This is a genomic window from Pseudomonas oryzihabitans, assembly GCF_032027545.1.
In the GTDB taxonomy this organism is placed as follows: domain Bacteria; phylum Pseudomonadota; class Gammaproteobacteria; order Pseudomonadales; family Pseudomonadaceae; genus Chryseomonas; species Chryseomonas oryzihabitans_F.
In genome coordinates, this window is the sequence record NZ_JAVSJB010000020.1 from 1 (window position 1) to 88,260 (window position 88,260).

The following is an 88,260-nucleotide window of genomic DNA, read 5'->3' on the forward strand; positions in this document are numbered from 1 at the left end:
CACGAAATCGCCCAGGCGTTCGTAATTGACGATCACCCACTGGGCATCCGACTGATACCGCTGCCGGGCGATTCGCGCGTCTGGATAGACCGCCTGGATCTCCCGCTCCCAGTTGATGACGAGGCTGGCCAGCACCACCACCAGGATCTGGTGGCCGGCGGACTGAATGCCGGCCGCAATCACCGCCTGGCGACTCTTGCCCAGCCCCATGTCATCGGCCAGCAGTGCGCTGGTGCGCTGCAGCAGGTGGCGGATCCCGGCAGGCTGGTGAGACATCAGCGAATACGGCTTGAGCTCGGCCTCGATGGCCTGCAGGGTCCAACTGGTCTTGGCGATGTCCGGCACCGCGGCCAGGTAGACGTCCGCCGCACTGTCCTCGTCGGCTGAGGACGCGCTTCGCTCTTGGGGTGGTCCTCCAATCGACATCGCGGTGACGTCACGGGCGGCGCTGACCGAGCCATCCGACAGCAGCTCCTGGAGCACGTCGAGCATCTCGAACTGCTCCTCGAGCAGCCCCAGCTCCAGGATGAGGTTACTACGCAGCAGCTCGGCCGAGGCCGGCACCCGCCAGGCGCGACTGGTGGAAAGGAAGAGCCCCTGCATGCGCTTGGCCACGGCCACGCAGCCCGGGTGATAGTCCCCGGACAGCACTACTCCGCCACCGGACAGCGGCGCGATCCGTAGACGCATTCCCCAGATGAAAAGGTCTCGCCGAGGATCGGCCTGGGCGTCGGCGATCTTGCGGCTGAAACCAGACCCGTCCAGGACGAATCGACCATCGGCCAGTTCGCCCAGCTGGTGAAAGAGCACGTCTAGGTCCTCCAGCAGCCGCCGCTGGGGCAGCCGCCAATACCCGGACAACGGATGCTCGCCGCGGCGAATGAAGGAGCCGCCCCGGCTCGTCAGCAGCCGATTGGCCCCTTCGAGGTAAGGCATCTTGAGGCCAAAGTCGTAGCCGTCGAAAACGGCGCGCTGCAGGAGCTGGAGCGTGCCTGAGGCGTTGCGTAGTGATGGCCTAGCCACAGCTCATACCCAAAGCGAACATCGCGCAGACCTGCGGGAAACTGAAAGAAGGTCTAGGGTCGCGATGGACAGGTATCCGGGTAAAGACGAAACCATACCCAGGCCCGCATAGGTTGAGGCAGATCTTTTCGCGGTCTCAAACGCCGCAGTGTTGTAATTCAGCCGATCATTAGCGCTATCAAACGCTGGTGTTCACTGAGGTACCACTGGTGCTTGAACCAGATTCGCTGAGGGCTTGGCTGTAGGCAGCATAGGCACTGGCCAGCGCGGCGCTGGCGGAGGCTACCCGCGCCTGCGCGGCCTGCTGTTCAGTCTGTTTTGCTTGTTGTTCCTGCTCGCTGTCATTACCGCTACCTTGACTGGATTTGCTCAACGCCTGCTGGGCTTCCTGTAACTCCTTGGAGGCCTGTTCTATTGCCTGCTTGAGTTTTTCTAAGGTGCTGTCGGACGACGAGCTGCTGGTTGAACTTCCGCCGGAGGCGCCCCCTACGGGTGTGGCACTGGCACTGGCACTGGCACTGGCACTGGCACTGCTTCCCGCACCTTGAGTTGCCGACGTACTGCTAGCTGCCGAGGTGTCCGTAGCCGCAGCGCTGGTCTTGCTTGTGGCGCTGGCAGTCGAGTTGGTCGCAGTAATTGCGTTGCTGAAAGTGACGCCACTTAACGATGAAATGCTGGACATGAAAGTTTTTCCGCTATGGAAGTACAGGAGGTAGCGGCTGCCATCACGAAAAGTTGAGTAACATTTGGTATCATTATGGATACTATCCGTTTCCATTTAAGGCGTATCTGGCGTGAGTAACGACCGTTATGCGCGCCTGCGTCAGGTCAGTATGCGATGCACTACGGCTTATGCCGGTTTGCTTTTGCAGTAGATCCATACGCTTTGGATTGGTGGAAAAAGAGATGGACGCCTCCAGCAGCTTCACGTCAAGGCGCGACCTTACAGAAAGGATGCTAAATCGCGGGCAAAAAAGACCCAGCAGCGCCGGGCCAAAGCTGGGTTTAGCCTGAGGAGGAGATAATCGTAAGGTACTGCCGCCGGACCAGTCGCAGCGAACACCATGCCGCCCTCGGTCAGGGGCGCGATCTGCGGGCACATGCCCCAAGCGAAGAGATCTCCGGGTATCGGCAATCTCGATAATAAAGCCAGACCAGTCCTACGCAGATAGGGAACCGACCAGCTCGCACAATGAGTTTGTGGCACAGCATGTCCAGGTCCCTCAGCATCCGTCGTTGAGTCAGCCGCCACCAGCCGACCAGCAGATGCTTTCTCGGCGAATGTAGGAGCGCACGAGACCTGTCGGCGGAGGTTCATACCCTCGGGTAGGGCATCTTCAGACTGATGTCGTGGCCGCGTTCTGCAGCAGTTCAGGCGTACCCGAGGTGATGGGCAATCTGTGCTGACTCATACTTGAGCAGCACAGAGTTCTCTTTACAACGGAGCTAAGCCATAACGGGTCCGGTACATCGCTATTCTCTTCTCTGAAGAAGATCGTGACTCTGCGTTTTCGGCCAGGGTACCGCCGCTCACTACCATAACCTTACTACGAAAGATTTTTAGGTGCTCATGCGAGCTTGAATCGCCTAACCAACACCTCGAGTTCACCCGCCATAGCGGATAGCTCGTCGCTAGCTGTCACTGTTCTACAATTGCCGTCACTGCTCTTGATTGAGAGGTCGCGAATACTCAGCAAGTTACGGTCAACCTCTCGCGCTACATAGGCTTGCTCTTCAGAAGCCGTTGCAATTTGAAGGTTACGCTCTTCAATGAGTCTTACGGCTTCGAGAATGTCGTTCAGCGCCTGCCCTGCAGCTTGAGCAATAGCGTACGTCTCGTGAGCCTGGGCCGTACTGGCTTTCATCGCGTGAACGGCATGGGCAGATCCCTGCTGAATGCCCGAGATCATGTTTTCGATCTCGCGAGTGGAGGACTGAGTACGATGTGCCAATGCACGGACCTCATCGGCAACCACTGCAAACCCGCGACCTTGCTCACCTGCGCGGGCTGCCTCGATAGCCGCATTCAGGGCGAGCAGGTTGGTTTGCTCGGCAATTGCACCAATGACCCCAAGAACCTTGGCGATGTCCTGAGCTTGTCCGGCTAGGCTCTCGACTTGAGAGGATGTGGTCTGGACTTGGTCAGTGAGACGCTGCATCGCGTGCAGCGTCTCACTGACCCTTTCATTTCCTGATACGGCGGCGGTACTCGACTCTTTAGCAGACTGAGATGTAGAGGTTGCATTGCGCGCTACCTCTTCGACTGCCGCGCTCATTTGCGTTACGGCCGTGGCGGCTTGATCAATTTCCGCGTTTTGGCTGGATAAGGTCTGACTAGCCTCATCGGTTACATTTTTCATCGCGTGCGCAGCTCCACTAAGCCGAGCGGATGAGTTCGAGATACCGTGGAGAGTGTCCTTTAGATTGTCTTGCATCTGACCTAAGGCGCGCATAAGACCAGCTGCTTCATCGACACCTGTGCGATTGATATTGCTGGTGAGAGCCCCCTGGGCGATGGCGTTGGCCACAACGAGTGAGGCGCCAATTGGGTGAGCAACGCTACGAGTCAAACGCCAAGCGAGTAAGAGCGTACTGACGACTGCCAGTAGCACGATGAGGACCATAATGCGAACGCTATGTTGATAGATTTCCAGCGCATTTTGACCCGCCTGCTTGGCCCCCGCGGCGTTCATCTCCCGTAGCTTAGTCAGCTGCTCCTGATACGCTTCGGCCAGTTTCTTTTGCTCACCATTCGCTAGCAAGACAGCTTGTGCACGATCAGATTTGATCACGGCGACAATCCGATCTAGCCCATCCAGGTAAGCCTTCATGTGCTGTGCAGCCTGCTCAAGTCCTGCACGTTCAGTGTCATCGGAAATTAAGTGGTCACGATAGAACGTGGTCCGTGCGTTAAGGATCTCGCGGTTGTGTTGAATTTGCCCGATGGCGGCACTGGCCGCCGCTGCGTCGTCTGTCGCTAGGAGACGAATGCTTTCGAGGCGTGTGTGCAGCAGTGCGATTTGGATGTCATCCGCCGTCTGAACGCTCGCTAGCCAGTCAGACTCCATCGTCTGTTCAGTTAAACGCAGAGCCTTCAACTGCATGAAGGCAAAAGCACCTAAAAGTATTACAAAAAAAGTGACTGCTCCAAAGCAGATGGTGATGCGGGGGGCTATACGTAGCAGACGTAGGTTCATTCCGGGCTCCATGAGGTCTGCGACGGTGACCTCCAAGCCAATTCATCTGCAATTTTTTGTAATTCTTTAGCGCAGTGTCATCTCGACGCCGCTGAATCACAGAACGTCCTACCTCGGTTAGCAGATTAAAGAGATCGTACGCTGGTCTGGCCGGACCCAAGCGGTCGCGTCGATATCCAGATGGCTGACCCGCCAAATCTAGCTTGTGTCCCGGAGTGCGACCGGTATGCAGCGGCGAGCCTACGTTAGGGGCGTTGTAACGCTTTCAGTGGCGTCACGCTAAGGCGCGACCTAGTAAAAGAGATGCCAAATCGCGAACAAAAAAAGGCCCAGCAGTGCCGGGCCCAAACCGTGATTAGCCTGATGAGGAGATAACTGAAAGGTCGACCGCAGGACTCTCAGATCTCGACCGATCTCGCGACCGGCTGACCTGATAGTATCAATTCTCATTTGCATGTCAACGCTATTCGCGAAAGGTTCTCACCGATCAGGTTTTATTCTCAGCGGTGACCATCGGTGCTACAAGATCACGCTGAGTGAATCCTGTCTTCCGGCAGCGCCACGCTGAGGGCGCGAATTTTTTCATGAGCGCTAATAGGGGATGTTGTCGTCGAAGTCGTCACCGGTGGGGACCGGAGCGCGAGCTGGAGCCGAGCCGTTCGAGACCGGTCGCGACTGACTCAGACCCGTGCCCTGGCCCAGGGTGATGGATTCGATCCGGTGCGGCAGGAACGCGATCCAGTTGGCCTGGACCTTCATCGCCGCTTGCTCGACACCGTTGCCGTCCTTCCAGCTATCGAGGACTGCCCGCCCTTCGATCAGCATCCGCATTCCTTTCTGGTACAGCCGGCTGTAGCTTTCCGCGTCGCGGTGCCAGAGCTCGACATTGGCCCAGAAGCCGCCGCTATCCTCGTAGGAGCCATCCTGCAGACGGATGCTGTTATCGAAATAGACGTTCATCTTCCGCGTTCCACTCTGCTGCCAACGCAGGAAAACTGGGCCAGCCGAGGTGTGCTGGTGGGTCATCCGGATCGGCATGAGCGTGAAGGGGAAACGGTGGGCCTGGGCGAGGATCCGCTCCTGGGCCAGGGTGTTCAGGTCGGCTTCAAGGGAACGGCACTGCTCGGCCAACTGGTCCAGCTCCCCCTTACCCTTAAAGGGTTTTAAAAGCCCTTTGTAGAAGGGAGCATGTTGCAGGTTCGCGAAGGCATCCTGTTGCAGGGGCTGGAAGGCTGCCTGTTGCAGGTTTGCTGTTTTCGAGCCCTGAGTGGACTGTTGCCATGCCATCGCGATCAGGCCTCACTCATCTCGGTGGCGCTGTGCGACCTGCTGGCTGCGCCCAAATGCTCATCCTCATCGGCGCTATCGCCATCGAAGCCGTCGTCGCCGCTATTGGAGGCGGCCGGCGTATCGCCTGGGCGTTGGATGGCGGGCGCGAACTTGCTGCGCCGGGTGCCCTCGAGTACGTCCTTGGGCATTTCCAGGAAGCCGTACATCTCCTTGGCGTTGGTCGCCCGGGCGTTGTTGGCGGCGATGTCGTCGCGCGACGCACCGCTGTAGCCCTTGTAGCGTTGGCCCACGCCATACAGGCGGCGCAGTACGGCGGCGCCTTCGTCCAGCCAACCTTCCTTGGAACCGTTGTCGATCAAGCCGATGTGCGCGGCCAGGAGGATCCGGCGCACCAGCTCGTCATAGCGGGTCAGCAGGTACACGCCTTTGAAGGCCAGAAGCGAGTTCAGGTACAGCGGCAGCTTGAGCGGCTGGATCGACAGGTTGGTGCCGACATCGAGCTGCTTGGGGAGCATCGCCATGACCTGGTCCGGTCGCTCATCTATAGCGGTCAGCTGCCGCTCGGACTCCTCGATCTTGTCCTCGATGATGATGAGGAAGAGATCGGAATAGGGATCGTCCTTGGCGGCACTGGCAGAGATGCGGTTGATGATGTTGGAGAAGCCGGACAAGCCGATCATGCCGGGTTTGTTGTCGGAGCGCTGTCGGCCGAACCAGAGCCGGGAAGCATGGTGGGTATGCAGGGTGAGATTGACGCTCGACCTGAGTGAGCCCAGGTTGAGCTGGAAGGTATCAGCCATGAGAGGGTTCCTTGGGTTGTGAGATGACGCTCGGGCAGGGTGCCGAGACTGGCGCTGGGGGGCAGCTGATAACCGTATTTGGATGCGCGGAGGTTGCAGGCCTACGTATCCCGTAGGCCTGATAACAGGTTCTCCACCCCGTCCGTACTCACGTTCGCGGCGCCGATCATCGCACCCTGTCCCTGTCCCTGTCCCTGTCCCTGTCCCTGTCCCTGGACCTCACCGACGGTCAGGTGCAGGTGCGGCAGGTGGAGCTCGCCCAGGTTACGCCGCAAGAAAAGATGGCCCTATAACGGCAGCTTTTTAGGTGAAAAGGTATGGGCTACAGACTTCGATAAAGGGTAGTCCGGGCGGAATCCAGCCTCTAGCTGTGATTTCTCAGTAGGTTGTTCATCCGGGGCGTTCCCGGAATTCTGGAAGCGCAACCAACACAACCTTCCAGGAGCCCCGTATGAACCTGCATAAACATGCCCGTCTTAGACCTGCTCCATCTGGATATCAAAAAGCTTGGCCGATTCTGGAGGCCTGGCCACCGAGTGACGGGGGATCGCCAGCAGGCCTGCGCTGGCGCTGCCTTGCGCAGCGCCGCGCGCTGGGGCTCGCTCAGGCCGTCGTAGGTGTCCTTGTTCATGAACCAGTAGTTGGCCGACCAGATGTAGTTGGACAGTGACAGGTACTTGGCCACCTCGAACCACTTCTGGTCGTAGAAGTCGCGCATTTCCGGCTCGACGCCATCCACCACGCCGGATTGCAGGGCGCTGTAGACCTCACCGAAGGGGATCGACTGGGCCAGGGCGCCGAGTTGCTTGAGGGTGGCGAGGATCACCGGATTCGGCGGCGTGCGGATCTTCAGGCCGGCGAGGTCGGCCGGGGCGACGATGGGGTGCTTGCTGTTGGCGAACTGGCGGAAACCCGAATCCAGGGCGCCCAGCAGCATGTAGCCGTGATCCTGGCCGAGGCCCATTAGGGCCTTGCCCTGGGGACCGTCGAGGAAGGCGTGGACGTTGGCCGCGTCGCGGAACAGGAAGGGCAGGGAGACCACGTTGAGGCGTGGATCGATGGCGTCCACCGCGCCGCCCAGGCCGATGTCGATGGAGCCGTTGCCGACACCCTCGGCGATGGGGCCTTCGTCACCGAGCTGGCCATCGGGGAAGACCTTGACGGTCAACTCGCCCTTGGACTCGGTCTTGAGCTCTTCGGCGAAGCGCTGCACCGCCTGGTTGATCAGGCTGTCGCTGCTGGAGGCGTGGGCCAAGCGCAGGGCGCGGGCGGCGGAGGCGCTCTGCAGGTCGAGCAGACCCAGGGTGGTGGAGAGGGCGATGGCGAGCCAGCTGAGGCGCGCCCGGATCCGGCGTTGCGGCATGGTGCTGCTCCTGAAGGAGGGTGCCGGAAGTGGCGCCCCTGTTCAGGGATACTGCCAAGCTTTGCCGCGGCGCTGGATAAAGATAGTTAATGTATTGATAAGCCGATGAGGCACCGCATTCGACGGGCTAAAATATACCACCCCTGCACAAACCCCTCACTCCAACCCCCCTGCACCCCCTCCACCCGAGCTCCCCCCACCGACCACCCGCGCCCCGCGCGCGATGGGAGGCAAAGGGAAGGAAAAAAGAGAAGGAAAGAAGGAAGGAAAGAGGCGAGGCGGGCTTGGGGTGGAAGGGGGAAGAGGTTGAATAGGGGCTCTCTTTGTACAGGGGTGGTATATTTCTGTAGTGGGAACGTCGCCCGTGAGGAGGGCACCGCCATGTACGAAGGGATCCAGCGTGCGCACCAGGTGCTCGTCGAGCAGCTGGTCAGCTTCAATTCGACCTGGCCAGGGTTGGTGGTCGATGGCCGCGTGTGGCAGGTGCCGCTGCTGAACGAGCAGAAGACGCCCGACGTACTCGAGGTCCAGGAAGTCGACGGTCAGGCGGCGATCGCGCTGGCCACCGCGGCCCTGGCCAGCCACCAACGCGACGTTGGCCAAGCCGCCGGCACCGTCATGCGCCTGCCGGGCTACTTCCGCCTGCAGGCGAGCGTGCTGCCGCAGGTGTTGGCCATCAATGTGAGCAAGCAGGTGGTCACCGACGAGATCGAAGCGCTTCGGGTCGCCCTGGGCTACACCCCCGAGATGCGGCCGCGGCTCTTGCGGCGTGCCCTGGGCGCCGGCGTCACCACCAAGCAGCTGCAGCGCACCATCCACGCCTTCGACGGTGCTCCGCGGCGGATCTCGTTCACCTGGGCTGGCCACACCACCAGCAACCAGCGGATACCGGTGGCCACCGTGCGCGAGCAGCTGCAGGCGGAGGCCGAGAGTAGGGCGCAGCAGCAGGGGATACCGCTCGAGCAGACGCCCGAGCACCAGGATCTGCGCACCATCGCGAACCTTGCTGACGACCAGGTGCTGATCAAGCACAAGGTCGTCGCCCCGCACCCGCGCTGCACGCTCTGGTTCGGCGAGCGCGGCGAGAAGTGGGACGCCATCATCAAGGCCAATCTGCCGGTGTTCGTGCTCGCCGGCGAGGCCGAGCCGAAGGTCTCGGCGCTGCGCGACTTCGATCGTGCGGCCCGCGGCCGCCAGCGCGGCGATGTGCAGGCGCGCGCTGAGGTATGGGCAGAGCGCAACCTCTACCTGCCCACCGGTGCCCAGCGGCCGCAGGACAGCGTCCGAGCTACGCTACTTACGCCCTCGACCTACCGGCTCGGCGGCATCACCTACGAGTCACAGGCCTAGTGCCTGGGTTCAGATGTGGATGCGTACGAAATATGCGTCAGCGTAACGGAGGCGGTTTTGGGCGGCCCTGCAGGCAGCTCCCTACCAAAATTGGTACGCTGCCATCGTCAAAAGATCATCGTCACCAAGTACAAAAGGAGGATGCCGCGGTGATGCAAGAGGTATTGCACGAGGATCCGCTGGTGGCGGTCCTGCCCGCCGGGCACTTACTGCTCGGCGCCAAGGTTCTGGCACGCCTGACGGAAGAGCCCTTCTTGCTCTATCCCTCCGCGCCACGACCCGGCTACGCCGACCATTTGCTGGCGCTCTTCGCTCGCTAAGAATTGAACATCCGCATGGCGCAGTAGGCCAACGAATTGCTGACGGCAATCGGCCTGGTGGCGGCCGGACTGGGGATCACCTTGGTGCTGGCCTCGGTGCGCCGACTGCACCGCGACGAAAGCGGCGACATACCCCCGAGCGATAAACAGGTAGTGTCGCCGATCGTCATCGGCTACCGGGCCGACGATCGTATGCCGCTTCTGGCGCCGGTGCAGGAGACGGCTGCGCAACGGGCCTGACTTTTTCGCCAGGCATGGCCCGGGACGGAATCTGCCGGCGGCGGACCTGATGCGACCCCAGCGTCAACTCCGCTATACCCCTCTAGCCGTCCGGCGGGCCGGAGACGGCTACCCCCTGGGGGCCTGATGGCACGCGCCGAGGTAACGGGGTTACACCCCTGACGGCGCTGGCGAATAGGGCTGTGCGCCCGCCGGCTGCTGTCCTGCACTGAACCTTGCGCGGTCTTCCCGACGCTGCTGACGGGTGTAGGTCTCCGGGGTGTAGAAGGTGGTGATCACGGTGATCAGGGCCATGCAGCCCAGGTAAAGGGCGATGGGTTCAGGCGTGCGATAATGCGCCAGCAGCGCGGTGGCGATAATGGGTGCTAGTCCACCTCCCAGCACGGACGCCACTTCCCGGCCGATACCCAGGCCGGAAAAACGTAGCCGCGCCGGCAGCAGCTCGCTGATGAAGGCCGGCTGTGCGCCCTCGAGCAGGCCAAGCACCACGCCGTTGGCCAGCACCAATCCGGTGACGATGAGCCACGGTGTCCCGGAGTCGAACATTAGGAATAGCGGATAGGCGAGGAACAACATGCCCAGGGCGCCGGCTAGGTATACCGGTTTGCGCCCGATGCGATCGCAGGCGTAGCCGGCAAGCAGCGCGCAGGGAATCATCAGCAGCATGGAGAAGGTCAGGGCGCTCAGCACGAAGGTGTTGGAGAGCCCCAAGAACTTGCCGTAGGCGATGGAGAAGGTGAAATACATCCAGGAGGCGCAGCCTTCTCCCAGCCGCAGGCCGAAGATCATCGACACCTGGCGGGGATGGCGGCGCAGCACTTCCATGATCGGTGACTGGGCGGCATTGCCCTGATCTGCGACCTGAGCGAATTCATGGCTTTCGTGCATGTGGCTACGCAAATACAGCCCAACGCCGATTAACACGACGCTGAACAGGAAGGGCAGTCGCCAACCCCAGGTCAGGAACGCCGGTCCGGAGATCGTCTCGGCGAGCAAGAAGGCACCGGTAGACAGCGCAAAGCCCACCACGGCGCCGCATGGGGCCCACGCGGAAAACCGGCCCCGCTTGCTGCGGTGGGTGTTCTCGGTGATCACCAGGATGCTGCCGCTCCACTCGCCACCAGCCGCCAGCCCCTGAACCAGCCGCAACAGAATCAGCAGGATGGGCGCGGCGATACCAATACGCTGGTAGGTGGGCAGCAGACCCATGAGGAAGGTCGCAGCGCCCATGGCGGCGAGGGTGAGGGTCAGCACCACCTTGCGGCCATAGCGATCGCCGAGGTGACCGCAGAGGATGCCGCCCACCGGGCGCGCGACGAAGCCCAGCGCCAGGCCACCATAGGCGGCGATAATACCGGTCAGCGGATCTTCATCGATGGGGAAGAACAGTTCGCCGAAGACCAAGGCCGCGGCCGTTCCGTAGAGAAAGAAATCGTACCATTCCAATATTTGTCCGATCACCGAGATGAATACCGCTTTGAGCGCGCGCGGACGCTGCGAAGGGTTGGTGTTATCTTCCACACGTATTGTCATGAGGGTTTCCTGTTATCAACGTTTCGCATCGATTCAATAATGCGCCAAAGTGTCGGCGACCGTGCCTGGGCAAAGTAAGAGGCCATTTCGCGGGCGGTCAAATGATCAGGAATTATTGGCTGTATGCACGAGATGAATAGGGGCGGCTTATTCGATGTTCGGCGCGGAAAGTTGTAGGAAAATGCGCTGCTTAGGTGTTATTAGAGAAGCGTCGTGAAATTCGCCGCACCGAGCGTGCAATGTCGGCATAATGAATAGTTGCTGGGTGATTGCATTGCGAGAGGGCCTATGACCAAGCACATCAACCTGGCCACGGTCGATCTGAACCTGTTGAAGACCTTCTTGGCGATCTGGGAGCACCGCAGCCTGACCATCGCGGCGGAACGCCTGCACCTGAGCCAGCCCGCCGTAAGCCATGCGTTGCGGCGTCTGCGAGACGTCTTCAACGATCCGCTATTCGTACGCACCCTGACCGCCATGGAGCCCACCGATGCCGCGATTCGGCTGTTCGGCCCCATTGAACATGCCCTGGTAACGATCCAGGGGGCGCTGATGATGACCTCGCGTTTCGACCCGGCGACCGCCACTCGAACCTTTCGGCTCTCGATGTCGGACATGTCCCAGCTGTATGTGCTGCCCCGCCTGATGGAGAGGCTGGCCAGCCAAGCACCGAACATCGCTCTGGAGGTGCAGCCGCTGCCTATCGACCAATTGGCCACGGCGCTGCGTCAGGGGGATGTAGATGTGGCCGTGGGCTATCTGATGGACCCCAGCGAGGATTGTCTTTACCAGAATCTACTGGACGACGAATTCATCTGCCTGCTACGCAAGGATCATCCGCTCCAGACCGCCGAGTTGAGTCTCGATCAGTTGCGGGTGCTGCGCTATGTCCAAGTATCCAGCAACGTGACGGGCCACGGCCAGACGGCGGACAACGCCTTTCGCACGGCCGGCCTGCACCGGGACATCGCCCTCAAGGTGCCCAATTTCACCATAGCACCGGAGATCGTCGCCACGACGGAGCTGGCACTGATCCTGCCACGCGCCATCGCCCAGCAGGTCAACCGTAATCAGGCCTACCGGCTTTTGCGCCTGCCCATCGAGCTGCCAACGATTTCGGTGGGCATCTACTGCCACAGCCGCTTTGCGGCTGATACCGGCATCGCCTGGCTGCGCGACCGGCTGGTGGAGCTCTTCAGCGCCGCGTGCGAGCCTGAGCCAGCCGGTACCGCTCGGGACTCAAGCTAGCCGCGCGACGCTTTGCATGGGGTAGTGGGGGCTCGTGCCGGTAAAGGTCGGCAGGCTAAGGAAATCCTCGCGCAGCCGATCACGCTGGGGCGAGGCGAGGGCGGTGGCGAGTGCCGCGGCGCAATCGAACACCACCTTGTTGCGTTGCAGAGCCCTGGCCCGCGCGATGGGCAGATCGCTGCAATAGTCCAGACGGGTATAGACCTCCACCGTCCGTACCCCGGGCAGCAGCGCCAGCAGCGGTGGATGCTGCCGGAGATAGCAGGCCAGCCAGTGATCGTCGTCTGCGCTGTGTCCGTCGTATTCCACCAGATAGGTGACGCCCGTCGAACGCTGGCTTGCTCCAGTGACAGGCATGAAAGAGCGGACCAGCATGGCCTGCTGCGTCCAGCGATAGCCGGTCAGCTCCGCTTTCGTCAGCAGTCGTGTCAACGGCCCCTGGCGGACCAGGGCCTGCTCCAGCGCAGAGAGGGACGGGAAGTACAGCTGGATCACACACCGGGGCGGTTCCGCGGCGACCAGATGAGGATCGCCCTGGTCGAAGGCGAAGGGTAGGTGCAGGATGAGCTCGCGCACCCCGTCCACCTCGGCCAGGCTCGCATCCAGCCAGTCCTCATCGACTTTGGAAGCCACGTCTTCCTGGTAGGCGGTAAGAAACAGGCAAAGGGTCATGGGTGCGCTCCCTCACGAGGCCGAAGCGTGCTGAACTTGAGCCGCGAAGCGTTCGAGGCGATGAAAGGTGCGGCCGAAGTAGGTCAGACCCTCGCGGTGTTCGCCCACGTGAATATGCTCGACCTCGACGAACAGCACCGAGTGTGAGCCGACATCCTTGACGTCCACTATGTGGCCTTCAAGGCTGGCCAGCGCCTCGCCGAGTACCGGTAGACCGGAGGCGCCTGCTTGCCAATCGCAATGGGTGAAGCGCTCGGCGGGAGGGACGTCGGTCATGCCGGCGAAGCGCCGCGCGGTCTCTTCGAGATGGCCCGGCAGGATGTTCACGCAGAGTGCGCGGTTACCCAGCAGGGCGTCGTGGATCGAGCTGTTGCGGTTGATGCAGACCAGCACGGTGGGCGGGCTGTCGGTGACCGAGCACACAGCGCTGGCGGTCAGCCCCAGGCGGCCGTGGGGGCCATCGGTACTGATGATATTGACCGCCGCCGACAACAGGGACAGCGCCTGACGAAAGTTTTCTTTATTGGTTGTGTTCATGAGCGTCGAGGTCCCGAAATGATAAGAGAACGCTTTTATCCTGGAAGCTGAGCCACGACCGGTCAAATTCATCTTCGTCATGTTGCATATAAGTACAGAGAATGACTCCTGTGGGTTGTTCCAAAATATATTGTTCGTGACTGAATTCATCTGGCGCATTCGCGGTATTCATCTTTAGAATTTGATCGCATTCAACTACTGCGCCCATGCTGAGGACATTAGTCATTCATCCAGTCGGAGCGTCAAATGAACAGTACGGTCAATCCAGTCCTGCGTAAAACGATGGAAGGTGATCCCGCTTGGGCCAGAAGCCCGACACTGGACGAGGTGATCGCGGAAATCGCCACTCGGCGCCAGGAGTTCAACGAGCGCTCCCACGTGCCGCGCGACATGATCGAGAAAATGAAGGCCGTGGGCATCTTTCGCGCCAGTACGCCCCGGCGTTTCGGCGGGGATGCCTTGCCGCCCAGCGACTTTCTGCGGATCGTCGAGCGGGTGTCCGAGGCCGATGGCTCGACCGGCTGGGTCGCGGCCTTCGGGTCGGCCAACATCTATCTTGCTTCGCTGCCGCCAGCCACCCAGGCGCTGATCTACGCCAAGGGACCGGACCAGGTCTATGCCGGCGGACTCTATCCGCTGCAACCGGCCCGAGCCATCGAAGGCGGTTGGCAGGTCAACGGTCACTGGCGTTTCGCCAGCGGCTGCAAGGGCGCCGATTGGATGGGCGTGGGTATTGGCGGCACCCCAGCCAGCGGCGGCGACAAGACGGCCGGTAAGCCATTGACCGCGGTTTTTCCCGCCGCCGAGGTGGAGATCGTCGAGAACTGGCAGGTGGTGGGTATGCAGGGGACGGGCAGCCATGACCTTAAGCTGCACGACAAGGTCGTCGAACATGCCTGGACCTTCGTGCGCGGTACCCCGGCCACTATAGACGAGCCGCTCTATCGCTATCCTTCCGTCTCCTACCAGGCGCAGGTCCATGCGGCGGTGAATCTCGGTCTGGCCCGGGCAGCGCTCGATCTGGTGATCGGCATGTCGGGGAGCACCAAGACGGTAACCGGGGCGCCACGTCTGGGAGATAGGGCCTACTACCGCATCGAGCTAGGCAAAGCCGAGGCGAAGCTGCGTAGCGCCCGGGCTTTCTTCTACGAAACACCCGACGCCGTGTGGAATTCGATCCTGGCCGGTAATCCGGTGAGTGAGGCCCAGGCCAACCTGCTGCGCCTGAGTGCCACCCACGCGGCCCACACCTGCGCCGAGGTGGTGGCCATGGCCTATCGGCTGGCGGGGACGACGGCGATCTTCGCCGACCATCGTTTGCAGTGGATCCTGCGCGATTCGATGGTGGTGACCCAACACGCCTTTCTGGGCGAATCCACCTACGACAGCGCTGGAGCGCTGTTCGCCGGCATCGCGCCGAGTGCGCCTTATCCATGAATGTCCAGGTACCGGGTAGCCGTCCGAGGCGTGGCTCCGTCGATCTGTTGTAGGATCTTGACCGACGCCGGGTCGCTCGCGAGGGCTTTCTCGCCGGCGTACCGACCGAGAACCCGGCATGGCCAAGCGCACCCATCACCAGATCGACCTGCAGGACAATCGCCTGCGTTACCTCTATGTGAGCCAGCAAAAGGGCTCGATGCGCGCGGCAGCCGAAGAGCTCGGCGTCGCCACCTCCTCGGTGAGCCGGCAGATCGCCAAGCTGGAAGAGGAGTTGGATATCGAGCTGGTCAGGCAGGGCACCCACCGCGTGCATCTCACGGCGGCGGGCGAGGCGGCCGTGGACTACTACGTCGAGCGCCTGGCCCAGTACGCGCAGCTCATGGGACGCCTGGATGAGTTGCGGGACATGGTGCAGGCCACCACCGTCATCGCCATCGGCGAGGGCCTGCTCGGCGCCCGTGCCATCAACTCCCTGCAGGAGCTGATACGCGACCACCAAGCCCACAAGACGGAGATCATCAGCGCGCCCTCGCTCGAGGTACAGCGCATGGTGATGGCGGATGAAGCTCACCTGGGCGTGGCGTTCTCACCCAACCAGGCGGCACGCCTGACCCGTCTGTTCAGCCTGGAGCAACCGCTGCGCCTCATTGTCCATCGCGACAGCCGACTTGCCGAACGCAGCACCGTGACCCTCGGCGAGTTGGCAGACGAGGCTCTGGTACTGCCGGGGCCGAGGTTCCGGGTGCGAGAACTCTTCGATGCAGCCTGCCGCGAACGCGGGCTCGATATCACGCCTTCGATGACTTCGAATTCCCTGGCGGTGATCCTCGACTTCGTCCGCTCTGGCCTGGGCGCGACCCTGCTGGCGGAACTGCCGGTCATCGAGGAACTGCGCAGCGGCACCTTCAAGGCGGTGGCCATCGACTGCGTGGAAATGGCCGCCACCGAGATTCAGATCATCACCCGCCGTGGGCGCACGCTCGACGCCCTGAGCCGTGCGCTGGCCACCGATCTGGCCAAGACGATGCGCCGCTCGCTGTAACGACAGCATGCTCTGGCGGCGTCACTCGTTGCACTCAACGCAACGACTTTCATCCTGCCTGTCATTGAGCCACCCCCGCGGTCCCCTTAGCGTGTGAGTCATAAAGCGCCTCCTGAAGGACGCACACAATAACGAGGATTCCGCCATGACCGTGCCCCACAAGCCGTCTTCGACCACGAGCCAGCGCACGATCATCGGCCGCTGGCCAAGCCGCCGCTTCAGCGGTAGTGACGCCTGCTCCTCGCCTGGTTAGACCCCTGCCGCTGTACCCGAAACCCCCTGGGCACCGTGCCGTGCGTGAGCGCTGGCGGCCACGGCCTGCCCGGGAGACCGAGCGCCACCCCTGATGAAGGTGACTTCCGTGACCAAGCTGATCCCTGCCATCAACCTGACGGCCGAGCCCGCCACCCTGGTGCAGGCTGACCGCGTCCATACCTCGCTGTACACCGACCCGGCGCTGTTCGATGCTGAGCTGGAAAAGATCTTCTACAGCACCTGGATCTGGGTGGCCCACGAAAGTGAGATCCCCGATGCCGGAAGTTTTAAGACCACCTATATCGGCAAGCAGCCGGTGATCGTGGTGCGTGATCGCAGGAAGGGGATCAACGTCCTGCTCAACCGCTGCCGCCATCGCGGCGCCACCGTCTGCGAGCACAGGAAGGGCAAGACCAATAGCTTCGTCTGCCCCTATCACGGATGGGGCTACGCCCTCGACGGCTCCTTGCGTGGCATTCCGCACCCGGAAAGCTACGGCGACTGCATCGACAAGGCCGAGCTGCCGTTGGTGAGTCTGCGTACCGAAAGCTACGCCGGCATGGTCTTCGCCACCTTCAAGGCAAACATCGAGCCGCTGACAGACTTCCTCGGCGCGGCGAAGAAGTGGATGGACCTGTTCATGAAACAGGGCGCCGGCTACGGCATCGCGGTGCCTGGCGAACATCGCTTCCGCTTCCCCGGCAACTGGAAGATCCAGTTGGAAAACACCACCGACGCCTATCATTTCCCGCTGGTGCACAAGAGCTTCCTGTCGTCCGTGGACGAACAGACCCTGGAGCTGTTCGACTTCGTCAAAGGCCCCGGCTACGTCGAGGATCTGGGCAACGGCCACAGCGTGATGGTGATGATTCCCGAGCTGGTCGATCTGGAGGCGGATCTCGACAAGCCCATTCCCGAACGCTTCACCGCCCTGGCCGACGAGTTGCTTGCCGAAGGCATCGACGGACAGCAGGTGCGCAGGATCGTCCGCGCCGTCGGCGGGACCGGCTTCAATCTCAATCTCTTCCCCAACGTCGCCTGCTCCATGGCCTTCTTCCGCGTGCTGCAACCGATTTCGGTCACCGAGACCGAGATCCATCACTCGGTGATCACCATGGCCGGAGGGCCGGCCGTGGCCAATCGCTACCGCCTGCGCCTGCACGAGCACTTCCAGGGCCCCATGGGCTTCGGCACGCCGGACGATTCCGAGGCCTGGGAGCGGGTGCAGAAGGGTGCCAGCGCCGGTGAAGACCTCTGGATCATGCTCAATCGCGGCCTACCCGGCGAGCGATCCAGCGCGGATGGGCTGATCTCCGACGTGAGTGCCGAGACCGGTATGCGGGCGGCGTATCAGCAATGGAAAAAGATGATGTCGGCCTGAGCCGGGAGCGCACTATGAATCTGCAGCTATTGAACGAAGTGACCGCCTTCATCTGGCAGGAAGGCGACATGCTCGACCACGGCGACTACCAGGCCTGGCTCGACCAGTGGACCGCCCAGGGGCTCTACATCATTCCCATCGACCCCAAGGAAACCGACCCGGAGAACAGCCTCAATTACGCCTATGACGACCACCACATGCGCCAATTGCGCGTGCAACGACTGATCAGCGGCGAGTCGATCTCCACCAGCCCGCAGCCACGCACCGTGCGGACGCTGTCGCGCATTCGCGTGCTGGCCGACGACGGCAGCACCGTGACCGTCCGCTGCGCCCAGAACGTGCGCGAATTCCGCAAGGAAAGCCTCAAGCACTACAGCGCCGATGTGACCTACGAGCTGGTACGGGCCGAGGGGCAGTTCAAGCTCCAACGCAAGGTGATCAGCCTGATCAATAGCGACGATGCCCTGGCCGGCATCGGCTACATCCTGTGAGGAGGCGGTCATGACGGATCTTTTGCTGGACGTGACCGTACGCAAGCGGGAGGTGCAGGGCGGCGAGGTGGTCATCCTGGAGCTGGCCGCCCGCGATGGCCAGGCGTTGCCCGCCTTCACCGCCGGCGCGCACGTGGATCTGCACTTGGCGCCAGACCTGGTACGCCAGTATTCGCTGTGCGGTGATCCCGGTAAGGCCAGCGTCTATCGTCTCGGTATCCTCAAGGACGCCAATTCCCGCGGCGGCTCGACGCAGGTCCACCAGCGCCTGCTGCCGGGCACGGACCTGCGCATCAGCGTTCCGCGTAACCTGTTCCCGCTGGCGACGGAGGCCAGCCACTCGCTGCTGCTGGGGGGCGGCATCGGCATCACCCCGATGATCGCCATGGCCTACAGCCTCCATGCCCAGGGGCAGTCCTTCGAATTGCACTACAGCGGCCGCTCCCGTGAGCGCTGCGCCTTCGTCGAGGAATTGCAGGCCGCGCCCTTCGCCGCACGGGTATTCACCCATTTCGACGACGAAGGCACCGAGCGGCGCCTGGACCTGAACGCGGTGCTGCGCGAGGCGCCCGCCGATAGCTTCCTCTACACCTGCGGCCCGATCGGTTTCATGGACTGGGTCATCGCCGGCGCCCGCGCGCAGGGCTACGCCGAATCGCGCATCCACCGCGAGTACTTCCAGGCCGAGACCAATACCGAGGGCGCCGGGTTCGAGGTGGTCGCCAACCGGAGTGGCAAGACGATACAGGTCCAGGAGGGGCAGAGCATCGTTGCCGCCCTGGGCGCCGCGGGCATCAAAGTCGAGGTGTCCTGCGAGCAGGGTATTTGCGGCACCTGCCTGTGCGATGTCCTCGAAGGCGAACCGGATCACCGCGACGTCTATCTCACCGACGAAGAAAAGCAGAGCAATGAACAGATAGTCCTGTGCTGTTCGCGGGCGCGCGGCAAACGGTTGATACTCGATATCTGACTCAACTGAAACAAAACAAAAACAATAGGTTATATGCGGGCGGTAATACGCCGCGGCTTGATTCTGCCCAGGATTTACTATTACCCCTTGCTGGTTAACCCTTTCAGGGCTGCACAATGGAACTCTATTCGCCGTTGCGTACTACATCGCTGTGTCTGTTCTTCGGCTCGGCACTTCCATTCAATGTCGTCGCCGCTATCGGCGACGATAGCCATCTTTCCATCAATCTAAGAAACCTCTATCTGGATCGAAACTTCACTAATAGCGATGCTCCGGTAGACCGGGTCGGTAATTGGTCTCAGGGCTTCGATCTGCAATTCGAATCGGGCTACACCGATACGCCGCTGGCCGTCGGCCTGGATGTGAATGGGCAATACGCGCTGCGCCTGGACTCGACCGGCAACGATGGTTCCTTGCCCTATAGCCTCTACCACCAGCGGGCGGCGGACGACTACGGCCGGGCCGGCGCGACCTTGAAACTGAAGTTCGCCAAGACCCTGGTAAAGATCGGCGACCAGAAGCCAAACCTGCCGGTGGCCTCCAATGACCCCAGCCGTTTGCTCGACACCATTTATCAAGGTGCGGTCATCGAATCCCGCGATATCGACCGCTTACAGCTCACGGCCGGACGCTTCTGGTCCATCGTGACGCGGGAATCCGCTAATCATGAGCGACTGTATCGCTACGGGACGAGCGACAGCCAGGATAGCGACGGGCTGGACTTCACGGGAGCCACCTATGCCATCACGCCTAACCTGAGCGTCAGCTATTTCCATGGTGTCCTGAATGACATCTACCGGCAGGACTACGGCGGCCTCAAGCATGCCCTGGCCTTCGGTGATGGTTACCTGTTGAGCACCCAGCTCGGCTACTTCAACAACCGGGAAGACGGCAGTGCCCGGGGCGGCCCGGTCGACAACCGGGCCTACAGCGGCCTGGTCACCCTGGAGAAGAGCGGTCATCTAATAGGTATTAGTTACCAGCGCATGCTCGGCGAGACCAACTTTCCGACGCTCAACGGTTATGCGCCGCAACTCTATCTGCCTAACTGGTCGGGTATTCCGTTCATTCGCCCGGAAGAGCGGAGTTGGTCGGTGCGCTACGGCTACAACTTCGCTGAAGTGGGGTTGCCGGGCCTGCGTTTATTTGCCCGTTTTATCAAAGGCTCCGACATTGATCGTGGAGCGGGCTTGGAAAACGATGCTGAGAACGAGCGCGATGTCATCATCAACTACACGGTGCAAAGCGGACTTTTCAAACAGCTGAGTTTCGAACTCAAGAACTTCCATGTCCAGCGCAAGTACGAAACCGACTACAACGAATACCGCCTGATCACTTCCTATACCTGGAAGTTCTGGTAACAGACCCGGAGACCTATCGCCCATGACCTCTCTCAACACTCAACGACAGCAACAGAACGATCCCCGCACCCTGAGGCGTATCGTCTTCGCGTCGGTACTGGGCAATGCCCTAGAGTGGTACGACTTTTTCCTCTACGGTACGGCTGCCGCGCTGATCTTCGGACCTCTGTTCTTCCCGGCGGGTACCGATCCGATATTGGGCACCATGGCCTCATTCGCCGGCTTCGCGGTGGGGTTTCTGGCGAGGCCCCTGGGTGGGCTGATCTTCGGCCACATCGGCGACAAGTCCGGGCGCAAGAAGGCGCTGGTGATGACCCTCGCCATCATGGGGATTGCCACCTTCACCATGGGACTGCTGCCCACCTACGAACAGGCGGGCTACCTGGCGCCGGTCTGCCTGGTGCTGCTGCGAATCCTGCAGGGGGTGGCCTCGGGGGGCGAGTGGGGCGGCGGGGTGCTGATGATCAGCGAGAACGCGCCAAAGGGCCGGGTTGGCTTCTATGCCGCCTGGAGCCAGCTTGGAGTGGTGGGTGGCTTCGTGCTGTCGGCGGTCGCCTTCTATCTGGTGCAGCTGTTGCCGCAGGACGATTTGCTGAGCTGGGGCTGGCGGCTGCCGTTCCTGGCCAGCATCGTGATTTTCGGCGTCGGCGTGTACATCCGCCGCAGCCTGCCGGAAAGCCAGGAGTTCGTGAAGACGGTCGAGCAGGAGGCCGCGGTGCACATGCCGGTAATGGAAGTCCTGCGCGAACATCCCAAGGCGGTGCTGCAAGCCATTGGCCTGCGCATCGCCGAGAACGGCAGTGCGTATCTATTCCTGGCCTTCACCGTCGCCTATGCCAAGTTCACCGGCCTGGATACCCAGCTTGTGCTCGCCAGCGTCATGCTGGCGATGATCGTCGAGGCCTTCACCTTGGTGTTCTGGGGATGGCTGTCCGACCGCATCGGCCGGCGCCCGGTCTACGCCATCGGCTCGGTCGGCCTCATGCTGTTCGCCTTTCCCTTCTTCTGGATGCTCGATACCCATGAGGCGCTGTGGGTCTACCTGGCTGCGCTGATCGGTATGGCCGTCTGCCACGGCGCCATGATCGGTACCCAACCCGCTCTCATGGGTGAGTTGTTCCCGCCCAAGGTGCGCTATTCGGGCCTGGCGATGGGACACGAGATCGCCTCCATCTTCTCGGGCGGCATGGCGCCGCTGGCCGCCACAGCGCTGTTCAGTCTCTATAGGGATGCTTGGCCGGTATCGGTGATGCTGATCGTCATGGGCGCGATCACCACGGTCGCGGTCATCTCCATTCGTCCGGCGCAGCCCGTGCCGCGCACCGCTTCCGCAGAGCCGTCGGCGTCCCCCCAGGTCAGCTCGTGAATTGAACCCCCGACGTCTACCGCGTGCGGTATCGGCACGCGGACCGTCCAGTAAGGAGATACCCCGATGAACCTCATCGTTGAAACCCTCGCCCTGGGCACGCCCGGCGGCCCCAGAGTCGTCGTCAAGGACACCTTGGACGTGGCCGGCTATCCCACCCGGGCCTCCTCGCGAGCCTTGGCGGATGCACCCCCCGCGCGGCGCCACGCGGACGTGGTGGAGCGCCTGCTGGCCAACGGCGCCCACCTCACCGCCAAGGTCAGCTTGCACGAGCTGGCCTTCGGTACCACGGGGCTCAACAGGTACCAGGGTACCCCCGTCAACCCGCGCTATCCGGCGTTGATCCCGGGTGGTTCTTCCAGCGGTTCCGCCGCTGCCGTGGCCGCCGGACTGGCCGATTTCAGCCTGGGCACCGACACCGGGGGCTCCGTGCGTATTCCGGCCTGCTGTTGCGGGATTTTCGGTCTGAAGCCAACCTATGGCCGGATCAGCCGGGTAGGGGTCATGCCGGAGCGGAGCAGCCTGGATTGCGTAGGTCCCTTGGCTGCCTCCCTGCCCATGCTCGGTAAGGCCATGACCTTGATGGATCCGACCTTCCAACCGCTTCCAGTGCCGGAGAGCGCCAGCCTAGCGGTGCTTCGCGTGACGGCTGAGCCTGAGGTGGAACAAGCCGTCGCCGGCGCGCTGTTCGCCAGCGGGCTAGCGTTGACGGATATGCGCTTATGCCATTTCGACGCGGCCTACGCCGCGGGTATGACCGTCATCAACCAGGAAACCTTTCTTGCCTGCGAAGCCTTGCTGGCCTCCGGCAAGGTCGGCGCGGACGTCGCCCAGCGCCTGATTGCCGCGGGCCAGACCACCGAAGCGGAACTGGCCCAAGCCGAAAGGATTCGTCGCGCCTTCACCGCGGAAGTGGATGAGGTGCTGAGCAGTGTTGACGTCATCGCGCTGCCCACCATGCCCGCGGTACCGCTACGCCTGGAAGAGGCTACCGATACCCGTGCGGTGCTGGGCATGACCTCGCTGGTGCGTCCCTTCAATCTGTCCGGCCATCCCGCCCTGACCATCCCACTGACGACCGCCAATGGTCTGCCCGCCGGCCTGCAACTGGTGGCCGCCAAAGGGGCGGATGAACGGCTGCTGGCCGTGGCGGAGCGACTGCTGCTGAATGTCTACGCGGCTTCAGGCGCGACCCCCGATCCCTTCGCTGGAGATGCGCCATGATCGACTTGCTTAGCCTGCACCAACGCCTGGAAGCCTTCGAACACCAGCAGGCGATTCGCTATTGCATCAACCGCTACATGACCCTGTGCGATCAACTGAACGCCGCGACGCCGCTGGAGGAATTGAGCGAGTTGTTCACCCGCGACGCACGCTGGGAAGGCAAGGGCGCCCGCTACGCCGGCAGCTTCGGCGGCTACCAGGGCCGAGAGGAGATCCGAGCCATGTTCGCTACATACATGAAGACGCCCGCGCATTTCGCGCTTAACGTGCACTTCCTCACTAGCGAGGTAATCACAGTGGAGCACGAGAGCGGCGTCGGCCACTGGGTTATGTTGCAAACCAGCACCTTCGCCGACGGCGCTTCTCACCTCAATGCCGCTCGGCTGAAGGTGGACTTTATTTTTGAAGAAGGAGCTTGGCGGATGGCGCATTTCCAAACCGAGAACCTATTCAGCCGGCCTGTCAGCTTGTGGAATAGCGAGGCAACCCTGCCGGTTCCTGCGCAACACTGAGACAACGCTACAGACCACCAAAGTCAGTGGCCTCGGCTCGATCACTGAGGAAGTGACTAGCAAGTAACGCAAATAGCCAGTGAGGGGAATACCAACATCGGCATGCGGCCGGCAGCGCGGCGATGTGAAGGCGCGGGCTGAGGTCTGGGCAGAGCGAACCCTCTACCTGCCTACCAATGGCCAGCGGTCAGATGTGGAGGAGGGTGATCGGGTACCGCTCAAGACGCCTTCGACGTATCGGCTGGGCGGCATCACCTACGAGTCACCGGCATAACGCCTGCACTCAGATGTGGATCTCGAGTGAGATATCCGTCAGCGTCACAGAGGCAATCCTGGTCGGCCCTGCGGGCATCGGTCGGCCCGGCTCCCTGCCTAGATTAGTCAGGGCTGCCATCATCAGAAAGATCACCGTCACCAAGATCGACAGATCGACCAGATGCTCCCATCGTCGCACCTGGTCAGGCCACCGCTTTCGCAACTGCGCCCTCGCAACGCTCACCACCACTACAAGCAACGCTGCCCATTTGATCTCTTGATTCGTCAGCACACTGGCATCCTTTTGCGGCTTCCACACACCAGCGACAGCGAATAGCTCTGCTGCAGGCAGGCTTTCATCGAAGATCCGAACGTTTCTGGAGGCGCCGCTTTACCCTCGGGCGCTCCGCTAGCGAAGCGTACCCTCCCTAAGTACCTGGCTGCCCATCGACCGCACCGTCCAGCCGACGATCGACCAAAGCAGCTGAAGCAGCGGTACGCCTGGCTATGTGTGTCTGATGGCTATGCCGCCGACCCCGTCATGCGCCAGCCGGGCTACTTCCGCCTGCAGGCGAGCGCGCTGCAAGACGTGTTGATCATCAAGGCACCCGAGCGGCGCATCATCACGAGCTCGAATTACGCAAGAGCGCCCTGGGCGACGTCGCCGCAAACCATCCACGCATTCGATGGAGCGTCACAGCGGATCTCGTTCACCTGGCCTGGCCACACCACCAGCAAACAGAGGGTGCCGGTGTCCACCGTGTATGAGCAGCTGCAGGCGGAGGCTGAGAGTAGGGCGCAGCACCAGGGAGTGCCGATCGAGCAGACGCCCGAGCACCAGGATCTTCGCACCATCGCGAACCTGGCAGACGACCAGGTGAGGATCAAGCACCAGGCCGTGGCGCCACATCCACGCTGCACGCTCTAGTTCGGTGAGCGCGGCGAACATGGGATGCCATCATCAAGGCAAACCTGCCGGTGTTCGTGATCGCCGGCAAAGCCGAGCCGAAGGTCTCGGCCCTGCGCAACGTCGATCGTGGCGCGCGCGGCCGGCAGCGCGGCGATGTGAAGGCGCGCGCTGAGGGTCTGGCCAGAGCGCAACCTCTACCCGCCCACCGGTGGCCAGCGGCCGCAGGACAGCGCCCGACCTGCGCTCCTTACGCCCTCGACCTATCGGCTCGGTGGCATCGCCTATGTGGCCCAGGGCAAGCCAGGCGCTCGCAAGGGGGGATAGCGTCGCGACCCGGTTGCATTTCCACCGCGTCAGATACGTTCTGCTGAGGCACACAGTTTCCCCATCCAGCGGACGATCACATGACCAGCTACAGCTTCAAGAAGCGACCCGGCACCGATCTTAGCGACCCCGAATTTGTGCTTCAGCACCGCGGGAAACCGACACGCGTCCAGATCCAGGACTCATCCAGCTGGGGCGGCGCCTATGCGGTGTCAGTCGATCATCTGGATGACGAGGCCGCGCCCCATCTCCTGTGGGTAGCCCTGTCCATCGCAAGCTTTGCTGAGGCAGCGCGTTTGGCTATCGGCCATTTCGAGGCGAACCTTCTAGTACGCGAACAAGCAACCGCGCCTGGCGCAGAGCCTGGCTCGCCTTAGCGGCGGCCCAGAACACGGAGGGAAGGGCGCATCAGCGGCGCGAACGGCGGCTTAGCGAGCCTTGCGTTTTTGGGACCTGCGATACCATAGGTCTATCGAATCAGGAGGTGCATCATGCATCCGATCATTGCCGGGGAAGTGCGTAGGGCGGAAGCATTGCTGGAAGGTTACCTCGCGTTTCCTCCCGAAAGCATTGAATTGGAGCATATAGACCTCGATCGCCTTCGGCGCCTGCCGCCAAGAATCAAGGCTCCCTTATCTCATTTGCAAATTCTTGTTCAAAAGCGAGATTTGTCTCAACGAGACTTGGCAATTGCGGTAAATCTTGTAGATGAACTAAGCAATCAAGTTTCGAAAGCAGATGTCCACCCGCGGCTAGAAATACTACGCGATATTGATGCAGCACTTTCGAAAAGCAAGCTTTCTCACTTCATGAGATTTGTGGTGGCAATGACTTTGGCAGCGATGGGAATGGTATATTGTCACGTTGGCAACGTAGAAGTTCGGGATGTGTTTTTTATTGGCGGACTGACAGTGCTGATGTTGATTATAGTTAACAGCTATCTAGCGGCAAGACCGTATGGCACTGTGCTGGTATGTGCATTTTCCTTGATTGCCATCGGCGGTAGTCTAGCCGCTTTCATATATGAAGCTCCTGCGAAGATGTCAGGGATATATCTATTAATTTCCGAGTTTATTTTTTTGATTGAACTCATAAAAGGGATAGGCAATCAGCCCACCGATTTCGACGTCAGAAAAACGCCGGTCTACGAGTATACTGCTCATGAGCAATTTCTGTTTACTAAAGACAATGATCATGCGCAGGTAATTCGAAATCTGTCGGGTGAGTCTTAAATAAAAGCCCGCCATATGGCGGGCTTTTATTCTATCAATTCCCTCGCGGCATTGAGTGTAGAGACAATTCACTTTCAGCGTTATCCAAGCGATTGAGGGTCATAACGTCGCCAAGCGTTCCATCGCCGTTATTCGCAACTCCAGCCTGAATCAATTTCTGGTACATCCCGGCAGCCACCTCTTTGTCTATGCGATTATTTTCCACGTAGTTATTCCAGTCTGCCGTGATTTTCTCGTCATTGACTTTGCCTATTTTCGCACCCGCATAGACAGCCGCCTGCTCAGGCTCCAATCCTAATCGTTTCTCGCCATGTTCCTTGTAAGCCTCATAAGATGGCTTCAACCCGGCCCAATCTTTAGCGGTATTGATGATCGCACTCGGATAGACACCTAGGGCCGACTCGTTTCTATTATCTACATCCCTAGCAGTATCGCGGAGTCGACCCTCGGCCCGATGTCTAGCCTCTTTGTTCGCTTGGCCTGCATAGGCCTGAGCGTCGTTCTCTACCGTCGCACCGTGCTTATGAAACGCGGCTCCAACCTGCGCCGTTGCAGCGGGGCCTGAAGCTCGCGCATACCCCGAATCAAATTCACTATTAAAGTTGCCACCTGAAACTTGATGCCCTGCACTACTGGTTTCTTGATCAAGCCTCTCCGTGTTTACACCCTTTATATTCGAATAGTCGCTAGGTTTAAGCTGCCCAGGGCTTGCGTACTCATCATGCGTTGCCGGCGCGCGGGTTAAGGCCCCTAGATCGTTATTCTTAGCTAACGTCAGTAACGCTGCACCAACATCGCGACGATCCGAATCGAGCATGCTCGCATTCTGCGCGACGTTCTCGCGAAACTGTTCCGGGTATTTGTTCATTGCTTCGTTAACCAGCGTATCTGCTTTTCCCTCGCGGATTGCCCTGCCAGCCCACGAGTCAACGGAGATCGTCTCATTCAACCCAGCCGACTTGCTGAATGCTGCAGTCTGCGTGTATGCCTTCTGATCAGAAATGGCCTTTTGCGCACTTCTGCTTAGACTTTCTTGGTCTGATTGCGAAAGGCTCAAACGCTGATTGTTTTGGAAACTTTCAGCCGCTTTGAAGCCTTCAGTCTTGTCGATAGCATTGCGTACCGTTTCACCTAGACCGGCAGCCTTACTTTGAGATTGCGAGGAATCAACCTTCTGAATGGTTGAGTCTATCGACGTTTTCGATGTTTGGCCTACCGCGCTGATGTTTGCACTCAAGGCGCCATTACTCGCGCCTGCTGATCCACTGGCGCCGAGTGTTCTTTGAGCGACTTCCGCGTCAATCTGGTTATTGGTCATTCCTTCAGCGCGTAGCGCCTGGACCTGCTTTTGGAAATCCGCGTTTTGAGAGAGTCCGAAGGTATTTTGAAGCGACCGACCAATCTCCGCTTGCTGAGCGATGCCTTTGGCGTTCTCAAACTGTTTGGCGTAGGTGCTCATCAACTGCTTGCTGAACGCCTCCGATGACTGCTCGGCCTGTACTCGTTGGCTTTGTTCGGTCTGCGTCAGTCCTTGCGAGATAGCGATGCTACCGCGTTGGTTCTCGGACCCCGTTTTCCGCAGACCCTTATCGAAATCGTCGGTCGCATAGGGTGTTGTTTGCAGGCCCGCAGACGGCGTAACGACGTCAGGTGTCACGATCTTCTCGTTGATCTGATCCGTACCGCCGAGGCGCTGTGCCATGCTCGTCAAGGCAAATGCGCTGCCGGAGACCAAGAACATGCTGATCACTGGCACCGAGGATGCCATCAAGCCGGCCACGCCGATCGCGCTGTCCAAGGCAGGCATCATCTGCTTCATCATCTCGAACGACAGCGCATTGCCGTCCGTGACGCTGCTGGTGGTCGCGAGCAGCCCTTCCATCACCGTGCCGGTGTACCAGTTGGTATAGAGATTGACGATGGCCAACATGGGTTGCCACAGCATCATCCAGCACAGCATGGTGATGTACTTGGTGATGAGGTTCATCCCGAAGGTCCCCATCACCAGGAGGAACGCCATCATCGGGGTGATGGCGTAGATGAGGCCTTCGAAGAACGTCAGGAACGGCCGGACGTAGCGCGTGAACATCGAGCCTTCGGCAGCCCACTGAGTGGCTTGCTGCGCCTGGGCCTGGCTGAGCATGATGGCGTAGGCGCCTTGCTGATCCTCGAGGGCCTTCTGTGCCGGCGCCCGCTCGAAGATCGGGAGCAGCACGGAGGCCATGGTGAAGGCACGAGCGTCTGCCACCTGGAGATTCAAGCCGCGCAGCGCGTCGTCCACCCGGGTGGTGACATCGTCACCGGTGACGGTCTTGCCGGGCTTCTGGAACGCGAGCTTTGCCACATCATCCATGATGCCGCTCTGCGTGGAAGCGCTAAGGGCTTTGAGCCGGGTGTGCGCTTCGGAGCAGGTGTAATAGGTACCAACGCCGGTATTGCCCTCGAAGATTTCGGTCCCGTAGACCTGGCTTTCGAACCTCATGGCATCGACGGGGTTGTTGCTTCGCATCAGTGCCCCGTAGGCGGCCACGTTGCGGCCCACCCCGACCAGGGTGCACTCCTTGATATAGGTCATCCACGACCGCACGAAGTCCCCACCGGCCCGGGTGTCGCCCATCACGGACGGCATCGCCAAGGCATTGCGGGTGGCGCCACGCACCTTCATCAAGGTGGTCAGGGGGTCGGCGAATCCATAGGTGGTCATGGCCGGCGTAGAGAAGGCCTGCTCCATCTCCCGGGTCAGCTTGTAGCCAATGTTGGAGACCACGGATCCTACGAACAGCGGTCCGATCGGCACGTTGTCGACGACCACGACTGTGCCGTCATAAACGTCTTCCACGACCGCCCGGCCGGTAGGGCCGTACAGCGCCATGTACAGAATCAGGGCGACGCCCACCTGCTGGAAAGGAATAGCCTGGTTCTTGAATACCGCCTGGAAGCCGAGGAAGAGGGTGCCGATCAACAGACCGACTTTGGCCAACGATTCGATGCTGCCCGATCCCGAGATCATGGCCACGGCGTTGAGGATGCTTTCGAGGTAGGTCGCCGACCCCACTGAGTAGATCGAGAATTCCATTACTGAGCTCCCTGCACAGGTTTTTCGACGTTGATGAATGCCGCCGGTGTGGGCAGCACCTTCATGCGCGCCTCGTAATCGAGCACCAGGTCGTTTTCATTGCCGTAGCGGCTCAGGAGCGCCTGGTGCTCCTGCACCAAGCGGTCCCGTGCGGACCCGATGAACTCCCCCGCGGGCTTGCCTAGCTTGTCGACCATCTTGCCCCGGGTGATCACTGTCTCAGCCGTGTCGATGTAGGACTTCACCAGCGAATACGCGCCTTCGAGCGCGAGCATCTTCGCGTGGGCAGAAACGAAGCCGCGGGCCATCGATTCGCTACCTTGCGACAGGCGCTGGACCATGCCGGCAAAGCCCGGCTTCTGCATCATGTTGAGGATGGCCTGCTCATCGTTGGTGAATGCCCCTGTGTTAGTCGCCCACTTGTTCACGATGCCGACGGAGCCGTTCGAGCCATTGAAGCCTTTGATGATTTTCTCCGCCAAGCCGTCGAAGGCGATCGGGTTGGTACTGGGCGCCAGACACGCCGCTGTGTCCCCGGCACAGGAGTAGATCGGCACCGTCTGGGTCTTCTGCCCCTCGACGATGTCCTGCAGCGAAATGCTGGTCGGCAATATCGGCTTGGTCTCGGGTACCTGCCCCTTGCCATCGGCCGCGTCCACCAGGCCGGTGATGACGACCGAGCCGGTGAAGGACATGATCATCTCGTCGGTCTGCTGCGAGCCGTACTTGAAGAACTGCTGGCTGTTGTACTGCTGCATGGCGCACCAGACGACGTTGCCGGTGTCCTCGCAGCTGACGAAGTTGCCGGCTTTGCTCTTCTCTTCCGTCGGCGACTTCGAGTTGGTGCTGCCGGAGAAGAGAGAGCCGAAGCTGTCAGCGAGGCCCTTCACGGTGTTCCCCGTGGCCGTCTGCATGTTGTCCTTGCCCTCAAAGGCGGAGAACGCATCCGTCACCAGGCCCTGGGCGAGCTGGCAGCTATTGGACATGAGGCCGTTGAGGTCCTGCATCGTCTCCTGCAGGTTGGCGATGGTGTTCTCAACCGTAGGCCCCATGGCCTTAAGCGCCAGCTTGAACGCATAGCCCGACGCTACGCCGACCGAGTTGGAGGCGATGGAGCGCAGCGACTGAACGAACTGCTGCGCGTTGATGAACGAGAAGGAGCCGGCAAACATGTCGATGCCACCGCAGCCGGCCTGGAAGGAGGGCGGCCGGAAGGAGACGACCGGCGCCGTCGCGATCTGATTCCGGATCCGCATCGAGCCGCCACTGACAACGCCTCGGGTTGCCGTCTGGTACATGCCCGGGTCGGTACTGTTGGACATCGAGTTGAACATCAAGTCCAGCTGGCTCTCGATGTTGGCATGGGCGCCCAGGGGCGCGAGGGCCACAACCAGCACGGCTGCGCACAACGACTGCTTACTACTGCGCCTCATGGGGCACCTCTCCATCTATGGTCTTGCGGGCGAGCTTGCGGCGCATGCTCTCAACGAATGCGGCGGGGTCCTGGTCGATCTGGTCCTGGCTGAGCCCGTCGTTGTCCTCAAGGGTCAGCAGGCCGTTGTCGAAGAAGGGCTGCGTGGAGGCGAAGGTCTTCTGGTCGATGAGCGAGGCTTCGCGCGCAGCGATCAGGACCCGGTTGAACAGCACGTCCAAGGTGATGGCGCCGTAGCCGACGATTTCGGTGCGGCCCGGCGGGATCGCCAGGGCGAGGGCAGGGGCCTGATAGACCTCGAGCTTCTTGGCCTGGCCATCGTCCGTGCGGTAATTCGGGAACAGCCCATTGTCGAGGGGCGCGCCATCCAGCGAGACCGGGATGATCCGGATGCCGGTGGCCGCGGTAAGGGACTGCAGCACGGCTGCCTGCTCAGCGCAGAGCACGCAGTTGCCCTTGAAGAAGAAGAACAGGCCGACCTTGTTGGCCAGGCCCTTGAGCACCTGGTCCCGGTTGTTCGACACCTCCCGATTGAGCGCATTGGCCGCATAGGTGGCCACCGGACGCCGGCTGTCCTCGTCCAAGAACGGGTCACGCATGATCACCTGGCTGGAGCGCTCGGAGAATTTGGACGATTTGTCCATCATCACGCGCTGCAGGTAGTAGTAGGCCTGCACATTGGCATCGGTCGGATTGTCGATCGCGCGATCGCGGTACTTGGGCAGGTTGTCGCGGATCCACGCGACGCTGAACAGCTCGGGGCCAGGAGCCGCTGCAGGCGCCGCCGGCGGCTCGGCTTTTTGCATCGGCGCAGGTGGCGGTGCAGGAGGGAGCGGGGCTTTTACCTCGAGCTCCGGCTCGTCCTCGGGCGGGTCCTTGTACCAGAACCAACCTTCGGCCTTACCGCGATAGAAGCTCTCGCTACCAGGTGCAGCGAAAGAATCTTTCGCTGCCTCAGCCACGCTCTCCGCTGCGACGGCCCCACTTATAGGTGCAATCGACCAAAGCGTGGCAGCCAGCGTTAACGACACGAATGAGCGCCTCATTCGAGGCGGTCCAGATACAGAGCAACTGCCTCGGTCGTATAGACCCACCGGGCTCCGCGCTTGCGCCGGTGCCGGGCAATGGCGGTCACCCAGGGCAGTTGCTGGTAGGAGGCATTGCCGATCTTCTTGCTGACATAGTTCAAGCGGTAGCCCAGCGCTTTTGCTGCCTGCTCTACCGTCATTGCTTTTCCGTATGCCTCGAGTAACGGCGGTAGGTTTTTGGAAAAGCCGCTATCCGGCTCGATCGATGCTCGCTGGCTTTCCAGGAACGCTGCGACCCCACAGGTGGCATAGACCCAAACAAGGCCCTGCCGGCGCCGGTGTGGCGCGATCGACATCACCCAGGGCAGATGCTGGTACTTGGCGCAGCCGATCTTCTTGCGTACGTAGCCGGCGCTATACTCGAGCTCAACTGCAATTTGCTCCGGCGTCATCACCTCGCCGTAGGTTTCCAGCAGCGCTGGCAGGCAGGAGGTAGGGGAGAAAGGAGGGCTGACGGCTACCGAAGTAGCTAACGTAGGGGTCATGTGCGCATCCAGACTAGAGAGTCGATGGGCACAACGTTATTCAGCAACGAGCAGGTTCTGTACCCGATTCACTCCCTTCCCGGGTATGAATAAGCACTAGACGAGCGTAAGCGGCGACTCACATCGACGAATAGTGGTCGGTGGCGATCAGGGGTGTACGGTAACGTTGAGTGATAGATCAGGCACAAAAAAGCCCTCAAACGAGGGCTCATTTAGCAGAAAACGGTTACATCAGAAAATGTACGAGCGTAGCTGCCGCGGCCGCTGTGATGGCACCGCCTACGAACGGAAACACTTTCCAAAACGGCCGACCCATACGCTCACTGTCCCGGTCAACCTGCTCAAGGGTTGCCGACACGTCAGCGCGGATCTTAGCAATGCCGTTCAGATAGTCAGCGCGAGCTTTGACCTGATCCGGCGTCAGGTGCGGGCGCTGCGATTGGGGCTGAGCGTTCATACGATACTCCTAGGGAGGGCAGTGCCTCCGGTGCCTTCTTGAAGGCCGCGTATGCAGCGATGATAGCACCGAACGCTGCGAGTGTAAGGGTGAACCATTTCCGCCTTGGCTCGAAGGGCAAATCCCTCACCTCGAGCTTGAGCTTCTTGATCTCAAGCTGAGTTTTCTCAATGGTCAATTGCGCCTGGATCTCGGCCAGCTCTTCAGCAGTGAAGAGCCCGCCGGTTAGCGGCGGATCAGGGGGCGTGGTCGACTCTGGCAACGGTCCCTGCGTGTTGGACATGGCACTACCTTGGTTGATCGATAGGAGAGGACAGGCGGTATGGTTGACGAGCGCGCCAGCCAAAGCAGCGAAAGTTATTTAACATAACAAAGATTATGCGTAGTGAAAATGTTACGGCCATTTAGTAATGTCGCGATCCAGCCAAATAGAAATGTCCCGATCACACCAAGCGGCTAGCCTACCGGCTTTGCAGCCGATGCGGAGCGATTGGGATGTCAGCCTACGAGCGGATCACGATGAGCCTACGCGAAGTCGATCGCCTCAAGGTCATCCAGGCGGTGACCGAAGGTTTCTTCACGCCTACGCGCGCCGCCCAGCGCTTGCAACTGAGCACGCGACAGGTTCACCGCCTGATGCAGCGTTACCGGGACGCCGGCGTTTCGGGCCTGACCTCACGTAAGCGCGGCCAGCCGAGCAATCATCAGCTGCGGCCTAGCCTTGAGCGGCGCGCCGCGAACCTAATCCGCGCGCACTATCAGGATTTCGGACCTACGCTCGCAACCGAGAAGCTGGCCGAGTGCCACGGCCTGCGTCTGGCTAAGGAAACGATCAGGCGGATCATGATTGATGCGGGATTATGGACGCCTCGTCGGCAGCGACCACCCAAGGTATACCAGCCACGTAATCGCCGAGCCTGCCTGGGCGAGCTGATCCAGATCGATGGCAGCGATCATCGCTGGTTCGAGGACAGAGCTCCGGCATGCACCCTGCTGGTCTACATCGATGACGCCACCAGTCGGCTGATGCATCTGGCATTCACCCGTAGTGAGTCGACCTTCAGCTACTTTCAGGCTACCAAGGCCTACCTGGAGCAACACGGTAAGCCATTGGCGCTCTATAGCGACAAGGCTAGTGTGTTCCGAGTCAACAGCAAGGACGCCCAGGGCGGCGCTGGCCACACGCACTTCGCCAGGGCCATGTTCGAGCTGAATATCGATACCTTCTGCGCTAACTCCAGCCAGGCTAAGGGGCGTGTCGAGCGTGCTCATCTCACCTTGCAGGATCGCCTGGTCAAGGAACTGCGACTACGAAACATCAGCACCGTCGAAGCCGCCAATGCTTATCTGCCGCTCTTCATCGCCGATTACAATCGTCGCTTCGGCAAACCGGCCCGTTCGGACTTCGATGCTCACCGCCCGGTACGTGACGATGAAGATCTATCGTTGATCCTCACCTGGCGCGAGCCCCGGCGAGTCTCGAAAAGACTAACCCTGCAATACGACAAACGCCTTTACCTGATCCATGACACCCCGCAGACGCGTGGCCTGGCTGGCCACTACGTGGACATCTATCACTATCCATGCGGGCGCATAGAGATCAGATCGGAAGGCGTTCCCCTGCCCTTTGGCGTTTTCGATCAACTGCCCGAGGTTAACCAGGGCGCTATCGTCGATAACAAGCGGCTGGGGCACGTCCTACAGGTCGCGCAGCGGATGCAAGAGCAGCGGGATAGCCGTCGCTCCCAGGCGGTACCGGGCAATCCGAAGCCAACCAAAGCGCAACGCCAGGAGCCGCCGAAGAAGAAGGCAAAAGAGTTCATGCCAGAGGACATCCTAGCTGCCCTGCAGCAAAGCCCACTGTCAAAGAAGAGGACACGCCATACGCCAGTCGATTAGCACTGAAGGGCTCAGTGCCTTAGTGGCACCTGGGGCGATAGGCGATGCGCGAACTGTTCCAAGTCCCGAAGGACACGGTTGGCAGCTTCAGGTGCGCTTCAGCAAAGAAAGCCGACATTTTACTCTAAGATCCAGGCGCGAACCAGTGAGAGTGTTCCGGTCTTTGGACGCGCTCTACCGGTATGCGCTGAGTATTGGGACACATGGATTTATCGTTGCTAATCGCGGCCGCTTGTAGTTGAACATGCCTTCTTAATCTGGAAATAGTGCAATCTTTCCACCAATCACATAGCTATAGCTCTTTCAGCCACAAATGATCAGGATGCAGCTGAGTCAAATAATGCCTTAACCAAGCACGCTCGCTGCCAGGTAGCTTTGGAACCACCTTATTGAAGTCATCTACATCCTTGCCACGAAGATGTTTCGCTTTGAATAGCAAAATCGCCGCAGGCCGGAGATATGGGATGCCATCTCTATCGCGGAAAACCATTTCTGTGCGCGAGGCTCGGATTGAGTGGTCTCTTTTGTAGATCCAGGTTTCACTGGTTCCTGGCTCTATCATCATGTCAACCCGCCACGATAGATCCCTTGTGTCCAAGCACCACAGCTGCTGAACGCCCGGCGTCGGGGGCTGGTCAGGAGGGAGAAAGGTCAACTCGCCGTCATGTACGACATACAGCTCATGATCGTAGAGCACCTGCTGAAATGCCCAGAAATCTTGGCGCAATATCGTAAATTCTAGGTCCTCGTGATTACGGGTCTGCTCACCGAGCCATAGGTCGAGTGCCCAGCCTCCGACAATGCACCATGGATGATTTACATTGCTAAGCCGACTTGCCAATTCTGATGGTTTCCAGGAGTTCCAACGGTCTGAGTCAAGCGGCTTATAATCTCTCATTGTTAACACTCCCAATGCCCTCAACTAATATTGATCTGTATATCGCAATATTCGTTCCAACATCTAGATGTGGGCTGTTATGGCTTGAGTAGGGGTTTAGAGCTCAACAGCTAAATTAGCATAACCTAAGACAAGGTCCTTTACGCCACTCTCGAATCTGGTGTGGCCGCAGACCCTTCCGAATTTATCGGAAACATATTTTTTCAGCGATTTGATACGGACATTTTTACTTGGTCAGCAGAGCGACATCTCTACTTAGCCTTGACAACTAAAATGAACAGAACCTATCGTGCTAGCTGCTCCGGAATCTATAGGCTACCATGCCATACCAAAGCCCTACCAAAGAAAAACATGAGGAGCCGTACCACGAGCGGATCTGTTTTAACGTGCGGATATCGTGGGGTCATACCAATGCCTCATGGCTTCGCCCAAAATTGACTACGGCTGCTCCAAAAGCCTGCTTTTGATCGTATCCGGCGAAAGCTTCGCTCTGTCCTATGACGCGATAGTACTACTGCACCTCGGTCTGAGCATGCAGTCAAATAACGCGCTTTGGATTGTAATTTTCGCCACTCTGATGAATTTTACGGCCATGGGATTTTGGATAGTCGAACGCCATATCAAGGCCGCGCTGTATTCCAGCGTAACTTTGGGAAACATCAAAGATAAATGTAGATGAAAAACTAACCAGTCTGGTTTAGGGGGAATTAAATGGGCGAGAAAGTCAGTCCTAAGCTTTTCATCTCGTACAGTTGGTCATCGCTAGATCACGAACAATGGGTTGCTGACCTAGCTATCCAATTAGCCCACCACGGCGTGCATGTCCTATTTGACAAATGGGATCTTAGGGAGGGAGACAGCACACATGCGTTCATGGAGCGTATGGTGACAGATCCAGATGTTAAAAAGGTTATTATGATCTGCGATAGTTCCTACGCAGAAAAGGCTGACAAGCGAGCCGCAGGCGTAGGTACGGAGACACAGATTATTTCTCGAAGCATTTATGATAATGAGGATCCAGGAAAGTTTGCAGCAGTCCTTGCCAGCTCGTAATGAGCACGGAAACCCTTATCTACCCACTTATTATAAGGGAAGAATTTACATCGATCTGAGCGATCACGGTAGATACGCTGAAAACTTCGAAAAACTTCTACGCTGGATATACGACAAACCATTACATAAGCGTCCCGAAATTGGTCCACCCCCAGCGTTCTTACAGCAAACGGAATCCATCGATGTCGGAACAAACATCGCGTTCCGCAGAGCGATAGAAGCTGTTAGAGGAGGACGTGAGCATGCTTACGGCGCAATCGACGAATACCTTGGAGCGTTAGCTTTGGGTATACAGAAATTTCGCATAAGCTTTGAGAACCAAGAAAGTTTCGAAGAAAGATTCCTTGAGAGTATAGAAGCGGCCTATATCTATGAAGTTGAATTTCTAAACTTGATAGAAGCGATGGCACAGTACTTTGAGAGACTGGAAAAGCCCAATTCTGTACACCGTTTTTTTGAGAGAATAGCTGCATATTGCTATCCTGACGAAAATACCAATAGCTACCGAGATGTAGAGTTTGACAACTATAAATTTATTGTTCACGAATTGTTTGTTTCAACCATCGCAATTCTTATCAAGCACGAAAGGTTTTTATGTGCATCATACCTATTAGAGACCCCTTATTATGTGCCGAAAGCCGGTACTATCGGAGAAAAGTCAGCTCAGCACTATAGAGTCTTGTTTCGAGACTCCGGAATCCTTGAACATCGTAATCGAAGGCTAAAACTAGGCCGCACATCGTTGCAAGCAGACCTGATCAAAGACAGATCCACAAGAGGCCCCATTGAATTCAGAAATATAATGCAGGCTGATTTCGTGCTTTATCTTTATGGCGCAGCCAAAAACTTCTGGTGGTATCCACTTACCCTATCACATCTCAACTTTCATGCGCCTGAGTTCGAAATTTTTGCCCGAGCATCATCTTCAAAATATTTTGAAGATATCCTGCCTATCATTGGAGTTTCAAACAAACCCGAATTGGACAGCATCGTTGAACGTTTCAAGAGTAATGAAATACAACGCCCGAAATGGTCGTGGAGTTCAATTGACCCGGTGCGCCTAATGGGGCATGAGCAGTTGTGCACCAGATGAGAAAAATTGTGGATACTATTCCTAAATCCATCTCCACGATGCAAAGTATGCTCAGGCTGAGAACGAATGCCGTCCCATCGATTTTGCCATACGAATGCTCATACCTCAGAATCGTAGATAGCAAGGCATCGATCATAAGCCTATCATCGCCGCGACGAACAATTCCTTCATTTTTTACGGTGGGCTCATGTCTTCCCCGGCACAGTATAATTGATGAGCCACATCAAATCGGAGATATAAAGGAAGAAAATGCAGTGGTTTAATAGTATATATAAAATAACGCTTGTGCCATATCGCTTTTATTTCGCTGCGCTTCTAACATTCTTTTCGGGAGCGATATTGTCAAGACTAATAGGTGAGATTGTACTAGAGGTCGCAAGCACCCTAGCATACGCGCTGATAATTTTAGGGTTCATAGTCTGGTGCCTTCCAGGCGCTAGATGGATGAAAGCTATGTGGGATCGCCCATTCGGGAAAACACCCATCGTGCTGCTGCATGTTTTCGTTTTAATCTTAGCCACTAGCCTAGCTCGTATCTTAACTTCGCATGCGCTCGGGTTACCGCCGCAGTCTTTTGATGTGACAGTTAGCTTGTTAGCAATTTTCTTCTACATTCCGGCGTTGATAGCTGTGGCCTCTGTATTATCAGTATTACTTGGAATCATACTGGCTGTTGCTGTCATGATTAGGACAGCGGTGTCAGGCTCGATTCAAATGCTAGCTCCCCTACTTAAAATAGTTGGGCTAAATATCTCACTTAAACGTAATTCTGTAGTGGATTTTTTTCATTCCGCAGGAGCGATAGCGACCGGACTAGTTTTGATCACAGCCTACTCTTTTTTGACGGAAACGTATCAACCCTGGCTTTTTTCAGCGATAAGATTTATTGCTGTTAAAGCTGACTTTTACCCTGCCGCAAACTATCCAGGGACGATCCCAGGTGAAAGAATACATCCACTGGAAAACGGATACGTAGCGTATGCCACACTAGCGAGTGGCAAAAAACTTGTTATTGGCGTGAGATCGCAAGCCGAAGAAGTCTATGATAGATTGCTTCCTCCACCAGTCGCTACAACAAATGACATAGCGCTTCCTTTTTTTAAGATAGAGAGTAAAGAAGTATTGCTGAAGGAGCAGGAATAATCCATCACAAAGTGAGTACGACCTCTGGCAAGCGAACGCTGAATTCTTTAAGGGCAACCTCGCTTCAGGCTAGCGCGGCAGACCCGAAAGTCCTCTTGCGAAGGCTTGTCAGCAATCTAAAGGACGAAAAGGCAGCGAGACCGGGAAGGCTTATGAAATCAGCCTGTGTAGTAGAACGACCGCGCTGGCTGTACCGAACACAATTCCAAATGCGACGAAGATGGGAAGCCAGAAATACTCGGCCGATCGCCAGGCTGGTTTGGAGAGCATTTCTAGGTTCCTCCGGTTTATTTCGGCCGTATCCCTCATGGATTGGACGATCATCTGCTGCATCTCTACCTGAAGACGCCGGGACTCAAGCTCCAGGTTCTCTCTCTCGCTCATGATCAAATCTCGCTGACTCGCCTGCGCACTCACGGTAATGCTACCCCTTCCCAAACAAACCGGCACTGCATCACTCGCAGCGCCGGTGGACACGAGACGCTGGGAGTGCTCAAGCCGCCTGGAGGCGGTCCGGAGGATACTGGCGCAGGAAGCCAGTCGAGGCTTCGGCCGGCGCCATCAGCCAGTCCTTGATCGAGCCATTCGGCAGTATGGCCAGCATGCGCTTCTCGTCTTCCGGCCGGTGGTAGTTCTTCATGAAAGGGTGATCGTCAGCGTTGACGGTTAGCATGGTGAAGCTGAAGCGCCCCTTGCCGTCTGGATCGCTCCATTCCTCCCATAGCCCGGCAATCGCCATCAGGCCGCCGTCGGTTCGCTCGATCCGCGTGGGCACCGCCTTTCCGCTGCGCCAGTCTGGCTCATAGATCGCCGCAGCAGGAATGATGCAGTGCTGGGCCCTCTTCCAGGCCGTGCGAAAGGAGTTCTTCGTGGCGGCCGTTTCCGAGCGGCAGTTGTAGGTGCTGCGCCCGAGCTTCCTGTCCTTTGCCCATCCAGGCAGCAAGCCGAACTGGGCTACCGAGATGTGGTACTCCGGTGCGCCGTCCTCCTGCGCCTCGGCTGAGTTCAGCCGAACGAAGGGGCCCATGTAAAGGGGCCAGAGTTCGCCCTGGTATTGCTCGTCGATGGGCGCGCCGAACGCGCTCTTCAGCCGCGCCGGCGTCGGCGCCTCATAATGACTGCACATGCCCTATCGCCTCCGGGAAAGTCCACCTGGTGCCGCTGGCCTTTCTGCCGCGCCACACCATTTGACCTGCCGACCGCGCCGCGTTCCGGCTTGGCAGCCCAGGTCTTGCAGGTACCCTCGCCGAGGGCCGGCTGGCTTTGGGTAAACGTCCTGCCGGCGGCAGGGCAGACACAGGAGAGCGTCACCGTGTTGGGTACAATAGGGGGGTGAGAACTGCAGTCATACTGCGGCACCTCACTCAGATGCTGGCGCCAGCCAGGCCGGCATTAGAGGCTGCCGAAGCTTCGCCACACGACGGAAGCATTCTCCCAGGGCTATCGCTACCTGATGAACCTCAGCAGGTCAGGTCCGTCGATGCACAGCCCAGTACGCATGCTGGTGAACTCACTGCTTTTGCCAAGCAGATCCATCTGAGCATTGCCCTTGCTGGAGTCGTGCCCGTAGAAAAAGATTCTTTCGGGCCTACCGCGAGCGTCCCAGTCGATCTTGATGATCTGCAGGCAGTAGATACGCTGCTCCCCCCGCCGCTGGATCAGGCTGCCTTGCTCAAAGCCAGCCTGCCCGAGGGCCTGGTGGCTGATGCCCTGCATGACTGCATAGGAGTTGGCCAACGCGTTGACCTGCTCCTCCTCCGTAGCGTCGCGAATCCTTTCCCACAGCGCCGGCTCGACCGCGCGCACCATTGCGAGCAGCTCCGGCCGTAGCTTGGAAAGGTATCGCTTGAGCCCTGATTCCATGGATCTTTCAGTACCCCTGCCTCTGGTATACGGTGATCGCTAACAGACCCGACCGGTCTAACGCGGGCCGCGTCACGAGCTGCCAGCCCGCCATGCTGCCAAGGTATCGCACGCCATCCTGGCTGCCTGCGTGCCGATGCTGCTTATGCCGAAGTACGTCGGGCGGAAGCGTCACTTCGCGATTCAGGTCACGGACCACCCGCGCCAGCCGCGGGAAGACGTTCTCCGGCTTGCACTCACCCTTCGTCTCGTCCAGGTACTCGACCAGGGTGTGATGGGTCAGATAGATCTTGCCGAAGACCGGGTTCTCTACCGACGGTTGCGGAGGGGGCGTTCCGTCCCACTTAACGCAGAAGGCCTGGTGATCCCCCCGGGTCCAGGGCTTGTTCTTCTCGACGCTGATTCCGCTCAGGCCGAAGAACTGGGTGCGCAGCGCGTTCGACGTCTCGTAGAGCTCGCCCTTGGAGCTGTCCGAGAGCAACAGGCGCTTCACCGCGCCGCGCGATACCACGAGCTTCAGGTTGCCGCAGGTACGCTGGTGCCCGGCCAGCTCGAATTGCACCAGGGCGCACCACAGGCCGTAGAGCTCGATGAAGTCGAGCACGTTGTCGCCCAGGTCTCGGCTCAGGTGGATCTCGATCCGGCGGAAGAAGCGGTCGTCGCCATTGAACAGGACGTTATAGACGCCTGGCACGTCCGTGGCCGCGGTGCTCACTTTGCAAACTTTATAGGTCATCGTTTGGATCTCGGCAGGTAACTGGAACCTAGTCTCCATGCCTTTCGAAAATTGCAAACGCCGATTCTAGCGCGGTTGTGGGTCGAACCTTCCAGCGCGTCATACGATCACTCAGAAGTCGTCGTAGCTGACCTTCCAGAACAGGTCGACACTACCGTCATCGCGGTGGGCAATGATGACGTCCTCCATCTCGCTGATCGCCTCGAGCAGCTGGTCCCAGTCCTGATCTCTCGCGTCGCGTCGTTCAACGTGGACGTGCTTTTCTCGGACGCCAGGCGCGCTCATGACTTGCCTATGAACCCTTGCGGCAAGCTGGTCATAGGGCGTCAATGCCGGCGGTGGGGTGCGGGCCATCTCCACAGGTCCCATGGGGATGTTCTTTTATACAGTATTAAACCGGCCGGCCTGCTGGCAACCGGTGCGTACCTGGCGAGGCGAAAGGCACCCGGGCTGATCGCCAGACGAAAAAACAGGTCAGCGTGCGCTGACCCTTTCAAGGGGGTTCGGTCTGACCGAACAGGGTGTTGATGATGAGCTGTGCCTCGGCGGCGTGGGTGAAGCTAAGGGTCTCCGCCAGGACCAGGAAGTACCGCAGGTGCCGCAATTCCATCGCATCCCTCCCAGGGTGCCGCACAGGAGCCCCGAGAGTGGCGGCTCCGGCGCGAACGCGCAAGGTCGGCTCAGCAGGCGGCCTTGGAATCCTCGCCCAGGCGATGGTAGGCGCGGTTGAAGTAGGCCAGGGCTTCGCTGGCCTCGCCCTGGCGGATGCCGAGTATTTCGCCGTAGAAGATACTGTGCGAGCCCACTTCGTGGACCTGGGCGATGCGGCAGTCGAAGTTGACCAGCGCATCCTGCAGCGCCGGGGCGCCGCTGCCCAGGGTGCGCCAGCGCGCCTGGGCGAAGCGCGCGTCGGAGTCCAGGTCGCGCTGGGAGAAGGCGCCGGAGAGGCCCTGCTGGGTGCCAGCGAGGACGTTGACGCAAAGCACACCGTTGCGCTTGAAGTGCAGGTTGGAGGTGGACGCGCGGTTCATGCACACCAGTAGCGTGGGCGGCGAGTCGGTGACGCTGCACACGGCCGAAGCGGTGAAGCCGAAGCGGCCGGCGGGGCCGTCGGTGGTGATGACCGACACGGCGCCGCCGAGCATGCTCATGGCGTTGCGAAAAGCGGAGAGATCGACCATGGCTGTGTCTCCCTAGATGTCCAGCACGAGTGTCTTGGAGCGGGCGCGCGAGCAGCAGACCAGGATCTGATCGTTGGCGGCCTTTTCCTCGTCGGTGAAGTAGACGTCGCGGTGATCCGGCTCGCCTTCGAGCACGCCGCACATGCAGGTGCCGCAGACGCCCTGCTCGCAGGACACCTCGATCTTGATGCCGACGGTGCCCAGCGCCTCGAGGATGCTCTGACCCTCGGCGACGGTGACGCGCTTGCCGCTGGCGGCGGCGACCACCTCGAAGCTGGCGCCGGACTCGTCCACCTCGACCTGGAAGTATTCGCGGTGGATGCGCTCGGCCGGATAGCCGGCGGCGGCGGCGCTCTCGATCACCCAGCCCATGAAGCCAGCCGGGCCGCAGGTGTAGAGGTGGGTGCCGGGGTCGGCCTGGCCGAGCACGGTGGCGAGGTCCAGCACGCTGACGGGTTCGTCGTCGAAGTGCAGATGCACGCGCTCAGCGAAGGGCGCCGCGGCCAGCTCCTCGAGGAAGGCGCTGCGTATCCGCGCACGTCCGCAATAGTGCAGTTCGAAGTCGGCGCCCTGGGCGTGCAGGGCGTAGGCCATGGCGATCATCGGGGTGATGCCGATGCCGCCGCCGAGCAGCAGCGAACGCTGGGCGTCGACGGCCAGGGGAAAGAGGTTGCGCGGTGCACTGATGGCCACGCGGCTGCCTTCTTGCAGACGCTCGAAGGCGGCCATGGAGCCGCCGCGCGAGGCCGGGTCCTTGAGAATGCCCAGGCGATAGCGCCCGCGCTCGGCCGGGTCGCCGCACAGCGAATACTGGCGGATCAAGCCGGGGGCCAGGTGAATGTCGACGTGGGCGCCGGCGTCGAAGGCCGGTAGGTCGGTGGCCGCCGCCGGGACCAGGTCGAGGACGACGACGCCGTCGCCCTGAACCTGCCGCCGCCGTACCTCGACCTCGATGAGTGCTGCTGTCATGTCCGCTACCTCGTGGGAGCTGGCCCCGTGGCGCGTGAGCCGGCGGGGCGAAAGGAGTGGGCCGCCGGGGCGGGCCGTCAACGCATGAACAGGCCGCCGTTCACGTCCCAGGTCGCCCCGGTGGTGAAGTAGGCTTCGGGCCGCGCCAGTTGCACGATGAGATCGCCGAGAAAGCCAGCCTCGCCGAGGCGGCCGACCGGGATGTTGGCGAGCAGGCCGGGCAGTCGCTCGGCCGGCACCGCCGCCTGTACCGCCGGCGAGTCAATCGGGCCCGGGGCGATGGCGTTGACGGTGACGCCTCGGCCGGCCAGTTCCTTGGCGAAGATCTTGGTGAGGGTGACGATGGCGCCCTTGGACGCGGCGTAGTGAGCGCCGGTGGCGGTGCCGCCGTTCTGCCCGGCCAGCGAGGCCAGGTTGACGATGCGGCCATAGCCCTGCGCGGCGAGGTGGGCGCCGAGCACCTGGCAGCCGAGGAAGATGCTGCGGGTGTTGAGGCTCATGACCTGGTCGAATTCGTCCGGGCTGATCTGCATCAGCGGCGTGGTGCGGGTCATGGCGGCGTTGTTGACCACCACGTGCAGGGCGCCGAAGCGCGCCAGCACTGTGGCCAGGGCCGTCTCGAAGTCAGCCTTGCGGGTGACGTCCAGCACCAGCGGCAGGACGCGCTCGCCACTCGGGTCCAGGGCCTGGGCGGCGGACCGGGCACGCGCCTCGGAAACGTCGGTGAGCGCGACGCGATGGTCGGCGGCCAGTAGCCGTTCGACGATGGCCAGGCCCAGCCCCTGGGCGGCGCCGGTGACGAGCGCGATCTGCGACATGGCGATCTCCTTAAAGGATGTAGCCGATGCCGGCCAGGGCATCGTCGGAGTTGATCAAGCGGATCAGCTTGCGCTGGATGCGAAAGCTGTCGCCCGCCCGCTGTAGCGTGTAGACCAGGTCGGCGCTGTACAGCTTGAGCACGTCCTTGCGGAATTCGCGGACGTTCTGGGCGCAGCGCACGGTGACGAGGTCGCCTTCCTCGGCAAGGATGCGGAAGCGCGACAGGGTACGCACGGTGCGCGGTTCGGGGCTGGTGGAGATGGACTCGCCACCGATCAGCCGCTGCACGCGCAGGGTGCGCATGTGGGCGTCGTCGTAGGCGTAGTTGAGGGTGTTCTCGAAGTCCTCTTCGTTGGGGTCGATGGGGATGATGTAGGTGCCCTTCTCGTCCCACAGCGCCAGCCAGGCGTCGTAGTCGTCGTGGTCGAGCATGTCGCCTTCCTGCCAGATGAAGGCGGTGACCTGGTGCAGCAACTGCAGATTCATACGCCGCCCTCCGGCTGCATCGCCATCATTTTCTTCCACTGGTGGTAGGCCGCGCGCATGCCGGTCTCGGCGCTCACGTCGGAGACCAGGCCGTCATCGCTCGGACGCTCGCCGGGCAAACCACGGTTGAGCATGATCCACAAGTTTTCGCCGGCGTTGGCGCCTTTTTGCACCCGTTCCCAGGCTTCCGAGTCATCCGGCGTGCCAAAGCCCAGTGGCCCCTGGAAGTGTTCGTGCAGGCGCAGGCGATAGCGGTTGGCCACGGCCGGGCCGCCATCCATGGTGATGACCGCGTGGTGGATCTCGGTCTCGTTCACGGAGATCGGTTGCAGCACCCGGAAGAAGGCCATGGAGCAGGCGACGTTGGGGAACAGGTTGAGGTTGAAGCCGGAACCGCCCACGGCGCGAACGATGCGGCGTACTTGTGGCTCCTCGATGTCCTCGGCGCGCAACTCGGCGGCCAGGGCCTCGAAACGCTCGGGGATGGGGGCGTCGAGGTTGGCTTCCAGGTCGATCAGTTCGGGAATCATGACCATGACGCTGTGGCCGTTGCCGAGGTCTTCGACGTAGCCGGCACCATCGACGAAGTCGAGCATGTCCATGGTTTGCTGATCGACCGAGTGCAGGAAGGATTTGTGCACCAGCGGGAAGTGGTAGGCGTCGGTGGTGTTTTCGAGCTGGATCTTCCAGTTACCGGGGAAGCGGAAGCGGTGTTCGCCCGGCACCTTGATGCCGTAGCCAGCGCCCTGCTTCATGAACAAGTCCATCCACTTCTTGGCCGGGCCGAGGAAGTCGACTAGGGGCTCGATGTCGTCGGCGAAGGTAGCGAAGATCATGCCGGCATAGCTTTCGGTGCGCAGGCTGACCAGGGGCAGCTCGCCCTTCTCCAGGCAGTCGCCATAGCTGTCGGGATGCGGAATACCGCGCAGCGAGCCGTCCAGGGCGTAGCCCCAGCCGTGGTAGGGGCAGACGAAGCTGGCCGTCTTGCCCTTCTTGTGTTCGCAAACGGTGGCGCCACGGTGGCGGCAGCGGTTGAGCAGCACATGGACCTGCTTCTTGCGGTCACGCACGGTGATGACCGGTTGCTTGCCGATGTAGCCGGTCTTGTAGCTACCGCCGTCGGGGATCTCGCTCTCGTGGGCGACCCACACCCAGGTGCGGTAGAAGATGCGCTCCATCTCCAGGTCGAACAGCTCGGCGTCGGTGTAGAGCGAGGTATGGACGCGGTCGGGCTGCACCAGGGCGGCGGGATCGCTGTCCAGCGTCACGGTCTCGATCAGGTTGTTCACGGTGGCTCCTCGTCGGCTCAGACGGCCGACTGCAAGGGATGGTGTATGTCAGTCGGCCGCGGCGGTGGGCACCGGCAGCGCAGCGTCGCTGCGCCAGGTATCCACCGGGCGGCTGAAGAGGTTCTCGGTCTGGAACAGGGCCATGCGCCAGGCCCCGTCTTCCTCGGCGAAGCGCACCGCGAGGCGCGCGGCGTTGAGATGGGACGCGCCGTCGGCGAAGGTGGAGGTCTGCAGCATCACCCAGCTGCCGCGCGCGCCCGTGGCGTCCACCTCGATCAATTCGCTGGTGAGGAAATGGACATTGAGCGCGAAGTGCGCGGGGGTGCCGGTGTAACGGGCGAACATGGCACGAATCGCCGTCCGGCCCTCATAGCCGCCGAAGCTCTTGGCGTAGCGCGCCCCCGTGCCCTCCCAGCGCGCCGTCGTGGTGAACAGGCCGGCCAGCGCGTCCAGGTCGGTGGTGGCGTCCAGGGTGTCGCACAGCTGCATGTAGCGATTCATGCAGGCACGGCAGGCGCGTTCCACGTCGAGGGTGGCCAGGCGCGCTTCGAGCTCGGCGAGACGGGCGGCGGTCATGGCGTCAGCTCCGCTGGATCACGAGTTCGCGGCCCACGCGGGCTTCGACCTTGGCGTAGCGCCAGAGCTTGTAGGGGCCGCTGCCCACGGCCGTGGTGCGGAACAGGTTGCAGGCGGCATGCACGCCGGCCAGGTCCGGCACGTCGGCCAGCAGGTAAGTGGTCCAGGGATAGCAGTTGGAGGGGCCGACCATGCTCTGGTCGTCGTCCATGTTGCCCAACACCGTGACGCCGGGCAGGTCGTGGATGCCGTTCCACATGGCGCTGAACGCGGCCCACACCTCCAGTTGCTCCTCGCGCGGGGCGTCGAAGAAGTTCTGGTTGATGCCCATGCAGAACAGCACGCGCAGGGGTTTGGATTCGCTCATCGAAAGCTCCTTGAAGAGGGATCAGAGGTAGCCCGGCAGGGGCTGCTTGCCGAAGAACAGGGCTCCGGCGTTCTGGTAGGTGACGTCGCCCATGAAGGCGTGCTGGGTGATGACCTGAGCATCGTTGACGCAGCGCGCCAGGGGGCTGCTCTGGTACACCCCGGTCATGCCGGACAGCAGTTGCACGCTACGGGTGACCTCGGCCGCCACGCGCACGGCATGGGTGGACGACAGCCGCAGCAGGTTGATGGTCTCGGGCGCCAGGACGTCGCCGGCCAGTACGTGGCTCCAGGCGGTGTCGATAGCTTCGTAGAAGAAGGCACGGGCGGCGCGCAGGGCGGCCTCGGCCTTGGCGATCTCCACCTGGGCCAGCGGACGATCGGCCAGCGCCGGGGCGCCGGTCACCGAGAGGCGGCCGCTGGCCATGCCGCAGAGCTCGTCCAGCGCAGCGCGGGCGACGCCAAGGCCGACCACGGAAAGCACCTGGGTGGCGAAGGACAGCGAGGGGTAGCGGAACAGCGGTTCGTCGAGCTGGGCGGGGCCGCCACGGACGAAGGTCCAGGCTTGGGCGACCTCCACGTCTTCGACCACCACGTCGTGGCTGCCGGTACCGAGCAGGCCGACGGTCTCCCAGGTGCGTTCGATGCGGACCTTCGAGCGCGGCATCACCGCCAGGCGCGGCAGGTCGAGGCGGTCGCCGTTCTTCGGCGCGATACCGACGCCGATGAGGTCGGCGCCCAGGCAGCCGCTGGAGTACTTCCAGCGGCCCCGCACGCGGAAGCCGCTGGCGGTCGGCTCGGCCGGTTGCGGCGGGAAGATTCCGCCGGCGAACACGACGTCCGGGCCGCGGGCATAGAGCTGGTCGAGAGTGGCACGCGGCAAGGCGGCCAGGTAGACCGGGCTCATACCAAAGCTGGCGACCCACCCGGCGGAGCCGTCGGCGGTGGCCAGGCGCTCGATCATGGCGCAGAACTCGGCCGGCGAAAGCTCATCACCGCCGAAACGGCGCGGCACGCAGGCGCGGTAGACGCCCGCAGCCTTGAAACGCTCGATGATGTCGGCGGACAACTGCCGTTGACGGTCGAATTCACCAGCGCGCGCGCGCACACGAATGTCGTCGAGCAGTGTGTCGAAGGCCTCGGTCGCCGGGACGGGCGAAATCGCCCGGGCAGCGCTCAGCAACGGTTCCATAGCGGTTCTCCCTGGGCGGCGAGACGCCGCGCGAGTTCGCTGGCAATGGCCAGCAGGCTTTCGTCGGCGCCCTTGGCGGCCACCAGTTGCACCCCTACTGGCAGCCCATCGAAGCCTTCGAAGGGCATGCTTAACGCGGGGTGGCCGGACAGGTTGAAGGGGCGAACCAAGGCGGTCATGCCCAGTACGGCGCGGGTATCGGCGGCGTCGGCCACCGCTAACGGGTAGTCGGGCATCGTCGGCAGCACCAGCACGTCGCAGTGTTGGAGGGCCGCATCCACCTCGGCGGTGAAGCGCGCGCGCACCGTCTCGGCGGCAGCCAAATCGGCGGCATCGGTCTGGGCGGCGGCGCGCAGGCGACCGGCCACGTCAGCGCCTACCAGGCCGCTGTCGACCAGGGCACCACAGGCGGTCCAGGTCTCGTGGTTGATGACGGCCATGCCGGCGGTGTAGGCAGCGTCGAAGCTAGGCAATTGCACCCGAGCTTGGGGCAGTTCGCTCGCCGCCAGCAACGCATCGAGCGTCTGAGTGACGGCCGCGCTCGCCGCCACCTGGATCACTCCCAGACGGGGCGCCTGGGTCAGCGTCGGCAGCGGTCGCAAGGTCGGGTCCAGTAGCTGCATGGCCTGTATCAGCCGGGGCAGGTCAGCGGCCAGGGGGCCGACGCAATCCAGGCTGCTCTGCGCCGGCATCACCCCGGCGCGGCTGAGCCGGCCGAAGGTGGGCTTGAAGCCGAACACCCCGCAACAGCAGGCCGGTACCCGCACCGAGCCGCCGGTGTCGGTGCCCAGCGCGAAATCGCACAGGCCGGCCGCCACGGCGGTTGCCGAACTGCTCGAGGAGCCGCCGGGGATGCGCCCGGGGTAGTGGGGATTCTCCGGGGTGCCGGTGTAGTGGTTGATGCCGGTAGTGCCGAAGGCCAGTTCATGCAGCCCCACCTTGGCGGTGAGCCGGCAGCCGGCGGCCAACAAGGCCTCGATCACCACCGCATGGCGAGTGGCCAACGGGGCATCCTGCAGGGCGCGGCTGGACGCACGGGTGGGGTAGCCGGCGACGTCGATGGTGTCCTTCACCATCACCGTCGGGCCGCTGCCGCCCAAGGCCATTTCCTCGATCACGATCGTCATGACTGTCGCCTGTGTGGATGAAAGTTCCGGCCGGCTACGCGGTACCGGCTTTTCTTAACATCGATATAGAAACGTGAAATGTCAAGTAATTGATCGCATCCTTTCTTCACCTGCTTTCGCCTCCGACATGCAGGTAACTTCACCACCCGCCTCAGGTAGAGCCCCCTACCGCGCCCACCCGAAAAACCCTTTAAAACCTGACAAATCAATTCATTACGTTTGTCCATCCGTTTTTTCGTGGCCTCTCTTCAGGCGATCAAAACGCAACGGGTTCGCGTGGTGGCCATACCCAATGACGCCAGGCACAGCAATGACTTAGCTTGAAAAAAGGCCTCGTCGGACGGTAATTTTCACCCTCTTCCGCAGGCACCTGCGTACCAAAAAGCGTGCAGCGACGAGCGGCAGTGACGCTGGCAGGCAGGTACAAAAGGTTGTCCCCCAGGAACAAGTATCCCCACGCGCCGTGCGGTGAAATGGTCGGACCCGGCGTCATTCACGCCCCGCTTCGGAGGTTCGCGCCATGTCCCACTCGCACTACGACTACATCGTCATCGGCGCAGGCTCGGCCGGCTGCGTGGTAGCCGCCCGCCTTCTAGAGCAGAAGGCCGGCCGCGTGCTGCTGCTCGAAGCCGGTCCGCGCGACAACAGCCCCTTCCACACCATGCCGGCCACGGTGGTGCAGGTGTTCCAGAAGAAATCCTGGCCGCACATGACGGTGCCGCAGCGCTACTGCAACGACCGCGAAATGATCATCGCCCAGGGCAAGGTGCTCGGCGGCGGCAGTTCGGTGAACGGCATGATCTACATCCGTGGCCAACACCAGGACTACGACGATTGGGTGAGCGACTGGGGCTGCCCCGGATGGAGCTTCGCCGAGGTGCTGCCGTACTTCCGCCGCGCGGAGGTCAACGAGAGCCTGAGCGGGCCCTACCACGGCCAGGATGGTCCGCTGCCGGTAAGCGAGAACCGCTATCGCCATCCGCTGACCCAAGCCTTCGTGCGCGCCGGCCAGGAACTGGGGCTGCCCTATATCAATGACTTCAACGGCGCCAGCCAGACCGGGGTGGGCTTCTACCAGACCACCACCCGCAACGGTGCCCGCGCCAGCACGGCGCGTACCTACCTGGCCGGGGTGCGCGACGATCCCAATCTCACGGTGGTGACCGATGCCCTGGCGCACCGGCTGATCCTCGAGCAGGGCAGTGCCACCGGGGTGGTCTACAGCGTCAAGGACCAACCGCCAGTGATCGCCCTGGCAGCCCGCGAGGTGGTGCTCAGCGCTGGCGCCTTCGGCAGCGCCAAGTTGCTGCTGCTCTCGGGCATCGGCCCGCGCGCTGAACTGGCCGAAATGGGTATCACACCCGTGCACGACCTGCCGGTGGGCCGCAATTTCCACGACCACCTGCACCTGTCACTCAATGCCAGCACCCACGCGCCGAGCAGCATCCTCGGCGAAGACAAGGGCCTGCGCGGCCTCAAGCACATGGCCCACTGGCTGGCCTTCCGCCAAGGCCTGCTGACCAGCAACATTCTCGAAGGCGGCGGCTTTCTCGCCACCGACGGCAGCGACCGCCCCGACGTCCAGTTCATGTTCCTGCCGGTGATGGACAACTTCGACAACACCCCCGGCGAGGTGCCGCCCGCCGCCGAGCACGGCCTCACCGTCAAGGTCGGCCACCTGCGACCCAAGGCGCGCGGCACGGTGCGCCTGCGTAGCCGCGAGGCGGCGGACAGCCTGCTGATCGACCCCAACTACCTGGGCGACCCGGACGACCTCGCCGGGCAGATCCGCGCCGTGCAGGCCGGGCTGAAGCTGATGCAGCAACCGGCGCTGGCTCGGCTGATCAAGCGCGTCACCGCCCCGGAAGCCGTGGACTGGCAGGATATGGCCGGCATCGAGGCCTTCGTCCGCCAGCGCAGCAAGACCGTCTACCACCCCGGTGGCACCTGCCGCATGGGCACCGACCCGGCCACCTCCGTGACCGATCCGCAGTTGCGTGTGCACGGCATCGCCAAGCTAAGGGTGGTAGACCTCTCGGTATGCCCGCAGATCGCCAGCGGCAACACCAACGCTCAGGCCATCATGCTCGGCGAGCGGGGCGCGGACCTGTTGCTCGGCCACGCGCCCCTGGCCTTGGCCGATGACAGCGCCCTACGCCTCACGCTGTCCCTGACCCATGCCGTGCCCGTCACTCCCTGACCGAATCCCGCGCGGCCTCCGCCAAGAGAGGCGCGCCCCTTGCGTGATCCTGCCCCGAGCGAGCACCCCCACCATGCGCGTGGCCTCCTTGCAGTCCCTGATGATCGCCAGCGCCCTGCTGGCCACCGGCAACGCCGTCCAAGCCACTGAAGGCGGTGGCGGCGCCTATGCCAATGGCAGCGAAGGCTTCATGACCGGCGCGGTGCCGCCGCCCGGTAACTACCTGGTCAGCTACAACACCTTCTATACCGCAGACCGCTTTGCCCATTCGGCGCCGGTGTTCGATGACTTCAAGCTGGCGGTGAGCGCCACGGTGCTGCGTGCCATCCACGTTAGCGACCGGCAGATCCTCGGCGGCAACTGGGCGATGCACGCTTTCCTCGTCTACGCCGACGTGAACGTCAAGAATCTCGGCGGCGCTCACCAACAGCGCGAAGGCATGGGCGACTTCATCTTCGACCCCTTGGCCATCGGCTGGCACGCCGGCAACTGGCACTGGGTGACCGGGGTGGACATCTACCTGCCCACCGGCCGCTACGACAGCGACGCCCTGGCCAATCCGGGACGCCACTACACCACCTTAGAACCGCTGTTCGGCGTGACCTACCTCGATCCCGCCGGCTACGAGTTCTCGATCAAGACCATGTTCGACTACAACTTCGAGAACCGAGCCACCGACTACCGCTCGGGCAACGAGCTGCACGCCGACTTCGTCGCCGCCCGCCATCTGGGCGCCTGGTCGGTGGGCCTGGGCGGCTATGTCTACCGCCAGGTCAGCGATGACCGCGGCGACGGCGCGGTACTCGGCGGCTTCCGAGGGCGCGCCAATGCCCTGGGGCCGCAACTGGCCTACACCTGGCGCCAGGGCATCACCCTGGCCGGCCGCTACCAGCACGAATTCGACGCCCGCAATCGCCCCGAGGGCGACAAGTTATGGATCAACTTCGCCCTCCCCCTTTGAGTTCCCTGCCCGGAGTACCCCCCATGTCCCGCATCGACCTGCTTCTCTCCGTCCGCGCCTATCTCGAACGCCCACACGGGCACTTCATCGACGGCCAGTACCAGACCGGCAACGGCCCGGCCTTCGGAATCACCGACCCCGCCACCGGTGAGGTAATCGCCCAGGTAGCGGGCGCCGATGCGGCGCAACTGGAAGCCGCCGTGGCCGGTGCCCAGGCGGCCTTTCGCGGCCCCTGGGCTGAGACCACGCCCTACCAGCGTGGTGTGGTGCTCAATCGCCTGGCCGATCTGATCGAAGCCCACGGCGAAGAGCTGGCGCAACTAGAAACACTCTGCTCGGGCAAGTCCATCCACCTCTCGCGGCTGTTCGAAGTGGGCCAGAGCGCAGTGTTCCTGCGCTACTACGCGGGCTGGGCGACCAAGATCACGGGCGAGACCCTCACCCCGTCCTTCCCCTCCCAGGCCGGCGAGCGCTACACCGCCTTCACCCGCCGCGAGCCGGTGGGCGTGGTGGCCGGCATCGTGCCGTGGAATTTCTCGGTGATGATCGCCATCTGGAAGATCGCCGCCGCCCTAGTCACTGGCTGCACCCTGGTGCTCAAACCGAGCGAATACACCCCGCTCACCCTGCTGCGCCTGGCGGAACTGGCGCTCGAAGCCGGGGTACCGGCGGGCGCGCTCAATGTGCTCAATGGTACCGGCGAAATCGGAGCCCGGTTGATCGACCATCCGGGGGTGGCAAAGGTCTCTTTCACCGGCTCGGTGCCCACCGGCCTAAAGGTCGGTCAGCAGGCCATGGCCGCCAACCTCACCCGCGTCACCCTGGAGTTGGGAGGCAAGAACGCCGCCGCCCTGCTGCCCGACGTGGACGTGGCCGCCGCCGTGGGTGGCCTGATCCAGACCGGCTACGTGCACCAGGGTCAGGTGTGCGCCGCGCCCGAGCGGGTCTATGTGCCGCGCGCCCGGCTGGACGAAGTGGCGGCCCAGTTCGCCGCCGCCCTGGGTGGCCTGACCATCGGCTCGCCGCTGAACGAAGCCGTACAATTCGGCCCCCTGGCCAACCGCGCCCACTTCGACAAGATGCTCGGCTTCTTCGAACTGGCCCACCAAGAGGGCCAGGTAGTCTGCGGCGGTCGCGCCCTGGACCGGCCCGGCTACTTCGTCGAACCGACCCTGGTGATCGCCCGCGCGGCCAGCGACCGTTTGCTGCACGAAGAAACCTTTGGCCCGCTGATCTGCCTGCTGCCCTACGATGACGTGGACGAACTGCCCGGCCTGATGAACGATTCGCCCTTCGGCCTCACCGCCAGCCTCTGGACCAACGACCTGTCGCGCGCCTTGCGACTGATCCCGCAGATCGAGGCCGGCACCGTCTACATCAACATGCACACCTTCCTCGACCCAGCGGTGCCATTCGGCGGCATCAAGGCTTCGGGCCAGGGACGCGAGTTCGGCAGTGCCTTCATCGACGACTACACCGAATTGAAGTCAGTGATGCTCCGCTACTGAAGGCCCGCCCACTCGGCACCGCACACCGGCGCCGAGTAAGCGACGCGACACCGGATGGCGCGAAAAATGCTTGAAATTTCACGTTATTGCGAATTGCCGTCCGGGTGGTACTTATTGCCCCATACCGGGTGGCCCACACGTGAGGTGTGCCCCATGAACGAACACCACAGCCAGGCTTTCGAGCACTGGAATCATGCCGTCCAGGCCATCTGCGGACGTTTCGTCACCCATTGCGCGGACGGTGCCGAACCCTTCGTCGGCCACATCGCACATCGCAACTTGGACGGACTGAACGTGGCTGACATACACGTCAACGCCCGCGCTATCGTGCGCGAGCGGGGCAAGGCCGGCCGGGCCGACGACCGTTTCTACTTCTTGGTGCTGCAACGCCACGGCCGCATGAGCGTGCAGAACGCGCAGCAGCACTTCGTGCTCGAACCGGGTGAGTTGGCGTTGCTGGATTCGGCCCAGGGTTATGAGATGCGCCCCCAGGGCCTCATCAATCAACTCTCGGTGCACCTGGGGCGCGAGTCCGTGGAGCGGGCGTTGCCCGCCTCGGCGCCACGCTTCGGCAAATTGGCCAGCGGCTCGCTCAGCGCCCGCCTGCTTAAGACCCTGTTACTGCAGTTGAGCGAAGACGATGCCGCCAGCAGCGAACACCAAGGCCACGCCTTGCAGGACGCTTTGCTCAGTCTGGTGGTGCCACTGCTACGGGGCGCTCCCCCGAAAGCGGCTCATCCGTCACTGCGCAGCCTGGCGGAACGGCTCATCCAAGACTCGTTGCTCGAACCGCTCAGCCCGAACGACCTGGCGACCCGGCTCAACGTCTCGGTGCGTCAACTCTACCGGCAATTCGCTGGCGACGGCGACAGCCTCTGCCGCTTCATCCAGCGCCAGCGTCTGGAGCGCAGCGCTCAGGAACTGGTGGGTGGCACCCTGCCCATCACCACCCTTGCGTACAAGTGGGGCTTCACCGATGCAGCGCACTTCTCTCGCCTGTTCAAGCGACATTATGGCCTGTCGCCGCGGCGTTACCGCGACCTCCAGGGTATAGGGTGAGGCCTCTGCACTTACACTAAGTTATCGAAGACTTTGGACAATACCAAATTCAACTTTCTGAGCTGTGGCTCAGTGAGCCCGCGAAAACTTTTCTGAAATAAATCCTGAGTAACTTCGTGCATGCCGAAAAACGCCTGATGGCCACGTTCGGTCAAGGTCACCAGGGTCACGCGGCCATCTTGCGGATTGGGATAGGTGTCGACCAGACCCGCCTCTTTCATGCGGTAGATGATCTTGGTCACCGTTGACATCTTGGCAATGGCGAATTCCGCCAATTCCGAGATGCTGGCCACCTCGTTTTCCTGGAGAATGTTGAGCATCCGCCAGCGCGGCACGTCCAGCTCGATGGCCTTCAGCCGCCGCTCCATCTCCAGGGTGTAGCGGGCATGGACCCGCGCGAGCCAATAGAACGGGAAGTCTTCCTTGTGAAAATCCTCGCTGACCGGATCGAACCGGTGCGTTCGTGAAGTCTGCTTAGGCATCGCGCCCCTCCCGGTTAGCAAAGCCGTGGATCATAGCCCCTTTTGCCTGCCCCGCCAGCCGCCGCCGTCGCCCGAGGCCCGCGCAACGCGACCGACCGGCCTGGACGACACCCTTCTCTACACGCGATCCGCCGTTTCAGCGCGAACTTCCCCTGGCCTGTTCGGGCAACTTTCCCACCCAACTTTCCCGGCGACTCTGCGCAACTTGAGCGACACTTTTTATCGATGTTCCTTTATCGAACGCTTCGTTTGAAAGGCGACCAAAATGGGATAGCCGGGGTGGCCATGCTTGCCTAGCATCAAATTTCCTGTAACGCCTGAACAATAACAACCGAGTCGCCCTGCGAGGGCGGCCTCCCTCCATGTCTGCCCTCACTCACGGCCCTCATCATGAACGTATCCCCTTCCACTCCGGGTACCGCGCAACTGCGGCACGGCACCCTGGGTGTTGCCATGATCGTGTTCTTCGTCATCTCGGCCGCCAGTCCCTTGAGCGTCCTGGCGGGCGGTTTCCCCATTGGCATCATGCTCGGCAATGGTGCGGGCACTCCGGCGCTGCTACTCGCCGCCCTGGGGGTGTTGCTCTGCTTCGCCGTAGGCTATACCCGCCTGGCTCGCCATGTCGCCCACGCGGGCGGCTTCTATGCCTTCATCTCACGCGGCCTCGGCGGTGTCTGGGGCGGTGCCGCCGGCATGCTGGCGATGGTCGCTTACAACATCCTCCAAGTCGGCATCTACGGCATGTTCGGCGCCGTGGTGGCGGGTAACTTCGACGCGCTGCTCGGCCTGCAGGTGCCTTGGTGGGCCTGCTCTCTGGCGGCGCTGGTCGTGGTGGCCTGCCTGGGTTACCGCAACATCGACCTCTCCGCGCGACTGCTGTCGGTGATGGTCGTGGCGGAGTATCTGGTCATCCTGCTGCTGGACGCGGCCATCCTGGTCTCCGGTGGCGCCCACGGGGTGGACTTCAGCGCTTTCACGCCGACCCAGGTGAGCAGTGGCAACCCCGCCATCGGCCTGCTGTTCTGTTTCGCCGCCTTCATCGGCTTCGAGGCCTCCACGCTTTACGCCGAAGAAGCCAAGAATCCGCAGCGTACCATCCCCTTGGCGACTTTCATCGCCGTCCTGCTGGTAGGCGGTTTCTACACCTTCTCGGTGTGGGCGATGATTGTCGGCAGTGGCGCCGACGGTATCGTCGAACGGCTGCAGGCCATGCCCGATCCCATCACCTTCCTGTATGGGCTGTCGGACCAGTACGTGGGCACCTGGCTGACCCAGAGCATCCGCCTGCTGTTCGTTGTCAGCCTGCTGGCCGGTCTGCTGGCCTTCCACAACGCCGCCGCGCGCTACTTCTTCGCCACTGGTCGTGATGGCCTGCTCTCGCCGCGCCTGGGCCGCACCCACCCGCGCCACCAGAGTCCGCACCTTGGTTCGCTGCTGCAAAGTACCATCGCCGCCGTGCTGCTGCTGGGCTTCGCCCTGGCCGGGGCCGACCCGGTGCTACAGGTGTTCGCCTGGTTGAGCAACCTGGCGACCCTGAGCCTGATCCTGTTGATGGTTCTGACCTGCCTAGCGGTGATCAGCTACTTCCGCAGCCACCCCGAGCACCTGGACAGCCGCCTGTGCTGCCTGGTCCTGCCCGCGCTGTCGGGGCTGGCGCTGTTCGTCATCTTCTTGATGGCGCTCGTCCACTTCGACGTCCTCACCGGCGCCAGCACCTTAATCTCCGTGGCCCTGTGGTCCGTGGTGCCGCTGGCGGCCCTGATCGGCGCTCTGCTCGCGCTCCGCCTGCGCAGCACCGCGCCGCAACGTTTCGACCTGCTGGGAAGCAGCCCCGCTTGATCCCCGGGGCCAACCTAGCACAGACCGGGCGGCCCCCTTGCCTTGCACGCTGCCCTCCCCCTTTCACCTGGTCGAAGGAATCGCCCATGTCCCCTCTACGTATCCCCCAAAGTCTGCTGGCCGCCCTATTGCTCACCGGCCTGCTACCAACCGCGCACGCCCTGCCGCTGTACGATGACGGCGACACCCACGTCAGCGTCGACGGCCTGGCCGTGTATGGCCTGTTCGACAGCCGCAAGCGCTATGACGGCGGCGACGGGGGCACCCATTGGCGCGAAGGCTTCATCAAATACGGCCTCAAGGCCGACACCGGCCTGGGCGAAGCCGGCAGCCTCTACGGCGCCTTCGCCCTGGTGTCGTCGGGCACCTGGGGCGACGGCGACGCCAGTGGCTTGAGCGACGGCTCCGAACGCACCACCAAGATCGAGGACGCCTACGCCGGCTGGCGCTCTGGCGGCCTGTTCCCGGCCCTGGGCAAGGACGGTGTTGACGTCTCCTTCGGGCGCCAGCTCTACAAATTGGGCCGAGGCTTCCTCATCAACGACGACGGCCTTAACCCCGGCAAGGGGCTCGCCGACGGCGACTACAACCGCGGCGGCGCCTACTACCTGGCCGCCCGGCACGCCTTCGACCGCACCGCAGTGGTCAAGGTAGGCGGCGACCAGGGCTGGAACGGCAGCGCCGCCTGGCTCAAATCCGACAACCGCATCCAGGCCAACAGCGAAATGACAGTGGGCAGCCTCGGCTACACCGGGGCCGCCGGCACCGTCGCGGGTGCCTGGATCCACGGCTTGGACGTGGACGACCGCTGGGCCAGCGACTTCCAGCAGCGGCGCGATGGCATGAACACCTACAGCCTGCGCGCCGAAGGCAGCGCGGGTATCGAGCACGCTAACTTCTCCGCCGAGTACGCGGTGCAGGACGCCCAGGGCGACCACGAGAATGCCTGGTACCTCGAAGGCAGCTACCAATTCGCCCGTGCGCTCCTCACCCCCTCCGTTACCCTTCGCTACACACGCTACTCGCAAAACTGGGACCCGCTGTTCACCGGCTTCAGCACCGGCTACGGCACCTGGTTCCAGGGCGAGGTGGCGGCCAACTACGCCGGGCCCTTTAACAGCAACGCCGGCATCACCCACGTTGGGCTCAAGGTCAATCCGCTGGAGAACGTTACCGTCGGAGCGCTTTATTTCGACCTGCGCACGCTGCACGGCCGCGACAGCCTCAACCTTGACGCCCGCGAGCTGGATCTCTACGTGGAATGGGCCGTGTCGCCGAACCTGATCGTCACTCCGCTGGTGGGCCTCTACCGTCCCGATCACTCGGCGACCGACGGCGGCAATCAGTCCAACGGCGACGGCACCAACGTCTATTCGCAGTTGGTGGTGGCGGTTCCCTTTTAGCACGGCGCGCGAACAGGTCCGAACTTTGCTTCAAGCGCTGCGCACAGCTCAACGGAGGCTCGGCGCATGCTGCTTCACCAGGCCCACTACGACGACGTCGGCGTGCATGCCAGCGCCCTGGTGGGCTGGCGGCAGGTCTACGATCAGCTCAGCAAGGGGCATGCGCGCACTACCCTGCGCCACCTCACGGCCGAGCGTTTCCAGTTGTTTCAGGAGATACTCAACACCCGCGTGACCCAGCGCGGGGTCGCCCCGGCCGGGCGGCTGTGCGTAGCCCTGCCGCTGTGCGCCGCCGAACCGGGGGTGTTCCAGGGCCGCAGCGTCGGCGAGGAAAACATCACCCTGCTCTATGGCGGCCAGGAGTTCTCCGTCCAGGCCGCCAGCGGTCTGGACCTGCTCGCCATCACCGTGGACGAACGCCGGCTGGAAGCCGTGGCAGAGCGTGAATTCTCCTCCCTCGAACTACGCCGCCTAGCCCGGCTCTCGCGGCTCGCGCTCGGCCCACCCCAGGCGCAGCGGATGCGCCAGCACTTCGCCGGGCTGCTCCAGTACGGCCTGTCGACCTCACCGCTGTCCTCGGAGCGGCACCTCGAAGACCAGGTGCTCGAAGGCCTTCTGGACCTGCTGCGCGGCGCTATCGGCCGCGAGACGGTGCGCCAGGGCAACCATGCAGTGAGCGCCTACTTGGTGCGCCAAAGCCAGGAGCTGACCCTGGCATCGCCCGACGAACCCCTCTCGGTGCTGGATATCTGCGCCCGCCTGAACGTTAGCCGCAGTACCCTGCAGCGCAGCTTCCAGAGCGTCACCGGGCTACGACCGGTGGAATACCTGCGGGCGATCCGCCTCAACGCTGCGCGCCGCACCCTGCGTACCAGCCGAGCCGATCACCTGACCATCGCCCACGTCGCCAGCGATCATGGTTTCGTCCATCTGGGCCACTTCGCCGGCTATTACCGCACCCTGTTCGGCGAACACCCCTCCAACACTCCGCGCGCTAGTTGACCCGCTTTGGGGCAGCCCGCACCGTCGTGGCGCATTCACAGCTCCAGCCGATGGATCCGCTGACCGTAGCCCTCCTGGCGTAGGCGCCGTTGATAGTCGTGCGGGGTGGTGCTGGTGAGCGTCTTGAAGTCCCGTAGAAAGTGCGACTGATCGCTGAAACCCAGCTCGGCGGCCAGGTCTGAACAGCACACCTCGGGATTGTCGAGCAGGGTGTTCATCGCCGCCTGCCCCCGCACGATGCGGCAGAACGCCTTGGGGGCCAGCCCCGTGTCGCGCTTGAACTGCCGCTGCAGCGTGCGCCGATTGACCCCAGTCTTGGCCTCCCAGTGGCCGATGCGCACATCCCCCTTGCCGGCCAGCGCCTGGGCGATCAACCACTGGGTGAGGCGTGAGCCACGCACTGCCAGGTGCGCGTCGACGAATCCGCCTAGGGCCTGGATGCGCGCGGCGAAACCCGGTGCCAGGACGATCCGCTCCAGCAGCCGCTCGGCTTGGGGCGTGACATCACGCAGGTCATGCTCCTGGTCGGTGAGGTCCTCCGCCGTTACCGCGAGGAAACCCGGTATCACTCCGGGACGAAAACGGGCGCCAAAGTAACGGTGGTTAGGCAGCAACTCCACCCGCCGCGCGTTCAGCGCCGTCCCGCAGACCCGGGCTCGCGGCTGGCCGGCATTGCAATCGAAGATCACATCGACGCAGCCGTCGGGCACCACCACCGTAGCCGACGCCGACTGCGCCACGTCGAAGCAATAGTAATGCGACACGCCGCCCGCGGCCGCAGCGCTGATGGCGTACTGGGACGAGTCGAGGACGAACCACGGCTGTTCGTACAGCGGCTGGGCGGCGGCGGGAGAAAGGTTCATCGGGCGTACAGGTCGTTTTCAGATAAGTCTCTTGGCGGCAAACGACATGCCAGACTAGCCGACCCGAACCTGTCCGAAAACTACAATACGCCGCCTGCCCCGGCTTCTAAGGTAATTCCACGAAGCCCCGGCGCGCCCTGGCGTCCCGGCCTTCGCCCATTCGTCGACCACGACACGAGACGCCCTAGATCCCTGTCCGCCCCCATCCAGTCGCGCCCCTGGCGACCGCCTCCGTGCGGCCCTCCCAGGGGTAGATCCGGTGGTCGCGATGACACCACCAGGACGCGCTCGGCGATGGCCGCCTCGATCCCCGACCTTGACGCCGCACCCGCAGGAATCCGCCCATGACCGCCAGCACCAAGATCGATTTCCTCTACCTCTCCGAAGCCGACATGATCCGCGCCGGCGTGACCGACATGAAGGCCTGCGTCGACACCATGGAAGAGATGTTCGGCCTGCTCTACCGCGGCGACTACCGCATGGCCGGTCCCAACAGCGACTCCCACGGCGCGATGATCACCTTCCCGGAAGAATCACCCTTCCCCACCATGCCCAAGCCCACCGCCGATCGTCGGCTGATGGCCATGCCGGCCTACCTGGGCGGCAGCTTCGGCAAATGCGGCGTGAAGTGGTATGGCTCCAACATCGCTAACCGCGAGAAGGGCCTGCCGCGCTCCATCCTGATGTTCACCCTGAGCGACCCGGACACCGGCGCACCGCTGGCACACATGTCGGCCAACCTGCTATCGGCCTACCGCACCGGCGCCATCCCCGGCGTCGGCGCCCGCTACCTGGCGCGGCCGGACTCGCGGGTGGTCGGCCTGCTCGGCCCCGGCGTAATGGGCAAGACCACCTTAGCCGCCTTCATCGCCGCATGCCCGAAGATCGACACCCTCAAGATCAAGGCGCGCGGCCAGCGCAGCCTCGATGACTTCCTCACCTGGGTCAGCCAGACCTATCCGCAGATAACCACCGTGCAGGTAGTGGACAGCCTGGAAGCCGTGGTGCGCGACTCGGACATGGTGACCTATTGCAGCTCCGGCGCCACCGGCGACCCCGAGACCTACCCTATCGTCCGGCGCGAGTGGGTCAAGCCCGGCGCCTTCCTGGCCATGCCCGCCTCCTGCCGCCTCGACGCCGGCATGGAACGCGACGACGTGCGCAAGGTGGTGGACTGCCTGGGCCTCTACCAAGCCTGGTTCGAAGAGCTGCCCAAGCCCGCCCATCGTCACGTGCCGGTGATCGGCGTGCGCTTCATGGACATGATCCACGAAGGCAGCCTGCGCCTGGACCAGGTCGAGGACATCGGCCGTATGGTGGTGGGTGAAGCCCCCGGCCGGCGCAACGAAGACGAAATTGTCGTCATGTCGGTGGGAGGCATGCCGGTGGAAGACGTCGCCTGGGGCACAGTGATCTACCGCAACGCCGTCGCCCAGGGCATCGGCGTCTCCCTCAACCTCTGGGACACCCCCGCCCTGAGCTAATCCCTCCCCATTCCAGGAGCTTCATCCCTATGACCGTCATTACCAAACTCAAGACCGGCTCGAAATACGAAGAACTCGGCAGCTACTCGCGCCTGGTCGCGGTCGGCGACTGGATCTACGTCTCCAACACCGCGGGCCGCAATCCCCAGACCCAGCAAATCGCCGACGACCCGGTCGAGCAGGCCGCCCAGGTGTTCGCCAACATCGAGACGGCCCTGGCGGCCGTCGACGCCAGCCTGGCTGACGTGGTCTTCTCGCGGGTGTTCATCCAGCAGCCCGAAGACGTGGCCATCGTAATGATCTATGTCGGTGAGCGCTTCTCGGGCATCGACCCGGCCACCACTGTGACCTGTCCGCCGCTCGGCTCGAGCGTCTACCGCGTCGAGTTGGAAGTCACCGCCTACCGCGGCGCCTCCCGCGCCGAAGTGGTGCGCCTGAACCTGGCGCCTTGAGCGTCCACCGACCCGCCCCTGCCGTTTCGAGACCCTAGCCCATGGCGCCGATCATCTCTCCCGTTCAGACCTCCAGCCAATTGCCCGCGGCTGCCCCCGTGGTCATCATCGGCGGTGGCATCGTCGGCCTCACCGCCGCCCTCACCCTCGCCGAGCGCAACGTGCCGGTGTTGCTGCTGGAAAAAGGCCGTATCGCTGGGGAACAGTCTTCGCGCAACCTCGGTTGGGTGCGCAAGACCAACCGCCATGCGGTGGACGTGCCCCTGGCCCAGGCCGCCGACCGGCTATGGGCAGAGCTACCGGCGCGGGTCGGCGCCGAAGTGGGCTACCGCCAGCCCGGCATCCTCTTCCTCGCGCGCCGCGAACAAGACATGGCCGCGCACCAGGGCTGGCTCGGCAGCGTGAGCGATCTGGGGCTGGACAGCCGCCTGCTCAGTAGCCGAGAGATCGACGCGCGGGTGCCCCGCGGGCGGGGCCAGTGGGTGGGCGGGATCTTCACCGCTTCCGACGGCCGCGCCGAACCTACTCTGGCCAGCAGCGCCATCGCCCGTGCGGCCATGGCCAAGGGTGCGACCCTCATCGAAGGCTGCGCCGTACGCTCGCTGATCACTCAGGGCGGACGCATCAGCGGCGTTCTCACCGAGCGTGGCGAGATCCGCTGCGAACAGGTGCTGCTGGCCGGCGGCCTCTGGTCGCGACGCTTTCTCGGTAATCAAGGCATCGCCTTGCCAACCTTGCCGCTCACCTGCTCAGTCCTGCGCACCCACCCCATGGCCGGTCCGACCGAGAGCGCTGTGGGCGCACCGGACTTCTCCTTCCGCAAGCATTGCGACGGTGGCTTCATCATCACCCAGCGCGGCGCGCTGGACGCCAGTCTGACCCTCGACCACCTGTTGCTCAGCCGCCAGTACCTGCCGGCCATCCGCGCCCAGCGCAGTTACCTGCGCGTCTCCCTGGGCAAGCCCTTCCTGCACGACCTGCGCCTGGCACGGCGCTGGAAAGAGGGTGCCGCTTCACCCTTCGAACGGGTCCGGGTACAAGACCCACCCGTCAACCAGGCCCTCAACGATGAAGCCCTGCGCAACCTCCGGGCCGCCTGGCCGGAATTCGAACAAGCCCGTATCGCCCAGAGCTGGGCCGGCACCATCGACGTGACGCCCGACTCCCTTCCGGTGATGGGCCCCGTCGCCCAACTACCCGGTCTGGTTCTGGCCACCGGCTTTTCTGGCCACGGCTTCGGCACCGCCCCCGCCGCCGGCCAACTGGCCGCCGACCTTCTACTGGGCAGCACCCCGCTGGTCAACCCGGCGCCTTACGCCTTCGACCGCTTCGCCGCGGTAGGTCAAACAATTGCTGCGGTGTAAGACTCACTTACGCCGTGCTTAGATAAGCATTCTCGTTCGGCACCCTGGAACTTAGCAGCGCGTCTAAGCAGACAGTTCCGCGGCTGATGTAGGGACAGATTCTCGCTACCCAAGGCTGCTACACCAGCATGAAGTGCATCGACGGCCAGAATTGATCACCGTAGGTGTGGTGGGAGAGGTGCAGGTCAACCACTACTACTAAGCGTGATTGGTAGGCTAGCGGAAGGCGGCGGAGTCGTTGTGTTGCAGGCGCCGCAACAGTCGGCTGTGGAACTCGGCTGGCCCGGGCGATCGGGGGCGATCTTCAAGGCATACCTCCCAGCGATTAAGGATGGGATTCGAACACATCACCAGAAGCCCCAGCAAGGCCCCGTAGCGGTGCGCCCCCTTGGAGGTCGAAGGCTTAGCCGGTATCGCTGTGATCACGTTGTTTGGTTGGCTCCAGTATATTGTCCACAAGCGGACCGTTGCGCTCACCTGCTTCTGCTCCTTCGCCACGTCGCGCTTCACTTCCTGAGCGTGCAGGCGCAGCTGCTTGTTTTCGAGCGCGGCGTTCTTCTGCGCGTTGTGATCGACCACCTCAGCCAGGGAGTTGTCGTTGTCGGTATAGATCACCACTCCATACCGCGATAGGCTTATTACTGCGTGATACACGTCCTTGCTGATGTTGGGCGACTTGCTGTCCAAATTGATCAGCACCCGGTCAGTGATCAGGCACTGAGCTCTGTCGACGGTATAGACGTAGGCCGAGCTTACGCAGTTCGCCGCCTGGCCGGTCAGTTTGTCAGTCGAAAAAAGGGTTAGCGTACACTGACCCTTTCAGGGTGTTCGGTCTGACCGAACAAGGTATTGATGATGAGCTGAGCCTCGGCGGCGTAGGGTCCGAGGAAGGTCAGCGTAGCGCCCTCCTCTGCGGCCCTTACGTGAAGCAGGATCCGGTACCGGCTGTAATTCTCCCGGTACCGCTCCTTGACCAGCGTGCGGTACTCCCCCGGGCCGCCGGCAAACGTCGCCGGCGGCGCAAAGGGGTCGATACCGTGGCTGCCTGGCGCCGTGGGCACGATCCGCGGATAGAAGAGGTAATTGCTCACGCAACTTCCCTCCTCGCCCACTGCGGAAAGCCCATCCGCCCCAGCTGCAACAGCACATCATTCCAGTCGACGCCCTTGGCCCCTTCCGGAATGGGGAGCGGCGGCGCGAAGACCTGCAGCTGGATGTTCCGCTCCCAAAGGCGAGCCCGAGGACCTTGCCGCGCTACGTGTCGGTTAGTGGGCAGCGCTCCCTGGCTGCTCGCGTACTCGCGGCCGGCGACGGGAGATGGTGCAGACGATCCTGGGCCACCAGCACCTCAACCACTCAAAGCCTTATTTGACGGTAGATCTGGCGACGATTCGCCGGGCATTCGAGTTGGCTGTTCGAAGTCGCTCACTTTGCAGCTTGTAGCGAATTTATGTAGATTTATCTAAATCCGATAAACCTCCAAAGGTTTGTATAGCTATGGACCCTATCAGTAATCCTTATTCTCCGGGGGCCGGCACGCCGCCACCCGAGTTGGCTGGCCGAGGTGAACTTCGTGAGCGCGTGAGGATTGGCATTGCAAGATTGCGCCGAGGAAACCCGGCCAAAAGCGTTTTGATGGTCGGGTTGCGCGGCGTGGGCAAGACCGTGTTGCTCGACCAAATGCGTACAGATGCCGAGGCCGCAGGGGTTCATACGATCCGTATCGAGGCACCTGAAGGTCGCTCCCTGCCAGCGCTGCTGGCCCCCCAATTGCGCCTCGCATTACTTCGGTTAAGCCGGGTTGAGGCAGCGAAAGACATGGCTCAGCGTGGCCTGCGCGCCTTGGCAGGCTTCGCCAAGGCCTTGAAGGTGACCTACAACGACATTGAGGTAGGGCTGGACTTCGACCCTGAGCCAGGCCTTGCCGACAACGGTGATCTCGAAAGCGATTTGGCTGCCTTGCTTGAGCAAGCAGGCTCAGCCGCTCGGCAAGGCGATACCGCGCTGGTCATCTTTATCGACGAACTTCAGTACGTGGGTGAAGGTGAGCTTGCCGCATTAATCTCTGCTCTCCATCGGTGCGCTCAGAGCCGGCTGCCAGTGACTGTGGTAGGTGCTGGCCTGCCTCAACTGCGCGGGCGAGCTGGTAACGCAAAGTCCTATGCAGAGCGGCTTTTCGACTACCCGGAAATTGGCCCGCTGAGCCAGGCTGAAGCGGCAATAGCTATCGTAAAGCCGGCTGAAGACGAGGGTGTCAAGTTCGAAGCCGAGGCTGTAGGGCTTGTTGTGGATCAGACCAGGGGCTATCCCTATTTCCTTCAGGAATGGGGTAAGCATGCGTGGGATGTGGCAGAGCAGAGCCCCATCACGAAGCTGGACGTAGAGCGCGCCACTGGCGAGGCCGTAGCCGCTCTTGATGAGAGCTTCTTCCGGGTTCGTTTTGATCGGCTCACACCAGCTGAGAAAAAGTACCTCCGCGCCATGGCTGAGCTTGGTGCAGGGCCGCATAGGTCAGGGGATATTGCAGAAAAGCTCGGGCGACGTGTGACAGCCCTTGGGCCGACCCGCAATAGCCTGATTGCCAAAGGCATGATCTGGAGCCCTAACCATGGTGATACTGCGTTCACCGTGCCGCTCTTTGACGAGTTCATGAAGCGGATTATGCCGGGGGATGAGTGGGATGCCACGTGACACGAACCGCCTGGGCGGGCGTCCAGCAAGAGGCTGGCTGGAGGGCTAGCCGCTGGGCCCTTTGGGTGAATCCGGCGAGCGATGGAATAGGAGCGCGAAAGGCCCAAAGAGGCAGACGCCCGACAGCAAGATCCAGAAGGTGATGAGCGTCGCCTCGCCTCGCTCGTACTGCGGAGCCTCACTGCCAAGCACACCCTGACCATACGACAAAAGCATGGCTCCCAAGGCCAGGCTTATCGCCCAAAATGCCGGGGCGTAGTCCTGTCGGATATCCAGGTTGATGAGGAACTTCCACAGCCACACACCGGCGCTACAGACGCTGGCTATCACGCAGAGCCACATCAGGGCGTACATGACGTCGGCACCGAAGGCAGGAACAATTTCCACGTTCCACTACCCCGCGAGCTTAGCCGTCAGCTCGTAGGAGACGAGCCAATCGCTCCCTGCCTCGCCGGCGTCGCCCACAACGCCGGTATCCAGCTGCTCCCGTAGGCGCGCTGCAAGCTCTTCGACCGAATCGCACCCCATGTCCTCGAGCTCGTCCGCTGTTACTTCAATGCGTACCTTCACCGGTGGTCTCCCTATAGGCCAGATGATCACCATCCTCGCATAGCTCAGCACTGCTGCGGGCCAGGTTCACGCCGGCCAGGGGTGTGAACCTGCAGGTAGCTCGTCTCAGGCGCTAGCCGGCACGCTCGCAGGGCGCAGCCATGTCGGATTGGAACGCGACGAGCGAGGCGCGCGCCTGGCGGCACGCCTCAAGGTACCCAGGAAAGGAACACGGAACATCGGCCAGCGCATCGGCCAGCGCATCGGCAAGCGCCTGGCAGAAGTTTGCGAGCGCGAATGGCTCCTCTATCCCTTCTCCTGCGCCCACCAGGTAGTTTGGCGAGACTTCGACGACCAGCCCGGGATTTGAATCTGCCTCGCGCTGCAGTGTGAAGCGGCCGCCCGAAAGCTCGCGGATCAGCCGCCCCAGCGGTATCCGCGCAAAGCTGCGAGCGTCATCGAAAATTCCGGCGAGCTCGCGGATCCGGGCGAAGTGCGCGCGCCAGCGCCCCTCCTCCTCATCCTGCGCACGCGTAGCCCTCTCCAGGTACCACCGTTCGTACTCAACCACCGGTAGCCCTCGGTACAGCACATCCTCGAGCTTCTTCTGCTCGGGACTATCGATCCAGCGGTCACGGGTCTGCGACACATAGGCAACCAGCAGGTGCGCGCATCCGTGCTGCCGTAGGCGCTAAACCTGGTGTTCGAGTGGCGCGGCCGAATCCCACATCCACGCCGGCGCAAAGCACTCGATCTGCGCCGCGAGCGCGGCGGTCGTAGCGTGCACGTCAGCCAGGACCTGGAACCAGAGCTCTGCCGTGATGGCGCCGACCTGGTGATCGAGCGGAAGCCGGGAAAGGCGGTGAGGCAGGGCCAGGGCCTGATCCACGAACCCGGGCAGCCGCCGAACGCCGAAGATGTGGCGTTCCGCGGGGCGGTGGTGCCGCGCTTTTGCTTCGGCCTCTAGCGCGCGCTGCAGGATGTCCGGCAGCCACGGCAGCGCTGCGGCCATCCGCCAGCGCTCGGCAAATTGGCGAGCGCTGAACGTCCCGTTCTTGCCGCTGGGCACTACGAGCCAACCACACTCGACCGCTTCGGCTATGAGCTGGACGGGTGTTTGCAGGCAAGGTGGCACCGCGGCCAGCACGTCGCGGTGAGCTGCCGACTGGCGAGCGGCGAGATACCTACGTGCCCAGGGATAGGCCTCCTTGCGCAGGATCGCCTTGCGGTAGTGTTCCAGGGGGAAGGAAGCCCTTTCCTGGGCGAGAGGTTCTATTGAATTCATCTTGGCTGCCTGCAGTAGATGCAGCCAGCGTACGGAGAATCGATAGAACGCAAGGCCTATCAAGAAGCGGCCCCTTGCGTTTTGAAAAGCTGTGTCAGGGTGGATGGTAGATATCAACCAGGAGCCTCACCATGAACACCGAAACCCTCCCCTCCACTACCACCGCTACAGCACCGGGCACTGTCGTACCAGGCCGCCTGGTCTTCCATCGCGACGAGCCATCCCGCTTCGGTCCCATCGAAGTAATGAGCCGGGATGCCCTGGTGAAGGGTCTGTCGATGAAGCAGCACCAGATCCTGCCGTTTGAGCCGGAGGCGCTCCTCACTGCCGCGCAGCTGGCCGAAGTCATCATTGATCTCGCCGGCCAAGCGGCGACACCGGCGAGCGCGGACCAGCTGGCGGCCTACGCTCGTACCCTGGCCGAAGCCTATGGCGCGCATAGCCAAGCGGGCGACCTTGCCGTCGGCGACCTCGCCTTCTACCACGAGGATCCGGATGCATACGGACCTCTCGCCATCCAGGCAATCGCCTCGAAGGTCACCGCCTACAGCAAGTACAAGGAGCTGGAACTGGACTTCGACCAGGCGGATCTGAGCACTGCCGACCTGCTGGCTGAGGAGCTCATCAGCGCTCTCGCCATCGAAGACGCCGAGCTGCGGCAGCTGAAGGTGTCAGCTCGCGCCAAAGCCCTGGCCGCAGCCTTCGCCAGCTAGCCATTCCGTCCGACCACAGCCCCGTCTCAGCAGGCCCTTCTCGTAGGGGCCGTCCACCTAAATACCAATCTCGCCGGCGTGCCCGGCGAGTTGTTTCGCATCCACCCAGCATCACGCGGTGTTGGGCTTCGCTATCGCAGATCAGCGTCCAGCAGGTAACCATCCAGCTGCCGGAGCGGGCTCAGGGCGTGCTTACAAGCCCTGGTCGGCACCCTCGCCTGCAGGATTCCAGACAGCGCACGCGGACGCTCAAACGAGCCTTAGCCCCCAGATCACCCCAAGCTGCGCACATCGATAGTGTCCGCGCGCCCCATCGGCGCCGGCCATCCAGTGGCCTGGCTTATACCGTGCTCATCCATAGCATGGTCGCCAGGCCCCAGCTCGAGGCAAGCCGAACGGACTCACCATCGCGCGGGGATGGCAGTATTCCGGCCGTGGTTGTCCGCTGTACCCACCAGCTGATGGAACAGATTCCAAAGCAGGTACTCATCGAGAGGACGTGTAATAGCGCCGACATGAGCGAAAGCCCGCCTTACCCTCACCAGGCAGTATCCGCGCCGAGGAGCGCCAGGTTGCTTTCCAACGCCTGCGTATCCGTCAATGAAACGCCTGTATTCCGGGAGCTGGATCGGTCCTCAAAGCAACGCTAGCTGCTTATTAACCTCAGCTTCAACCTAGAACGCCTGGATAGCCTCGTCATCGGCGTCGCACCCGCGGCCAGTGCCCAGCAGGCCGGCGTAATGCTCCTTCAAGGCCTCCTCGCCCTGGCCGTCCGCGGCGAGCTGGTCGATCGCTTGCCAAGGCGCCAACCGCTCCGGCGGCAGAAACCGATAGGGATCGGCTACCAGCCCGCAGGCAAAACGGCCGGTGCCGAGCGAAATCAACGTTAGGCACCTCTCCTCGTCACCCAGCTCCTTGCCGAGGTCGCACACCTCGGCAACACAGCACAGGCCGCATCCGTTGCACGGCTTGCCCTGCGGTGGCTTATCCAGCGAGACCAGGTGGAGCGCCAGCCGGCGCCTGCAGGCTCTGGCTTATCTATCTCCCCTCCCCTCTTCACCGACGCGTCCCGACAGAACCCTGCCCAGGTCACCCGGGCGCCATTGGGCAACCGGCTCATCGCAGTCGGTGCAGTATAGAATCTTTCCATCGCGGACCTTCAGGTTCGAGTACATGTCGGTGTTGTCCGCAGTACCTCCGTCCAGGTCGACGAAGTAATCGCCTGAACCCTGGTAGTGCCGTTTGATGAAGAAATGTACCCGGTTTCAGCAATACGGGCAGGACACCGGTTCATCGATTGTCTGCAGGTTGTTACTGCGCATTATCTGCCACCTCGGCGCGCGGTCCCCGATTTCCGGCCTGATCGGCCTTTTCCGCTGCGGCTCTTTCGGCCCTTGCTGCCCTTCCGGCCTGGCTTACCCCACCCCGCGCCCCAGGGGTCGACCCGGATGTCAGGGTACAGATCCTTGACCGCGTTCCAGCTTGCCTCCCGCGCTGGGAGCGTCGCTTCCACATAGGGCTCCCAGCCGACCCAACTGATCGCATCCATCAGCTCTATGCACAGATCACCCGCTTCAATCGGTGACGGGACGCCGTGCTAGTCGATAATACGGGTGTCACCAAATGACCAGACCTGCTCCTGTAGCTCGACCGCCATGAACACCTCCCACTCGGTCGTATCGTCATCCGGGCCCGGGTAGGCCACCCAGGCCTCGCCGATCTGCAACGGCCCGTACTGCGTCTGGAAGGTCACCGTCACGTGGCCCCGGGCGTAGTACAGCCGCGGATTGCCGGTGCTGCGCACTTTTTTGATGACGGACGCGACGCTCATCGGTGGCCGGTCTTTCTCCGGAGCGTGAGCAAGGTGCTCGAGTAACTCCACGAAATCGTCGTAGCGAATATCCATCGTCTCAGGTCCATGAGGGGTTCACCGATACCCTGGCACCTTTCCTGAGAATGCAAGGGTGGTCCGACATGGACGCAAACCGTGCAAACATTGCATTCCTGGGGATTGGGAGATCCTGCAGAGGTCCTTCCAACCGTGGATCTCCCCATGTCTGTCGTTGCCCGAACTGCTGAAATTGATGCCCTCCTCTCCCGTGATGCCGCGGTCGCCATCGGCGTCAGCGGCGGCAAGGACTCGGACGCCTGTGCACTGGCAACGGCCACCTACCTCGACCAGGTTGGCCACCGAGGGCCCCGGCTGCTGATCCATGCCGATCTTGGCTCGGTGGAATGGGAGCAGAGCCTGCCCAAGTGCCAGGAACTCGCGAGCGCGATCGGCTGGGAGCTCGCCGTCGTTCGCCGTGAGGCGGGCGGGATGATGAAGCGCTGGGAGGGCCGTTGGGAAAACAACGTTCGTCGCTACGCCGACCTTTCGTGCGTCAAGCTGATCCTGCCCTGGAGCACGCCCTCGATGCGCTTCTGCACCCCGGAGCTCAAGAGTGCGGTGATCGCCAGCTACCTCAAGAAGCGATTCCCCAGACGAGACATCATCAACGTCACTGGCATCCGTCGCCAGGAAAGCTCCAGCCGCAGCAAGATGCCAGTATCCAAGGTAGACACCCGACTCAGCCGGCGAGGCCTGCAGGGCCTGGTGTGGAATTCGATCATCGAATGGACGCTGCCAGAGGTCCTGGGAGAAATTGCGGGCCACGGCCGGGAGCTGCATGAGGCCTACACCTGGTACGGTATGAGCCGCGTGAGCTGCTCGTTTTGCATCATGGCTTCCAAACCGGACCTCATCGCTTCCGCGACCTGCGTTGGCAATCAGGACACCTATCGTCGGATGGTCGCCCTGGAAGCAACGTCCTCGTTCGCGTTTCAATCTGGCGCTTGGCTCGGCGACATTGCGCCTCACCTGCTCGACCCCAAAGCGCTGGAGCAGCTCCGAAACGCGAAAAAGGTATGCCGCATGCGCGAAGCCGCAGAAGCAACCATCCCTCGGCATCTGCACTTCGTCTCGGGTTGGCCCACCTGTATCCCCACCGCGCAGGAAGCTAATCTTCTCGCGAACGTACGGCTGACCTTCGCGCGATTGTTGAAGCTTGACGTAGCGTGCACTACCGGAGCTGAGGTCAGGGGTCGTTTCGCGGAACTGTACGCGGGCAAGGCCGATCAGGTCGAGGTCGCTCCCATTCGCATAGTTCACCCAACTGCAGCTCAGATCGCGTTCGAGTTCTGATCGCGACGCTGGCTATTCACCCGCGCGGCCCAATCCCCAGGCGTGCAGGGATCGCTGCGCGGGCATCGGGCTGGCTTCGCCGGATGAGAAAGTCTTGGCGTAGTCCACGTGCCCTGCCTGATCAGCTTCGCTGCGATGTAGATCGCATTGGCTGTGGGGTGCTTGGCCAGCGCGCCACTCTGCAGGCTTTGAAAAACCTCCTTCGCGCGCTGCGGCAGCCGGTTACTAGCCGCTATAAAATGTGGCTATCCAATCTGTCGTATGCATACGACAAATCTGAGGTACACCAACTAACAGCCTGAAGCAGGTCCGATGCCTTGGCCGTTTTGTCGTATGCATACGACAAGCTCAAGGGGGCCATCTGCGCGATCAGACCGCCGTTGCTGATACAGCTCGCGCCAGCGCCTCTGCTAAAGACCGAATCAGTAGCTGCTATAGCTCGCAAGGCTCGGCTGAACCCATCACCATGCAGATTAGCAGGGCTGGTTTGCGTCTAGCTGCATAAGAAGACATAGCGGTATCTACCCTTTACACGACAACGTGCTGCAGGCACAGGTTGCGGTGGCAATCGAACAAGACAGCTAATTTTTGCTTAAACGCGCGCGTAAGCACTCAAGCACTTACCCACCTGCGTAAAGAATCCAGAGCTGTTGAGTGGTTTATCGGGCGCCAATGCATCTCTGGCTGGACAGCATCTGACGCTGTAGCGCCTTAACAAACCCGAACCAGGTGACGCTCGCCGACGTACAAGTCCGGATAAAGCACCTTGGGCCCATTCCCGTAGGCGCCTGCGTTGCCTTACGTATCGGCTGGTCACAGCGCTGGCCGGACCAGGCTCGTATTCAGAGTCTCGTTGCCAAGGGCGTAGCCTACTGCGCGGGTTGCAGTCGTGAAGTCCTGCCTACCTCTACGGAGCGCACAGAATCGCCGCTTCCGGTCATAAGACTAAGGATATCGATCCAGGCAGCGCCATCAGCCGCGATGACTATTCCTTGGAGTCCAACATTCTCAGACGCGATCACTACCGAGTCGAAATGCTGGCCAACCTGGACCAGGCCCCCGAGGCCAGCGCCCTGATTTCAGCGACCTTTCCCAAAATCGCCCGAGGTACGGGCTTTCCGGTGTGGGGGGCGTTCGCCATTCTGCCCAACTAGCTAGCCAACGGCTTGCTAGGCACCCGCACAATCCTCGATCAGGGCGCCGGCGTCTTGCAGCCCGATTGCAGGCGGCTCACCGGCACGGTGGTCGCGGTCGGGTGAGAACAAGCTTTAAGTGCTACCGGACTCATCTACATCAATGGGAAAGGTGAAGTTCGGATCGTCCTCACTCAAATCTTCGAAAGCGGACGCCAGCAGTAAACTGGGATCCTCCGGCAGATCAATTTCATTCAAAGGCACAAGCTCCTCGTCACCTAGGTTTAGTGGTAACTGTTGAGCGAGATCCTTGAACATAAATTTGATCGCAACGACACGTCTTGCCTCCCGCTTCAGCTCGTAGGTGACATCCAATCTACTCTTGGTACGCAGCTCTTCCACAGCAGGATCAATCACGCGTTGGCGGAGATTGTTGAAGCGCTGGTAGGCATCAGAAAGCCCTAGAGCGGTCCTTAGTGTCTCGATCTCGATGTATGCCCATCCGGTTTTTTTGAACTGCATGAGCATCTCAAAAAGCCGAAATGAGTGAGTAGAGTCGAGACGTGCGACCCGGCGGAGGTCGTAGCTGGTGAGCTTGGTGTGAAGTCGGGATAGGTAAGGCATAACGTGGATCGTGAAGAACAGCTCCACCCTCCCCTCGCCAGCGATGTAACGCGCAGCATCGACCCAGCGCTTACGTTCCACTGCGGATCCATCGAAGGTCTTCACCTCGCGCTCAAACAGAACGTCGGCCGTCTCCTTCATCTGCTCGTAGGCATGACGAAGCTGCACACCGTATATCTCTGAATAGAGCAGCGCGGACACAGAAATTTTCTTCGGCATCCCTTTCCGAGGATCGATTTGGCTTATCGCAGCCAAGATCAGCCTCTGCTCGTTGAGGGTAAGCCGATACGACGCTGTGATAAGCGTATTTGACTTCGTTACCCGAATCGGCCGAGGGTCAGCTTGATCAGGAACGGAGGTGGATACCTTTGACATGGAGGGACCTGGTAGGAAGCCTTCAAACCCTGCTAGCGCCTTCCCCTGTAGTCGATACTGGGTCAAGCGAAGAAAGAGTCAAAAGCCCACACGGCGCGCTTTTCGCGCGACAATCAACTGCCTTGACGACAAGGCAGAATCAAATAGTAGTCGTCTCGGAGAGACGTATTGGCAGGTAGTAAAACATCGTCCGAGCGGACGCGCGAGTACCGTAATTTGTAGTCGGATCGTTCGAAGGCAGCGTGACGTGCTACCGAGAGACCTTCTGAGAGGCGTGTGTACCGTAATTTGTAGTCGCGACACGCACCTGAGGGATCCCTTTGGTGCGCCATGGTAGGTCCGACCGATTCACTACCGTAATCTGTAGTCGCATTGCATGGTCGACACGTGTTTAGGGCTCGCAGTAATGGGTCTGAGCGGCTGGCTACCGTAATGTGTAGTCGTATCACGTGGGCGGTGACCGCGCTCGAACCGCGGAGTAGGCGCCTACCTGCGGCTATGCCGCAATCTGTAGTCGTCAGGAAGAGGTCGGCCTTAAAACGGCCGTAATCTGTAGTCGATCAGACGAGCAAAACCCTTTTTTACCTCGTAATCCGCTGTTTGGTGCCGCAATTTGTAGTCGTAAAGCGGAAAGTCACCGGGATCTTGCGGCACGAGATACCGTAATCTGTAGTCGTTTCAGCAGGATATAGGACAGCTAAGCCGTAATCTGTAGTCGTTGACCACCAAGAAGTATTGCTGCGATGACTACCACAATTTGTAGTCGCTAGACATGATGAACGCGTTGTCTCGCCACTGGTACGAAGCGTCCGATGAGAATGGCAGGTGCAACCTGCAAGCCCCATCAGATAAACGAAATCTTAGTTTTTCGTTTAAAATCAGTATCTTAGGAAGGGTTTCTTGCAGTTTTCACATTCAACGCCTCGAGAAGGAGCAAACTCAACCCCCCGTTTTATCGCCTTCGTGGTAGCGCTGTGCATCTGTACAGCCGCAATCTGTAGCAGGCGATACCACTCACCAGTGGATAACAGCCGGCATCCGTAGTCGTGACTCCCGGAATCTGTAGTCGACTAGCCCGGAATCCGTAGTCGCCTCAGCCGTAATGTCTAGTCGCATTACCGGATTCTGTAGTCGATACCCCCCTTGGAACCCTTTGCTGGCGCGGCTTCCAGCGTCTTAAAAACAAGAGAAAAACAAGAAAAAAAGATCTAAAAAGCTCTTAAAGGGCTGGCTGTTGTGGATAAGCTCGCCTTGGCAGAACCCAGGATCTGTAATCGACTACAAATCACGGCTAAGGAACCGTAGCCTGTGTAGTGGCGGTCGTGCACGTCTGCGCGCACCTACCTATCTCACCGGATGGCAGCCAACCAAACGAGATATCCGTTGATGGCAGGTCCTGAGGGTCCAACCGGCTTCGTAAGCCATTAAGACCTCGCTAAACGCCTAAATCGAATACCTAACGCTGTGACCTTGGTGGGAATACACCAAAGACGGCGCCGAACCATGGCAACGCACGAGATTCCAGAGTCGACGACGCCCTACACACTGAAGAGCAACCTGCCCAGCTGGCACGTGATCACCTTTTGCTCAGAAAGGGACCAAACACCAAATTGATTGATGTCACAGGGCTACAGACCTAAGCACCGAATTTTTATCCTATAGAACTGAGGTACCTCACTGATCCATGTCTCGGCAGTTCTGCACCTATCCAAGAAAAGCTGGCACGACCAGGTTGGCTAGCTGCGGTGCAAGACATTAGAGGTTTAGCAAGTATCAAGCAGGTCCGTTCGATAAGCACCTGAGGGATGCCTCACGCAGCTAGCTGGCCACGACGCACAGTAGCCGCGCCCTCGCCTGTCACGAATACTAGCTCCTCATCAGGGTTTAAGAGGTCTTGATGATCTAGTGCCGCAGGAGCGCGCGGAACGCTAGCCACGAATCCCAATGCAGCTATCCGAACCAGTCCTGGTAGCTTTTAAGGATGAAATCCTAGAAGTGCAGTGCTGGCAAGCGCTAGACACACTGATCGGTAGTCACATCGTACGCAGCTATCAGCCTACCGCGGCCAACAAGCTTGAGACGCTCAACGCTGTGACTGAAGGTATCGGCAGTGAGGATATGCATCAGGTTGAGCTGAGCTACCTCACGATGTGTGGCAGAAGCTATGTGATATCGCGTGCCAGCCATCGTATTTAGGCGACATACAGTCTATCGCCCGTATTTCTCGCACCAAAGATCGAAAGCTTCGATGAAGATGTCCTGGCCTGTCAGCCCTAGGTCGATACGCGCCAACTGAAGTTTCCTGTATCGGTCAGCGTCGCACTTCACACTGAGTGTCCTGTTTTGTCCAGCTTTCGCTGCTGGCGCGGGCTCCTCGGTCGTATGCTGCGTAGCAGCCAAGTGGTTTTGATAAACGCTGGGTACTGACGGTGCTGCAGATGTGACAGGCTCCGTTGTTTTGGACGTATTGAGCATTGAGCCAAGATCTCGAGGAGTACGAGCCATAAGGTCTAACCTTCTTTGCAAATACTTAAACATGTATGTGAGTGCTTAAGTGCTTGAGCAAGCACTTAAGCACGTGCTTGCTGAGATTCTAACTCTTCCGATACGTAGTCGCATAGTTTTCTGATGTCACGCGCTGCCGAGCAGCTAGGTCGAAGCTCCTGCGGTACCCTACCGTCAATCCCGGCTTCGACCATGATGGTGCGGCGCGGCATCGGTGGGCAAAGCTTGCCATGCTGAGACAGTGCCACCATCACGTCTTTTGTGATGTTCGTGTTGAGCGTCACTTCGTTCAGCAGGAACACGAAGGGCTTGTTTTCATCCTTCACCAAGGTCAGCGTTTGCCTTACTGCACGCAAATCGTGTGGGCCTGCTTTGACCGGAATGATCACGAGATCAGCGAATTTTACGGTCGCAGTGATAACGTCGTTAGACTCAGGGGGTGTGTCAATGAGGACGTAGTCGTACCCCTCCCCTTCCAGGACGCTCAGGGCCGCCCCTAAGCTCTCGTATGGGACGTTTGACATCTGCGGCTCCTCAATCTCACGCTCTTGCCACCATTCGGTAAGGCTGCCTTGCGGATCCGTATCTATCAGCATCACCCGATTTCCACGGCGGGCCAACTCTACTCCTAGGACCTCAGTCGTGGTGGTCTTACCAACACCGCCCTTCCTCGACGCAATCGCCACTGTCTTCACTAGAAATCTCCTTAAGTACGCGCTCGCCCACTTAGGCGGGTGTTTGCTCATTTGCTTACGCGAGGGTTCATGCAAGCAAGCCATGCGAGTATACGCTTGCATGTTCACGCGAGCAAGTAGGTGCTTACATGAGTAAGAGCTTAGGTGCTTGCGTGCTTATGCACTTAAATACTTACCTGCTCGATCCGAAACTCCCTTGTAGTCGCTAGCGAAGCTTGAAGCTAATCAGGTCTAAGGCCCGCAAGTCGATGCTCTGTAGATAAGTAACCAAGCATTTTGCTTATCCAAGCATGCGTGCCAGGCGTGGGGGTTTTTTACAGAAGTCGGAGATAGCCGACCGGTGAGGGCAGATTGATGTGTAGCATCAGGTGTATCGCTAGCGCGCCTGTTGGTACCGGTGGCTGCATCGGGATCGATATGAATGCGCTTTGATCGTCATCGTAGAGGGGGGCGATGGGCAACACGCTTGCCGGAAACGCGACCAACGAATATGCTTGCATGCTTGTATGCTTGTATGCTTGTATGCTTGTATGCTTGTATGCTTGTATGCTTGTATGCTTGTATGCTTGTATGCTTTATGCGAGCGCTCGCGGATACAGTGCGCCCTTAGCGGTGACATGATCACGCATCACACGACACGAGATAGACGCCCACTTAAATACTTAAGTGCGTACTTAAGTATGTGCGCACGTAGACTGCGCAAATTTGAGATCGCGCGTGAAGTTCGATTTTGCGGGGAAGCCACGGCTCCTGCTAAGAAATGATTTGCACAGGTGATAGCGCGTAGCTGCGCTCTTACAGTCTTGCAGACGTGCCGATGCTTGCGCGGGTAAGCACACACATACGTAAGTGCTTAAGCACGCAACGTAGCTAGGGCTGTTTTGGCAGCTCCCGGGCATTAATCTTAGACGTGAGCCATAAAAGGTTGCCGGTAGGTGTGAGTCATCTCGCTGCTGAGGCTGCTACGAGAAAACGCCCAATTGGCGTAGCGCTGCCTGCTTCGTTTCACCGAGTTTGCCGGCCTTCAGCATGGTTTTCTGCCGGGACACCCATGAGCCCAACCACAGCCCGTCTGCAGTCACGTGTTTTACCGGTACCGAGGTACTGCCGTTGACCGTCAGGTAGTTCTGCAGCGCTGCATAGTGCTGTTGCCACGCAGCTTCCGCTGGATCGAAGGAAAACCCCGCAGCCAGCAACCGGCCGGGATCGGGATCCTCCGGTTTGTCCTTTAGCCGTGTGCGTTGATTCGAGCACCACCTGCCGAGTTTGTAACCGTCGGCAGTCACGTAGGCTGTCGGCACATCGCAGTGGCCATGCTGGGTCTTGAAGCGCTCAAGGTGCTGCAGGCCCTAGTCGAAAGCCGCACCGAACATCTCCCACACAAAGCCAGCTGGGTCCAGCAGCTCAATTCGCTGCTCGTCCATTTGGCCGTCGCAGTAGCGCGCGCGCTGATTCCCGACCCAGGTACAGAGCGCGGTCCCATTGGGCAGCACGAAGTCGAGCGGCACATTCACATGGCCATGCTGTGCACCGTATTGCTTCAGCGCAGCGTAGGCGGCGTCCCAGCGGGCATCCAATACTCCGGCGTCGAAGTCGAAGCCCAGGGCGGCCAGCCGATCTCGTCTGGACAGGTCAATCTGACGGCTGCGCTGGTTCCGGCACCAGTCCGCCAGATCGGTACCGTCGACGAGCACCTGGCGCTGGGCAGTGCGCAGGTGGCCACGCTGTTCCTTGAACGCCACGAGCGCCTGATACCGCTTTTCCCAGGCGTCATCGAAGGGGCTTAGGGTGAAGCCCAAGGCATCGAGTAGCTGTTTTTTTCCGCGGCGCCAGCCGGCCGAGGCGATAGGCCTTGCGCTGCTCGCTGCACCAGTGGCCCAGGGCAAGCCCGTCTGAGGTGACGACGTCGACGGCGTGGGAGGGCGATCCCGTATCAGCCAGATAGCTGCGCAAGGCTTCGTACCCCCGCTCCCAGGCATGCTCTCCCGGATCGAACTCGAAGCCGATGGCCTCCAGCTGCTCGGCACGATTGGGCGCAAGCCGGCCTAGCCGGTGGAGCGCGCGCTGGCGTGAGCACCAGGCGCCCAGGGTGTGCCGGCTCGGTGTGCGATAGCTGCGCGGGACGCGGGCATGGCCACGGTCGGTCATGAACCCGCGCAGGAGCCCGTAAAAGTGCGGCCAGCTGCCGGCGATGCGCCCAACGAGCTCCGTTGATAGCACAGCCTTCAGACTGGCGGCCCAGGCGCCGGCGTCGGGACGGCCAGCAGGCGCGATGACGTGCAGGTTGTTGAACCAGCCGGGCGACGCAGGCTGTCCGGTTTCGCCCTGGTCCACCGCGGCGCGCTGCACCTCGTTGAACATCGCGTCGTCCTGCTCGGCGAGCGCCGCCAGGGTCCGCCAGACCGTAGACATGTCGCTGCGCGCCACGGCCTGGATGAAGGACTCGCCGGAGCTCCGCTTCAGGCGCAGGGGTATCAGGACATAGCCGTAGCGCTTGCCCGGCGCCTTGCGCACGGCGCGGCCGAGCGCCTGGACGATGTCGACGTGGCTTTCCCGCCGGTGCAGGAAGGCGACCAGATCGGTATCCTGCACATCTACCCCTTCAGCCAGGCAACGTGCACAAGACAGCGCCGCACGAGGTGCCCGGCCATACTGGTGAAGCAGCCGGGTACGCTGCCATGATGGGAAAGAGCCGTCGATCTGACGGGCCCAGAACTCACCCTCGCCGACGGCCTCCTGGAGCGCGGTCGCGAAACGCTTCGACTGTGAGATCCGCGAGTAGAAGGCGAAGGCTTTGCGGGCGCCAACGTCAGTCATTGCGCGTAGCAATTCCTGGGCATGCACCGCATACCGCCGTCCATCATCGCCCAAGGCCTCACCGAGCTGCTCGTCATCCACCTCTTCCACGGAGATGATGACGCGGAAATCGCAAATGATGCCCGCCGCGACGGCGGCAGAGTAGCTGAGCTCGTAGGCGACCGGACCGAAGACGGTCTCATCGGTCATGGAGTAACTGGGCCCGGTCCCGGCCGGACCTTCCTCCTCAGCAATGGCCACGGCGTCGCGAGGCCCTGGGCGAGGGTAGGGGCACTGGCGTAGGTGCACAACACGATCAGGTCTCGACCCAGGGTACCGACCTTCAGCGCGATCTCCTCCGGCGAGGTAGTGACCGCCACCGGTAGATCCTCGAGCACCTCATGCTCGTCGTCGAGCGTGGCCACGCTCTCGTCGCTGCAGACGCACAGCACGCGCTCCAGATCCAACTCGGCGTTGCTCACCCAGGCCTGCATCGTCTGGCTGACCAGGGCGAGCGAGGGTAGGAAAATGACGATGCTGCGAGCATCGAGCGCTGCGGCGACACCCTGGGCAAACCGAGTCTTGCCGGTCCCACACGCCATATGCACCTGCAGCCGGGCGCGCTGCTTGAAGCCGTCCAGGATGCGGGCGCGAGCTTGGAACTGGTGAGGGGTGAGGGGCGAGGAGGCTGGAGGAAAACTGCATCGGTAGTGAGCGGCGGTGGCGTAGTAGGGGAGGGCGGTGATTATCGCACCGAAACGCCTTGTGCTTCAGGTGCTAGCTGTGATCTCTCAGTAGGTTGTTCATCCCGGAGCGCCCTGGATGAACAACCTACTAAGAGATCACAGCTAGGTCGGGGTTCGTATCCCCATGGCAAACCAGGTCGTCCCCGCGATCGCTGCCGCTGATTGCTGACCAGACAAGGGCTACGGTGCCGAGCGCCTGCGCAAGTACTAGACCGTTACCGGATGCGGTCTGTGATCCCGCTACGAACCTGAGACGCAAGCTCAAGCCGGGACTGCCAAGGCTGTTCGAACGCTCGAAATACCGGTAGCGCAACAACATCGAGCGAATGTTCGGCTGGCTTAAGGTGAGTCGCAGGATCGGCACCCGCTACGACAAGCTGGCAAAAAGTTATGCTGCGGTGCTCACGCTCTCTTGCATGCTGCGCCGTCTACGCCAATATTTTTTGTACAGGCCCTAGGCGGTGATTGTCTGATTTGTGAATTCCGACGAACGGTCTTATAGCGGCGATTTCAGTACTTTAAATCTCAGTTCAAGAGTCTCACCATAACAACGCAATGTGATAGGCGTCACGAAATGATCGACCATGAATGGAACGCTAAATTTTGAGATTGTTTACAGGAAGGGTGAGATCAATTGTTTGATTGTAAGGGCCGATAGGCTCTCGAGAAGTGATGCGTATGCAGAAATCTGTTTCGCAGAGCAATTACTTTTAGGCCATAAACCGTCTGACCCCGGCTTGACGTTTGAAGCACTCGCAAGGTCAGAGGGCATTGAGCTCATCCATGTTCGAGCTATGCTTGATTGATGACCCTAGGCCATTTCATAGGACACACGGGCATTGGACATGCCGCTACTTGGGCTTATCAGGCCCATGCAATCTCGGATTGAAGGATGCCAGCCCACGTGATCCGAGGCGCTGTATGAGCTTGATGCGCTCAAGATCAGCGTCATCGCGCGCGCCTGCCATATCACGTTTAAAGTCATTCACCTGCTCAGCCAATTTGGCTCGATCCTGAAGATCCTTCGGTCACTGCGAGTCGCTGACCGCGCCTGGAGCCGTTTGTACGCTCGGTGGCGCTGAGCACCTGGGCAATGTCTTTGCCCTGGCTGGGCTTTTCGCACAAAAACATACGCACTGGATTCCTCTGTCAATGGCCGATTGGCCTACAGGGCGAACGGTGACAGGTGCGGCACATAAGGTCATGGCTAACTGAAACTGGTCCAGATATGATTAGATCCAAGAATAGTTGTTTCGCTAACGCTCATTGTGAGCGAAGGGCTTGATTTGGGATCATTGAGATGGATCAATTTTGTAGTGGACACTAGCTACCAATTTTTTTCCGGCTTTGCGAGTTGGTCTTTTGCAATAACCCTCTCGTTTTCCATAACAACAAGCCCGTCTTTTCGACCCCTATTCGCGCTTGGCCGAGGTGAAGTTATCTGGCCCGCCTATGGAGAATGTCCACGTGGGAAGAGCTTTCTCGTCACTGAAAAATGCCCATCGGGGGCGCTGTCTTGATCTTGGCATCCGGCCCTTCGGCCGCCGAACTCGACATTTATCGCTGGGAACAGCTGCCGATCATCACACTGAACGGCGCGGTCAGCAAGCTGATCGAGGCCTCCATTCGGCCGATGTACTACGTCTGCAGCGATCGCAGCTTCCACGAGCAGCAGCCCACGCTCTACGAAGCTGCGGTCGAACATTCGCAGCGTTTGGCCCTATGGCCTGAGGACATCCAGCGGCTCTCCAGACGGTGCGCCGGCAAGGCCTACGCGCTGCGCAAGGCGCATCGGGCAAGCTTTCGCGACTACTTCGGCCGCGATCATGGCCTGGCCGTACGGCTGGTATCGCCTTTCAGCAAGCGCGCCCGGGACATCGGTTTCAGTAAGGACATGGACTACGGCATTTTCGATGTGCGGACAGTCGCGTACATCTGCCTGCAACTGGCCTATCACCTTGGGTTCGACGAGATCTATCTGGCTGGAGTGGATCTCAACGTCCAGGCACCGCGCTTTTATGAATCTGCAGCTGGTCAGTCAGCGCCCTGCGGCCTGGATCAGCACCTGCAGACGAGGATCCTGCTGGCGATGAGGCTGGCCGCTGGTGTGCTGGCAGCGGAAGGTCGTGGTGTCATCAACCTATCTCAGCAGAGCTTGATCCCTGAGGACGTCTTTCCTAGGGCATGTCCGCACCAGGTACAACTCGAGCTGGACAGTCCCCAACGAGCACTAGCATCTTAGGAAGGCCTAGCTGGCCCAGCGGAATTTAAGCGAGTAATAGAAAAGGCATTTGGCCACCAGCCACTACAGCTTGGAATAGCCCAGCGCGCCGCTGGCCTGTACCCACTCCCATCGAAGGCGCCATAGCGCTTCTACCTTGCGCAAGAACTCCATCCAGAAGGGTGCGCCCCGTTGCTCTAGCAACGGCACTGAGAGATTGTCGGTGCTCAGCACACACGCGCTATCGCTTCCTTGCGCAGCGCCTGATAGTCCATCGCGGTCCTGATCCAGCGCGCATCGAAATGGCCCTCCGCGAAGTGGCGTAGGCCGACGTCGTAGACCACCGCCACCTCATATCGCCGGCTCATCCGCAGGGCGAAGTCGATGTCGTAGAAATGGAACGGGGGCAGCGCCTCGTTGAAGGGCAACTCCAGCACTACTTCGCGGCGGGCGCAGACCCATACACCATCGAGTGCGCAGACCGGCTGGCACATACGCTCATCACCTCCAGGGCGATGGTGAAATAGATTATCCGTGCCATCACGATGCCGCTGGTACAGGCGTATGTAGTTCGTTTCGGCCTTGCCGGCCGCCATCCATCCCTAGGGGCCGCGGCTCTTGAAGCGGGCCCCGGCAACGCGCTCGTACCCAGCTGGACGTCTTCCTGAGAGTGGTCGATCACCCGCAGTCTCCAGTCTGTCTCCAGGAATTTCAACTCCTCGTGGTTGAAGCAGACGATGACGTCCCGAGCCCGCTCAGCGCTTTCGTTGTAGACGACACACAGCCCACGGCTGGCTTGGCGGTTGTCGATTGCGATCAGTTGGTAGGACACAACGATCGTGGCTTCGATGTTGCGGGTAACCGCTTCTAGGAGCTCAAGTTTCGCCGAGCGGATGACGATGGAGATCGCGGACGCTACTTCCTGGATGGGCGGTAGGGCATAAGCTGGGTCTTATCGAAGTCCAGCAGTTGGACGCCTGCGGCGTGCTGATCCTTCAGCCAATTGCCGTCGCTGCCCATGAAACTGACCAAGGCGCCTACACAGGGGTGCTCGGGATGTTCTTCCAAGTAGGCCGCGCGAATTCGTGAGGATTGCGGCAACACCACGTCCTCTAGATCCGGTGTGGCAACGTATTTACCTTGGGCATGGGCTAGGCCGGTATTCAACGCAGCGCTGACGCCTGCATTGATCTGGGCGAGCAACGTGAAGCCACAGCGTGCCTGCAGCGCGGGCAGCTGCTGGACGCTATCGTCGGTCGATCCATCGTCGACCACCATGACTTCGAAGCGCGGGTAGTCCTGAGCATAGATGCTGGCCAGGCCTTCCTCAAGGTAGGGGCCGGCATTGAGGCAGGGCGCGATCACGGAAATCAGCGGCAGATGCCTCAGGGCATCATCATCCGGTGACGTGCGCGGGAGGGGGAGAGCTTGCATATAGCGAAAGGTCCACTCTTGACGCCATGAAATTGTACTGTGCTCGGCCCAACGATCGCGACTGGAAACTGATCTTCAAGCAGTTACAAACTCTAGCCTTTCCGTTGTGGTTGGACCCCGCGGGACTGGTCAGTCAGCCGGCGAATCATTCCGTTGATCCACCTGCCGGTAATCCGCTGGGAATTTCCATGATATCGAGAGTCTGGAGATACTTTGATGAAGCGGATTCACCATGGACACCGAGGACCATCCGACCGACATGGTTGCCGCGGCCGCCAGTGGCCTGATGATAGCTCTGACATTGACCGTTGGCGTAGTTCTGGCCGGCGGCGTTGCCCTGCTTGCCGAACTGATCGTCTAGCGGTAAGCCACGGCTGCGCCCGCAGGAACCGCTGCTGGGAGAGTAATTCCAGTGGCGCCAGACGAGGGGCTGACAAGTTGCCCATTCGTGGCATAGCCCACCGCCGTGGATTCAGTGAGCTCGGCTAGCGTCTTGACCACGCCATTGGGAGGGGCTACGTAGTGGGCGTAGCTGGATCCCGCCTGCAAATAGTCGCTCACCCCTGCCGCGTGCACCCACCAGGTTGGCAAGGCCAGTGCAGAATCCGCAGGCGCGCCGGAGAAGCCCGGGTTGTTGTAGGCGTACTCGGCCAGCGCGCTGCGGTAGATCAGGAGGTTATGAGCAAGTGCGGAGACATCTACGGCCTGACGACGGTTGTCGCTGCTCTGCTGCTGCTTGCTCAGCCACTATGATGACCCACAACATAGGCATGGCCTAGTTGTGATCTCTCAGTAGGTTGTTCATCCGGGGCGTTCCCGGAATTCTGAAAGCGCGACCAACACAGCCTTCCAGGAGCCCCGGATGAACCTGCATAAACATGCCCGTCTTACCCCTCGAGGTCGAGCCCTTCTCGTACAACGCATGCTCACGGGGCTGCGCGCTGAGGATGCAGCACAAGCGGCGGGAGTCAGTGTCCGTACGGCCTACAAGTGGCTCAGGCGCTTTCGTGAGGAGGGCGAGTCCGGTCTGCTGGATCGTTCATCACGTCCGCATTCCTGCCCGCATGGGACCTCGAGCGACCGGGTCGCACACTTGATCCCGCTACGCCGATCTCGCCATACCTATCGACAGATCGCCCAACTACTTGGCGTGGCCGTCAGTACCGTTGCGCGTCGTCTCAAACAGGCAGGCTTTCATCGTTTGGCCGAGCTGGAGCCCGCCCCTGGGGTGGTGCGCTACGAATATCCCCAGGCCGGCGACCTGCTCCATCTGGATATCAAGAAGCTTGGCCGATTCTGGAGGCCTGGCCACCGAGTGACGGGGGATCGTCAGCAGGGCTGCGATGGCGCCGGCTGGGAGTTCGTCCAGATGGCCATTGATGAGGCGTCCCGGCTGGCCTTCACCAGCCTGCACCCGGACGAGCGCGGCAGTAGCGCCTGTCGAGCCTTGTTGCAGGCGGTGCGCTACTACCGCGGGCTGGGTATCCGCTTTGAGCGAGTCATGACAGACAACGGTGCCTGCTACCGCTCTCATTCGTTTCGGCGCTTGTGTGCTCGGCTCGGGCTGAAACACCTCCGCACCAAACCCTAGACGCCGCGTACGAACGGCAAGGCCGAGCGCTTCATCCAGACGAGCCTGCGTGAGTGGGCCTATGCACGCAGCTACGACAGCTCCGAGCAGCGAGCCCGGCACCTACCCGCGTGGCTGCATCACTACAATTGGCACAGGCCGCATTCCAGCCTCAACTCCAAACCGCCCATCAGTCGGGCTCCGTTGCCAGTGAACAACGTACTGGGTTTACACAGCTAGCACACTTTCCGGCTCAGGCGCTTTTGCTCTTGCACCAGGGTCTCGAGCTGCTCCGGATCGATTATCTCCTCAAGCAAGGCGTCCACCTGATGTAACAGCTCACGGGCCTGATGAGTCCCCGGCTTGTCGAGTGCCATGGTTTCCATTGTCTGCTGCTCGACGCGTGCCGTGCTGGTCAGAAGGCGCAGCGCAAGAACGGTTGGAATGTCGTACATGCGGCTACCTCAGAACTGACAGCAAAAGATGGTCGCATAATCATTCTGGCTGATGGCGATATTAGGGGTGGATGCCCAGCGCTGACTGCTACCACTGGTGTTCCAGCCCACCTTGGTACCGACAGCGCAGGCGTAGGTTCATTACGTCATTCGGGTCGTAACCCGGAATGGTGTGGCGTGGCAGGCGGGCGTCTTGCTAGCTTGGCGCTTCCATTACCCACCTGGCAGGAAAGCAAGGCACCTGCGCCCTGCCGGCGGACCGAGTCATTGGTGGCGCAGCGCGCGTTTTCCGTCGCCGGGCCGATCAGCTAAACGTACTCACCGACGTAGGTCCTGCCGTCGGAGAAAATGCTGTTCCCGCGCATCTGGCCGCACGTGTATAAGTCCTTACCGGCGTAGGCGCTAACAGTACGGCGATACGGCACTGGCTGGTGATGTACTGGGCGATCTCGGTGATGCCGACGCTGCCGACGGCCGATAGCTGAGCTCGCAGTCCAGGGCCGAGGGCATGCCACGTTTGGCCACCACCGGTTGCGTGGAGACCCAGGGCTTGTCGCTGAACTCCACGGTCTCGCGCTTGGGCTGTTGCTGCTGATTGCGCAGCATGGCTGCATATTGGCTGGCCATGGCGGCGTCGTTCTCGGCGCGCTGGGCCGATTCGTCCACCCGCTGCACCGAGCAGCTGGCGAGCAGGAGCGCCGCAGCCAGGGCGCTCAGGCGAAGGGGGCGGGTCATGACTTCTTCCTCTCGGAAACATGAACGATGCGCTGGCTGGAGTTGCCATCGACGATGAAGGAGCGGCGAGCACCGTCGTAGAGCGGGAAGACCTGGGCGACGGCTTCGGCAAAGGTGCCGCGGAAGTGCAGGGCCGCCTCGATGGGGTAGTCCAGGTCATCGGGTTCCCAGACCACCTGCCAGCCTGCGCGCTTGGCCCAGGCCTCGACGGACTGCCGCAAGGTGCTGCCAATGGGTGCATCCCAGGTCTGGGTCATGGCAGATGCTGGCTCGGTCAGTCGGACCGAAGGCAGGGGGTAGGCGCTCGCGGCAGCGGCTGCCGCTGTAGTTGACGGCCTGGCGCTGGTGACGGTGTCTGAAGAAGCTGA

General features: G+C 61.2%; 84 protein-coding genes and 6 pseudogenes. 37 read left to right on the forward strand and 53 right to left on the reverse strand.

The annotated features are described in order from the left end of the window. From RND78_RS23115 to RND78_RS23140, 7 genes and pseudogenes are all read right to left on the reverse strand, one after another. The coding region (locus RND78_RS23115; protein WP_409457105.1) for an SNF2-related protein at window positions 1–1,023 on the reverse strand (1,023 nt) is incomplete at its 3' end. Between the two features lie 178 nt (window positions 1,024–1,201). Then, window positions 1,202–1,801 carry a hypothetical protein gene (locus RND78_RS23120; protein ID WP_312732352.1) on the reverse strand — a complete coding sequence of 200 codons (600 nt, stop codon included), beginning with the start codon at window positions 1,799–1,801 and terminating at the stop codon, window positions 1,202–1,204. A gap of 790 nt (window positions 1,802–2,591) precedes the next feature. Next, on the reverse strand, window positions 2,592–3,476 hold the full coding sequence (locus tag RND78_RS28430; protein ID WP_409457110.1) for a methyl-accepting chemotaxis protein: 885 nt from the start codon (window positions 3,474–3,476) through the stop codon (window positions 2,592–2,594). After that, window positions 3,450–4,232: pseudogene (locus tag RND78_RS28435) on the reverse strand (MCP four helix bundle domain-containing protein); the annotation flags it as partial. The gene RND78_RS28430 and the pseudogene RND78_RS28435, both read right to left, overlap by 27 nt. 579 nt (window positions 4,233–4,811) lie before the next feature. After that, entirely contained in the window at window positions 4,812–5,507 is a 696-nt protein-coding gene (locus tag RND78_RS23130; RefSeq protein WP_312732354.1) for a DUF3158 family protein, read from the reverse strand. A 5-nt stretch (window positions 5,508–5,512) separates the two neighbouring features. After that, a complete protein-coding gene (locus RND78_RS23135; protein ID WP_312732355.1) occupies window positions 5,513–6,310 on the reverse strand; it encodes a PFL_4669 family integrating conjugative element protein in 798 nt (265 codons plus the stop codon). 550 nt (window positions 6,311–6,860) lie between these two features. Then, a pseudogene (locus RND78_RS23140) lies at window positions 6,861–7,673 on the reverse strand (TRAP transporter substrate-binding protein); the annotation flags it as partial. A gap of 381 nt (window positions 7,674–8,054) precedes the next feature. Between RND78_RS23140 and RND78_RS23145 the strand changes: the two are divergent. The 3 genes from RND78_RS23145 to RND78_RS28445 all read left to right on the forward strand — a co-directional run bounded on the left by RND78_RS23145 (window position 8,055) and on the right by RND78_RS28445 (window position 9,583). Then, a complete protein-coding gene (locus RND78_RS23145; RefSeq protein ID WP_312732356.1) occupies window positions 8,055–9,023 on the forward strand; it encodes a DNA replication terminus site-binding protein in 969 nt (322 codons plus the stop codon). 152 nt (window positions 9,024–9,175) lie between these two features. After that, entirely contained in the window at window positions 9,176–9,343 is a 168-nt protein-coding gene (locus RND78_RS28440; protein ID WP_409457106.1) for a hypothetical protein, read from the forward strand. 36 nt (window positions 9,344–9,379) lie between these two features. Further along, the gene (locus RND78_RS28445; protein ID WP_409457107.1) at window positions 9,380–9,583 is read left to right on the forward strand and encodes a hypothetical protein; all 204 of its coding nucleotides are present in this window, start codon (window positions 9,380–9,382) and stop codon (window positions 9,581–9,583) included. Window positions 9,584–9,733: 150 nt separating this feature from the next. On the opposite strand, the gene RND78_RS23155 is transcribed toward RND78_RS28445, so the two are convergent. Further along, window positions 9,734–11,116, reverse strand: a complete 1,383-nt coding sequence (locus tag RND78_RS23155) for an MFS transporter (RefSeq protein ID WP_312732357.1) — start codon at window positions 11,114–11,116, stop codon at window positions 9,734–9,736. 288 nt (window positions 11,117–11,404) lie between these two features. Between RND78_RS23155 and RND78_RS23160 the strand changes: the two genes are divergently transcribed. Continuing rightward, window positions 11,405–12,364: a LysR family transcriptional regulator gene (locus tag RND78_RS23160; RefSeq protein WP_312732358.1), complete on the forward strand. Its 960-nt coding sequence runs from the start codon at window positions 11,405–11,407 to the stop codon at window positions 12,362–12,364. Here the strand turns inward: RND78_RS23160 and RND78_RS23165 are convergent. Both RND78_RS23165 and RND78_RS23170 read right to left on the reverse strand, forming a co-directional pair. Next, window positions 12,356–13,036, reverse strand: coding sequence for a hypothetical protein (locus tag RND78_RS23165; protein WP_312732359.1), 681 nt, complete (start codon window positions 13,034–13,036; stop codon window positions 12,356–12,358). The two genes, RND78_RS23160 and RND78_RS23165, sit on opposite strands and share 9 nt — an antisense overlap. A gap of 12 nt (window positions 13,037–13,048) precedes the next feature. After that, on the reverse strand, window positions 13,049–13,573 hold the full coding sequence (locus RND78_RS23170) for a flavin reductase (RefSeq protein ID WP_312732360.1): 525 nt from the start codon (window positions 13,571–13,573) through the stop codon (window positions 13,049–13,051). Between the two features lie 282 nt (window positions 13,574–13,855). Between RND78_RS23170 and RND78_RS23175 the strand changes: the two genes are divergently transcribed. The 9 genes from RND78_RS23175 (at window position 13,856) to RND78_RS23215 (ending at window position 23,615) form a co-directional block, all read left to right on the forward strand. Beyond that, on the forward strand, window positions 13,856–15,010 hold the full coding sequence (locus RND78_RS23175) for an acyl-CoA dehydrogenase family protein (protein WP_312732429.1): 1,155 nt from the start codon (window positions 13,856–13,858) through the stop codon (window positions 15,008–15,010). Between the two features lie 118 nt (window positions 15,011–15,128). Then, window positions 15,129–16,055 (forward strand): LysR family transcriptional regulator, encoded by a 927-nt coding sequence (locus tag RND78_RS23180; protein WP_312732361.1) that lies wholly within the window; start codon window positions 15,129–15,131, stop codon window positions 16,053–16,055. Window positions 16,056–16,416: 361 nt separating this feature from the next. Beyond that, a complete protein-coding gene (locus RND78_RS23185) occupies window positions 16,417–17,691 on the forward strand; it encodes an aromatic ring-hydroxylating dioxygenase subunit alpha (RefSeq protein WP_312732362.1) in 1,275 nt (424 codons plus the stop codon). Window positions 17,692–17,705: 14 nt separating this feature from the next. Next, window positions 17,706–18,182 carry an aromatic-ring-hydroxylating dioxygenase subunit beta gene (locus RND78_RS23190; RefSeq protein WP_312732363.1) on the forward strand — a complete coding sequence of 159 codons (477 nt, stop codon included), beginning with the start codon at window positions 17,706–17,708 and terminating at the stop codon, window positions 18,180–18,182. 10 nt (window positions 18,183–18,192) lie between these two features. Continuing rightward, the gene (locus RND78_RS23195; protein WP_312732364.1) at window positions 18,193–19,152 is read left to right on the forward strand and encodes a PDR/VanB family oxidoreductase; all 960 of its coding nucleotides are present in this window, start codon (window positions 18,193–18,195) and stop codon (window positions 19,150–19,152) included. 116 nt (window positions 19,153–19,268) lie between these two features. After that, window positions 19,269–20,513 carry an OprD family outer membrane porin gene (locus RND78_RS23200; protein WP_312732365.1) on the forward strand — a complete coding sequence of 415 codons (1,245 nt, stop codon included), beginning with the start codon at window positions 19,269–19,271 and terminating at the stop codon, window positions 20,511–20,513. A 22-nt stretch (window positions 20,514–20,535) separates the two neighbouring features. Beyond that, entirely contained in the window at window positions 20,536–21,879 is a 1,344-nt protein-coding gene (locus tag RND78_RS23205) for an MFS transporter (RefSeq protein ID WP_312732366.1), read from the forward strand. Between the two features lie 66 nt (window positions 21,880–21,945). Then, window positions 21,946–23,103: an amidase gene (locus RND78_RS23210; protein ID WP_312732367.1), complete on the forward strand. Its 1,158-nt coding sequence runs from the start codon at window positions 21,946–21,948 to the stop codon at window positions 23,101–23,103. Next, window positions 23,100–23,615, forward strand: coding sequence for a nuclear transport factor 2 family protein (locus RND78_RS23215; RefSeq protein WP_312732368.1), 516 nt, complete (start codon window positions 23,100–23,102; stop codon window positions 23,613–23,615). The genes RND78_RS23210 and RND78_RS23215 overlap by 4 nt, the downstream gene beginning before the upstream one ends. A gap of 283 nt (window positions 23,616–23,898) precedes the next feature. Here the strand turns inward: RND78_RS23215 and RND78_RS23220 are convergent, their stop codons facing one another. Then, window positions 23,899–24,162, reverse strand: a complete 264-nt coding sequence (locus tag RND78_RS23220; protein WP_312732369.1) for a hypothetical protein — start codon at window positions 24,160–24,162, stop codon at window positions 23,899–23,901. A 249-nt stretch (window positions 24,163–24,411) separates the two neighbouring features. Here RND78_RS23220 and RND78_RS23225 point away from each other — a divergent pair, with 249 nt between their 5' ends. From RND78_RS23225 to RND78_RS23235, 3 genes are all read left to right on the forward strand, one after another. Continuing rightward, entirely contained in the window at window positions 24,412–24,798 is a 387-nt protein-coding gene (locus tag RND78_RS23225) for a hypothetical protein (RefSeq protein ID WP_312732370.1), read from the forward strand. 386 nt (window positions 24,799–25,184) lie between these two features. Next, the gene (locus tag RND78_RS23230; RefSeq protein ID WP_312732371.1) at window positions 25,185–25,481 is read left to right on the forward strand and encodes a hypothetical protein; all 297 of its coding nucleotides are present in this window, start codon (window positions 25,185–25,187) and stop codon (window positions 25,479–25,481) included. A 114-nt stretch (window positions 25,482–25,595) separates the two neighbouring features. Next, window positions 25,596–26,336, forward strand: coding sequence for a hypothetical protein (locus RND78_RS23235; protein ID WP_312732372.1), 741 nt, complete (start codon window positions 25,596–25,598; stop codon window positions 26,334–26,336). A gap of 34 nt (window positions 26,337–26,370) precedes the next feature. On the opposite strand, the gene RND78_RS23240 is transcribed toward RND78_RS23235, so the two are convergent. The 5 genes from RND78_RS23240 to RND78_RS23260 form a co-directional block, all read right to left on the reverse strand. Beyond that, window positions 26,371–29,412 (reverse strand): conjugal transfer protein TraG N-terminal domain-containing protein, encoded by a 3,042-nt coding sequence (locus RND78_RS23240; RefSeq protein WP_312732373.1) that lies wholly within the window; start codon window positions 29,410–29,412, stop codon window positions 26,371–26,373. Then, window positions 29,412–30,845, reverse strand: a complete 1,434-nt coding sequence (locus RND78_RS23245) for a conjugal transfer protein TraH (RefSeq protein ID WP_312732374.1) — start codon at window positions 30,843–30,845, stop codon at window positions 29,412–29,414. The genes RND78_RS23240 and RND78_RS23245 overlap by 1 nt, the downstream gene beginning before the upstream one ends. Beyond that, window positions 30,832–31,875 (reverse strand): conjugal transfer protein TraF, encoded by a 1,044-nt coding sequence (traF, locus tag RND78_RS23250; protein WP_312732375.1) that lies wholly within the window; start codon window positions 31,873–31,875, stop codon window positions 30,832–30,834. Before traF ends, RND78_RS23245 begins: the two co-directional genes overlap by 14 nt. An 11-nt stretch (window positions 31,876–31,886) precedes the next feature. Continuing rightward, on the reverse strand, window positions 31,887–32,417 hold the full coding sequence (locus RND78_RS23255) for a hypothetical protein (protein WP_312732376.1): 531 nt from the start codon (window positions 32,415–32,417) through the stop codon (window positions 31,887–31,889). Between the two features lie 392 nt (window positions 32,418–32,809). Beyond that, the gene (locus RND78_RS23260; RefSeq protein WP_312732377.1) at window positions 32,810–33,157 is read right to left on the reverse strand and encodes a hypothetical protein; all 348 of its coding nucleotides are present in this window, start codon (window positions 33,155–33,157) and stop codon (window positions 32,810–32,812) included. A gap of 212 nt (window positions 33,158–33,369) precedes the next feature. Here RND78_RS23260 and RND78_RS23265 point away from each other — a divergent pair, with 212 nt between their 5' ends. Then, the gene (locus RND78_RS23265) at window positions 33,370–34,773 is read left to right on the forward strand and encodes an ISNCY family transposase (protein WP_312732378.1); all 1,404 of its coding nucleotides are present in this window, start codon (window positions 33,370–33,372) and stop codon (window positions 34,771–34,773) included. A gap of 292 nt (window positions 34,774–35,065) precedes the next feature. Here RND78_RS23265 and RND78_RS23270 read toward each other — a convergent pair whose 3' ends face one another. Further along, complete coding sequence (locus tag RND78_RS23270) at window positions 35,066–35,671, reverse strand: nucleotidyltransferase domain-containing protein (protein WP_312732379.1); 606 nt, start codon at window positions 35,669–35,671, stop codon at window positions 35,066–35,068. Between the two features lie 711 nt (window positions 35,672–36,382). Between RND78_RS23270 and RND78_RS28450 the strand changes: the two genes are divergently transcribed. The 3 genes from RND78_RS28450 (at window position 36,383) to RND78_RS23280 (ending at window position 38,960) form a co-directional block, all read left to right on the forward strand. Continuing rightward, a complete protein-coding gene (locus RND78_RS28450; protein WP_409457108.1) occupies window positions 36,383–36,724 on the forward strand; it encodes a toll/interleukin-1 receptor domain-containing protein in 342 nt (113 codons plus the stop codon). After that, window positions 36,699–37,817: a hypothetical protein gene (locus RND78_RS23275; RefSeq protein WP_312732380.1), complete on the forward strand. Its 1,119-nt coding sequence runs from the start codon at window positions 36,699–36,701 to the stop codon at window positions 37,815–37,817. Before RND78_RS28450 ends, RND78_RS23275 begins: the two co-directional genes overlap by 26 nt. A 444-nt stretch (window positions 37,818–38,261) precedes the next feature. Further along, on the forward strand, window positions 38,262–38,960 hold the full coding sequence (locus RND78_RS23280; protein WP_312732381.1) for a hypothetical protein: 699 nt from the start codon (window positions 38,262–38,264) through the stop codon (window positions 38,958–38,960). A gap of 493 nt (window positions 38,961–39,453) precedes the next feature. Here RND78_RS23280 and RND78_RS23285 read toward each other — a convergent pair whose 3' ends face one another. The 14 genes and pseudogenes from RND78_RS23285 to RND78_RS23345 all read right to left on the reverse strand — a co-directional run bounded on the left by RND78_RS23285 (window position 39,454) and on the right by RND78_RS23345 (window position 49,564). Beyond that, window positions 39,454–40,086, reverse strand: coding sequence for an SOS response-associated peptidase family protein (locus RND78_RS23285; protein WP_312732382.1), 633 nt, complete (start codon window positions 40,084–40,086; stop codon window positions 39,454–39,456). Between the two features lie 320 nt (window positions 40,087–40,406). After that, complete coding sequence (locus tag RND78_RS23290) at window positions 40,407–40,823, reverse strand: hypothetical protein (protein ID WP_312732383.1); 417 nt, start codon at window positions 40,821–40,823, stop codon at window positions 40,407–40,409. 7 nt (window positions 40,824–40,830) lie between these two features. Further along, window positions 40,831–41,559 carry a hypothetical protein gene (locus RND78_RS23295; RefSeq protein ID WP_312732384.1) on the reverse strand — a complete coding sequence of 243 codons (729 nt, stop codon included), beginning with the start codon at window positions 41,557–41,559 and terminating at the stop codon, window positions 40,831–40,833. A 111-nt stretch (window positions 41,560–41,670) separates the two neighbouring features. Further along, window positions 41,671–41,913 carry a DUF1654 domain-containing protein gene (locus tag RND78_RS23300; protein ID WP_312732385.1) on the reverse strand — a complete coding sequence of 81 codons (243 nt, stop codon included), beginning with the start codon at window positions 41,911–41,913 and terminating at the stop codon, window positions 41,671–41,673. 187 nt (window positions 41,914–42,100) lie between these two features. Beyond that, a pseudogene (locus tag RND78_RS28455) lies at window positions 42,101–42,169 on the reverse strand (hypothetical protein); the annotation flags it as partial. A gap of 70 nt (window positions 42,170–42,239) precedes the next feature. Continuing rightward, window positions 42,240–42,740: a flavin reductase gene (locus RND78_RS23305; RefSeq protein WP_312732386.1), complete on the reverse strand. Its 501-nt coding sequence runs from the start codon at window positions 42,738–42,740 to the stop codon at window positions 42,240–42,242. A gap of 12 nt (window positions 42,741–42,752) precedes the next feature. Then, on the reverse strand, window positions 42,753–43,709 hold the full coding sequence (locus RND78_RS23310; RefSeq protein WP_312732387.1) for a PDR/VanB family oxidoreductase: 957 nt from the start codon (window positions 43,707–43,709) through the stop codon (window positions 42,753–42,755). A gap of 77 nt (window positions 43,710–43,786) precedes the next feature. Further along, the gene (locus RND78_RS23315; RefSeq protein WP_312732388.1) at window positions 43,787–44,527 is read right to left on the reverse strand and encodes an SDR family NAD(P)-dependent oxidoreductase; all 741 of its coding nucleotides are present in this window, start codon (window positions 44,525–44,527) and stop codon (window positions 43,787–43,789) included. 10 nt (window positions 44,528–44,537) lie between these two features. Continuing rightward, the gene (locus tag RND78_RS23320; protein ID WP_312732389.1) at window positions 44,538–45,014 is read right to left on the reverse strand and encodes an aromatic-ring-hydroxylating dioxygenase subunit beta; all 477 of its coding nucleotides are present in this window, start codon (window positions 45,012–45,014) and stop codon (window positions 44,538–44,540) included. Continuing rightward, a complete protein-coding gene (locus tag RND78_RS23325; protein ID WP_312732390.1) occupies window positions 45,011–46,303 on the reverse strand; it encodes an aromatic ring-hydroxylating dioxygenase subunit alpha in 1,293 nt (430 codons plus the stop codon). The genes RND78_RS23320 and RND78_RS23325 overlap by 4 nt, the downstream gene beginning before the upstream one ends. A 48-nt stretch (window positions 46,304–46,351) precedes the next feature. Then, the gene (locus RND78_RS23330) at window positions 46,352–46,879 is read right to left on the reverse strand and encodes a nuclear transport factor 2 family protein (protein ID WP_312732391.1); all 528 of its coding nucleotides are present in this window, start codon (window positions 46,877–46,879) and stop codon (window positions 46,352–46,354) included. A 4-nt stretch (window positions 46,880–46,883) separates the two neighbouring features. Next, window positions 46,884–47,246 (reverse strand): IacB protein, encoded by a 363-nt coding sequence (locus RND78_RS23335; protein ID WP_312732392.1) that lies wholly within the window; start codon window positions 47,244–47,246, stop codon window positions 46,884–46,886. A gap of 21 nt (window positions 47,247–47,267) precedes the next feature. Continuing rightward, a complete protein-coding gene (locus RND78_RS23340) occupies window positions 47,268–48,437 on the reverse strand; it encodes an acyl-CoA dehydrogenase family protein (RefSeq protein WP_312732393.1) in 1,170 nt (389 codons plus the stop codon). Next, window positions 48,422–49,564 (reverse strand): amidase, encoded by a 1,143-nt coding sequence (locus RND78_RS23345; RefSeq protein WP_312732394.1) that lies wholly within the window; start codon window positions 49,562–49,564, stop codon window positions 48,422–48,424. The genes RND78_RS23340 and RND78_RS23345 overlap by 16 nt, the downstream gene beginning before the upstream one ends. Before the next feature lie 520 nt (window positions 49,565–50,084). Between RND78_RS23345 and RND78_RS23350 the strand changes: the two genes are divergently transcribed. The 4 genes from RND78_RS23350 to feaR all read left to right on the forward strand — a co-directional run bounded on the left by RND78_RS23350 (window position 50,085) and on the right by feaR (window position 55,292). Continuing rightward, window positions 50,085–51,764 (forward strand): GMC family oxidoreductase, encoded by a 1,680-nt coding sequence (locus RND78_RS23350; RefSeq protein ID WP_312732395.1) that lies wholly within the window; start codon window positions 50,085–50,087, stop codon window positions 51,762–51,764. Window positions 51,765–51,807: 43 nt separating this feature from the next. Further along, on the forward strand, window positions 51,808–52,725 hold the full coding sequence (locus RND78_RS23355) for a transporter (protein ID WP_312732396.1): 918 nt from the start codon (window positions 51,808–51,810) through the stop codon (window positions 52,723–52,725). A 23-nt stretch (window positions 52,726–52,748) separates the two neighbouring features. Next, window positions 52,749–54,233, forward strand: coding sequence for an aldehyde dehydrogenase family protein (locus RND78_RS23360; RefSeq protein ID WP_312732397.1), 1,485 nt, complete (start codon window positions 52,749–52,751; stop codon window positions 54,231–54,233). A 153-nt stretch (window positions 54,234–54,386) separates the two neighbouring features. Continuing rightward, entirely contained in the window at window positions 54,387–55,292 is a 906-nt protein-coding gene (gene feaR, locus RND78_RS23365; RefSeq protein ID WP_312732398.1) for a transcriptional regulator FeaR, read from the forward strand. A gap of 11 nt (window positions 55,293–55,303) precedes the next feature. On the opposite strand, the gene RND78_RS23370 is transcribed toward feaR, so the two are convergent. Beyond that, window positions 55,304–55,774, reverse strand: coding sequence for a MarR family transcriptional regulator (locus RND78_RS23370; protein WP_312732399.1), 471 nt, complete (start codon window positions 55,772–55,774; stop codon window positions 55,304–55,306). A gap of 390 nt (window positions 55,775–56,164) precedes the next feature. Here RND78_RS23370 and RND78_RS23375 point away from each other — a divergent pair, with 390 nt between their 5' ends. The 3 genes from RND78_RS23375 (at window position 56,165) to RND78_RS23385 (ending at window position 60,018) form a co-directional block, all read left to right on the forward strand. After that, window positions 56,165–57,613 (forward strand): APC family permease, encoded by a 1,449-nt coding sequence (locus RND78_RS23375; protein ID WP_312732400.1) that lies wholly within the window; start codon window positions 56,165–56,167, stop codon window positions 57,611–57,613. 86 nt (window positions 57,614–57,699) lie between these two features. After that, complete coding sequence (locus RND78_RS23380; protein WP_312732401.1) at window positions 57,700–59,016, forward strand: hypothetical protein; 1,317 nt, start codon at window positions 57,700–57,702, stop codon at window positions 59,014–59,016. A 66-nt stretch (window positions 59,017–59,082) separates the two neighbouring features. Continuing rightward, window positions 59,083–60,018, forward strand: coding sequence for a helix-turn-helix domain-containing protein (locus tag RND78_RS23385; RefSeq protein ID WP_312732402.1), 936 nt, complete (start codon window positions 59,083–59,085; stop codon window positions 60,016–60,018). 35 nt (window positions 60,019–60,053) lie between these two features. Here the strand turns inward: RND78_RS23385 and RND78_RS23390 are convergent, their stop codons facing one another. Beyond that, a complete protein-coding gene (locus RND78_RS23390) occupies window positions 60,054–60,881 on the reverse strand; it encodes a helix-turn-helix domain-containing protein (RefSeq protein WP_312732403.1) in 828 nt (275 codons plus the stop codon). A gap of 344 nt (window positions 60,882–61,225) precedes the next feature. On the opposite strand from RND78_RS23390, the gene RND78_RS23395 reads away from it, so the two are divergent. Genes RND78_RS23395 through RND78_RS23405 form a run of 3 tightly spaced genes read left to right on the forward strand, consistent with a single transcriptional unit; the run spans window position 61,226 to window position 64,181 of the window. Further along, the gene (locus RND78_RS23395) at window positions 61,226–62,365 is read left to right on the forward strand and encodes a tyramine oxidase subunit B (RefSeq protein ID WP_312732404.1); all 1,140 of its coding nucleotides are present in this window, start codon (window positions 61,226–61,228) and stop codon (window positions 62,363–62,365) included. A 29-nt stretch (window positions 62,366–62,394) separates the two neighbouring features. Then, window positions 62,395–62,817, forward strand: a complete 423-nt coding sequence (locus tag RND78_RS23400; RefSeq protein ID WP_312732405.1) for a Rid family hydrolase — start codon at window positions 62,395–62,397, stop codon at window positions 62,815–62,817. Window positions 62,818–62,858: 41 nt separating this feature from the next. Further along, window positions 62,859–64,181, forward strand: a complete 1,323-nt coding sequence (locus RND78_RS23405; RefSeq protein WP_312732406.1) for an FAD-binding oxidoreductase — start codon at window positions 62,859–62,861, stop codon at window positions 64,179–64,181. 216 nt (window positions 64,182–64,397) lie between these two features. Here RND78_RS23405 and RND78_RS23410 read toward each other — a convergent pair whose 3' ends face one another. Together RND78_RS23410 and RND78_RS23415 are read right to left on the reverse strand one after the other, a co-directional pair. Further along, window positions 64,398–64,796, reverse strand: a complete 399-nt coding sequence (locus RND78_RS23410) for a hypothetical protein (RefSeq protein ID WP_312732407.1) — start codon at window positions 64,794–64,796, stop codon at window positions 64,398–64,400. 185 nt (window positions 64,797–64,981) lie between these two features. Continuing rightward, window positions 64,982–65,272, reverse strand: coding sequence for a hypothetical protein (locus RND78_RS23415; RefSeq protein WP_312732408.1), 291 nt, complete (start codon window positions 65,270–65,272; stop codon window positions 64,982–64,984). Window positions 65,273–65,678: 406 nt separating this feature from the next. Here RND78_RS23415 and RND78_RS23420 point away from each other — a divergent pair, with 406 nt between their 5' ends. Next, the gene (locus tag RND78_RS23420) at window positions 65,679–66,872 is read left to right on the forward strand and encodes an ATP-binding protein (RefSeq protein ID WP_312732409.1); all 1,194 of its coding nucleotides are present in this window, start codon (window positions 65,679–65,681) and stop codon (window positions 66,870–66,872) included. 45 nt (window positions 66,873–66,917) lie between these two features. On the opposite strand, the gene RND78_RS23425 is transcribed toward RND78_RS23420, so the two are convergent. From RND78_RS23425 to RND78_RS23440, 4 genes are all read right to left on the reverse strand, one after another. Next, on the reverse strand, window positions 66,918–67,259 hold the full coding sequence (locus RND78_RS23425; protein WP_312732410.1) for a hypothetical protein: 342 nt from the start codon (window positions 67,257–67,259) through the stop codon (window positions 66,918–66,920). A 6-nt stretch (window positions 67,260–67,265) separates the two neighbouring features. After that, window positions 67,266–67,442: a hypothetical protein gene (locus tag RND78_RS23430; RefSeq protein ID WP_312732411.1), complete on the reverse strand. Its 177-nt coding sequence runs from the start codon at window positions 67,440–67,442 to the stop codon at window positions 67,266–67,268. A 112-nt stretch (window positions 67,443–67,554) separates the two neighbouring features. After that, window positions 67,555–68,070 carry a hypothetical protein gene (locus tag RND78_RS23435; RefSeq protein WP_312732412.1) on the reverse strand — a complete coding sequence of 172 codons (516 nt, stop codon included), beginning with the start codon at window positions 68,068–68,070 and terminating at the stop codon, window positions 67,555–67,557. A 42-nt stretch (window positions 68,071–68,112) separates the two neighbouring features. Beyond that, window positions 68,113–68,706: a hypothetical protein gene (locus RND78_RS23440; RefSeq protein WP_312732413.1), complete on the reverse strand. Its 594-nt coding sequence runs from the start codon at window positions 68,704–68,706 to the stop codon at window positions 68,113–68,115. A 131-nt stretch (window positions 68,707–68,837) separates the two neighbouring features. Here RND78_RS23440 and RND78_RS23445 point away from each other — a divergent pair, with 131 nt between their 5' ends. After that, window positions 68,838–69,419, forward strand: coding sequence for a hypothetical protein (locus RND78_RS23445; RefSeq protein ID WP_312732414.1), 582 nt, complete (start codon window positions 68,838–68,840; stop codon window positions 69,417–69,419). A gap of 674 nt (window positions 69,420–70,093) precedes the next feature. Here RND78_RS23445 and RND78_RS23450 read toward each other — a convergent pair. Beyond that, window positions 70,094–70,303 carry a hypothetical protein gene (locus RND78_RS23450; protein WP_312732415.1) on the reverse strand — a complete coding sequence of 70 codons (210 nt, stop codon included), beginning with the start codon at window positions 70,301–70,303 and terminating at the stop codon, window positions 70,094–70,096. Between the two features lie 713 nt (window positions 70,304–71,016). Beyond that, window positions 71,017–71,325, reverse strand: coding sequence for a hypothetical protein (locus tag RND78_RS23455; protein WP_312732416.1), 309 nt, complete (start codon window positions 71,323–71,325; stop codon window positions 71,017–71,019). Window positions 71,326–71,472: 147 nt separating this feature from the next. Here RND78_RS23455 and RND78_RS23460 point away from each other — a divergent pair, with 147 nt between their 5' ends. Further along, window positions 71,473–72,603 carry a phosphoadenosine phosphosulfate reductase family protein gene (locus tag RND78_RS23460; protein WP_312732417.1) on the forward strand — a complete coding sequence of 377 codons (1,131 nt, stop codon included), beginning with the start codon at window positions 71,473–71,475 and terminating at the stop codon, window positions 72,601–72,603. A 1,268-nt stretch (window positions 72,604–73,871) separates the two neighbouring features. On the opposite strand, the gene RND78_RS23465 is transcribed toward RND78_RS23460, so the two are convergent. The 6 genes from RND78_RS23465 to RND78_RS23490 all read right to left on the reverse strand — a co-directional run bounded on the left by RND78_RS23465 (window position 73,872) and on the right by RND78_RS23490 (window position 81,480). Continuing rightward, on the reverse strand, window positions 73,872–74,735 hold the full coding sequence (locus RND78_RS23465) for a replication initiation protein (protein ID WP_312732418.1): 864 nt from the start codon (window positions 74,733–74,735) through the stop codon (window positions 73,872–73,874). A 2,570-nt stretch (window positions 74,736–77,305) separates the two neighbouring features. Then, a complete protein-coding gene (locus RND78_RS23470; protein WP_312732419.1) occupies window positions 77,306–77,935 on the reverse strand; it encodes a ParA family protein in 630 nt (209 codons plus the stop codon). A gap of 962 nt (window positions 77,936–78,897) precedes the next feature. Continuing rightward, window positions 78,898–79,236 carry a helicase associated domain-containing protein gene (locus RND78_RS23475; RefSeq protein ID WP_409457109.1) on the reverse strand — a complete coding sequence of 113 codons (339 nt, stop codon included), beginning with the start codon at window positions 79,234–79,236 and terminating at the stop codon, window positions 78,898–78,900. Between the two features lie 48 nt (window positions 79,237–79,284). Beyond that, window positions 79,285–79,734, reverse strand: coding sequence for a helicase associated domain-containing protein (locus tag RND78_RS23480; protein WP_312732421.1), 450 nt, complete (start codon window positions 79,732–79,734; stop codon window positions 79,285–79,287). Beyond that, the gene (locus tag RND78_RS23485; RefSeq protein WP_312732422.1) at window positions 79,706–80,941 is read right to left on the reverse strand and encodes a helicase associated domain-containing protein; all 1,236 of its coding nucleotides are present in this window, start codon (window positions 80,939–80,941) and stop codon (window positions 79,706–79,708) included. Before RND78_RS23485 ends, RND78_RS23480 begins: the two co-directional genes overlap by 29 nt. After that, the gene (locus RND78_RS23490; RefSeq protein WP_312732430.1) at window positions 80,938–81,480 is read right to left on the reverse strand and encodes a DEAD/DEAH box helicase family protein; all 543 of its coding nucleotides are present in this window, start codon (window positions 81,478–81,480) and stop codon (window positions 80,938–80,940) included. Before RND78_RS23490 ends, RND78_RS23485 begins: the two co-directional genes overlap by 4 nt. A gap of 123 nt (window positions 81,481–81,603) precedes the next feature. Between RND78_RS23490 and RND78_RS23495 the strand changes: the two are divergent. Both RND78_RS23495 and RND78_RS23500 read left to right on the forward strand, forming a co-directional pair. Beyond that, window positions 81,604–81,935: pseudogene (locus RND78_RS23495) on the forward strand (transposase); the annotation flags it as partial. A 1,058-nt stretch (window positions 81,936–82,993) separates the two neighbouring features. Further along, complete coding sequence (locus RND78_RS23500) at window positions 82,994–83,719, forward strand: 6-hydroxymethylpterin diphosphokinase MptE-like protein (protein ID WP_312732423.1); 726 nt, start codon at window positions 82,994–82,996, stop codon at window positions 83,717–83,719. Between the two features lie 206 nt (window positions 83,720–83,925). Here the strand turns inward: RND78_RS23500 and RND78_RS23505 are convergent, their stop codons facing one another. Both RND78_RS23505 and RND78_RS23510 read right to left on the reverse strand, forming a co-directional pair. After that, window positions 83,926–84,294: a glycosyltransferase gene (locus RND78_RS23505; protein WP_312732424.1), complete on the reverse strand. Its 369-nt coding sequence runs from the start codon at window positions 84,292–84,294 to the stop codon at window positions 83,926–83,928. Between the two features lie 319 nt (window positions 84,295–84,613). After that, window positions 84,614–85,132, reverse strand: coding sequence for a glycosyltransferase family A protein (locus RND78_RS23510; RefSeq protein WP_312732425.1), 519 nt, complete (start codon window positions 85,130–85,132; stop codon window positions 84,614–84,616). Between the two features lie 232 nt (window positions 85,133–85,364). Between RND78_RS23510 and RND78_RS23515 the strand changes: the two genes are divergently transcribed. Continuing rightward, window positions 85,365–85,493, forward strand: a complete 129-nt coding sequence (locus RND78_RS23515; RefSeq protein WP_312732426.1) for a hypothetical protein — start codon at window positions 85,365–85,367, stop codon at window positions 85,491–85,493. Here the strand turns inward: RND78_RS23515 and pilM are convergent. Further along, a complete protein-coding gene (pilM, locus tag RND78_RS28460) occupies window positions 85,490–85,876 on the reverse strand; it encodes a type IV pilus biogenesis protein PilM (RefSeq protein ID WP_409457111.1) in 387 nt (128 codons plus the stop codon). The genes RND78_RS23515 and pilM overlap by 4 nt on opposite strands. Before the next feature lie 118 nt (window positions 85,877–85,994). Between pilM and RND78_RS23520 the strand changes: the two are divergent. After that, a pseudogene (locus tag RND78_RS23520) lies at window positions 85,995–86,942 on the forward strand (IS481 family transposase). Here RND78_RS23520 and RND78_RS23525 read toward each other — a convergent pair. The 3 genes and pseudogenes from RND78_RS23525 to RND78_RS23535 form a co-directional block, all read right to left on the reverse strand. Then, window positions 86,939–87,157 (reverse strand): hypothetical protein, encoded by a 219-nt coding sequence (locus tag RND78_RS23525; RefSeq protein WP_312732427.1) that lies wholly within the window; start codon window positions 87,155–87,157, stop codon window positions 86,939–86,941. The pseudogene RND78_RS23520 and the gene RND78_RS23525 sit on opposite strands and share 4 nt — an antisense overlap. Before the next feature lie 397 nt (window positions 87,158–87,554). Further along, window positions 87,555–87,892: pseudogene (locus tag RND78_RS23530) on the reverse strand (PilN family type IVB pilus formation outer membrane protein); the annotation flags it as partial. Beyond that, a partial coding sequence (locus RND78_RS23535) for a toxin co-regulated pilus biosynthesis Q family protein (protein ID WP_312732428.1) occupies window positions 87,889–88,260 on the reverse strand: 372 nt, incomplete at its 5' end. The pseudogene RND78_RS23530 and the gene RND78_RS23535, both read right to left, overlap by 4 nt.

Excerpts from the sequence above, each read along its gene's own strand:
- RND78_RS23380 (WP_312732401.1), top strand. The coding sequence starts at position 57,700 with ATGTCCCCTCTACGTATCCCCCAAAGTCTGCTGGCCGCCCTATTGCTC.
- RND78_RS23330 (WP_312732391.1), bottom strand. The coding sequence starts at position 46,879 with ATGACCGCCGCCCGTCTCGCCGAGCTCGAAGCGCGCCTGGCCACCCTC.
- RND78_RS23420 (WP_312732409.1), top strand. The coding sequence starts at position 65,679 with ATGGACCCTATCAGTAATCCTTATTCTCCGGGGGCCGGCACGCCGCCA.
- RND78_RS23215 (WP_312732368.1), top strand. The coding sequence starts at position 23,100 with ATGATCGACTTGCTTAGCCTGCACCAACGCCTGGAAGCCTTCGAACAC.
- RND78_RS23145 (WP_312732356.1), top strand. The coding sequence starts at position 8,055 with ATGTACGAAGGGATCCAGCGTGCGCACCAGGTGCTCGTCGAGCAGCTG.
- RND78_RS23205 (WP_312732366.1), top strand. The coding sequence starts at position 20,536 with ATGACCTCTCTCAACACTCAACGACAGCAACAGAACGATCCCCGCACC.
- RND78_RS23260 (WP_312732377.1), bottom strand. The coding sequence starts at position 33,157 with ATGTCCAACACGCAGGGACCGTTGCCAGAGTCGACCACGCCCCCTGAT.
- RND78_RS23200 (WP_312732365.1), top strand. The coding sequence starts at position 19,269 with ATGGAACTCTATTCGCCGTTGCGTACTACATCGCTGTGTCTGTTCTTC.
- RND78_RS23440 (WP_312732413.1), bottom strand. The coding sequence starts at position 68,706 with ATGAATTCAATAGAACCTCTCGCCCAGGAAAGGGCTTCCTTCCCCCTG.
- RND78_RS23320 (WP_312732389.1), bottom strand. The coding sequence starts at position 45,014 with ATGAATCTGCAGTTGCTGCACCAGGTCACCGCCTTCATCTGGCAGGAA.
- RND78_RS23340 (WP_312732393.1), bottom strand. The coding sequence starts at position 48,437 with ATGGAACCGTTGCTGAGCGCTGCCCGGGCGATTTCGCCCGTCCCGGCG.
- RND78_RS23270 (WP_312732379.1), bottom strand. The coding sequence starts at position 35,671 with ATGAGAGATTATAAGCCGCTTGACTCAGACCGTTGGAACTCCTGGAAA.
- RND78_RS23375 (WP_312732400.1), top strand. The coding sequence starts at position 56,165 with ATGAACGTATCCCCTTCCACTCCGGGTACCGCGCAACTGCGGCACGGC.
- RND78_RS23345 (WP_312732394.1), bottom strand. The coding sequence starts at position 49,564 with ATGACGATCGTGATCGAGGAAATGGCCTTGGGCGGCAGCGGCCCGACG.
- RND78_RS23390 (WP_312732403.1), bottom strand. The coding sequence starts at position 60,881 with ATGAACCTTTCTCCCGCCGCCGCCCAGCCGCTGTACGAACAGCCGTGG.
- RND78_RS23395 (WP_312732404.1), top strand. The coding sequence starts at position 61,226 with ATGACCGCCAGCACCAAGATCGATTTCCTCTACCTCTCCGAAGCCGAC.
- RND78_RS23525 (WP_312732427.1), bottom strand. The coding sequence starts at position 87,157 with ATGTACGACATTCCAACCGTTCTTGCGCTGCGCCTTCTGACCAGCACG.
- RND78_RS23135 (WP_312732355.1), bottom strand. The coding sequence starts at position 6,310 with ATGGCTGATACCTTCCAGCTCAACCTGGGCTCACTCAGGTCGAGCGTC.
- RND78_RS23230 (WP_312732371.1), top strand. The coding sequence starts at position 25,185 with ATGACCAGCTACAGCTTCAAGAAGCGACCCGGCACCGATCTTAGCGAC.
- RND78_RS23505 (WP_312732424.1), bottom strand. The coding sequence starts at position 84,294 with ATGGCGGCCGGCAAGGCCGAAACGAACTACATACGCCTGTACCAGCGG.
- RND78_RS23165 (WP_312732359.1), bottom strand. The coding sequence starts at position 13,036 with ATGACCCTTTGCCTGTTTCTTACCGCCTACCAGGAAGACGTGGCTTCC.
- RND78_RS23350 (WP_312732395.1), top strand. The coding sequence starts at position 50,085 with ATGTCCCACTCGCACTACGACTACATCGTCATCGGCGCAGGCTCGGCC.
- RND78_RS23255 (WP_312732376.1), bottom strand. The coding sequence starts at position 32,417 with ATGACCCCTACGTTAGCTACTTCGGTAGCCGTCAGCCCTCCTTTCTCC.
- RND78_RS23120 (WP_312732352.1), bottom strand. The coding sequence starts at position 1,801 with ATGGAAACGGATAGTATCCATAATGATACCAAATGTTACTCAACTTTT.
- RND78_RS23335 (WP_312732392.1), bottom strand. The coding sequence starts at position 47,246 with ATGAGCGAATCCAAACCCCTGCGCGTGCTGTTCTGCATGGGCATCAAC.
- RND78_RS28450 (WP_409457108.1), top strand. The coding sequence starts at position 36,383 with ATGGGCGAGAAAGTCAGTCCTAAGCTTTTCATCTCGTACAGTTGGTCA.
- RND78_RS23180 (WP_312732361.1), top strand. The coding sequence starts at position 15,129 with ATGGCCAAGCGCACCCATCACCAGATCGACCTGCAGGACAATCGCCTG.
- RND78_RS23515 (WP_312732426.1), top strand. The coding sequence starts at position 85,365 with ATGGACACCGAGGACCATCCGACCGACATGGTTGCCGCGGCCGCCAGT.
- RND78_RS23225 (WP_312732370.1), top strand. The coding sequence starts at position 24,412 with ATGCGCCAGCCGGGCTACTTCCGCCTGCAGGCGAGCGCGCTGCAAGAC.
- RND78_RS23460 (WP_312732417.1), top strand. The coding sequence starts at position 71,473 with ATGTCTGTCGTTGCCCGAACTGCTGAAATTGATGCCCTCCTCTCCCGT.
- RND78_RS23160 (WP_312732358.1), top strand. The coding sequence starts at position 11,405 with ATGACCAAGCACATCAACCTGGCCACGGTCGATCTGAACCTGTTGAAG.
- RND78_RS23405 (WP_312732406.1), top strand. The coding sequence starts at position 62,859 with ATGGCGCCGATCATCTCTCCCGTTCAGACCTCCAGCCAATTGCCCGCG.
- RND78_RS23370 (WP_312732399.1), bottom strand. The coding sequence starts at position 55,774 with ATGCCTAAGCAGACTTCACGAACGCACCGGTTCGATCCGGTCAGCGAG.
- RND78_RS23310 (WP_312732387.1), bottom strand. The coding sequence starts at position 43,709 with ATGACAGCAGCACTCATCGAGGTCGAGGTACGGCGGCGGCAGGTTCAG.
- RND78_RS23465 (WP_312732418.1), bottom strand. The coding sequence starts at position 74,735 with ATGTCAAAGGTATCCACCTCCGTTCCTGATCAAGCTGACCCTCGGCCG.
- RND78_RS23155 (WP_312732357.1), bottom strand. The coding sequence starts at position 11,116 with ATGACAATACGTGTGGAAGATAACACCAACCCTTCGCAGCGTCCGCGC.
- RND78_RS23400 (WP_312732405.1), top strand. The coding sequence starts at position 62,395 with ATGACCGTCATTACCAAACTCAAGACCGGCTCGAAATACGAAGAACTC.
- RND78_RS23190 (WP_312732363.1), top strand. The coding sequence starts at position 17,706 with ATGAATCTGCAGCTATTGAACGAAGTGACCGCCTTCATCTGGCAGGAA.
- RND78_RS23305 (WP_312732386.1), bottom strand. The coding sequence starts at position 42,740 with ATGGTCGATCTCTCCGCTTTTCGCAACGCCATGAGCATGCTCGGCGGC.
- RND78_RS23315 (WP_312732388.1), bottom strand. The coding sequence starts at position 44,527 with ATGTCGCAGATCGCGCTCGTCACCGGCGCCGCCCAGGGGCTGGGCCTG.
- RND78_RS23285 (WP_312732382.1), bottom strand. The coding sequence starts at position 40,086 with ATGTGCAGTCATTATGAGGCGCCGACGCCGGCGCGGCTGAAGAGCGCG.
- RND78_RS23485 (WP_312732422.1), bottom strand. The coding sequence starts at position 80,941 with ATGACCGATGAGACCGTCTTCGGTCCGGTCGCCTACGAGCTCAGCTAC.
- feaR (WP_312732398.1), top strand. The coding sequence starts at position 54,387 with ATGAACGAACACCACAGCCAGGCTTTCGAGCACTGGAATCATGCCGTC.
- RND78_RS28430 (WP_409457110.1), bottom strand. The coding sequence starts at position 3,476 with ATGCGCGCCTTAGGTCAGATGCAAGACAATCTAAAGGACACTCTCCAC.
- RND78_RS23235 (WP_312732372.1), top strand. The coding sequence starts at position 25,596 with ATGCATCCGATCATTGCCGGGGAAGTGCGTAGGGCGGAAGCATTGCTG.
- RND78_RS23360 (WP_312732397.1), top strand. The coding sequence starts at position 52,749 with ATGTCCCGCATCGACCTGCTTCTCTCCGTCCGCGCCTATCTCGAACGC.
- RND78_RS23170 (WP_312732360.1), bottom strand. The coding sequence starts at position 13,573 with ATGAACACAACCAATAAAGAAAACTTTCGTCAGGCGCTGTCCCTGTTG.
- RND78_RS23175 (WP_312732429.1), top strand. The coding sequence starts at position 13,856 with ATGGAAGGTGATCCCGCTTGGGCCAGAAGCCCGACACTGGACGAGGTG.
- RND78_RS23290 (WP_312732383.1), bottom strand. The coding sequence starts at position 40,823 with ATGGAATCAGGGCTCAAGCGATACCTTTCCAAGCTACGGCCGGAGCTG.
- RND78_RS23280 (WP_312732381.1), top strand. The coding sequence starts at position 38,262 with ATGAAAGCTATGTGGGATCGCCCATTCGGGAAAACACCCATCGTGCTG.
- RND78_RS23445 (WP_312732414.1), top strand. The coding sequence starts at position 68,838 with ATGAACACCGAAACCCTCCCCTCCACTACCACCGCTACAGCACCGGGC.
- RND78_RS23240 (WP_312732373.1), bottom strand. The coding sequence starts at position 29,412 with ATGGAATTCTCGATCTACTCAGTGGGGTCGGCGACCTACCTCGAAAGC.
- RND78_RS23130 (WP_312732354.1), bottom strand. The coding sequence starts at position 5,507 with ATGGCATGGCAACAGTCCACTCAGGGCTCGAAAACAGCAAACCTGCAA.
- RND78_RS23265 (WP_312732378.1), top strand. The coding sequence starts at position 33,370 with ATGTCAGCCTACGAGCGGATCACGATGAGCCTACGCGAAGTCGATCGC.
- RND78_RS23210 (WP_312732367.1), top strand. The coding sequence starts at position 21,946 with ATGAACCTCATCGTTGAAACCCTCGCCCTGGGCACGCCCGGCGGCCCC.
- RND78_RS23455 (WP_312732416.1), bottom strand. The coding sequence starts at position 71,325 with ATGGATATTCGCTACGACGATTTCGTGGAGTTACTCGAGCACCTTGCT.
- RND78_RS28440 (WP_409457106.1), top strand. The coding sequence starts at position 9,176 with ATGCAAGAGGTATTGCACGAGGATCCGCTGGTGGCGGTCCTGCCCGCC.
- RND78_RS23245 (WP_312732374.1), bottom strand. The coding sequence starts at position 30,845 with ATGAGGCGCAGTAGTAAGCAGTCGTTGTGCGCAGCCGTGCTGGTTGTG.
- RND78_RS23510 (WP_312732425.1), bottom strand. The coding sequence starts at position 85,132 with ATGCAAGCTCTCCCCCTCCCGCGCACGTCACCGGATGATGATGCCCTG.
- RND78_RS23195 (WP_312732364.1), top strand. The coding sequence starts at position 18,193 with ATGACGGATCTTTTGCTGGACGTGACCGTACGCAAGCGGGAGGTGCAG.
- RND78_RS23295 (WP_312732384.1), bottom strand. The coding sequence starts at position 41,559 with ATGACCTATAAAGTTTGCAAAGTGAGCACCGCGGCCACGGACGTGCCA.
- RND78_RS23300 (WP_312732385.1), bottom strand. The coding sequence starts at position 41,913 with ATGGCCCGCACCCCACCGCCGGCATTGACGCCCTATGACCAGCTTGCC.
- RND78_RS23385 (WP_312732402.1), top strand. The coding sequence starts at position 59,083 with ATGCTGCTTCACCAGGCCCACTACGACGACGTCGGCGTGCATGCCAGC.